107 protein-coding genes, 1 other RNA gene and 4 pseudogenes (2 of these 112 running past the window's edge) are annotated in these 115,343 nt (G+C 39.0%); 84 read left to right on the plus strand and 28 right to left on the minus strand.

What is annotated here, in order from left to right; genetic code table 11:
* Positions 1–59, minus strand: partial view of an MFS transporter gene (locus tag AC2YHV_RS02905; protein ID WP_487372536.1) — the beginning only. 1,237 nt of this gene lie to the left of the window's left edge; 59 of the gene's 1,296 nt are visible here — the first part of the coding sequence; its start codon is at positions 57–59; the stop codon falls past the left edge of the window.
* Positions 60–1,202: 1,143 nt separating this feature from the next.
* Here AC2YHV_RS02905 and AC2YHV_RS02910 point away from each other — a divergent pair.
* From AC2YHV_RS02910 to cuyA, 12 genes are all read left to right on the plus strand, one after another.
* A complete protein-coding gene (locus AC2YHV_RS02910) occupies positions 1,203–2,018 on the plus strand; it encodes an IclR family transcriptional regulator (protein ID WP_048678846.1) in 816 nt (271 codons plus the stop codon).
* A gap of 273 nt (positions 2,019–2,291) precedes the next feature.
* Positions 2,292–2,825 carry a cupin domain-containing protein gene (locus AC2YHV_RS02915; protein WP_034312308.1) on the plus strand — a complete coding sequence of 178 codons (534 nt, stop codon included), beginning with the start codon at positions 2,292–2,294 and terminating at the stop codon, positions 2,823–2,825.
* Positions 2,826–2,947: 122 nt separating this feature from the next.
* Positions 2,948–3,886: a VOC family protein gene (locus AC2YHV_RS02920; RefSeq protein WP_048678838.1), complete on the plus strand. Its 939-nt coding sequence runs from the start codon at positions 2,948–2,950 to the stop codon at positions 3,884–3,886.
* A gap of 101 nt (positions 3,887–3,987) precedes the next feature.
* Complete coding sequence (locus AC2YHV_RS02925; protein WP_055348419.1) at positions 3,988–4,779, plus strand: SDR family oxidoreductase; 792 nt, start codon at positions 3,988–3,990, stop codon at positions 4,777–4,779.
* Positions 4,780–4,809: 30 nt separating this feature from the next.
* On the plus strand, positions 4,810–6,498 hold the full coding sequence (locus tag AC2YHV_RS02930; protein WP_487372537.1) for a thiamine pyrophosphate-binding protein: 1,689 nt from the start codon (positions 4,810–4,812) through the stop codon (positions 6,496–6,498).
* Between the two features lie 12 nt (positions 6,499–6,510).
* Positions 6,511–7,956 carry an aldehyde dehydrogenase family protein gene (locus tag AC2YHV_RS02935; protein WP_034312301.1) on the plus strand — a complete coding sequence of 482 codons (1,446 nt, stop codon included), beginning with the start codon at positions 6,511–6,513 and terminating at the stop codon, positions 7,954–7,956.
* 16 nt (positions 7,957–7,972) lie between these two features.
* Positions 7,973–8,758, plus strand: a complete 786-nt coding sequence (gene nadX / locus AC2YHV_RS02940; protein ID WP_487372538.1) for an aspartate dehydrogenase — start codon at positions 7,973–7,975, stop codon at positions 8,756–8,758.
* A 38-nt stretch (positions 8,759–8,796) separates the two neighbouring features.
* On the plus strand, positions 8,797–10,098 hold the full coding sequence (locus tag AC2YHV_RS02945) for an aromatic ring-hydroxylating oxygenase subunit alpha (protein WP_034312297.1): 1,302 nt from the start codon (positions 8,797–8,799) through the stop codon (positions 10,096–10,098).
* A gap of 21 nt (positions 10,099–10,119) precedes the next feature.
* Entirely contained in the window at positions 10,120–10,629 is a 510-nt protein-coding gene (locus AC2YHV_RS02950; protein WP_034312295.1) for an aromatic-ring-hydroxylating dioxygenase subunit beta, read from the plus strand.
* 34 nt (positions 10,630–10,663) lie between these two features.
* Positions 10,664–11,452 carry an SDR family NAD(P)-dependent oxidoreductase gene (locus AC2YHV_RS02955; RefSeq protein WP_235568314.1) on the plus strand — a complete coding sequence of 263 codons (789 nt, stop codon included), beginning with the start codon at positions 10,664–10,666 and terminating at the stop codon, positions 11,450–11,452.
* A gap of 40 nt (positions 11,453–11,492) precedes the next feature.
* Positions 11,493–12,452: a VOC family protein gene (locus AC2YHV_RS02960; protein ID WP_487372539.1), complete on the plus strand. Its 960-nt coding sequence runs from the start codon at positions 11,493–11,495 to the stop codon at positions 12,450–12,452.
* 1,128 nt (positions 12,453–13,580) lie between these two features.
* Entirely contained in the window at positions 13,581–14,573 is a 993-nt protein-coding gene (cuyA, locus tag AC2YHV_RS02965) for a D-cysteate sulfo-lyase (RefSeq protein ID WP_063576350.1), read from the plus strand.
* Between the two features lie 398 nt (positions 14,574–14,971).
* On the opposite strand, the gene AC2YHV_RS02970 is transcribed toward cuyA, so the two are convergent.
* The 5 genes from AC2YHV_RS02970 to AC2YHV_RS02990 all read right to left on the minus strand — a co-directional run bounded on the left by AC2YHV_RS02970 (position 14,972) and on the right by AC2YHV_RS02990 (position 22,603).
* Positions 14,972–16,603 (minus strand): amidohydrolase, encoded by a 1,632-nt coding sequence (locus AC2YHV_RS02970; protein ID WP_487372540.1) that lies wholly within the window; start codon positions 16,601–16,603, stop codon positions 14,972–14,974.
* Between the two features lie 41 nt (positions 16,604–16,644).
* The gene (locus AC2YHV_RS02975; protein ID WP_487372541.1) at positions 16,645–17,988 is read right to left on the minus strand and encodes an APC family permease; all 1,344 of its coding nucleotides are present in this window, start codon (positions 17,986–17,988) and stop codon (positions 16,645–16,647) included.
* Positions 17,989–18,220: 232 nt separating this feature from the next.
* A complete protein-coding gene (locus tag AC2YHV_RS02980) occupies positions 18,221–19,840 on the minus strand; it encodes an amidohydrolase (RefSeq protein WP_487372669.1) in 1,620 nt (539 codons plus the stop codon).
* 31 nt (positions 19,841–19,871) lie between these two features.
* Complete coding sequence (locus tag AC2YHV_RS02985; RefSeq protein WP_487372542.1) at positions 19,872–21,215, minus strand: APC family permease; 1,344 nt, start codon at positions 21,213–21,215, stop codon at positions 19,872–19,874.
* Between the two features lie 506 nt (positions 21,216–21,721).
* On the minus strand, positions 21,722–22,603 hold the full coding sequence (locus tag AC2YHV_RS02990) for a MerR family transcriptional regulator (protein ID WP_487372543.1): 882 nt from the start codon (positions 22,601–22,603) through the stop codon (positions 21,722–21,724).
* A gap of 422 nt (positions 22,604–23,025) precedes the next feature.
* On the opposite strand from AC2YHV_RS02990, the gene AC2YHV_RS02995 reads away from it, so the two are divergent.
* The gene (locus tag AC2YHV_RS02995; protein WP_063576345.1) at positions 23,026–23,529 is read left to right on the plus strand and encodes a DinB family protein; all 504 of its coding nucleotides are present in this window, start codon (positions 23,026–23,028) and stop codon (positions 23,527–23,529) included.
* 609 nt (positions 23,530–24,138) lie between these two features.
* Positions 24,139–24,789: an RNA polymerase sporulation sigma factor SigH gene (gene sigH, locus AC2YHV_RS03000; RefSeq protein ID WP_369316096.1), complete on the plus strand. Its 651-nt coding sequence runs from the start codon at positions 24,139–24,141 to the stop codon at positions 24,787–24,789.
* A 234-nt stretch (positions 24,790–25,023) separates the two neighbouring features.
* Here sigH and AC2YHV_RS03005 read toward each other — a convergent pair whose 3' ends face one another.
* Entirely contained in the window at positions 25,024–25,338 is a 315-nt protein-coding gene (locus AC2YHV_RS03005; protein WP_278089389.1) for an iron-sulfur cluster biosynthesis family protein, read from the minus strand.
* A gap of 212 nt (positions 25,339–25,550) precedes the next feature.
* On the minus strand, positions 25,551–26,459 hold the full coding sequence (locus AC2YHV_RS03010) for a LysR family transcriptional regulator (protein ID WP_063576342.1): 909 nt from the start codon (positions 26,457–26,459) through the stop codon (positions 25,551–25,553).
* Positions 26,460–26,775: 316 nt separating this feature from the next.
* Here AC2YHV_RS03010 and AC2YHV_RS03015 point away from each other — a divergent pair, with 316 nt between their 5' ends.
* Both AC2YHV_RS03015 and cysI read left to right on the plus strand, forming a co-directional pair.
* Positions 26,776–28,593 (plus strand): assimilatory sulfite reductase (NADPH) flavoprotein subunit, encoded by a 1,818-nt coding sequence (locus AC2YHV_RS03015; protein ID WP_487372544.1) that lies wholly within the window; start codon positions 26,776–26,778, stop codon positions 28,591–28,593.
* Between the two features lie 26 nt (positions 28,594–28,619).
* Positions 28,620–30,338: an assimilatory sulfite reductase (NADPH) hemoprotein subunit gene (gene cysI / locus AC2YHV_RS03020; RefSeq protein WP_487372545.1), complete on the plus strand. Its 1,719-nt coding sequence runs from the start codon at positions 28,620–28,622 to the stop codon at positions 30,336–30,338.
* A 368-nt stretch (positions 30,339–30,706) separates the two neighbouring features.
* Here the strand turns inward: cysI and AC2YHV_RS03025 are convergent, their stop codons facing one another.
* The 4 genes from AC2YHV_RS03025 to AC2YHV_RS03040 form a co-directional block, all read right to left on the minus strand.
* Entirely contained in the window at positions 30,707–31,258 is a 552-nt protein-coding gene (locus AC2YHV_RS03025; protein WP_487372546.1) for a RidA family protein, read from the minus strand.
* Positions 31,259–31,454: 196 nt separating this feature from the next.
* The gene (locus AC2YHV_RS03030; protein WP_487372547.1) at positions 31,455–32,540 is read right to left on the minus strand and encodes a Ger(x)C family spore germination protein; all 1,086 of its coding nucleotides are present in this window, start codon (positions 32,538–32,540) and stop codon (positions 31,455–31,457) included.
* Positions 32,537–33,628, minus strand: a complete 1,092-nt coding sequence (locus AC2YHV_RS03035) for a GerAB/ArcD/ProY family transporter (RefSeq protein WP_487372548.1) — start codon at positions 33,626–33,628, stop codon at positions 32,537–32,539. Before AC2YHV_RS03035 ends, AC2YHV_RS03030 begins: the two co-directional genes overlap by 4 nt.
* 24 nt (positions 33,629–33,652) lie before the next feature.
* On the minus strand, positions 33,653–35,179 hold the full coding sequence (locus tag AC2YHV_RS03040; RefSeq protein WP_487372549.1) for a spore germination protein: 1,527 nt from the start codon (positions 35,177–35,179) through the stop codon (positions 33,653–33,655).
* A gap of 209 nt (positions 35,180–35,388) precedes the next feature.
* Here AC2YHV_RS03040 and AC2YHV_RS03045 point away from each other — a divergent pair, with 209 nt between their 5' ends.
* Genes AC2YHV_RS03045 through AC2YHV_RS03055 form a run of 3 tightly spaced genes read left to right on the plus strand, consistent with a single transcriptional unit; the run spans position 35,389 to position 39,021 of the window.
* Complete coding sequence (locus AC2YHV_RS03045; RefSeq protein ID WP_487372550.1) at positions 35,389–36,846, plus strand: spore germination protein; 1,458 nt, start codon at positions 35,389–35,391, stop codon at positions 36,844–36,846.
* Positions 36,818–37,912, plus strand: a complete 1,095-nt coding sequence (locus AC2YHV_RS03050; protein WP_487372551.1) for a GerAB/ArcD/ProY family transporter — start codon at positions 36,818–36,820, stop codon at positions 37,910–37,912. The genes AC2YHV_RS03045 and AC2YHV_RS03050 overlap by 29 nt, the downstream gene beginning before the upstream one ends.
* Positions 37,909–39,021 (plus strand): Ger(x)C family spore germination protein, encoded by a 1,113-nt coding sequence (locus tag AC2YHV_RS03055; protein WP_487372552.1) that lies wholly within the window; start codon positions 37,909–37,911, stop codon positions 39,019–39,021. The genes AC2YHV_RS03050 and AC2YHV_RS03055 overlap by 4 nt, the downstream gene beginning before the upstream one ends.
* Positions 39,022–39,114: 93 nt before the next feature.
* Here the strand turns inward: AC2YHV_RS03055 and AC2YHV_RS03060 are convergent, their stop codons facing one another.
* On the minus strand, positions 39,115–40,563 hold the full coding sequence (locus tag AC2YHV_RS03060; protein ID WP_487372670.1) for a flavin monoamine oxidase family protein: 1,449 nt from the start codon (positions 40,561–40,563) through the stop codon (positions 39,115–39,117).
* Between the two features lie 362 nt (positions 40,564–40,925).
* Between AC2YHV_RS03060 and AC2YHV_RS03065 the strand changes: the two genes are divergently transcribed.
* From AC2YHV_RS03065 to AC2YHV_RS03145, 17 genes and pseudogenes are all read left to right on the plus strand, one after another.
* On the plus strand, positions 40,926–42,287 hold the full coding sequence (locus AC2YHV_RS03065; protein WP_487372553.1) for a cytochrome ubiquinol oxidase subunit I: 1,362 nt from the start codon (positions 40,926–40,928) through the stop codon (positions 42,285–42,287).
* Positions 42,288–42,302: 15 nt separating this feature from the next.
* The gene (locus tag AC2YHV_RS03070) at positions 42,303–43,349 is read left to right on the plus strand and encodes a cytochrome d ubiquinol oxidase subunit II (RefSeq protein ID WP_063576332.1); all 1,047 of its coding nucleotides are present in this window, start codon (positions 42,303–42,305) and stop codon (positions 43,347–43,349) included.
* 28 nt (positions 43,350–43,377) lie between these two features.
* On the plus strand, positions 43,378–44,133 hold the full coding sequence (locus AC2YHV_RS03075; protein ID WP_487372554.1) for a hypothetical protein: 756 nt from the start codon (positions 43,378–43,380) through the stop codon (positions 44,131–44,133).
* Positions 44,134–44,284: 151 nt separating this feature from the next.
* On the plus strand, positions 44,285–44,950 hold the full coding sequence (locus AC2YHV_RS03080; protein ID WP_057277749.1) for a TetR/AcrR family transcriptional regulator: 666 nt from the start codon (positions 44,285–44,287) through the stop codon (positions 44,948–44,950).
* A 60-nt stretch (positions 44,951–45,010) separates the two neighbouring features.
* The gene (locus AC2YHV_RS03085; RefSeq protein WP_487372555.1) at positions 45,011–46,153 is read left to right on the plus strand and encodes an acyl-CoA dehydrogenase; all 1,143 of its coding nucleotides are present in this window, start codon (positions 45,011–45,013) and stop codon (positions 46,151–46,153) included.
* Positions 46,154–46,277: 124 nt separating this feature from the next.
* Positions 46,278–47,915, plus strand: a complete 1,638-nt coding sequence (locus AC2YHV_RS03090; RefSeq protein WP_487372671.1) for an AMP-binding protein — start codon at positions 46,278–46,280, stop codon at positions 47,913–47,915.
* Positions 47,916–47,927: 12 nt separating this feature from the next.
* Entirely contained in the window at positions 47,928–49,277 is a 1,350-nt protein-coding gene (locus tag AC2YHV_RS03095) for an acetyl-CoA carboxylase biotin carboxylase subunit (protein WP_063576330.1), read from the plus strand.
* A gap of 31 nt (positions 49,278–49,308) precedes the next feature.
* Positions 49,309–49,521, plus strand: coding sequence for an acetyl-CoA carboxylase biotin carboxyl carrier protein subunit (locus tag AC2YHV_RS03100; protein ID WP_034312225.1), 213 nt, complete (start codon positions 49,309–49,311; stop codon positions 49,519–49,521).
* A gap of 14 nt (positions 49,522–49,535) precedes the next feature.
* A complete protein-coding gene (locus tag AC2YHV_RS03105) occupies positions 49,536–50,438 on the plus strand; it encodes a hydroxymethylglutaryl-CoA lyase (RefSeq protein ID WP_487372556.1) in 903 nt (300 codons plus the stop codon).
* 19 nt (positions 50,439–50,457) lie between these two features.
* The gene (locus AC2YHV_RS03110) at positions 50,458–51,240 is read left to right on the plus strand and encodes an enoyl-CoA hydratase (RefSeq protein ID WP_487372557.1); all 783 of its coding nucleotides are present in this window, start codon (positions 50,458–50,460) and stop codon (positions 51,238–51,240) included.
* A gap of 23 nt (positions 51,241–51,263) precedes the next feature.
* Positions 51,264–52,793 carry an acyl-CoA carboxylase subunit beta gene (locus AC2YHV_RS03115; RefSeq protein ID WP_487372558.1) on the plus strand — a complete coding sequence of 510 codons (1,530 nt, stop codon included), beginning with the start codon at positions 51,264–51,266 and terminating at the stop codon, positions 52,791–52,793.
* Between the two features lie 193 nt (positions 52,794–52,986).
* The gene (locus tag AC2YHV_RS03120; RefSeq protein ID WP_487372559.1) at positions 52,987–53,751 is read left to right on the plus strand and encodes an NUDIX domain-containing protein; all 765 of its coding nucleotides are present in this window, start codon (positions 52,987–52,989) and stop codon (positions 53,749–53,751) included.
* Between the two features lie 15 nt (positions 53,752–53,766).
* A complete protein-coding gene (locus tag AC2YHV_RS03125) occupies positions 53,767–54,318 on the plus strand; it encodes a cysteine hydrolase family protein (RefSeq protein ID WP_095678377.1) in 552 nt (183 codons plus the stop codon).
* Positions 54,319–54,379: 61 nt separating this feature from the next.
* Entirely contained in the window at positions 54,380–55,849 is a 1,470-nt protein-coding gene (locus tag AC2YHV_RS03130) for a nicotinate phosphoribosyltransferase (protein ID WP_034312208.1), read from the plus strand.
* A 34-nt stretch (positions 55,850–55,883) separates the two neighbouring features.
* Positions 55,884–56,714 (plus strand): NAD(+) synthase, encoded by an 831-nt coding sequence (gene nadE, locus AC2YHV_RS03135; RefSeq protein ID WP_487372560.1) that lies wholly within the window; start codon positions 55,884–55,886, stop codon positions 56,712–56,714.
* Between the two features lie 122 nt (positions 56,715–56,836).
* A pseudogene (locus AC2YHV_RS03140) lies at positions 56,837–57,847 on the plus strand (serine hydrolase domain-containing protein).
* Between the two features lie 347 nt (positions 57,848–58,194).
* Positions 58,195–58,488 (plus strand): hypothetical protein, encoded by a 294-nt coding sequence (locus AC2YHV_RS03145; RefSeq protein WP_063576323.1) that lies wholly within the window; start codon positions 58,195–58,197, stop codon positions 58,486–58,488.
* A gap of 149 nt (positions 58,489–58,637) precedes the next feature.
* On the opposite strand, the gene AC2YHV_RS03150 is transcribed toward AC2YHV_RS03145, so the two are convergent.
* Positions 58,638–59,042, minus strand: a complete 405-nt coding sequence (locus AC2YHV_RS03150) for a hypothetical protein (protein ID WP_063576322.1) — start codon at positions 59,040–59,042, stop codon at positions 58,638–58,640.
* 342 nt (positions 59,043–59,384) lie between these two features.
* Here AC2YHV_RS03150 and AC2YHV_RS03155 point away from each other — a divergent pair, with 342 nt between their 5' ends.
* From AC2YHV_RS03155 to AC2YHV_RS03225, 15 genes and pseudogenes are all read left to right on the plus strand, one after another.
* Positions 59,385–59,633, plus strand: a complete 249-nt coding sequence (locus AC2YHV_RS03155) for a hypothetical protein (protein ID WP_487372561.1) — start codon at positions 59,385–59,387, stop codon at positions 59,631–59,633.
* Positions 59,634–59,863: 230 nt separating this feature from the next.
* Positions 59,864–60,292, plus strand: a complete 429-nt coding sequence (locus AC2YHV_RS03160; RefSeq protein WP_034312189.1) for a YwqH-like family protein — start codon at positions 59,864–59,866, stop codon at positions 60,290–60,292.
* Positions 60,292–60,582 carry a YwqI/YxiC family protein gene (locus AC2YHV_RS03165; RefSeq protein ID WP_487372562.1) on the plus strand — a complete coding sequence of 97 codons (291 nt, stop codon included), beginning with the start codon at positions 60,292–60,294 and terminating at the stop codon, positions 60,580–60,582. The genes AC2YHV_RS03160 and AC2YHV_RS03165 overlap by 1 nt, the downstream gene beginning before the upstream one ends.
* Positions 60,579–62,603 (plus strand): T7SS effector LXG polymorphic toxin, encoded by a 2,025-nt coding sequence (locus AC2YHV_RS03170; RefSeq protein WP_487372563.1) that lies wholly within the window; start codon positions 60,579–60,581, stop codon positions 62,601–62,603. Before AC2YHV_RS03165 ends, AC2YHV_RS03170 begins: the two co-directional genes overlap by 4 nt.
* 21 nt (positions 62,604–62,624) lie before the next feature.
* Positions 62,625–63,080, plus strand: coding sequence for an immunity protein YezG family protein (locus tag AC2YHV_RS03175; protein ID WP_275732376.1), 456 nt, complete (start codon positions 62,625–62,627; stop codon positions 63,078–63,080).
* A 498-nt stretch (positions 63,081–63,578) separates the two neighbouring features.
* Positions 63,579–63,806 (plus strand): hypothetical protein, encoded by a 228-nt coding sequence (locus AC2YHV_RS03180; protein ID WP_487372564.1) that lies wholly within the window; start codon positions 63,579–63,581, stop codon positions 63,804–63,806.
* A 101-nt stretch (positions 63,807–63,907) separates the two neighbouring features.
* Positions 63,908–64,419: pseudogene (locus AC2YHV_RS03185) on the plus strand (polymorphic toxin type 15 domain-containing protein).
* 19 nt (positions 64,420–64,438) lie between these two features.
* The gene (locus tag AC2YHV_RS03190; RefSeq protein ID WP_328118388.1) at positions 64,439–64,987 is read left to right on the plus strand and encodes a T6SS immunity protein Tdi1 domain-containing protein; all 549 of its coding nucleotides are present in this window, start codon (positions 64,439–64,441) and stop codon (positions 64,985–64,987) included.
* Positions 64,988–65,310: 323 nt separating this feature from the next.
* Positions 65,311–65,778 (plus strand): antitoxin YezG family protein, encoded by a 468-nt coding sequence (locus AC2YHV_RS03195; protein ID WP_145505751.1) that lies wholly within the window; start codon positions 65,311–65,313, stop codon positions 65,776–65,778.
* Between the two features lie 324 nt (positions 65,779–66,102).
* Positions 66,103–66,726, plus strand: coding sequence for a DNA/RNA non-specific endonuclease (locus AC2YHV_RS03200; RefSeq protein WP_487372565.1), 624 nt, complete (start codon positions 66,103–66,105; stop codon positions 66,724–66,726).
* Entirely contained in the window at positions 66,727–67,137 is a 411-nt protein-coding gene (locus AC2YHV_RS03205) for an immunity protein YezG family protein (RefSeq protein WP_101221985.1), read from the plus strand.
* A 230-nt stretch (positions 67,138–67,367) separates the two neighbouring features.
* Positions 67,368–67,604 (plus strand): hypothetical protein, encoded by a 237-nt coding sequence (locus tag AC2YHV_RS03210; RefSeq protein ID WP_487372566.1) that lies wholly within the window; start codon positions 67,368–67,370, stop codon positions 67,602–67,604.
* A gap of 142 nt (positions 67,605–67,746) precedes the next feature.
* Positions 67,747–67,947: a DNA/RNA non-specific endonuclease gene (locus AC2YHV_RS03215; protein ID WP_487372672.1), complete on the plus strand. Its 201-nt coding sequence runs from the start codon at positions 67,747–67,749 to the stop codon at positions 67,945–67,947.
* A 49-nt stretch (positions 67,948–67,996) separates the two neighbouring features.
* Positions 67,997–68,116, plus strand: coding sequence for a hypothetical protein (locus AC2YHV_RS03220; protein WP_369316113.1), 120 nt, complete (start codon positions 67,997–67,999; stop codon positions 68,114–68,116).
* Positions 68,117–68,119: 3 nt separating this feature from the next.
* Positions 68,120–68,587, plus strand: coding sequence for an immunity protein YezG family protein (locus tag AC2YHV_RS03225; RefSeq protein ID WP_487372567.1), 468 nt, complete (start codon positions 68,120–68,122; stop codon positions 68,585–68,587).
* A gap of 193 nt (positions 68,588–68,780) precedes the next feature.
* Here the strand turns inward: AC2YHV_RS03225 and AC2YHV_RS03230 are convergent, their stop codons facing one another.
* The 3 genes from AC2YHV_RS03230 to AC2YHV_RS03240 all read right to left on the minus strand — a co-directional run bounded on the left by AC2YHV_RS03230 (position 68,781) and on the right by AC2YHV_RS03240 (position 72,738).
* A complete protein-coding gene (locus tag AC2YHV_RS03230; protein WP_487372568.1) occupies positions 68,781–69,695 on the minus strand; it encodes an iron-hydroxamate ABC transporter substrate-binding protein in 915 nt (304 codons plus the stop codon).
* 987 nt (positions 69,696–70,682) lie between these two features.
* The gene (locus tag AC2YHV_RS03235) at positions 70,683–71,894 is read right to left on the minus strand and encodes a SpoIIE family protein phosphatase (RefSeq protein ID WP_487372569.1); all 1,212 of its coding nucleotides are present in this window, start codon (positions 71,892–71,894) and stop codon (positions 70,683–70,685) included.
* Between the two features lie 22 nt (positions 71,895–71,916).
* Positions 71,917–72,738, minus strand: a complete 822-nt coding sequence (locus AC2YHV_RS03240) for an alpha/beta fold hydrolase (protein ID WP_034312169.1) — start codon at positions 72,736–72,738, stop codon at positions 71,917–71,919.
* A 527-nt stretch (positions 72,739–73,265) separates the two neighbouring features.
* On the opposite strand from AC2YHV_RS03240, the gene AC2YHV_RS03245 reads away from it, so the two are divergent.
* Complete coding sequence (locus AC2YHV_RS03245) at positions 73,266–73,475, plus strand: hypothetical protein (RefSeq protein ID WP_034312165.1); 210 nt, start codon at positions 73,266–73,268, stop codon at positions 73,473–73,475.
* Between the two features lie 382 nt (positions 73,476–73,857).
* Complete coding sequence (locus tag AC2YHV_RS03250) at positions 73,858–74,820, plus strand: peptidoglycan-binding protein (protein ID WP_487372570.1); 963 nt, start codon at positions 73,858–73,860, stop codon at positions 74,818–74,820.
* Positions 74,821–74,917: 97 nt separating this feature from the next.
* Here AC2YHV_RS03250 and AC2YHV_RS03255 read toward each other — a convergent pair whose 3' ends face one another.
* Positions 74,918–75,226 (minus strand): hypothetical protein, encoded by a 309-nt coding sequence (locus AC2YHV_RS03255; protein ID WP_413002901.1) that lies wholly within the window; start codon positions 75,224–75,226, stop codon positions 74,918–74,920.
* Positions 75,227–75,483: 257 nt separating this feature from the next.
* On the opposite strand from AC2YHV_RS03255, the gene AC2YHV_RS03260 reads away from it, so the two are divergent.
* Entirely contained in the window at positions 75,484–77,088 is a 1,605-nt protein-coding gene (locus AC2YHV_RS03260; protein WP_487372571.1) for a phosphodiester glycosidase family protein, read from the plus strand.
* Between the two features lie 454 nt (positions 77,089–77,542).
* Here AC2YHV_RS03260 and AC2YHV_RS03265 read toward each other — a convergent pair whose 3' ends face one another.
* Both AC2YHV_RS03265 and AC2YHV_RS03270 read right to left on the minus strand, forming a co-directional pair.
* Entirely contained in the window at positions 77,543–78,133 is a 591-nt protein-coding gene (locus tag AC2YHV_RS03265; RefSeq protein ID WP_487372572.1) for a TetR/AcrR family transcriptional regulator, read from the minus strand.
* A gap of 1 nt (position 78,134) precedes the next feature.
* Positions 78,135–78,893, minus strand: coding sequence for an alpha/beta fold hydrolase (locus tag AC2YHV_RS03270; protein ID WP_487372573.1), 759 nt, complete (start codon positions 78,891–78,893; stop codon positions 78,135–78,137).
* 264 nt (positions 78,894–79,157) lie between these two features.
* On the opposite strand from AC2YHV_RS03270, the gene AC2YHV_RS03275 reads away from it, so the two are divergent.
* The 8 genes and pseudogenes from AC2YHV_RS03275 (at position 79,158) to AC2YHV_RS03310 (ending at position 84,528) form a co-directional block, all read left to right on the plus strand.
* Positions 79,158–79,409 (plus strand): recombinase family protein, encoded by a 252-nt coding sequence (locus AC2YHV_RS03275; protein ID WP_487372574.1) that lies wholly within the window; start codon positions 79,158–79,160, stop codon positions 79,407–79,409.
* Positions 79,410–79,640: a hypothetical protein gene (locus AC2YHV_RS03280; protein ID WP_427524952.1), complete on the plus strand. Its 231-nt coding sequence runs from the start codon at positions 79,410–79,412 to the stop codon at positions 79,638–79,640.
* A gap of 400 nt (positions 79,641–80,040) precedes the next feature.
* Complete coding sequence (vanR, locus tag AC2YHV_RS03285; protein ID WP_063576304.1) at positions 80,041–80,736, plus strand: vancomycin resistance response regulator transcription factor, VanR-F/VanR-M family; 696 nt, start codon at positions 80,041–80,043, stop codon at positions 80,734–80,736.
* Positions 80,729–81,826 (plus strand): vancomycin resistance histidine kinase VanS, encoded by a 1,098-nt coding sequence (vanS, locus tag AC2YHV_RS03290; RefSeq protein WP_487372575.1) that lies wholly within the window; start codon positions 80,729–80,731, stop codon positions 81,824–81,826. The genes vanR and vanS overlap by 8 nt, the downstream gene beginning before the upstream one ends.
* A 117-nt stretch (positions 81,827–81,943) precedes the next feature.
* Positions 81,944–82,807 carry a VanY-A/VanY-F/VanY-M family D-Ala-D-Ala carboxypeptidase gene (vanY, locus tag AC2YHV_RS03295; protein WP_487372576.1) on the plus strand — a complete coding sequence of 288 codons (864 nt, stop codon included), beginning with the start codon at positions 81,944–81,946 and terminating at the stop codon, positions 82,805–82,807.
* A gap of 62 nt (positions 82,808–82,869) precedes the next feature.
* Positions 82,870–83,068 (plus strand): annotated as a pseudogene (locus AC2YHV_RS03300) (hypothetical protein); the annotation flags it as partial.
* Between the two features lie 31 nt (positions 83,069–83,099).
* Positions 83,100–83,486, plus strand: a complete 387-nt coding sequence (locus AC2YHV_RS03305) for a hypothetical protein (RefSeq protein ID WP_487372577.1) — start codon at positions 83,100–83,102, stop codon at positions 83,484–83,486.
* A gap of 163 nt (positions 83,487–83,649) precedes the next feature.
* Positions 83,650–84,528, plus strand: coding sequence for a YitT family protein (locus AC2YHV_RS03310; protein ID WP_411740269.1), 879 nt, complete (start codon positions 83,650–83,652; stop codon positions 84,526–84,528).
* A gap of 438 nt (positions 84,529–84,966) precedes the next feature.
* On the opposite strand, the gene AC2YHV_RS03315 is transcribed toward AC2YHV_RS03310, so the two are convergent.
* Positions 84,967–85,236 carry a hypothetical protein gene (locus AC2YHV_RS03315; protein WP_034312142.1) on the minus strand — a complete coding sequence of 90 codons (270 nt, stop codon included), beginning with the start codon at positions 85,234–85,236 and terminating at the stop codon, positions 84,967–84,969.
* A gap of 229 nt (positions 85,237–85,465) precedes the next feature.
* Here AC2YHV_RS03315 and AC2YHV_RS03320 point away from each other — a divergent pair.
* A pseudogene (locus AC2YHV_RS03320) lies at positions 85,466–85,618 on the plus strand (YkvA family protein); the annotation flags it as partial.
* A 1,348-nt stretch (positions 85,619–86,966) separates the two neighbouring features.
* Here AC2YHV_RS03320 and AC2YHV_RS03325 read toward each other — a convergent pair.
* Positions 86,967–87,506 (minus strand): ECF transporter S component, encoded by a 540-nt coding sequence (locus AC2YHV_RS03325; protein WP_487372578.1) that lies wholly within the window; start codon positions 87,504–87,506, stop codon positions 86,967–86,969.
* Between the two features lie 208 nt (positions 87,507–87,714).
* Here AC2YHV_RS03325 and AC2YHV_RS03330 point away from each other — a divergent pair, with 208 nt between their 5' ends.
* From AC2YHV_RS03330 to AC2YHV_RS03345, 4 genes are all read left to right on the plus strand, one after another.
* Positions 87,715–88,563 carry a pyridoxamine kinase gene (locus AC2YHV_RS03330; protein ID WP_053346497.1) on the plus strand — a complete coding sequence of 283 codons (849 nt, stop codon included), beginning with the start codon at positions 87,715–87,717 and terminating at the stop codon, positions 88,561–88,563.
* A 523-nt stretch (positions 88,564–89,086) separates the two neighbouring features.
* The gene (locus tag AC2YHV_RS03335) at positions 89,087–90,097 is read left to right on the plus strand and encodes a glycoside hydrolase family protein (RefSeq protein ID WP_487372579.1); all 1,011 of its coding nucleotides are present in this window, start codon (positions 89,087–89,089) and stop codon (positions 90,095–90,097) included.
* A gap of 266 nt (positions 90,098–90,363) precedes the next feature.
* Positions 90,364–91,068: a hypothetical protein gene (locus AC2YHV_RS03340; protein WP_487372580.1), complete on the plus strand. Its 705-nt coding sequence runs from the start codon at positions 90,364–90,366 to the stop codon at positions 91,066–91,068.
* Positions 91,069–91,079: 11 nt separating this feature from the next.
* Positions 91,080–91,316: a hypothetical protein gene (locus AC2YHV_RS03345; protein ID WP_095396079.1), complete on the plus strand. Its 237-nt coding sequence runs from the start codon at positions 91,080–91,082 to the stop codon at positions 91,314–91,316.
* Positions 91,317–91,349: 33 nt separating this feature from the next.
* On the opposite strand, the gene AC2YHV_RS03350 is transcribed toward AC2YHV_RS03345, so the two are convergent.
* Positions 91,350–91,565 carry a helix-turn-helix domain-containing protein gene (locus AC2YHV_RS03350; RefSeq protein ID WP_063576292.1) on the minus strand — a complete coding sequence of 72 codons (216 nt, stop codon included), beginning with the start codon at positions 91,563–91,565 and terminating at the stop codon, positions 91,350–91,352.
* Between the two features lie 197 nt (positions 91,566–91,762).
* Here AC2YHV_RS03350 and AC2YHV_RS03355 point away from each other — a divergent pair, with 197 nt between their 5' ends.
* Positions 91,763–92,056 carry a hypothetical protein gene (locus tag AC2YHV_RS03355; RefSeq protein ID WP_487372581.1) on the plus strand — a complete coding sequence of 98 codons (294 nt, stop codon included), beginning with the start codon at positions 91,763–91,765 and terminating at the stop codon, positions 92,054–92,056.
* Between the two features lie 429 nt (positions 92,057–92,485).
* Here the strand turns inward: AC2YHV_RS03355 and AC2YHV_RS03360 are convergent, their stop codons facing one another.
* Complete coding sequence (locus tag AC2YHV_RS03360) at positions 92,486–93,547, minus strand: DUF3900 domain-containing protein (protein WP_106026435.1); 1,062 nt, start codon at positions 93,545–93,547, stop codon at positions 92,486–92,488.
* Positions 93,548–94,051: 504 nt separating this feature from the next.
* Here AC2YHV_RS03360 and bcaP point away from each other — a divergent pair.
* Together bcaP and AC2YHV_RS03370 are read left to right on the plus strand one after the other, a co-directional pair.
* Positions 94,052–95,464, plus strand: coding sequence for a branched-chain amino acid transporter BcaP (gene bcaP / locus AC2YHV_RS03365; protein ID WP_187049371.1), 1,413 nt, complete (start codon positions 94,052–94,054; stop codon positions 95,462–95,464).
* A gap of 522 nt (positions 95,465–95,986) precedes the next feature.
* Positions 95,987–97,285, plus strand: coding sequence for a protoglobin domain-containing protein (locus tag AC2YHV_RS03370; protein ID WP_487372582.1), 1,299 nt, complete (start codon positions 95,987–95,989; stop codon positions 97,283–97,285).
* A gap of 324 nt (positions 97,286–97,609) precedes the next feature.
* On the opposite strand, the gene tatA is transcribed toward AC2YHV_RS03370, so the two are convergent.
* A complete protein-coding gene (gene tatA / locus AC2YHV_RS03375) occupies positions 97,610–97,816 on the minus strand; it encodes a twin-arginine translocase TatA/TatE family subunit (protein WP_145505702.1) in 207 nt (68 codons plus the stop codon).
* Between the two features lie 361 nt (positions 97,817–98,177).
* Between tatA and ssrS the strand changes: the two genes are divergently transcribed.
* The 6 genes from ssrS to AC2YHV_RS03405 all read left to right on the plus strand — a co-directional run bounded on the left by ssrS (position 98,178) and on the right by AC2YHV_RS03405 (position 103,867).
* Positions 98,178–98,365: non-coding RNA, 6S RNA (gene ssrS, locus AC2YHV_RS03380), on the plus strand.
* A gap of 326 nt (positions 98,366–98,691) precedes the next feature.
* Positions 98,692–100,059 carry an MFS transporter gene (locus tag AC2YHV_RS03385; protein ID WP_034312106.1) on the plus strand — a complete coding sequence of 456 codons (1,368 nt, stop codon included), beginning with the start codon at positions 98,692–98,694 and terminating at the stop codon, positions 100,057–100,059.
* A 299-nt stretch (positions 100,060–100,358) separates the two neighbouring features.
* Positions 100,359–100,547, plus strand: coding sequence for a hypothetical protein (locus AC2YHV_RS03390; RefSeq protein WP_053534951.1), 189 nt, complete (start codon positions 100,359–100,361; stop codon positions 100,545–100,547).
* A gap of 720 nt (positions 100,548–101,267) precedes the next feature.
* On the plus strand, positions 101,268–102,239 hold the full coding sequence (locus tag AC2YHV_RS03395; RefSeq protein WP_487372583.1) for a glycoside hydrolase family 43 protein: 972 nt from the start codon (positions 101,268–101,270) through the stop codon (positions 102,237–102,239).
* 123 nt (positions 102,240–102,362) lie between these two features.
* Positions 102,363–103,613, plus strand: coding sequence for an MFS transporter (locus AC2YHV_RS03400; protein WP_268565895.1), 1,251 nt, complete (start codon positions 102,363–102,365; stop codon positions 103,611–103,613).
* Between the two features lie 35 nt (positions 103,614–103,648).
* Positions 103,649–103,867 carry a hypothetical protein gene (locus AC2YHV_RS03405; RefSeq protein ID WP_487372584.1) on the plus strand — a complete coding sequence of 73 codons (219 nt, stop codon included), beginning with the start codon at positions 103,649–103,651 and terminating at the stop codon, positions 103,865–103,867.
* Positions 103,868–103,895: 28 nt separating this feature from the next.
* Here the strand turns inward: AC2YHV_RS03405 and AC2YHV_RS03410 are convergent, their stop codons facing one another.
* Positions 103,896–104,222 carry a YnfA family protein gene (locus AC2YHV_RS03410; protein WP_054395923.1) on the minus strand — a complete coding sequence of 109 codons (327 nt, stop codon included), beginning with the start codon at positions 104,220–104,222 and terminating at the stop codon, positions 103,896–103,898.
* Positions 104,223–104,578: 356 nt separating this feature from the next.
* On the opposite strand from AC2YHV_RS03410, the gene AC2YHV_RS03415 reads away from it, so the two are divergent.
* The 4 genes from AC2YHV_RS03415 (at position 104,579) to AC2YHV_RS03430 (ending at position 109,154) form a co-directional block, all read left to right on the plus strand.
* Positions 104,579–106,243, plus strand: coding sequence for an amidohydrolase (locus AC2YHV_RS03415; protein ID WP_487372585.1), 1,665 nt, complete (start codon positions 104,579–104,581; stop codon positions 106,241–106,243).
* A gap of 77 nt (positions 106,244–106,320) precedes the next feature.
* Complete coding sequence (locus AC2YHV_RS03420) at positions 106,321–106,542, plus strand: DUF3311 domain-containing protein (protein WP_034312093.1); 222 nt, start codon at positions 106,321–106,323, stop codon at positions 106,540–106,542.
* A 17-nt stretch (positions 106,543–106,559) separates the two neighbouring features.
* On the plus strand, positions 106,560–108,026 hold the full coding sequence (locus AC2YHV_RS03425) for a sodium:solute symporter family protein (protein ID WP_487372586.1): 1,467 nt from the start codon (positions 106,560–106,562) through the stop codon (positions 108,024–108,026).
* 180 nt (positions 108,027–108,206) lie between these two features.
* Positions 108,207–109,154 carry a DMT family transporter gene (locus tag AC2YHV_RS03430; protein WP_487372587.1) on the plus strand — a complete coding sequence of 316 codons (948 nt, stop codon included), beginning with the start codon at positions 108,207–108,209 and terminating at the stop codon, positions 109,152–109,154.
* 337 nt (positions 109,155–109,491) lie between these two features.
* Here the strand turns inward: AC2YHV_RS03430 and AC2YHV_RS03435 are convergent, their stop codons facing one another.
* The gene (locus tag AC2YHV_RS03435; RefSeq protein WP_487372588.1) at positions 109,492–110,577 is read right to left on the minus strand and encodes an MBL fold metallo-hydrolase; all 1,086 of its coding nucleotides are present in this window, start codon (positions 110,575–110,577) and stop codon (positions 109,492–109,494) included.
* A gap of 263 nt (positions 110,578–110,840) precedes the next feature.
* Between AC2YHV_RS03435 and AC2YHV_RS03440 the strand changes: the two genes are divergently transcribed.
* From AC2YHV_RS03440 to AC2YHV_RS03450, 3 genes are read left to right on the plus strand one after another with little or no spacing between them, the layout of a single operon-like run.
* On the plus strand, positions 110,841–111,260 hold the full coding sequence (locus tag AC2YHV_RS03440) for a type II toxin-antitoxin system SpoIISA family toxin (RefSeq protein ID WP_487372673.1): 420 nt from the start codon (positions 110,841–110,843) through the stop codon (positions 111,258–111,260).
* On the plus strand, positions 111,257–111,583 hold the full coding sequence (locus tag AC2YHV_RS03445) for a type II toxin-antitoxin system SpoIISA family toxin (protein WP_487372589.1): 327 nt from the start codon (positions 111,257–111,259) through the stop codon (positions 111,581–111,583). Before AC2YHV_RS03440 ends, AC2YHV_RS03445 begins: the two co-directional genes overlap by 4 nt.
* Positions 111,584–111,763 (plus strand): hypothetical protein, encoded by a 180-nt coding sequence (locus AC2YHV_RS03450; protein ID WP_034312075.1) that lies wholly within the window; start codon positions 111,584–111,586, stop codon positions 111,761–111,763.
* Positions 111,764–112,189: 426 nt separating this feature from the next.
* On the opposite strand, the gene AC2YHV_RS03455 is transcribed toward AC2YHV_RS03450, so the two are convergent.
* Positions 112,190–113,149 carry a sensor domain-containing diguanylate cyclase gene (locus AC2YHV_RS03455; protein ID WP_106026425.1) on the minus strand — a complete coding sequence of 320 codons (960 nt, stop codon included), beginning with the start codon at positions 113,147–113,149 and terminating at the stop codon, positions 112,190–112,192.
* Between the two features lie 532 nt (positions 113,150–113,681).
* On the opposite strand from AC2YHV_RS03455, the gene AC2YHV_RS03460 reads away from it, so the two are divergent.
* Positions 113,682–115,343: the 5' portion of a DEAD/DEAH box helicase gene (locus AC2YHV_RS03460; RefSeq protein WP_487372590.1), read on the plus strand. It continues 909 nt past the right edge of the window; the window shows 1,662 of its 2,571 coding nt (coding positions 1–1,662); the start codon lies at positions 113,682–113,684; its stop codon lies beyond the right edge, outside the window.

A 115,343-nucleotide genomic window follows, 5' to 3' on the forward strand; every position in this document is an offset into this window, starting at 1 on the left:
AACCAAAAGAAAAAAATTGGTACGGCAATATACAACCATCTTTTTTGCCCATTTAACATAATACCATCTCCCTATCGCTTTTTAACATTCCTTAAAACGCTTACATTTGAGAATAAGTGTTTTAAAGTTATCCCTTTAAAAAGGTACTAGTTTGTTTTCATTTTTCCCGCCTTTCTTTAAAATTTTGATAGATAAAAGAAACAGATGTGTTTTGTAAGGAAAACAAAGTTTTACTTTCTTAACGATAAATTAAAATAATTTGATTGTCAATTTAATATTTTGACTATTTTATATTTTTAGATTATAAGCGCTTACGGTTATAAATCGAACTTAGTTTCATCCTATTGAGTAGATGGGAGCTCTATCAACCAGGACTTTAAATGGAAGTAATACTGATTCTTTGTGTCCAAAAAACAAATTATTTACAAATTATTAAAGATTCTGACTTGTTGATATTGAATTTAAAATCAGGAAAATCTATAATTCATTTATATTGTTTTGTATATGAAATGCTTAATACGGAAAATTTCGCGATTTGACAGAGAATATCGATGTATGAAAATTCTTTATTTGTTTTTACTGCTGTAATTGGTTATATTTGGTCATATAACAACGAGCTTTTCTAATGAAACGTCAATTATGCTAGGCCTTCCAAATAGTTTTATATATGTTAATATGCTTTAATTGACACATAAACACTATTCTATTTATACATGAAGAGTTAAGGATTGTAAGGTAGTAATGGTTGCCAATTTGCGGTACTGATTCTTTAACAGGAATAGGGAAAATGAATTGCTCGAAGACACCAGCTAGGTTAAAAGTTCCCGGCTTTTACTAGCCGTTTTCCGGAAGCGCTGAAAGCATTGAGTATATCTGATATGACTCATAGACCAGCTGTTGTTAGCATGAAAGAAAGTAAACGGAAACTTCTGAATTGATTACAATCCATCGAAATATGATTGGAAGAACTTGCAAAGTAAAGGCCGGTGCGCGCTACTGGCGCCAAAGTACCTTTCTAGTTAAGGAAGCAAAAGAAAATAGGCAACCATTGAAGTATGCATCATGAACATTCACCAAAAGAACGATCAGAAAAAAATGGATATATATGTTGCAAGTTCTTCTTTCTAGGTATGAAGAAAGCTTTACTGAACGGGTTATAGTCAGGGAAAATGAGATTTATTCACAACGGGGGGAATACTTGAATGGCAAGCGAAGAAAAAGAGAAAGAGAAATATAGTGCTAATTCATTGGTTAGGGGCTTGGAAATCATTAAGCTCTTTAATGAAGTGCAGCCGAGCTTGTCTCTTTCAGAAATAGCAAAACAACTGGGAGTAAGCAGAACAGTACCATATCGTTTATTATTCACATTACAAAATATTGGTTACTTGTCTCAGGATGAACATACCAAACGTTATAGTTTAACTCCTAAAGTTCTTGAATTGGGGTTCAGCTATTTGAATAGCTTGAAATTCCAGGAAATTGTCCAACCTTATATGGAGACCTTGCGTGATGAAATCGGAGCCTCCTGCCATCTTTCCATTTTGGATGGACAGGAAGTTGTTTATGTTGGAAGTGCCCCGATCAGAGGTGTATCCGCTGTCAATGTGAACATAGGCTTGCGGCTGCCGGCACATGCTTTGGCCAATGGAAAATTACTTTTGGCATATCAACCGAAAGAATTGCTCATGCAAATGTTCAAAATATCGAACCTTACTCCTTATACAGACAAAACTCTCACCGCGCCTGGTGAATTTCAAAAACAGCTGGATTCGATTCGGCAAAATGGTTATTCGATGACAAGCGGGGAATTCCACCCTGGCATCCGTTCGGTTGCCGCCCCGATCTTTGATAGGACCGGGAAAGTATTGGCTGCCTTGAATGTCGTAGCAACAGAGTCTGCTTATCAAGAGGATTTCATCGATAAAATTGCCTTGCCGAAACTGTTGGAAGTTTCTCGTCAGTTATCCGTTTATATGGGATACAGCGGGGTTAAGCCTTATCAACACGAAGATGTCTGAACGATTTAAAATCGATTAATAAGTGAATAGTCTCTTTCGAAAGAGTGGATCTCCCAATAGGGAAATCCACTCTTTTTTGTGTTAAGAAAAGCAAATCGTTACAAGTTTATCCCATAGTCATGAACGTTCGGATTATAAAAATAGTTTTAAATATTCTAAAAACTCATTGACAATGAAGCGTTTTCATTTTAGACTTAATTCATAGACAAAACAATGTTTTGCTTATGAAACATAATTCGGTTTAGAAACAACAAATAAGGGAGGAATTTTAAAATGACAAAAGAAACTTTTTCAGTGAAGGATTTTGAAAAAAAATATGTTGCCCGATTGAAAGACCGTACTCTTGATTGGAATGTCTTGAAGTTCCAAGAAGAAATTGATCCCGCTTATAGACGCGCACAGATGAGATATATCGGACGTGGTGCCACTGCCAATAACGATACGAATGTAATTGCAGGTGAACATTTCACTTTAAGTACGATGGTGCTTCCTCCGGGATGTATCGGTCCTTTGCACCTTCATGACGATGTTGAAGAAGTGTTTTTCATTCTTGAGGGTGAAGTCACGGCATTAATTCAAGAGGACAGCTACAGTGAAGTGCATGAAATTAAATTAAGTGCGAGAGACTGCATAAGCAGCCCGCCAGGGGTTTATCGGGGAATTAGGAATGACGGGGATGTAGAGGCGCGCATGCTAGTGATGCTTGGGGCAGTGAAGCCTAACTTACCGACATATCCTGAAGGCAGTGAACTGGAAGAACTGCGTAAACAACGCTCTAAAGAAAGAGAAGCCATCATTAAAGATTGATCATTAAGCCGAAAGGGCACCTGCATTATGAAAATTAATGAGGCGCCCTTTTCGATTAGATTGTTAAATATGGCCAATGCGAATGATCAAAAGGGCAATCTAAATTATGGGAGGTTAAAAAAATGCTTGGGATTACTCATTTACGGCATATAAGCATGATTACTCCGAATTTCGACGATCAAGCAGAGTTTTATGAAAAGGTTTGGGGTCTGGATAGGGTGGATGTTCCGGAAGAGGAGAATACGGTTTATTTCCGGGGGGCTGGACCGGAACATCATATTCTTAGCCTTCACAGGGGAGAAAAACGAGGATTGCACCATATAGCTTTTGGCATGGTCGATAAAAATGCGGTAGACCGTGCAGCAGGGATATTACAATCGAAGGGCGTTCGAATTATTGAACCGCCTGGATATTTGGATGAAGCAGGTGCCGGTTATGGCCTGCGGTTTATTGATCCGGAAAACCGCGTAATCGAACTTTCGGCTTGGGTGGAAGTGCAAACATCTATTTGGAGCAAGAAAAATGTGGATCCAGTGAAATTGAATCATGTTGTAATGAACACGAAGAACTTAGATATGATCGTTGAGTTTTATACGGATGTTCTTGGTTTTAAAGTCACTGATTGGAGTGAGCATCAAATGTCATTCCTCCGGTGCAACAGAAAGCATCACTCCATCGCCTTCAATCAAGATGAGCATGCGTCAGTCAATCATATCGCATACGAAGTCGATTCCGTGGATGAATTGATGCGAGGAATAAGCAATGTCCGAAAAGCGGGCTTGTCAGAACTTTGGGGACCTGGACGTCATGGGCCGGGGGACAATATTTTCTGTTATTTTCAAGACCCAGGCGGTTTTGTAATGGAGTATACATGTTATCTGGAAACGATCGAAGATGAATCTGAGTGGAGAGCACGTGTATGGAAACGGGTACCGCATTTAATGGATCAGTGGGGGATTGCAGGGCCGCCGAAACCTGAAGCGCGCAAAGCAATGGGAGGAGATCCCGATCCAGGCTGGGTTGATTCTCATATAGAAGGTTCTGTCATGGCGAAAAAATGAGGAGGAGTTTGATTTCCTCCCATGATTCTTTCGCGTAGTTAGCTTCTTGTTGATTAAAGGACAGCATTTGAGGAAAATGGCTTTGAAAAGGAGTGAAGAGAGTGGATTTAGGATTGCAAGGAAAAGTGGCTGTCATTATGGGCGGCACGTCGGGAGTGGGATTAAAAACAGCAGAAATGTTTTTAGCTGAAGGAGCGAAAGTGGCTATTTGCGGCAGAAGTGCTGAGCGTATGGAAAGTGCACAAAGTCAATTGCTCTCATTTGGTGAAAAGGAAGATATTTTTGCATCAACATGTGATGTCACCTCAAAATCGGATGTGGATTCTTTCATTAATGGTACCGCTGAGAGGTTTGGCGGAATCGATATTTTGGTGAATGCAGCCGGTCAAAGCGTGATGGGTCACTTTTTTGACATAACGGATGAGCAGTGGGAAGAACAGATTCAGTTGAAGTTTTTTGCCATCATATATGCCGTTCGTGCTTCGCATCCTCATTTAGTGAAAAGGGGAGGAGGGCGGATCATTAATATTAATGCAACGCTTGCCAAAGAACCTGAACGTCATATGGTAGCGACTGCAGCAGCAAGGGCTGGCCTCCTTAATTTAAGCAAAACCTTGTCCCAGGAATTGGCCTTTGACAATATATTGGTGAATTCAGTGAGTCTTGGATTGATCCGGACCGATCAATGGGAGCGAAGAAGGTTGAAAAATGCGCCTGATATGGACCCTGAAGAGTATTACGGGGACCTAGCGAAAAAACGGAATATCCCTCTCGGCCGCGTAGGGGAAGCGGAAGAAGTGGCCAGTGTCATTGTTTTCCTTGCTTCAGACAAAGCAAGTTATGTAGCGGGTTCGACGATTGAGACGGCAGGAGCGATCGGAAAGGCAATATAAATATATTACTGAAAAAGGTAGGATAACGCGATGAAAATACAAGAAGAAATAGAGTTTACGACCGCCGATTCCATCGTAAAGGAGCTTGTTCAAGCAGGTGTGGAAGCTGCTTTCGGGATTGTCAGCATTCACAATATGCCCATCTATGATGCAATTCTTAGGGAAGGGAGCATCAAACTCATTTGTTCACGCGGTGAGAGCGGTGCCGTAAATATGGCTGATGGATATGCACGCGCCACCGGGAAATTGGGTGTAGTGATTACCAGTACTGGAACAGGGGCAGGAAATGCAGCTGGTTCACTAGTGGAAGCTTGGGCAGCAGGTGTTCCCCTTCTTCATCTAACAGGTGAGGTGGCTTCTTCTTATCTTGGTACAGGCAAAGGATACATACATGAGTGTAAAGACCAGCTTTCAATGATGAGCGGAGCTTGTAAAAATGCAGTGAGGCTTAGAAACCCTGACCAAACCGCAGCAGTAGTAAGGAAGGCAATCCAAGAAGCTTTAGCTGCACCAACGGGTCCGGTTACATTGGAAATTCCAATTGACTATCAATCGGTGATCATAGAGGATCTTTCACTCGAAGGGCTACGAACTTCACCCTCTGAAACAAATTCAATGCCAATTATTCCTGAACTAGCCGTTCAAAAAATCTTAAGCGCAAGCCGACCTGTCATATGGGCCGGTGGTGGAGTCATCAGTGCCAATGCTTCGCAAGAGCTGCAAAAATTGGCGGAAATCCTTGGCGCAGCGGTAATAACCAGTCAGTCAGGAAAAGGTTCGATTCCAGAAAACCATGAACAATGCATCGGACATTTTGCGGCATATGAAACTACAAAAGAGTTTTTAAGAAATGCAGATTTATTGATTAGCGTAGGTGTAAGGTTTAGGGGGAATGAAACATCCAACTGGAAAGTGCCGGTGCCCCAAGAACATATAGCGATCGATGCGGATTGGCAGGCCATTAACCGGAACTATAAAGCCACGTTAGGTTTGGTTGGCGATGCAAAAGATATGCTTGCTGCCATCATTCAAAAGCTTGAAGAACGTTCAGTTCATGCAGAGCCATCTTATTTACAAGAAGTTCTTTCACTTAGAAATGAAGTGCGCGCTCAACTCAGGGAAACGCTTGGACCGTATGAGCAATTTGTAGATGGCATGAGGGAGGTATTACCAGAGGATACCATTCTAGTTCGTGATGTGACCGTACAGGCAAATGTTTGGGGTAGCCGTTTATTTGAAATCTATGAACCGAGAACATCGATTCATGCATCAGGCGGCGGAATTGGTCAAGGTCTTCCAACAGCAATCGGTGCCCAAATGGGATGTCAAGATAAAACCGTCGTTCTTATGGCTGGAGATGGTGGGTTTATGGTGAACGTCGGGGAAATGGTTACGGCAGCCGAAGAAAACTTACCAGTTATCATCGTATTGTTCGATGACTCAGGCTATGGAGTTCTTCGCAATATTCAAACAGCCGCATATGGTCGGCAGGTAGCTGTGGACTTATTGAGCCCTGATTTTGTAAAACTGGCTGAATCCATGCATTTTGATGCAGTGCGTATTGGTTCTGGAGATGAATTCATATCCGAACTGAAAAAAGCTAAGGAAAGACGTAAACCTTCAATGATCGTCGTTGATATGGAAGCTGTGGGGCCAATGGCCAAACCATTTGGCGGACCACCGGGAGCTGCGGAAGCATTCAAGCCAAAAAAACTATAAGGAGGATTGAGAATGATTTCGACATACCCATTTGTTTCAGGAAAATATCTAGTTAATGGAGAATGGATAGAATTACCGGAAAAAGTCGATGTAGTAAATCCGGCAAATACATCGGAAGTAGTTGGCCAGGTGGCAAAATGCTCTGAAGAAATCGTGAATGGCGCTATTGAAGCGGCAGAAAATGCTTTTGAAACGTGGTCTCGCTCTGATATCGGGGAACGGGCAAACAGGATGAACACTGCGGCAGAAGAACTATCAAAAGTTATCGAGGAAAATGTTACCGTGTTTGTACGTGAGAATGGCAAAACACTTGTTGAAGCTAAAAAGGATTTACTGCGCTGTGTTGAAGTAATGAAGGGCTGTGCTGCAGAGTTACTTGATTGGTGGAAGCCTGAAGTGCTTCCAGGAAAACAAAAAGTCCAAATCCGAAGAAGGGCAAGAGGTGTCACGGCAATAATCACACCGTGGAATTCTCCGATGATATTAACATTTAAAAGGGTCATACCTGCTGTTTTGGCAGGCAATGCCGTTGTCGTAAAACCTGCAACGAATTGTCCCTTAACGATCATGACCTGTTTAAAAGTAGTTGCTGAACATTTTCCTCCAGGAGTCATCAATATAGTCTCGGGATCAGGAAAAGCAATCGGCGACACACTATGTTCCGATTCACGCGTAAGGACATTGGCGTTTGTCGGAAGTACGGAAACCGGGAAAGATATCATGCAGAAATCAGCTGGAAATCTGCAAAAAGTATATATGGAACTTGGCGGCAATGATCCTGCCATCATCTTGGAAGATGCCAATATGGACGAAGCGGCTATCAAACGTTTGAGAATGGGGATTTTACGAGCAGCGGGTCAGGTTTGTTCTGCTGTAAAAAGAGTGTACGTCCAAGAATCACGATATGATGAAGTTGTGGAGAAGCTGACCAAAGAGTTCAGCCGGATGGTGATCGGTGATGGAATTCAGCCTGATGTAACCATGGGTCCATTGAATAATAAAGCACAATATGACTTTGTGAATGGCTTGATCGAACGTACTGCTAAGTCAGGAGGAAATATAATCACAACCGGCATTCAGCTGAATCCGGAAACTTGGGATAAAGGTTATTATATGCTTCCTTCCATTATTACTGGCGTCGATCAGCAGAGCGAATTGGTTCGAGTGGAACAATTCGGACCGATCATTCCAATTTTACCTTTCAATGATATCGATGAAGCTGTAAAATTAGCGAATGATAGTGAGTTTGCGCTGCGTGCATCTGTTTGGACCGAGAATGAAGATATCGCTGTCGAAATGGCAGATCGCCTTGAAGCTGGTGCGGTATTCCATAATAATCATACCGTTTTCAGCGACTTGGCCCTGGACTTCCCTGGCTTAAAAGAAAGCGGTGTTTCGCGGGAAACAAGACATTGCGGGTTGGAATTCTTTGCGGACTCATACGGGTTTGCTGATTGAGGAAGGATGAAACTACATGAAGTTAGGTTTAATCGGGTGCGGTAATATCGGAAAATTTCTGCTTCAGGCCATTAATAACGACGGGCTTCTTCCAGGTGGAAGAATCGTTGCGATTTATGCCCGCCGTGAAGAAGTTGCGGCACAATTAGCTGAAGAATTCAGGACACAGCCATATTGTGATGTCGACGAACTCCTTAAATCCGATGTAGATTTAGTCATAGAGGCTGCAACGATAGAAGCAGCTGAAGAGTATGCATTGAAAGTGCTTAAAAGCGGGAAGGATCTCTTGCTAAGCAGCATTGGCGTGATGGCGAATTCCGCCTTTGAAGAACAATCAAACCAGATTTGTAAATTGAATAACGTGAATATTCTCCTTCCGTCTGGTGCGATTGGAGGTCTAGATGTACTTAAATCGGCAAAAGCGGTGAATGGCCTTGAATCTGTTTGCATCACCACAAGAAAACCGCCAAACGCATTGCCGGCAGGGTCTTCAGTGACAGAAGAAACGGTATTATTTGAAGGAACTGCTGCAGAAGCGATCAAGCTGTTTCCGAGAAACATTAATGTTGCGATTGTGCTGTCTATGGCTGGTCTTGGATCAGAAAAGACGAAAGTAAAAATTATTGCCGATCCAAAAGTGTTAAAAAACAATCACCTGATAGAAGCGTCAGGTTCGTTCGGGAAACTGAAACTGGAAGTGGAAAATGATCCGATGCCAAATAACCCGAAAACGAGTTATCTAGCGGCATTAAGCGTTTTGGCGACTCTGCAAAACAAGGAAAAAAGCGTTCAGATTGGGTAATGCATAATGATGTAAAGCTTGGAAGGGAGAGAAAAAGTATGCTTAAAACTGAAAAATCCTTAGAAGAAATGTCGAAACAGCAAGTTGTTGACTATTTGAACGAAACGGTTAAACCAGAGGAAGGCGTTATACCTGCATACCTCCTTGGAGACCCAAAGGTTTATGATATAGAACATGAAAAAGTGTTTTTGAAAACATGGGTTTTTATCGGTCATGATTCTGAAGTACCGAACAAAGGAGACTTCATGACCCGTGAACTTGCTGGCTACTCGCTCATCATTACTCGTGATGCTGAAGGTGAAATCAGGGCGTTTTATAATATGTGCACCCATCGCGGAATGAAACTATGCCGTGCAGATAAAGGGAACAAGTCATTATTTACGTGCCCCTACCATGGGTTCAATTTTAAAAACACTGGGGAACTCGTAGGAGTGCCATTACAAAAGGACATATATGGGGGCAACCTTGACCGCTCGGAAATGGGCCTTCACAAAGTAAAGCTTGAATCCTATAAAGGTCTTTTATTTGGAACTTGGAATGAAGATGCAGAACCGCTTGAAGAGTTCCTTGGCGACATTAAATGGTATTTGGATATCCTTGTAGGACGTGCAGAAATGGAAGTAATCGGAGTTCCGCAAAGATTCGTTGTTAATTCCAACTGGAAAGTTGGTTCCGATAACTTTGTTGGTGATTCCTATCACACGATGGTCACACACGGATCCATTGCCAAACTGGGCATGGTGCCCAATGCTACCTATTCAAAGCGCGGTTTCCAAATCCATACGGATAACGGACATGGACTAAACTTAGGGACTCCTAATCCTGACTTCGCTTTCCCGGAAGAATTGAAAGATGAATTTAAAACTAATTTGTCAGAAGAACAATATGGAGTGTTATCAAACTTAAAGAATATGATTGGGAATGTCTTCCCTAACCTATCATTTTTAATATCCCATACAAAAATCAAAGACCAATTCATCTCCAACACTTCAATAAGGATGTGGCGGCCAATCGGTCACAATAAAATGGAAGTGATTGCTTGGATGCTCGTGGAAAAGAACGCCTCCCAAGATTGGAAAGATAGATCAAGAGATTCATTTATCTTGACCTTTAGTCCATCCGGTATTTTCGAACAGGATGATACGGAAGTTTTTACTGATATCACTGAAGCAGCCCAAGGCCCAATGCCTTTCCTAAAGAATCTAACCTACAATTATACAATGGGTCTTCATCGTGAACCAGTTGATTTTATAGGTCCTGGTGTTGCTTACGATGATAAATTCACTGAAGCGAGCCAAAGGAATTTTTACAAGTACTGGCTTGAATTGATGACGAAATGATAAGCGGGAGGGGTAAGTGAAATGAATGTGGAGAAAATGTTGCTCAAATGTCAATTTGAACAGTGGCTGTATGATGAAGCTCAATTACTGGATGATATTGAATTTGATGATTGGTTCGATTTAATGCATTCGAGCTTACGTTATCAAATGCCTGTACGTGTTAATAAAGAAGGGGTGGAACGCCCGGATTATTCAACGGACATGTTTACATTTAATGATGATATTGAGCTGCTTAAACTGCGTGTGGATCGTTTGAAAACGGATTATGCTTGGGCGGAAATACCGCCATCAAGAACAAGGCGTTTTGTCTCAAATGTACGTGTTAAAGACTATGTTGAAGGTGAAAAGGCAGTCGTCAAGAGCTACCTGCTCATCTATCGTAGCCGCAGCACGGATATTCAACATGATCTGATTTCGGGGGAACGAAATGATGAATTCATTTTCGAAGAAGGTAAGTGGAAACTTTCCAAACGAATATTCATTGTTGATCAATCAACGATAAATACCAGAAATCTTGCTATCTTCGTATAATATTGACTTGGTTAAAAAGAGGAGGCTGGTTACAATGGCAATGGCGTTAAAGGATAAAGTAGTGTTGATTACCGGTGGCAACTCAGGTATCGGGGAGGCTGTCACTAGACGTTTCATACAAGAAGGGGCAAAAGTCAGCATCATCGGCCGCTCGATAGAAACGCTAAAGAAAATGAAAGCGGAATTTGGTGAAGATATTCTCATTAACCAAGGCGATGTAAGCAAATATGAAGACAATGAGAGGGCTGTCCAGGCCACTGTCGAGCAATTTGGAAAACTGGATGTTTTCGTTGCCAATGCAGGAGTCTTTGATGGATTTGCTAAATTTGCCGACGTAACTCCCGATGCACTTTCCGATGCATATGATTTTCTGATTGATATTAATGTTAAAGGATCATTCTTCGGTGCTAAAGCCGCTCTTGAAGAACTGCAAAAATCGAATGGAAATATTATTTTCACCGTATCCGGTGCCAGTTTTTATCCGGATGGCGGCGGGGTGTGGTACACAGCAAGCAAGCATGCCCAAATAGGGCTGATGCGCCAACTTGCCTTTGAACTCGCTCCTAACATAAGGGTGAATGCTGTAGCGCCTGGTGGCACTCTGACCGCATTATCGGTCATTCCTCCCCTACGTCCATTCGTTAAAATGGTGGATAATGAAACGAAGGCAAATAGCATAAAAAAAAGAAACCCTCTTCAGCTTGCACAGCTGCCCGAAGATCATGTAGCTGCATATGTCCTATTGGCATCAGACGCAGCGCGTGCCATTACCGGTGAAGTCATCTCCAGTGATGGAGGATTGTCCGTTCGCGGACTGGGTTGAGTTCATAATAAAATAAACTAGGGGAAGTAGGTTTATTAGTATGGCTGAATCACTATTGGGCAATAGGAATATTAATCAACTCGCATTTGTTGTAAAAGATATTGAAGCTGCTAATCTAGCTTTCACAAGACTGCTGGGCATTAAGAAGGCAGAACCCTTTCTAACTGGTGACAGTTCTGTTTCGAAAGTCACTTTTAGAGGTGTACCAACGGAATCGCAATCCAAACTGGCTTTCCTGAATACACCGACCGTCCAATTTGAACTAATAGAACCCGATAAAAATCCAGGAACGATGCGTGAGTTCCTGGATGAAGTAGGTGAAGGGATCCACCATATAGCTTTTGATGTGGACTCTATTCAAAAGAGGCTGCCAATCATGGAGAAAAATGGTTACCCAGCTTTGCAAACGGGTGAATTCACTTCAAGTGACGGCCGATATGTATATGTGGATACACTAGATGATCACAAAACGTTAGTTGAACTGCTTGAAAGTGTGGAGCCAAGAGTAACGGCATGGGAAAGATCGGAAGATGACAGCATTCAGCCGCTACTAGGGACTAACAAAGTGGAACAGCTTGCGTTTGTTGTCAAAGATCTTGATGCGGCTGCAGAAGCATATAGTAAGTTGTTGGGTGTTGAAAAACCTCCCATCATCCATTCTGGTTCATCCGATATTACAAACGTGATTTACAAAGGGAAGCCCACTGAAGGCAAATCAAAATATATGTTCATCAATACTCCGTTAATTCAAATTGAATTGATCGAGCCGGGCGATTCACCCAGTACGTGGAAATATCATCTAGAAACATATGGTGAGGGTGTTCACCATATCTCTTTTGTCGTTAAAGACATGGAGGCTAAAATGAAGATGCTGGAAGAAATGGGCTATCCGGTCATACAGACAGGAAACTTTTTTAACGGAAAAGGCCGGTATGCCTATATGGATACAAAAGCGACCTTTAAAGTGATTATTGAATTGCTGGAACGTTACGATGAGTAAACAAGTAACCATTGATAATCAAAAGGTGTATGGATGATTGTCCGGGCATTTGGAACTTACATAATTAGGAATAAGAACCCCAGGGGTCATTCAATCGAAAAACCTAGCCATTTTCCCACCTAATCAGCTGAATAACTACCTAGAAGAAAAAGCATACAAGGCAATGGTCGGGAAGGGGACTTCAACCATGGCCTTGTACGGTTCGATAAAAGTGAATAATTTAACATCAATATGGATTGTATTGACCTTTATTGCTTTTTCTACAACTTTGTCACGAATGGCCTGGATTAACTGTTAGTGCTCGTTGTTTCGTTCCTCATACCAAGATTTATCCACCAATTTAATTCCTCATTAGGGGCCGATAAAAAGGATTCGAAAAGAAACCATGATGAATCTGTAGTTTTTTGGAGAAAGTTATTTCTCGAGTTGGAATATAATAAGCGGTGAAATTCGATGTTTGTACGACTTGACGCTATTCGGTCATTTTTTTTATTTCTTGTTGCAGTTTATCTGTTGCCCATACCAGTTTTTTTAACTCCTCTTCCGTCATTCCTTCACAGTAATAATACGCTTCAATGATTGCATTTTTAATAACAAAAATATAGCTTCCCTTAAGGGCTTAGAATAATAATGTTCTATTTAATTTGAATATAAAGATAATGATTGGTTTCCATGGCGCTCTTTTCTAAAAATATACAAGTATATTTATTTTAAAAATGAGTGATGTCCATTTCAATGCTTCATACTTTTTATTAATACAATTCAATGGGATGGATGACACTATTACTACTAAAGACGCTCACTAGGCTATCGGACCTTTGGCAAGATAAAATTCCAGGTAGCCCTTAAATATGCTGTAACTGGGAAGCTGCCTGATACTTTTTGGGAAAAAAGGTGGTCATAGAATAAGCGGAAGCACTAATAGTAGGTTTTGATATCATTTTGCCCTGACGAATGATGTATATGAAAATTCTTTTTTAGAGATAACCATGCTAGAAGGGAGATTCATGTTGCTCGATTACATAAAGATGCTATGATTGAAATCGAAGCTTATTTTAAACGAAAGAGAATATCAGATTGATATTTTCTTTCGTTTAATATACATAGAGGAAGCAGGAGGAGTTATTAATGAACTTAGCACAATTTCCCAGGAAACGATATACACCGACATATACACCAGTTGAGAGACTGGATCATTTTTCTGAAGTTCTTGGGGGCCCATCCATTTACGTTAAACGAGACGATATGCTTGGTCTGACGGCAGGCGGAAATAAAACAAGGAAACTGGAATTCCTTGTTGCCGATGCATTGGACAAAGGCGCGGATACATTGATTACATGTGGAGGCATTCAATCAAATCATTGCCGCTTGACACTAGCTGCTGCGGTTAAAGAGAAAATGAAATGCATCCTTGTGTTGGAAGAGGGCCTTTCAAATTCTGAACCGGATTTTAACGGTAACTATTTTCTCTACCATTTATTAGGCGCTGAACAAATCAAAGTAGTGTCTAATGGAGCTGACTTAATGCAAGAAATGCAAAAAGTGGCTAAAGAGGTGACAGAGAAAGGACATCAACCTTACATCATCCCGGTTGGGGGATCCAATGTCATTGGTGCGACGGGATACGTTGCATGTGCTCAGGAGATCTTGGCCCAGTCCTTTGAGCAAGGAATTGATTTGAAAGCAGTTATTTGTGTAAGCGGCAGTGGAGGAATGCATGCTGGTTTGGTGGCAGGATTTCATGGAAATCACAGTGGAGTATCGGTAATTGGAATAAACGTAAGCAGAGGGAAAGCTGAACAAGAAGAGAAAGTTTTTCAGCTTGTTAAGGAAACTTTAACACATATCGGCATTCCGAATTCAATTCCTCGTGAGGCTGTTACGTGTTTTGATGAGTATGTCGGCCCGGGTTATGCTTTGCCTACACCTGAAATGGTGGAAGCAGTCAAGCTAATGGCAAGAACGGAAGGGATACTGCTGGATCCGGTATATACGGGGAAAGCCGCAGCGGGACTCATCGATTTAATACAAAAAGGCACCTTTAAGCCGGAGGATAACATTCTATTTGTTCACTCTGGCGGTGCTTCATCGCTATACGCCAATACGTCTCTCTTTAATTGAGATTTTACGAACCAACTGGTTCGCCGGCACCAGTTGGTTGGTCTAAAGTAATCATTTCAAGTTGATCTCGTTGAATAGAATGATGTTCCGAAAGCATCCCCTATTCACCCCAAGTTTTTAATAGATCTATTTTAAAACAAGGCTCTTTTCGTAAAGATTGATGTTTTTAAAACGAAACTATTTAAGGTTGATTGGAGAGGAAGTGCGAGACTCCTGCGGGAGCAGCGGGACAGGTGAGACCCCACAGGCGAAAGCCGAGGGCGGACCGCCCGCGGAAAGCGAGTGCCCTACGTTCCAATCAACGTCCAAATTGTGCAAGCCATAAAAAAGGACAAACTCGATTTTGAGTTTGTCTACAGTCTGAGAGGATTCTACATTTGTAGAATCCTCCTTTAATGTTACTTTTCGATTAAAGACGTCGTATGATCAAAAACAACTTTCCCATCAACGATCGTTAGCTGTACCTTTGTATTGGGAATTTCTTCTACTGGTATTTCAAAGAGATTTTGTTCTAATACTACGATATCAGCAAGTTTTCCTACTTCTAATGTTCCCAATTCCTTCTCCCTAAAGGAACCATAAGCTGATCCGGCTGTATAAGCTTTCAATGCTTCGGCAAGTGTGATGCGCTCATGTGGATGCCATACCGTTTTTCCGCTGCTGTCGATTCTCGTTACTGCCCGATAGATTTGCAGAAGCGGATCAAGGGTATCGATTGGGAAGTCCGTTCCGAATGCCAATTTCGCTCCGGCTTCTTGCAGTGTATTAATCGAGAAAACATACTTTTCTCGTTCTGTACCAATCCGCTCGGTATAAACACCTCTTTCAGACATCGCAAAGTGATCCGGCTGCATTGAAGCGGTCACGCCTAGCTCTTTGAAACGATGAATATCATCAGGGTGGATCACTTCAATGTGTTCAACAGAATGACGCGAATCTCGTTTACCGTTTGTCTTTTGCGCTTCCTCATAGGCATCTAAAGCAAGGCGAATCGCTCCGTCGCCAATTGCATGAAAACGAATGCTGAAGCCTTCTTTATCAGCATCAGCGACCCATTTTTTGATTGTTTCTGGAGGGAACGATGATTCACCTCGTGTATTCGGTTGATCAGCATAAGGTTCAAGTAAATAAGCGGTACGGGCTGTAATGACGCCATCGATAAATTGTTTAAGTCCTGACACACGAAGTTTGTCCGATTGATACGTATCTCGTAATTTTTTGACACGTTCAAGATTGCCATTTAAAGCTGGCCATAAATGAATACGGGCAGTTAAATCTCCATTGTCTTCAAATTCTTTGAAAACATCATAATCATTAAGCTTTTCCAATGCTTCTATTGCAAATAAGTCGTGGACGGATGTTACTCCTAAACCAGCCGCATGAGTAAGGAAATTAGTGAAAAGTTCTCTCTTTTGTTCTTTTGTAAAATCATAGGCATGGAGGATAACCGCGTCCATTGCTTTTTCGTATAAAAGTCCATTAGGTTCCCCATTTTCGTCTTTTCCAATCATTCCATACGAAGGGTTTTCCGTATGACGGGTAATATTAGCGATTTCAAGTGCCTTTGAATTTACCCATGCGTAATGACCTTCGGCGTGAAACATAAGTACCGGACGGTCGGGGAGAATGCGGTCCAATGAAGACCGATTCGGTAATTGCTGCGTATCCCAATATCCTGCATCCCATGAAGCGCCGATTATCCAAGGATCTTGCGGGCGTGATTCGGCAAATTCACGAATCATTTCCAACGCTTCTTCTTCTGAACGGGCTGGGAATAAATTGGCACTATTCATCGAAACAGCCCCATCCATCATGTGAAGATGGAAATCATGAAAACCCGGTAGAATTAATTGGTCATTAAATTGATGGATTTTGGTATTCTCCCCTGAATAAGGTTTAACCTCCTCTTCAGAACCAACCGCAATGATTTTATTGTCCTTAATCGCAATTGAGGCGGGCTCCGGTTGATCAGAAAGTCCTGTAAATACAGCATTACTTGAAATAATTACATCAGCTGGTTGTTGATTCATTATCTATCATTCCTTTCAATTCTATAGAATAGCTTCTATTTTTAAGCTTGTTCAATGGCAAGCTCAGGAGGCGGCTGTCTAAACATTTTTGTAAGGTTAAGAAGGTACACAAATCCGATGGCAAACCAAGTTCCTCCCAGTATTAACGAATAGATGTCTAACTTTATCCAAAAGAAACCTGTAAGAGAAGCACCAATTAACGGAATGATAAGGTACCGAATGGTCCCCATTAAGGAACGCTGCTTTTTTCGGAAATAATAGTGAGCGATAACCGAAAGATTAACGAAAGTAAAAGCGAATAATGCACCAAAATTTATAAGAGATACGGCAGTTGTAAGGCTTAAGAAAAGTGCGCTTAGAGCAACGCCTCCTATAATTAATATGTTGAAGACAGGTGTACGATATTTAGGAGAAAGATATCCAAATATTTTGGCAGGAAGTACACGTTCACGTCCCATTGCAAATAAAATACGTGAAGCACTTGTTCCTGACGCAATAGCTGATGAAAAACTTGACATGATTCCTTCAGCAAGCATATAACTTATCAAAAAGTTCCCCCCGATATACATTGCAATTTCCATATAGGCAGCTTCCGGGGCTTTAAATGATTGGTAGTCTGGCCAGACAAGCTGTAAAAAGTACGAACCGATAAAATAATATAATCCACCAATGATCGTTACAAGATAAATGGCCCTAGGTATGGATTTTCGCGGGTTTTTCGTTTCTTCAGAAAGAGTTGTTACTGCATCAAACCCTAAAAAGGAAAAGCATAAAATAGGGATGATGGATAGGAAGCCTGACATATTTATATTTGAATCAATAAACGGGAGGATTGAAAAAAGCGTTCCTGCACCTTGACCATTTAAAAGCCCCTTTATTGAAAAAATGGTGAACAACGCAAGTGTTCCGAATTGCAAGAATAGAAGCCCCATATTAAGCTTAGCCGCTACCTTAATACCAAGAATATTTATAATCGTAACCGTGACGATAAAGAGAATGATCCAGACGTACATAGGAATTATAGGGAAATAGGCTTTCATTGCAATTCCTAACAATAGAGCACTGATCATTGGACTGAACATATAATCCAGTATAATGGTCCAACCTACGAGAAAACCAATGTGAGGACTTAGGGATTTTTGCGTAAACGTATAGGCTGCACCCGCATTTGGAAAGGCTTTGACCATTTGCGCATAGCTGTAGGCGGTAAATAGCATAACGATAAAGGCAACGATATAAGCAGTAGTGATCATCCCGTTCGTGCTATGAACAGCAACTCCATATGTTGAAAACAAAGTAGTTGGGGCCATAAAGGCCAAACCAAAAAACACAACATATTTTAATGGAAGTGAACGTTTAAGAGTTGATGAGTTTGAATTATTCATATATCAGTCCCCCTATTTAAATGGCTGCATCATAGTCATTCTTCATTCCAATACCATACTGATTCTGCAAAGCAGACCGATCTCCATGCCCAACTATTCTATAGTTTTTATTTTCCATAGGATGGTCTATTTTCGTATTGAATTTCTAAAAATAATAAGTTGCATATTAAGTAAACGTTTGATGACAAAGATGTACATCCGCTAGTTGATCCTCATATTCCGAATCGTTTACTTATCTTCCTAAAGAACCGGCATTATCATAAACTACTTGACCGTCAACGATTGTTAACAGTACCTTTATATCTGGTATTTCTTTCACGAGCACTTCAAAGAGATTTCGTTCCAAGACGATAATATCAGCAAGTTTACCTACTTCCAATGTCCCTAATTCCTGCTCTCTAAATGTACCGTAGGCTGGGCCACTGGTATAAGCTTTCAATGCTTCGGCAAGTGTGATGCACTCATGTGGATGCCATACCGTTTTTCCGCTGCTGTCGATTCTCGTTACCGCACGATAAATTTGGAGGAGCGGATTCAAAATATCAATTGGGAAGTCCGTTCCAAAAGCCAGTTTCGCACCAGTTTTTTGCAAAGTATTAATCGAGAAGACATACTTTTCTCGTTCAGCACCAATTTGTTCGGTGTAAACACCTCTTTCAGACATCGCTAAGTGATCTGGCTGCATTGAGACCGTAACACCCAGCTCACTAAAACGATGAATATCATCTGGATGAATAACTTCAATGTGTTCAACGGAATGTCGTGAATCTCGTTTACCATTTGTCTTTTGCGCTTCCTCATAGGCATCTAAGGCAAGACGGATTGCTCCATCTCCAATCGCATGAAAACGAATGCTGAAGCCCTCTTTATCTGCAGCAACGACCCATTTTTTGATCGTTTCAGGAGGGAAAGACGTCTCACCGCGTGTTTCTGGTTGATCCGCATAAGGCTCAAGTAGATAAGCTGTACGGGCGGTAATGACACCATCGATAAATTGTTTCAGTCCCGACACACGGAGTTTATCCGATTGATATGTTTCTCGCAATTGTTTGGAGTGCCCAAGATCGCCATTTAATGCAGGCCATAAATGAATCCGCGTTGTTAATTTACCGTTGTCTTCGAATTCTTTGAAAACATCTAGTGATTCTATTGTCTTTAAACCATGTAGGTCATTGACAGCAGTCACCCCTAAGCTTGCTGCGTGTGCTAAGAAATTGGAGAAGATTTCATTTTTTTGTGAATTTGAAAAATTAAAGGCATGGCGGATAACCGCATCCATTGCTTTTTCATATAAAATACCATTGGGTTCGCCATTTTCATCTTTTCCTATAATGCCATAGAAAGGATTTTCCGAATGACGAGTAATATTAGCAATCTCCAAAGCTTTCGTATTCACCCATGCATAATGGCCTTCAGCGTGAAACATGAGTGCCGGACGGTCTGGAAGAATATGATCCAATGAATGGCGAGTCGGTAATTGTTGTGTATCCCAATAACCTGCATCCCAAGTAAATCCGATTACCCATTGATTTTCCGGTTTTGATTCGGCGAATTCGCCAATCATTTCCAGCGCTTCTTCTTCTGAGCGAGCGGCGAACAGATTGACACTATTGAGGGCAACGGCACCTTGCATGATATGAAGGTGGAAATCATGGAATCCCGGCATAATTAATTGGTCTTTAAACTGATAGATTTTCGTGTGCTCACCTGCGCAGTGTTTAAGTTCTTCCTCAGTACCAATCGCAACAATTTTGTTATCCTTAATTGCAATGGAGGCAGGTTCAGGTTGGTCGGAAAGACCTGTAAATACAGTATTACTTGATATAATTACGTCAGCTACTTGTTGACTCATCATCAATCATTCCCTTCTTACAGCTCTATTATTAAGCTTCCTCAAAGGCAAGCTCAGGAGGCGGATGCCTAAACATTTTCGTTAAGTTTAATAGATAAATAAATCCGATAAAAAGCCAAGTTCCACCTAGTATTAGTGAATGTTTATCTAGATTTATGAAAAACAATCCAATTAGTGCTGCACCAGTAAGCGGGATCATCAAATATTGAATCGTTCCTTTAAAAGATCTCTGTTTCTTTTGGAAAAAATAGTAAGAAACAACCGAAAGATTCACAAAGAAAAAGGCAAATAACGCACCAAAACTAATAAGAGATACAGCTGTTGTTAGATTTAAGAAAAGGGCGCTTAATGCAATCCCGCCAATGAGTAAAATATTGAACACAGGTGTCCGGTATTTCGGTGATAGATAGCCGAAGATTTTTTTCGGCAATACATTTTCCCTTCCCATCGCATACAAAATACGAGAGGCGCTCGTTCCCGATGCCACAGCTGAAGCTGTGGTGGAAGTTAGCCCCACTGCCACAAAGAAGCTCACAAAAATGTTTCCGCCGATATACATCGCGATCTCTAAATAGGCGGATTCAGGGTTAGTGAAAGAATGGAACTCCGGAAAAATTAGTTGTGCAAAATAAGAACTTATGATAAATAAAAATCCGCCAATCATCGTTATGAAATAGATCGCTTTTGGCAACGTTCTCGTAGGATCCTTCGTCTCCTCTGACAGAGTAGTTACTGCATCAAAGCCTAAGAAGCTAAAACAAAGAATTGGGATAACAGATAGGAGAACCGGTGAGCTAATTTCAGGATCATAAAAAGGAACGGTGGAAAATAATGTCCCTGTCCCTTTTCCTTCAAGAAGACCTTTAATGGACAAAATAAAAAATAGTGCAAACAATAAAAATTGCAAGAAAAGCATATACGTATTAAGTTTCGCTGCTAATTTAATGCCAAGGATGTTGACAGCAGTAATAATCACAATAAATAAAATGATCCAAACAAACATCGGAATGGATGGAAAATAGGCTTTCAATGAAATTCCGACGATTAGGGCGCTGATCATCGGGCTAAATATATAATCAATGATGATTGTCCAACCAACGATAAACCCTATATGTGGACTTATAGATTTTTGCGTAAACGTATATGCTGCTCCTGCTTTTGGGAACGCTTTCACTAATTGGGCATAGCTATAAGCTGTAAATAACATGACAATTAAAGCAATGGCATAAGCCGTTGGCATCATACCGCTGGTGCTGTCTACAGCAACCCCATATGTTGAGAAAAACGTTTTTGGAGCCATGAAAGCCAATCCGAAAAAGACGACATACTTCAAAGTAAGAGTACGTTTAAGAGTTGGTGAATTCGTATTTTCCATTAATCAATCCTCCTTGTGAATTTTTTAATAACGATCGTACACATTCATTAATGTGCACATAGTGAATAAGCGGATTATTCGGATTATTCGGATTATTTAATTTAAAATTCCGTAAATTCAGTCAATGGAAAGGTTATTTGTCTGGATTCATTTAAGGATAACCAATATAAATAGTAACTACTTGTGAACGGATACAACTTGAGCTCTGACTGAATGCTTATAACCATTTTTTCATAATTGCCTGTCCTCCAATCGGCCGCACAGAGGAGTTGGTAAAGAAGAGTAGCATAATGCAAGGAACAACATGGCCTTGTCTTTTTGATGTCACACTTTTTAATAAAAGGTATCACTCCTTAGAACAAAATGATTTTTCAAAATAATGGTTTGCTGTTTTCATTTAGGAATGCATCACTCCATTCATTATGTATAAATCCATTATAAAGTCTCGTCTAACACGAGAGTAAACAGTTGCGATACAAAAAAAAGCCTTCGAAATGATAATGCTTTCATTTCGAAGGCTGTTTACTTGTTACTTTTTCTTGAATCGGAATTTGTATTTCATAATAAGCTTCATCATATTGATCGGTCAGAGAAACGTCAACCTGCATAATTCGAAAGGCGTCACCGGTAATAATATAGTCATGAGTATCACAATAATGGAGTTGCTTTTTTAGCTGGGTTAGCATTTTCTCGCTTGTAAGTCCTCCATAATAGGAACATAAAAAAAGCCCTTTTTCAATTTTTTTGGTTGGTTGCTCTGACTCCTCACCCTGAACAAGAATGAATGATTGAGATTGATAGTCACTTAGGTTAGCGGAAAAGTCAGATGATTGACGAATTTCATCAATATACTCTTTCTTGATGAAATCTCCAAATTTATTGCTGGCCAAAGCAGGGATGATTCCACCAATCTTGTTTTCGAGCTCCAAATATCCAAAATAAAGATTTTCTGTATCCGTCCAAGCTACCGATCTGTCTAGCTGGATGTATTCCCGTTCTTCAAATTGTTTTATCACGATATCCGAATTCCTGTAACTGTTTGTGAAATGTTCAATATTGTATAATCTTGTCATCAAAATATTATGGATACCTTGCAATTTCTTAATTTCTTCCTGTATATTAGCCATTGATTTTTGAAGTGATTGAACCGACTTTTTGACATTGCGATCCGTAAGAAACTGCTTGATTTCTTCTAAGGAAAACCCGATGCTCCTTAACTCTTTGATCGTTCCGAGAACCTCATACTGGGAAATGGAGTAATAACGATAGCCAGTTTCGGGGTCAATATGAAAAGGCTTTAGCAATCCAATTTTATCGTAATGACGCAACGTATCTACGGTTACACCTCGCAACTTCGCCATTTCTCCTATACTAAGCTTATTTTGCATGGCTTTTCTCCTAACCAATACTGAATTTATATATATTAATAACATGATTTCATCCTATTATAAAGTAGCGATTCCTGTTGTGTATAGCTAGTGGCAGGAATATTTGTAGAGCACGCATTAAATAAAATTGCAGTCACAAACTTACACGTCCAGTATTCGATTTAATCAGGGTTAACCATTTCAGCTCCTGAAATGGGTATACTTTTTTGGACTTAAAGGATCAAAATGCAGAAGAGGTTCAACAGTTTTTCTTGAAAACTTGAAACCGAAACTTCCAGGCGTCAAGTACAAAGCAAAAGCAATGGTTTTCTAATTAGAATGGATAGTATTTATTGCATGTTTAATGAGGAATTTGTAATGAGGGAACATATGTTTTATAATGTACTTTAAGTAATTATCAATCAAAATAGGGGAGGTATTATATGTATATTTCAATTTCAGATTTTATTAAAGAATGGAATAAAGAAGCCATACTCACTCAAAATGTCTTGGATAGTTTGACTGATGAATCTTTAGAACAACAAGTTTATCCTGAAGGTCGCACATTAGGAAGAATTGTATGGCATTTCACGACGAATATTCCAGATTATCTAGCTCATTTCGGGTTAAAGATAGACCGGATAGAAAGTTCGGAAAACGTTCCATCTTCAGCCCGCGAAATTGCCATCACTTTTAATAATGTAAGTTCTCATGCAGCCAAAATTATTGAACAACAATGGACAGACGAATCCCTGGGACAAATACAAGAAGCGTTCGGGAGACAGGAAACAAATGCTTCCATCCTTATGGGGCTAATCAAGCATATTGTTCATCATCGCGGACAAGTTACGGTTCTGATGCGTCAAGCAGGAATTAAACCTTCTGGGGTTTATGGACCGCCAAAAGAAGATTGGATTCATTTAGGTGTGGAAAATCCACCGCTTTAAGGACTTATGAATGCTTAAGTTAGGATCTTCTACATACCGGAACATTGGCGAATAATTAAATCAAGTACTCCATTTTATGACTGAGTTAATAATATGTTTTAGCATCCTTTGAAGGGTGCTTTTTTATTTTGCGAAAGAAGGGTTTAAATGAAATCAGCTAATTTATTAGAGACGATGTTTTAAATGCAACCCTTATTTTTCCATCTAAAGCTAATGAAGGTAGGATAGATTCGTTCTTTTCCTTTTGGTTAGGCTCTATTAAATCATTAGTGCAGAATAGTTCTTTAAGATTATTATTATCATCATGCTATTTGTAAGCCGCCATATGCTGAACCCTCGCCATAATTACCACAACCACCGGCACAACTATATCCGTCAAAGATCAGGAGTTAAACAAAACGACTATAATGACGAAATCTTTACCAAATCAATTAAAGCTGACTGAAAGTTTCTAGTTATAAATATCTGGATTTTGTTGAAAAATGTCGTTATTTGCGAATATCATTATCGTCATTTCTGAGATATTATAATATTGAATGCACTTTAATACATTGAAGTAATAATCCGTTCTTTATATCGGGGCTCAATTAAGTGAGTGGAGGAAAATAAATGAGTGTAATCATCGAGAAGAAACGTATGGAAAACTATACTCATATGGAAGATGCAATGTTGGTAGGGAAAATCCATAATGGTGATGAGGATGCACTGGACTTTTTAATCAATAAATACAGATGTGTCGTTCAATCAAATGCATTGAAGTATTTTTTAACGGGTGGAGATAAGGAAGACGTCTTTCAGGAAGGGATGATTGGGCTATATAAGGCCATTCGAGACTACAAAAATTGCAAAAAGGCGTCTTTCAGATCATTTGCGGAACTGTGCATTACAAGACAAATCATAACGGCGGTTAAAGCGGCTATTCGCCAAAAGCATTCTCCCTTAAATAATTATGTTTCATTGTATATGCCTATCCATCAAGGGGAGTCGGAACAGGGTCTAATTGATCTAATCCCTGAACAGAGACAAAATGACCCAGTCACGATCTTAATAAAATCAGAAGAAATTTGTGATATTGAGCTAATTTTAACCGAAGTCCTTAGTGAGTTGGAAAGCAGTGTTGTGGACTTGTACCTGGAAGGAAAAACTTATTTAGAAATATCAAAGGAACTGAATGTTCAAAAAAAGACGATCGATAATGCACTTCAGCGGGTAAAAAGGAAGCTGGAGCGGCACCTCGAGTCAAGAAGAGTGGAAGATTAATAACAATCATTCTTTAAACTTTCGGTCATTATTAATTTCTAAAATAACATTGAAACAATTAATAGCATAGATAAAAGTACTTATTAAAGCATTTTCCTGGTAATGGAGCAGTTAGTGCAGTGCTATCCTATGGGAAATAAAATCCCTCTAGTTATCCTGCCGATAAAAATTTCTCTGAGTATAGCCAAAAAAAGCCCACCTGAAACACATGGGCTTTTTACTATGTTCATTTTTTTAATTCACTCTCTTCAATTGGAGATTATACCTCAATGTTTCATCGTCTGAATATAATTTATATCCAAGTCCGTCACTGTAATTGAGGAAGACTTTATCCGGAAGATGCTTTTTAGACTCACTTGAAATTAATATGGGGACCCCATTAATTATGAATCTCTCATCATCTTCGTTCTTATTATCAATTTTCAATTCATGTTCCACATAAATTGAACAGCTACCAACATAAATGGCTTCGATACGAACCCCTTCATTCTCTTTATAATTCATTTTTAATAGTTGTTCAATCGCTGCTTCTTTAATCTCAATATCCATGAAACCCGCTCCCATATTATTTTTTATCTATACAATCCTCTATTCATTCGTATACCCAATTGTTTATAAGTTAATGTGCATAAGAATGTTTATTAAGTATAAAAAAGCCGATATTCCCGGTCATCAGGATTATGTTGTTTAATAAAATCACAAATAAGTTCAAACACCATGTGTCAGTAACTCCATCTTTGGAATAGCTTTCTTTGCAATGATCATCCTATCGGCTTTGCTTTCATGGGCCACTTTTTGTTTAATTCAGTTATAAAAGTCTTTACATTTTTTTTATCTTTCATAATGGGGGAATAGACATAAGAAAGTGTCCTGTTAAAGGATTCATCTTTTACCTGAATGATAGAAATGATTTTATTTTGTACATCCCTTTCAATGACACTTCGGGAAAGCAGGGCCAGCCCTGAGCCGTTTTTTATAAGTGTTTCTTTAATTCCTTGATTGCTGCTTATCGTGAGTATCGATTTAATTTTCAAACCATTTGAACGTATGACATGGTTAAGGTATTCTCGTGTACCCGATCCAACTTCCCTCGTTACCCATGCTTGGTCATGTAAATCAGTAATTTCCACATCGTCTTTATTAGCAAGTTCATGATTGTTAGAAGACACAATGAATAGCTCATCTTGCATGAATGGGTGAACAGAAAGCTCTTTTTCGTTAGTTTGACCTTCGATTAAACCAATATCCACTTTGTATAGCCGAACGGCTTGAACGATTTCTTCCGTGTTCCCAATTACCACTTGAAGTTCAAGTTCAGGATATTCCTCTTGCAGGTCGATGAGTAAAGAGGGAAGGATATACTCTCCTATTGTAAAACTTGCACCTATCTTTAATTCGCCCTTTATGGACCTATCGTGTTCCTGTATGTCTTGTCTGGTCTGTTCATAGATTGTGATCATTTGCTTGGCTCGGTCGTAAAGAATTTCTCCCGTTAAGGTGACTTTTAAAAATTTGGGAGAACGGAGGAATAATTTGGTTTGGAACTCTTCTTCTAATTTTTTAATATGCAAACTAACACTTGGTTGCGACATAAGAAGAATTTCTGCTGTTTTTGTAAAGTTCTTGACTTCCACAAGGGTCACAAATGTTTTTAGAGCATCATAGTACATAGAAATTTCTCCTTATTATTAATATTCTTAATAGTTATAATAAATTATATATATTTTACTAATGATGTACCTTCCAGTAAAGTTTTAATGAGAAACTTATTTTAGGAAGAGTATAGGCTGGGAAAGCTATTGTCCTTTGTTGCGTGCTATGAACCTATATAACTGTATTTTTCATTTTTTTTGCAGTTAAAACCGACTTGGTCTATAGGAGTAAACGAGTTAATTAATTTATGGATCGAAATAAAATATTTAAACCCACTCGTTATACATAATAATCAACTAAGATAAGTTAATATCCCTTTGTGAGGTGGAAATCGTGCAACTTCAGGTAAGTAACAGTCCCTTTAATCAAGAGCAGGCAGAGCTTCTTAACAGCCTGCTGCCAAGCTTGACCGAAACACAAAAAATTTGGTTGAGCGGTTATCTGACTGCATCTTTGTCAGTTTCGAACACAAGTTCAGCCGACGCCCCGGTATTGGAAGCTCAAAGCGGCGGGAAGACAATATCAAAAGAAGTGACCATCCTGTATGGTTCACAGACGGGCAATGCTCAAGGGCTGGCAGAAAATGCGGCGAGTAAGCTTGAGGGTAATGGCTTTCAGGTTACCATTTCATCCATGAGTGACTTTAAAGTCAACAATTTGAAAAAAATCGAAAATCTTCTGATTGCCGTTAGCACGCATGGAGAAGGTGATCCGCCGGATAATACATTGTCTTTCCATGAGTATCTTCATGGCAGGAGGGCACCAAGCCTTGAGGGTCTCCGCTATTCGGTATTGGCGCTTGGGGACAGCTCATATGAGTTTTTCTGTGAAACGGGAAAACAATTCGATAAACGCTTGGAGGAACTTGGGGGGACACGGTTATTTCCGCGAATGGACTGTGACCTTGATTATGATGAGCCTGCTTCCGAATGGCTGGAAGGAGTCATTTCCAGTTTAAGTGAAGGGCAAGTCAGTTCTGCTGCTGCAGTTCCCGAAGCAAAAGCTTCTGTAGGTGAAAAAACTTCTTATTCGAGAACGAATCCGTTTAAAGCGGAAGTGTTGGAAAACATAAATTTGAACGGACGTGGCTCCAATAAAGAAACTCATCATCTTGAGTTATCTCTTGAGGGCTCAGGTCTTACATTCGAGCCTGGTGACAGCCTTGGCATTTATCCGAAAAACGATTCGGATTTAGTGGATATGCTTCTTATGGAACTGGATTGGGATCCTGAAGAAACCGTGAAGGTCAATAAGCAGGGGGAACTTCGTCAGCTTAGGGAATCGCTCATCTCCGACTTTGAAATAACGGTATTGACCAAATCGCTCATTGAACAAGCGGCACAGCTTTCTGGTAATGAGGATTTAAAGGAGCTTTTAAAGCCTGGTAATGAAGAAAGGTTAAAAGAATATCGAGAAGGCCGTGATTTGCTTGATTTTGTCCGTGATTTTGGTTCATGGGGTGAATCGGCGCAAGAGTTTGTATCGATACTTCGGAAAATGCCAGCCCGTCTGTATTCGATTGCGAGTAGTTTGTCCGCCTATCCGGATGAAGTGCATTTGACAATCGGAGCTGTCAGGTATGAAAGTCATGGTCGGGAAAGAAAAGGAGTCTGCTCGATTTTATGTGCGGACAGATTACAGCCAGGGGACTTGCTGCCCATTTACATTCAGCATAACCAGAACTTTAAGCAGCCAAAGAACCCAGATACGCCAATTATCATGGTTGGACCGGGAACGGGCATTGCCCCCTTTAGATCCTTTATCCAGGATCGCGAAGAATCGGAAGCGAAAGGGAAAACGTGGCTCTTTTTCGGAGATCAGCATTTCGTGACGGATTTCCTTTATCAAAGTGAATGGCAAAAGTGGTTGAAAACAGGTGTACTTACGAAAATGGATGTGGCCTTTTCCCGCGATACGGATGAAAAAGTGTATGTTCAAGACCGGATGCGCGAGCAAAGCGGGGAATTATACGAATGGCTTCAAAAAGGAGCAGCTGTATACATTTGCGGTGACGAGAAAAACATGGCACATGATGTCCATAATACGTTTATTGAGATCATTGAAAAAGAAGGCAATATGAGCCATGCTGATGCGCAAGCTTATCTAGAAGATATGCAACAGAATAAACGCTATCAACGTGATGTGTATTGAAATTTGGAAGAAAAGGAGATTACAACATGGTGAACCCACTATTGAAAGCACCAGCAGGCCCGCCAAGTGATGTTGAGCAAATTAAAGAAAGAAGCGATTATTTGCGAGGTACACTTGGAAAAGTGATGCAGGATCGGATTAGCGCCGGTATTCCGGATGATGACAATCGACTGATGAAACATCACGGCAGCTATTTGCAGGACGATCGGGATCTGCGTAATGAGCGTCAAAAACAAAAACTGGAGCCTGCCTATCAATTTATGTTGCGTGTTCGCATGGCCGGCGGGGTTGCACAGCCTTCTCAATGGCTTGTTATGGATGACCTTGCCCAGAAATACGGTAACGGAACCTTGAAATTGACAACAAGGCAGACGTTTCAAATGCATGGTATTTTAAAATGGAATATGAAAAAAACCATTCAGGAAATACATGCTTCCATGTTGGATACAATCGCTGCATGTGGAGATGTAAACCGAAACGTAATGTGCAATTCGATTCCATTTCAATCCGAAATCCATTCCGAAGTATATGAATGGTCGAAAAAATTGAGTGATTATCTATTGCCGCGTACAAGGGCGTACCATGAAATCTGGCTGGATGAAGAAAAAGTTGTCGCTACTCCGGAATTGGAGGAAGTCGAACCAATGTACGGAAAGCTTTATTTGCCAAGGAAGTTTAAAATAGGCATTGCGGTCCCGCCATCCAATGACATTGATGTCTACTCCCAGGATCTTGGCTTCATAGCAATTGTTGAAAATGGAAAACTTGTTGGCTTTAATGTGGCGATCGGCGGCGGTATGGGAATGACCCATGGTGACAAGGCGACATATCCTCAACTAGCCAAGGTAATCGGCTTTTGTCAGCCAGACAAAATACTGGATGTGGCTGAAAAAATCATTACGATTCAGCGTGATTACGGAAACCGGTCCGTGCGGAAAAATGCCCGGTTCAAGTATACGGTAGACAGGCTTGGGCTTGAACCGGTAAAAGCTGAACTGGAAAATCGTCTAGGATGGAAGCTGGAGGAAGCGAGAACTTACCATTTTGATAATAATGGCGACCGCTATGGATGGGTAAAAGGCATGCAGGGTAAATGGCATTTTACACTATTTGTCGAGGGTGGCCGAATTGCCGATATCAATGACTACAAGCTGATGACCGGTTTGCGCGAAATCGCAAAGATCCATACGGGTGATTTCCGATTGACTGCCAATCAAAACCTGATCATTGCAGATGTGTCAAGCCAGAAAAAGAAAAAAATCATAGAATTGCTTGAAACATACGGTTTGACGGATGGTGCACATCATTCGGCGCTCAGACGCAGCTCGATTGCATGCGTGGCGCTTCCGACATGCGGGTTGGCAATGGCCGAAGCAGAGCGTTATTTGCCGGTTCTGATTGATAAAATCGAGGCCATCGTTGATGAAAACGGCTTGAGGAATGAAGAAATCACGATACGCATGACTGGTTGCCCGAACGGCTGTGCCCGGCATGCACTCGGTGAAATTGGCTTTATCGGTAAGGCACCTGGTAAATATAATATGTATCTCGGTGCTGCTTTCGACGGAAGCCGATTAAGTAAAATATACCGCGAAAACATTGGTGAAGAAGAGATATTAAAAGAGTTGCGTGTACTTCTTTCCCGTTTTGCAAAAGAACGTCAGCAAGGAGAGCATTTTGGCGACTTCGTCATTAATGCTGGCATTATTAAAGAAGTGACGGATGGAACGAATTTTCATGATTGATTAAAACAAATGAGAGACAGGAATGACTTCCTGTCTCTTTTTGACGACAATAGAAGTTCGGAATGCTTTCACCCCGAATCTAAAAGAAAACTTGATTTTCCTATATGATTTTTTGCTTAATTATATGATTGAAACTCTAAAGTAATATGCGACATTCCTGCCGAAAAACTTGCTAGCCGAGACCCCGCAGGCGCAAGAGCGCCGAGGGCGGACCCGCCTGAGGAAAGCGAGTGCCCTACGTTCCAATCAACGTTCGAATTGTACAGTCTGTGAGACAGGAATAATTTCCTGTCTCTTTTTGTATTCAAAGGCTTTCCAGAGTGGCTGGAACATCGATATGTTGAATCGTGACCATACTCATCTATCGTCTATTTATTTGCCTTGCTGTTATTTTTATAGGCTACTTCTGCTTCAATCTCAATGAGATAATCCGGCGAAACCAGACTTTGCACCCCTACAGTGGAACGGGCTGTTTTCACTGGATTTTCCTTTGTATTAAAGAAAAGAGCGTAAGCATCGAACCAACCTTGATAGTCTGGTGTATTTCCCTTGTTTGGATCTGGCGCGACATACACACGCAGATAGGTTACATCAGTGAGGGAAAGTCCTTTTGTTTTCAAATCTGCTTTTAATTTCTCTAAGATTCCGATTGCCTGCTTTTCTGTATTGCCATATCTCTCATAAGTGGTTTTTCCATCCTTGTTTAAAAGAGGTGCAACTGTTCCGCTAAACAATAACCGGTTATAACTTTGAGGCACAGCAACTGAACTGGAAATCGCAGAAGTTGGGGACCCAAAGAAGGTCACTTTATCCGATTTCAATTCATCTTTTTCGTTACCTGCGGAAGCAAACGAGTATCCTGTGATTAAACATATACTTAATACTGAGGCAGCGGTGATCGATTTCATAGGTGTATTCATATAGTCAGCTCCAGTTATTTATGTAACGACGATAGGTAGATAATCAGATTCATTTATCCGGCTAACCACAATTCTTGCTGTTTCAAAAGCATCTGCCAGCCATGCAGTTAGATAATTGAGCTGTTCACCAGCAATTTAATATGAATGTAGTTTTTCCGATCTGATGAAGATTTCTAAATGGGCTATCGACAATTCATCATTCTGACACCCCGGTTTGGATGATGTTAACTTTGGTTTCTACATTAATGTCCATCTTCGGATAAATCATTTTCCATCGTTCATAGGTAAGTTTTTTATTTTTGGCATGGTATTTTTCCTTTAAGCCAATCGGGTCAAGGGATTTTTTCTGAAAATCTTTAATAAGACGGTTTGCTTGCTTGGTTAAATCATCTTCCATTGCCTGTTCGATTTTTTTTATCATCTTTCTATTTGTAAGATTTTCACTTCGCATGGATTCCTTGATTTGTCCTTTAATTTTGAGTTTAATCGTGATGGAGGGACTATTCTCTGATTTGGATACCTCATAACTTGAACCGCTTCGGATGCTTTCTACAACGATATCGCTTTTTTTCTTGTCTTTTAATTTGAATTTGTATATTCCCCTCCTATGATGTTGAACTAATGTCTTGAAAATGAACATATCATCGGTTCGAACTTTCGTGACCATCTTATTTTCATGAAATAGGGCCACTCCTGAAACAGCAACTTCATTATTAATTAATTTAATTAAAGGAAGATACGAATCGCCGCCAGTTTCTAGAGCGTTTCCTAAAAAAAGATGGAGGTTAGTATCCGGTCCGTTTCCTGTTTCATTCTGTTGATTAATCAAATCCGATAAAAAGATTCCAATATTCACATTCGTATTTGGTGGTTTCGTATTTATTACATCCTTGACCTTTCCTTCAACGATGGCCAAAAGTACCCTGTTTCCAAGTTGCGGCTCACGGTAGAGATAATCGGTCAGTTCTGTCATTCCGATTTCACGAACCATTTTCTCGCTAAATAAAATGATGCGTGTCTGTCCAAGCATTACCGGCTTATCCGCTTTTTTGGATACGGTAGCCTGGACATCACTTGTTGTTGTCGATGTTCCGCTTAAGATTTGATATTTACCTATCATGTCCTGCTGGAAGATAGGGATGACGAACATTCCTTCGATAATATCATTCTTCAGTATATCGTAGCCAATGGCCTGGGACATATTGACTTCATCCACCACTCTTGGCTGGGCACAGCTGCAAAGGAGGGGCAAAGCCAAGATAACAAGAAATAATTTTCTCATATACGTTTCCTCAGTTTCTTTATATAGATGATGACCAAAAGAAGAGGCAAGTATAAAGCAATAAAGAGTACGCCGTATGGATCGATTATTTTATGCAATATATAGAGGGAATCGATATCAAATATAAATACATTGGTAAGCAGGATAATAATCGACATCCCCCATAATGGATACTTTTGCTGAACATTGAATAAACGCTTGAAACCTCGGCTTGCAGCCCACAAGGAAATGGTCATGTTGGGTATGATAACGATGGCCCACCAAGAAACATCTATATATTCAAATCGTTGAATAAAGGGAAATTCGACAATACTGGTCAATGTCAGCGTCGGCCATATAGTCAGTTCCAACTGTTTTTGTGAATAAAAAACAATTGAAACTAAATAAACGAATACGGTTATTAAGGTTGTCGTTAAGGCCCCTCCATGAGCATATTTTTGTGAAGTTTTAGCATCTTTGATGAACGGATAAAACATCACGATCATTTCAAACCCAAGCATTGTTAATGAAGTACTTCTTGTTCCTTTCAATATATCCAATAGAGTGTGGTGGAAAACAGGAAGCAAATTGGTGAATTCTGAGTATTTCATGGCATAGAATAGGACAAATAAAAGCCAGTATGTCAGAATGGAGCTTAAAAAGGTAATACCCGTAATGGTTCGGAATCCTCCCGTATTTATATAATAAATCAGGATCAGGAAAACCACCGAAAACGCCCAAGATGGTACCTCATCAAACATCCATACATGTATGACATTTATATAGCTAATCATGACCGTCATCCCTAGGATCAAAAAGTAAAGAATGAATAATAGACTGAAGAAATTCCCGATCCATTTCCCGAATGCATGATTATTGGCCGAAATGATATCACCAGGGACGATACTGAAGATTTTATATATGACCCAAATCATTATATGAACGATCAGGCCGGCTAGTAGTATCGAAATCCAGCCATCTGTTCCCGTTGACTTCGCTAAAACTCTTTGAAAACTTAAAACGCCTACTCCTGTTTGCATGGAATGCACTAAAAAAAACACATAGAACGGTGATACTTTATACTTTTCATTAACTCCAGCTTGGTTCATATGGGACCCTCATTTAAATATAAATCATTCATTAAAATCATTTTTTTTGATTCTTGCTTTTTTGGGCTGCGGCTGTCTGGAAGTATCATCAGGACGTAAATTAACAGGTCTGGATTTAAAAAGATTAAAAGGAAGCCGAACAAAGCTATCTTTCCAATCTTGCATGCGAAATGGGTATATCGGTTCAAGGTATGGGTGTCCCATCGACGTTAATTTGATAAGGTGGGCCATCAAAAACACGCCCGCTATGGTAATGCCGAGCAGCCCCCAAATCTGGGCTCCCACTAAAAAGGGGAACCGCAGCAGCCGTATGGCATTCCCCATTTTATAAATGGGAGTAACAAATGATGCCAATGCCGATAGGGCAACGATGATCAATAAGATATTACTTGTCAAACCAGCAACAACGGCCGCTTGACCGATAACGATACCGCCGACGATACCTAATGTCTGACCTACCTTCGTTGGCAGCCTGGCAGCCGCTTCCCGTAATAACTCTATGGAGATCTCCAAGAATAATGCTTCAATCAAAGGCTGAAAAGGTATTAAGTTCCTTGAGGTAACAATTGTTTCCAAAAGATCTTTAGGAATCAGTTCATAATGATAGGTCAGCACGGCTACATAAATGGGAGTGGCAAAAATCGAGAAAGCGACCGCGAATATTCTTAATAAACGGAAAGCGGATGCCGGAATCCACGGCATATTATAATCTTCCATGGTGATGAAGTATTCCAACAAAATGGTTGGAGTAATAAGTGCAGAGGACGACCTATCGATTAACAGGGCTACCTTGCCTTCAGCCAATGCACTTGCGATGCGATCAGGCCTTTCCGTATTTAGAAAAAGGGGAAACAAGGTATTTGAATTATCATATAGCATTTGCGCGAGATAGGACCCGTCCAATATTTCATCAAATTCTACATCATTGATCCTTTGTATAACATTATCAACATTTTCCTGATCAACGATCCCTTCTATCGATAAAATTGCCACTTTCGTTTTAGACAAGGATCCCACAGTCATTTCACTTACTTGCAACCCAGGGACAGGAAGCCTTTTTCTGACTAAATTCAGATTGATATCAATATCCTCGACAAAAGCTTCTTGTGCACTTATGATTCCAAATTCAAGTTCAGGTTTATTAACTTGCCTTCCTTGTTGGGCCGCAACATTGATTAATAGGCATTCATCAAGATTTCCATCTAAACGAAGTGCAATTTCGCCTCTCATGATCCTGTCTTCAATTACAACTTTGGTACTGGTGATAAGTGTATTCTCAATAGGAACGTTTTCTTTTATTTGCTCCAAATTTATCGTTTCCAGAGTCGGTATGACAGAAAGAACACTTTCATGAAGTACCTGTGCATCGATCAACGAGCGATAAAAAGAGACCCAATAGCCTATGCCATTATATGTTCCTTGATGGTTAATGAAATCATTGGATGAAGATAGGGTATTGAATAGGTCCCTTACTTCCGAAACGTTATTTAATTCTTCATTTTTTTCGTTTGGTTGATTTGGCTTTTTTTTGAACGTTCTGCGGTTAAACAATGTTGTCACCTCTGCACTAAAGCTTATAATCCTAGCATTTGCAATTTAATTACAAATTAACCATTTTGGATGCTAATGTCGCTCGTTTCAGAAAGGAAATTCATTAAATAAATTGGTGTAAAAGCTGCCTTCATTTCCTGTCGCATAAAAAAATTGTAAATAGAGGAAACTGAGAATATAAAAACCCCATTTAACCAAAGGAGTTCACCATGAAAAGTAAACCCTTGCATATTAAATTGGATCAAAAGCAGGAAGAATTGAAATCTGAATTGGATATGCAGGATGATGTAGTATTTAAACAGATATTCATTCCCGGTTATGAAGTTTCGGGATTATTCGTATTTGTCAATGGAACGATGGATTATCCTGCATTCAATGAGATTGTCCTGGATCTATCGGCTGCCCAGGTTGAAACCAGGCATCGGGTTTCTATCGAACAGCTGGTCATTTCCAAAATCTGTTCAGTCAGGGAACAGGATGATGTTGAAACATATGAAACAGCCAAAGAGCATATTTTTGACGGGAAAACGCTTTTATTTTTAGATGGAATTGTAAATGGCTATGTCTTGAATCTGGAAAAGGAAAAAAAACGTACACTGGGTGAACCTTCAACAGAGAGGGTTGTCAGGGGACCGAAGCTTGGGTTTATCGAAAGTCTTCAAGAAAATATCGGCTTGATAAGGCAATATTCGAACCATCCCAACCTTATCGTCCAACAACAGAAGTTCGGGACGATGGAAAAACGGGAAGTTGCATTGATCTATTATGAAGGAAAAGCTAGTGATTCTTTGCTAAAAGAAGTGAATAAACGGATATATGAAGTGAAAGCTACTGATCTCCAAGACTCGGGGATGCTTGAGGAATTAATTGAAGATACAGCTTTAACCCCTTTCCCGCAAATCCAAAATACGGAGCGTCCGGATAAAGTATTGGCTGCACTGCAGGAGGGAAGGGTGGTCATCATGGTTGACGGATCGCCATTTGCTTTGATGGCACCAACGACGATCACGATGCTGCTGCAGTCACCGGATGATTATTATGAAAGGTGGGTAGCGGGTTCTTTTTTACGTATACTTCGCTATTTATCTTTATTTGTTACCGTATTTCTTTCAGGGATTTATATATCCTTGGTTTCGTTCAACCCTGGATTGCTTCCGTCAGAACTGGCGATGACCATCGCGGGTACAAGGGAGAACGTGCCATTTCCGCCGTTTGTTGAAGCCATCATCATGGAAGTAACGATTGAACTGCTTCGCGAAGCAGGGATTCGGCTCCCATCGCCCATTGGTCAAACGGTTGGATTGGTTGGCGGGGTAATTATTGGACAAGCGGCAGTTCAAGCCAATATTGTAAGTTCCCTCATGGTCATAATCGTTTCGATCACGACGATTACCTCTTTTACGGTCCCGCAATATAGCTTTGGACTGGCGTTCAGGGCATTAAGGTTCGGGGCGATGATTTTTGCCGCCGTTTTAGGTTTATACGGAACTACATTATTCTTTATCATCGTTATCAGCCATTTGTCAAAATTGACGAGTTTCCAAGAACCTTATTTTCAACCAATGGATTTTATCGGTAAAAAGACCTGGAAGGATGCGTTCCTACGGTTACCGAAGCGGAAAAAGGGGGGGAATTCTTTTGAGCCAATCCGACGGCAAAATTCTTAGTGGCGAATTGGCAGCGATCATTTCATGCAGCATGCTAGGAATTGGAATGCTGACGCTTCCAAGGACGATAACGGAAAAAATCAATTCGACCGATGGATGGATCGTCTTGATTTTAACTGGGATCGCTATAGCCCTTTTAATATGCTTATTAGTTGTTCTGTTAAAAAAACATAAGGTCGCTAACTATTACACGTACATGGAGGAGGCCTATGGAAAATGGCTCTCCAAACTTATTGGGTTGGTCGTGGTGGTGTACTTTATTGGCGTGGCCAGCTTTGAAGTTCTTGCGATGAGTGAAATGGTCCGGTTTTATTTGTTGGAAGAAACACCAGTTGAAATCGTGATACTTTCCATGATTTTAGCGAGTGTCCATCTTGTGACAGGCAAAATAAAAGCCATAGCAAAGGCTTGTGTCTTCTTTCTTCCTTTGACAATCGTCATCGTCTTGCTCATTTATTTGTTCAGTCTCAGGGTAGTCGAGTTAAAAAATCTCCAGCCTGTTCTTGCGAAAGGATTTCTACCTGTCATGAAAGGAATGGGCTCCGGAACTTTGTCTTTTTTTGGAATTGAACTTTTCATCTTTTTGTTTGGCGTCGTTAAAAATCAAAACAAAGTAAGAAATGGCGTTTTAATCGGTTTTTTCATCCCGCTGATTTTGTATGTGATTACATATGTATTGGTCGTGGCTACGCTGACCGTCCCGGAAGTCAAAGCGGTTACTTGGCCAACCATTTCTTTTGTTCAATCCTTTGAAGTAACAGGGATATTTTTAGAGCGTATGGAGTTATTTCTCTTAATCACCTGGATTCTTCAGTTTTTTTTAACACATGCAATTTACTTTTACTTTGCAGCAGAAGGAATGACGAAAATATTTAGCAATTCATATACAACGAACCTTATTGTTTTGGTTCCCGTCGTTTTTTTTCTGGCCAAGATCCCTAAAGATACAATTGACATTTTTAAAATGAGTGATTTACTTGGATATCTTTTTCCCATTATATTAATTGGCTTGCCCATTATTACATTCGTAATCGTTCAAGTGAAAAGGAGCAGAAGAAGCGGATGAAAAGATTATGGTTGATCTTGCTTATTCCTTTGCTTTCAGGCTGTTGGGACAGTGAAAATATAGAAGAATTATCCCTTGTAGTTGGAGTGGGGATCGATAAAGGCAAAAAGGATGACGAAATCATGTTAACACAGCAAATTCTGGTGCCTCCAGGAAATAGTGTTCAGGAGAATCAGACGCAATTAAAATATAAAAATGTTACCGTCAGTGCCAAAACGCTGCATGAAGCAATTAGGGATTCTTTACTCATAACCAATACGGTATTAACCAATCATCAGCGTATCATCCTCATTAATGAAGATGTATTAAGGAAAATCCCGATGGAAGCGATCATTAATCAGTCAATACGCGATAATAATACTAGAAGAAGCTGTCATGTTTATTTAACGAAAAGACCGACGAAAGAAATTTTGGGACGATCCGAAGATGGGGAGATCCCTTCGAATGTAATCTATGAATTGAAAGATAATGAGAACAGAACGAATAAGATACTTCCTCCTTTAACACTTGGCAAAGCATCCTCAAATTTGCAATCAGATGGAAGCTTTGCCATTCAGGCCGTTGATATTAGGGGCAGGAAATTAATTTTGGAGGGTGCAGGCATTATCAACAATTCAAAGTTGGTCGGAATCATGAATGATGAAGATATAGCTGCATTAAATTGGCTGAACGGAGAAGTAAAGGGCGGAATAATCGAAGCGGTCCAACACGGTAAGCCTTTAAGTGTGGAAGTGATCAATAGGACAAGGAGGAAAATCACGACGGAATTGAACGGTGATCATTTGACGATCAATATTAAGGTCGGGTACACAGCAAGACTTTCGGAAGATTGGTATGGTAAGGAGAATTCTTTTGAAAAAGCCTATTTAAAAGAGGTTGAGCGTATTGCCGAGGATGAAGTGAAAAAGGATGTCAAAAAAATCGTATACAAATTACAGCATGAATATAAAACAGGGGTAGCAGGATTGTATCGTTATGTGGAAAATCAGCATCCGAAGTTTTGGGAGAAAAATAAGCGGAAATGGGACGAAGTTTTCAGTAAAGCTGATATAAATTATGAAGTGGAAATAAGGATCGTAGACTTCGGTTCAAAAGGTGGGATAAAGTGAATGGGCATAAGAATTTAAAACCTTCCAAATGGAAGGTTTTTTGTCAGTGTTCTTTGTTGATGAGGTTACTTAATAGCCAAGGAAATGGTCCATTCAAGGCCCACCTAAAGTTCTAGGCAGATTCGTCACTTCATGTGCAACCCTGATTCCGGATTGAATGGCTCCTTCAATCCATGCTGGTACGGTTGATGTATGCTCTCCAGCGAAGTGGACCCTTCCTTCAGGAGTTGGGATGTATGGAAACAAGTCCGTTTCCTGACCAGGCTTAAACATGGAGAAAGCGCCGTAGGAATACTGATTCAATGTCCAGCTATAAGAAGCTCCTGATAAAAAATGATCATATACTTGATTACCATGGATCACTGCCAAATTTTTCAATGCGTGTTGTATGCGATCTTTTTCCGGTAGGATATCCCATAAAGTGGCATCATCTTCCCATGTATAACTTGCTAAGATGAGACCGGATTCACTCTGGTTGCTCGTTTGGCTGGGATAATAAGAAAATCTAATAGGTAAATCTGTCGTCAATTTACCGCCGAAGATTCCTTCCTTTTCCCAAAACCTATGAGTGAATTGAAGTCCAATTTTTGTGGAAGCAGCATAATGGAGTTCCCTTATTGCCTTCCACTTATTATGGGAAAAGGAATTCCTGGGATCAATATCTATAAATTGCAGCAATTGAAGAGGGATTGTCACGATGGCAAGATCACCGGTAACCGTTAAGGGGTTTTGACTTTGAGTATGTTTGGAATGGATGGTGACTTGATTATCATGTTGGATGATCTTTGTCACTTCATATCTGAAGATTAAATTATCCTTCAATTCCGATAGAAAGGCATAAGGAAGCCGGTCGTTACCTCCTTCGATTGAAAAAAATTTCACGTCTGGATTAAAGAGCGGCATAAGCTCCCGAAGTATGGCCGGAAAAGAAAGTTCCGGGAATCCTTCTAAACCCATCAGGACTTTGATGCTTTCAATCGCTCCTGTTGATAGACTGATTCCGACTGGATTGTACTGCAAAAAGAAGCTCATGGAGTATTTATCAAACTCTTTAATGACTATTTCCCAATTTCTACGTGGATTTTGAATGATGAAGTCAGTCACAGGCTTGATTGCCATGTTAAGTAATTCTTCAGCTGTTTTACCTCTTTCATGGGGAGCTACAGGGTACCTCAGTATATCCGGGTTCTGCTGATATATGGCAGCGGTCGTCTTGATTCCATTGGCATAAATGGGATCATTAGGAGTCGCATTCACAAAGGTGTTGACTCGTAGACCATACTTCTTGATGTATTCAGCAACTAAGTAATGATAATTAGGAATGCGCATGGCACCGGCTTCAAGGTAGGAACCTTCTAAAAATGGCTCCCGTATGGTCAAAACACGCCCTCCGACCCTCCCGGTTGCTTCCAATATCGTAACATCGTGCCCCGCTTGTTTTAAAAGGGATGCTGCAACCAACCCAGACATGCCTGCACCAATGATAATGATTTTTTTGGGGATTGGGGTAGGCCCCAGGCCATTTCTGATCACAGCCAGCATTTGTTCGGGTGATAACGGATCTTTGGTAAAGGACAAAATGTTTTTCTCCTCTCTTGTTACACTTTCTATATGGGATTTACGCTATCTTATTCCGATTGGGTCACCATTTATGAAGGATATTCAATAATTTGTCATCTAAATGCTTAGTAAAAATTTTTCTTAGTGCATGGGTGAATTCCACGTAATATATATACCAAAAATAACCTCGATAGAATATATTCTAAACAATCATCCAAAAACATCATTAAGTGAATACCGAGCTTCTGCAATACCTATGAAAAATTAGTTTGTGGAATATTATTAAATATTTTCCTTTACAGAGGAGATACTACCAAGAGACAAAGGGTAGAAAGGAAGACAGTATGGATCATATACAAATGGCCCGCGCAATGTTCGGGACGAATATGGCTGTACATATCATATTTGCAACAATTGGCGTCGGGTTGCCGATGATGATGTTGGCAGCGGAATTGATGTATCAAAGGACAAAGGATTTACAGTATGTCGTCATGGCTAAACGCTGGACCAAAACATTAGGGGTTTTACTTGGGGTCGGGATTCCGACTGGTACGATTGCGGGTGTGCAGCTGTCACTATTATGGCCTGGGTTCATGGAAGTGATAGGACGTGTCATGGCGCTTCCATTCCAAATCGAGATTTATGCATTCATGGTTGAAGCGCTGTTCATGTCAATCTATGTGTATGCTGCTGAAAAAATCAAGCCATGGGCCCGAATCGTGAGTTTATTCTTTGTTGCATTCGGAGCATTGGCTTCGGCTGTTTTGATTTCGAATGTCCATGCTTTTGAAGGGACACCTGCTGGGTTCCGGTTTGAAAATGGGGAAATCGTCGATGTCGATCCTTGGGCGGCATTTTTTAACCCAAGTTTCTTGGTGACGGCAGGTCATACGGCCCTGACTGCTTATACTACAGGCGCTTTTGTCGTGGCGTCCGTCGCAGCCTATAAGATGCTGAAAAATAAATATGGCACTGCTGAATTTAATTTTCACCAAAAAGCACTGAGGCTCAGTATTGTCTTGGGCTTGGTTTTTTCGTTTTTGACGGCATTGAACGGTCATGCGACTACGCAGCATTTATATAGGGAACAGCCGGAAAAACTGGCAGCTGCAGAAGGGTTGTTTGAAACACAGGACCATGCCGGACTTACCTTGTTCGGTTATACCGATAGGGAAGCTCAGGAAGTTAAGTATGGGATTGAATTTCCATGGTTATTAAGTTTTCTATCTGGTAATAGCTTTGATACGGTTGTGACCGGTTTGAATGATTTTCCGGAAGAGTATTGGCCGCCGCTTTATGTCCATATCTTATTCAATGCCATGGTCATGATTGGTTCAGGCTTAATCGCGTTGGCACTGTTTTCATTGGTATGGAATAAATGGCTGAAAAAGGAGACATATCCGAAATGGATTCTTTGGCTGTTTGTTGCATCAGGGCCGCTTTCGGTGATTTCGATAGAATGCGGTTGGATTTTTGCCTGTACCGGCAGACAGCCTTGGACGATATACAGGATGCTGACAACGGAGGATTCAGTCACTTCGTACGAAAACCTTGGATTCTTATTCACGATGTTCATTATCGTATATATCATTTTATGCGTTTCTGTCGTGTTTACACTTTTGTATTATTTCAAACGTCATTCCGTAATGGATGATATATATAAAGCCGAACAGAAAGGTGTAAGACTTTTCGATTCGAATTCATAAAAGGGGGGAAGGCGAATGAGTGATGCTCTTCTTGCAATAACACTGGTCTGGGGCTTTATTTTCCTTTATGCCATCATGGCCTCTATGGATTTTGGCGCGGGCTTCTGGGCAATGACTTACATTAAAAAGGAAGAGACGAATGCTACCAAGATAGCGAATAGCTATTTATCACCAACTTGGGAAGTGACGAATACTTTTGTGGTTGGTCTTGTCATTGCGATTTACAGTTTATTCCCAGGTGCGGTATTCCCGATTGGGGTAGCCTTGATCGTTCCCGCGAGCCTGATATTGGTTCTGCTATGTATTAGGAGTGCTTTCTTGGTTTTCTCGCATAGCGTTGATAAATATGAAAAAGCGTTAACGTATATCTCAGGATTGACGGGATTGATCATACCGGGGCTATTAATCAGCGTATTGCCAATCACTCATCTTGGGTTTGTCGAAGGTGTGAGAGGAAATGAAGAATTGAATTTATCTAAACTTTTCACGAGTCCGAATGAGTATGCATTTGTGGGATTCGGCATTATGAGCACGCTTTTTTTATCTTCTTTGCTCCTGTCCGATTACTCAAAACAGGCCGATGAAATGAAAGCATACAAAATATATCGCAGGGATGCGATGATAACGGGACCGCTTATGTTGGTCATGGCTCTGCTGGTCATGCTCACGTTAAGAAACGAAGCGAACTGGATTTACCAAGAAATGATGAAAAACTCTGCATTGTTATTCATCTCGCTCATTTTTTTCATCATTAGCGGGATAGCACTGTACCTACCCTATTTTTCTAAGCAGGAGGTTAAAGGGATGCCACGCCTCGCTGTCATTGCGATTATCATACAGTATTTAATCGGCAGTTATGTTTATGGTATCGCTCATTTACCTTACATCATCTATCCAAATGTCACGATTCTATCAGGATTTACCGATCCAACCTCATTCCGGGCCGTGTTTGCCACGTATATCGTGGGCTTTGCAATATTAGTCCCTGGGTTCTATTATTTCTGGTCCATCTTCATGAAAGATCAGCGTCGAAAGTTCAAACGGCGACAAATGTCAAATTAGTACATCTTTGAAAAGAGAGGTTATCACTATGAAAAAGTTAGATCTGCTAAAATATGCGGTTTTAGTCATCTCACTATTTTTGAGCTATCAAGCGGTTGAAGCGCATGATAAAAATTTTCAGGTGGATGGCACATATATTTCAACTAAAAGAGATGTAACAGGTGACCAGAAAATAGACATCATCCAGGTTCAGGGACTGCCTTATGAGGAAGGTAGTAAGTTTCTGAAAAAAATTGAGTTAAGTGTGGAAAGCAATCGCCGTATAATCGACGTCCCGCTTGAAGCTGGGTATAATCCAGATCTAAAGGTTGCCGACTTGAATGATGATGGGGTCCAGGATGTATTGGTTACGGTTTTGATGGAAGGTAGAGAGCGGTTGATATCCAGTTACGCCTATTCATTCAAGGATGGAAAAGTGAAGGAGCTTGAAGTACCGCCATCCGTTCCTGTAATGGCACAATTTCTGGACGGATACAAAGCGGAAATCATTATTGAAGGTCAAAAACCTGTGGTGATGGATGTCAGTTCCAGAAAACAAGCTTATGATAAATTGGGCATTTATCTAAATGGAAAACTAAATGAACCGACAGAGCTTTTGGTTGATCCATACTCTTCACTGGATTTCAAGACCGTTTTAGGAAAAGGAAAAGCGCTTATCGGAATCCAAAATGTAAAAGGGTCCGATGAGCGTGATCCGATACTGGAGATCAAATCAGTGTGGAAATATAATAATGGATGGCAGCTTGTAAAAGCCCAAGTTAAACCGGTCAAGGGTAGTAAATGACATGGTATCGACCGCTTCTTAAATAAACTGGATTGACGGCTCTTGGTTTTGAGGGCTGTTTTTTTGTTGATAATTAAAAATTGACAATTTTTAATTATTTGGTAAAATCTAAATAAATCCAGTTTATACATAATCAAGCTCTTTATACTGGATGGAATGTAAGCGGATACAAAGGGGGTGCAGTCTTACGGAGTTAAAAGAAAAAATAATTGAAACATCGTTGACGCTCTTCGATCAGCATGGTTTTCATGGTGTCTCCGTCAACGAAATCGTTAAGGCATGCGGAACTAGCAAAGGTGGTTTTTATCACCATTTCTCTTCCAAAGATGAACTCTTATTTGTCATCCATGATTACTTTATTTCATATGTTTTAATAAAAGCACAGGAAGCCATTTCAGAAAGTACCCATCCAACAGAAAAAATGCAAAAGATCATTCAATCATTTGTTAAAGTTTTTGACCTCTATAAACCACACATCTCAGTTTTCTATCAAGAAAGCATTTACTTAAAACCACCTTATGTTGAAGCAATCAAAAAAAAGCGTCAAACGTATAAAGAAATCATTTTTTCCGTTATCAAAGAAGGTATTGACAAGGGAGTATTCCGCAGCGAATTGCCAGTGGAAATTACCGGAATGTCAATTCTGGGCATGGTGAACTGGTCCTACAAATGGTACAAAAGGGACGGCGGAAAAACGATCGACGAAATCGGTGATATTTACGTGGATTTAATTCTGAATGCCCTATTGATAGATAAACAAAAAGAAGCGGAAATCACCCAGCCATTTTTACTGAAGAACCAAGTTGTTGTGGATTGAACAATCAACTTGATTTGTACAGACCAACTAGTCGGTCTCAATAGAAAGGGGAATGAACATATGGATTTTTCACTTACAAAAGAACAGCAAATGATTAAGGAAATGGTAAGGGAATTTGCTGAAAAGGAAATTAAACCGATTGCGATAGAGTTGGACGCAAAGTCCATGTTTGCGGAGGATGTATTCAAAAAAATGGGGAAACTCGGGTTGCTTGGAATTCCGTTTCCTGAAGAATATGGCGGTTCGGGCGGAGATACGATTTCGTATGCCATTGCCGTTGAAGAGATTGGCAAGGCGTGCGGGGGAACCGGCTTAAGTTATGCCGCAGCCGTTTCGCTCGGGGCAAGTCCAATTTACTATTTTGGAACCGAAGAACAGAAGCAAAAACATCTGGTTCCAATCACGACCGGTGAAACCCTGGCAGCTTTCGGGTTGACAGAGCCTAATGCGGGTTCCGATGCTGGCGGTACGAGAACGACTGCCGTGTTGGATGGTGATGAATATGTGATTAATGGCGAAAAAACATGGATAACAAATGCCAGCTATTCAAGAACGGTTACTGTCACTGCTGTATCGGGAAAAGATTCAAAGGGCAAAAACATCATCTCGGCATTCATCGTGCCAACCGATACCCAAGGGCTGACGATCAATAGCAATTATGAAAAAATGGGAGTCCGGGCTTCCAATACTTGTGAAATCATTCTGGATAATGTTCGGGTGCCAAAGGAAAATTTATTGGGAGATCCGGACAAAGGGTTCAAACAATTCCTATTCACGCTTGATGGAGGACGGATTTCCATTGCAGCTTTGGCCGTCGGTATCGCTCAGGCTGCCTTTGACAGAGCTTTAGCTTTTTCAAAAGAGCGCATCCAATTCGGTAAAACCATATCAAATTTCCAGGCCATTCAATTCAAGCTTGCAGACATGGCGATGGAGATCGAATTGGCGAGGAATATGGTATATAAGGCTGCATGGTTAAAAGACAATAAAAAACCTTTTGCAAAGGAAGCGGCATACGCCAAGCTCTTTGCTAGTGAGACCTCGTTCCGCGCCAGCAATCAAGCGATTCAAATACACGGCGGCTCTGGTTACATGCGTGAATATGAAGTGGAACGCTATTTAAGAGATGCTAAGTTATTGGAAATTGGTGAAGGCACATCCGAAATTCAAAGACTCGTTATCGCCAGGCAATTAGGCTGTTAATCTTTACGGAACGTAAAATGAACTTGATGCTTGGGGTTCATTTGGGTGAAAAGCAGATGTTATCTATACAGCAAAAAGCGTTCATTCTTACCTTTATTTGATTAGGAGGAGTTTGATGTCTGATTTGCTAGATGTTACGATCGGGAAATTGCTTGAAAGGACAGCTGAACAATACGGTGGTAATGAAGCAGTTGTGTACCATGAACTAGGCCTGCGCCATTCTTATCGCGAATTTGAAAAGATTTGCCGAAAGGCTGCCAGGGGGTTCATGTCACTGGATATTAAAAAAGGGGAACATATCGCCATTTGGGCATCCAATAAACCGGAATGGCTTATATCCCAATTTTCCACCGCGAAAATGGGCGGGGTGCTGGTGACGGTCAATACTAATTACCGCTCAAGTGAACTGGAATACCTGCTTAAGCAATCCGATTCGACGACGATCATCCTGATGGAACAATATAAGGATCATTCATATATAGATACGCTGTACGAAATCGTACCTGAATTGAAAAATGCAGAACCAGGAAAATTACAATCTGAGAAACTGCCAAAATTAAAAAATATCATCGTTTTAGGTGAAAAACGTTATCCCGGAACGTTTTCATGGGATGAAGTCATTAGCGGAGGCGAATCCGTTTCGGAGGAATCGCTCGATATGAGGATGGAGGAATTGGCTCCAGGTGATGTGATTAACATGCAATATACATCAGGGACGACAGGATTTCCAAAAGGAGTGATGCTGACGCATTCCAACTTGGTCAATAACGGATTGAATGTCGCAGAGTGCATGAAGCTGACCGAAGCCGACCGGCTATGCATCCCGGTTCCGTTTTTTCATTGTTTCGGCTGTTCCCTTGGTACGATGGCATCTGTTTCAGTTGGGGCAACAATGGTGCCGATTGTGGAATTTAATCCACACGTTGTCCTTCAGACAGTTGAAGCCGAAAAATGTACTGGGCTTCATGGTGTACCGACGATGTTCATTGCTGAACTTAATCTCGATGACTTTGACCAGTATGATTTAAGCTCGTTACGGACTGGTATCATGGCAGGCTCGACATGTCCGATTGAAGTCATGAAAAGCGTGGTGAATAAGATGGGCATCACGGAAATCACGATTACTTATGGTCAAACGGAATCTTCTCCAGGAATTACGATGACAAGAACGAACGATCCGATCGAACTTCGTGTTTCTTCAGTGGGAAGGGCTTTGCCGAAAGTGGAAGTGAAAATTGTCGATCCGGCTACAGGGGAGGAAGTCCCGCGGGGCATGCAGGGTGAACTCTGTTCGAGGGGATACCATGTAATGAAGGGTTATTATAATAACCCGGAAGCCACTGAGCAGGCGATTGACACGGAAGGCTGGCTTCATACGGGAGATTTGGCAGTGATGGATGAGAGGGGTTATTGCAAGATTACTGGCCGGCTGAAAGATATGATCATTCGCGGAGGGGAAAATATTTATCCCCGTGAGATTGAAGAATTCCTCTATCAACACCCTGCAATTGTCGATGTCCAGATACTCGGCGTTCCAGATCAGAAATATGGGGAAGAGGTAGCCGCATGGATCATTTTGAAAGCAGGAGAAACCCTTACGGAGAAAGAATTGATAGAGTATTGCAAAGGGAAAATATCTTTTCATAAAATTCCGCGTTACATTCAATTTACCGATGCTTATCCAATGACTGCATCCGGAAAAATCCAAAAGTATAAGCTTCGGCAGCAAACTCTTGACCTACTAACGGAACGCACTAAATAAGGAGGATATCGAATGATTCGAAAAATTCTTATCGCAAACAGGGGAGAAATAGCATCACGCATTATTCGTACATGCAAGAAGCTGGGAATACTTACTGTCGCTGTCCATTCGGAAGCAGATTCGGATTCGCCTTTTGTGGGATTGGCGGATGAGGCATATTTATTGGGTGGCCCGAGAGTGCAGGAAAGCTATTTAAACGTCAATAAGATTTTGGAAATAGCTAAGGAAACCGGAGCGGAGGCCATTCATCCTGGATATGGTTTTCTAAGTGAAAATGCAGATTTCGCACGTTCATGCGAAGAAGCCGGCTTGATATTCATTGGTCCCAAACCAGAGATCATTCAGCAAATGGGCAATAAAGTCGAGGCGAGGAAAAAGATGGAGCAAGCAGGACTTCCATTGGTGCCTGGATTTTCGCGACCGTTAATTGATAGTGCAGAAGCGGCAGCCGTTGCCGAAAAGATTGGCTATCCAGTGATGTTAAAAGCAGCAGCAGGCGGCGGCGGAATCGGCATGCAGGCCGTTGCTAATGAAGATGAACTAACCAAAGCCTTCGAAGGGAATCAAAAACGTGCCCAATTATTTTTTGGCAATGGAGATATGTTCATAGAAAAATTGATTGAGAAGCCTCGTCATATCGAAATTCAGGTATTGGCGGATTCCTTTGGGAATGCTGTTTACTTATGGGAAAGGGAATGCTCCGTTCAAAGGCGCCACCAGAAGGTCGTGGAAGAGGCTCCATCTTCTTTCCTTGACGAAGAAACAAGAAACAGGATGGGAATGGCTGCAGTGAAAGCGGTAAAATCCATCGGTTATAGCAATGCGGGCACACTCGAATTTTTAGTAGATGCAGATAAAAACTTTTATTTCTTGGAAATGAATACACGCCTTCAGGTAGAGCATCCTGTCACTGAAGAAATTACGGGACTGGACTTAGTCGAACAGCAAATTAAAATTGCATCGGGCAACAAATTGGATTTCACCCAAAGTGAGATTAAACAGGACGGACATTCCATTGAAGTCCGCATTTATGCTGAAGATCCGAAAACCTTTTATCCGGCACCGGGGAGAATCACCACCATGGAACTTCCGGAAGGTGAAGGGATCCGTCATGAATTGGCCGTTCATGGAACTTCGGTCGTATCCCACTTTTATGATCCGATGATCGCCAAATTGGTGGTGAGCGGCGACTCGAGGGATAATGCGATTGAGAGATTAAGAGAAGCGCTGGCAAGCTATAAAATCGAAGGAATTAAAACAAACCTTCCTTTGCTGATGGAAATAATTTCTCATGAGGCTTTTTCCAAAGGAGATACGACTACGGATTTCATTGCGAAATATATTCAAAAATTGACTGTATAACTTAAAACATAATGATCGGGAGGAAAATAAAATGGCAGAATTAAAGGCAAGCATGGCAGGAAGCGTTTGGAAAATCGTAGCAAATGAGGGGCAAAGTGTAACCGACGGACAGGATATCATTATCTTGGAATCGATGAAAATGGAAATCCCCATTGCAGCCGAGGAAGCTGGCACCATTAAAGAACTAAAAGTGAATGAAGGGGATTTCGTAAATGAAGGCGACGTTTTGGCCGTCATTGAATAAAGGGACGGAGGGGTATGATGAATTGGCCTGAAAAAGTGACAATTAAGGAAGTTGGACCCCGTGATGGGCTGCAAAATGAAAAGGTCATAATACCTGCACAAAGCAAAATGGAGTGGATCGATCAGCTCTCTGATACAGGATTATCTTATATAGAAGTGACTTCATTCGTACACCCAAAGTGGATTCCCCAATTGAGTGATGCCGTCCTGGTGGCTAAGGGAATAAAGCGCAAGCCTGGTATCACTTATGGGGCCCTTGTACCGAATCAAAGGGGACTGGAGTCGGCCCTTGACGCCAATATCGATGATATTTCCGTGTTCATGTCATCCAGTGAAACGCATAATCTAAAAAATATCAATAAGTCGATTTCCGATACCTTTCCAATATTGAAGGATGTCATCAGGACAGCAGCAAATAGCGGGAAAACGGTCAGGGGCTATGTTTCAACCGTTTTCGGCTGTCCGTATGAAGGGGAGGTTTCGACTGATCAGGTTTTCCGTGTTTGTGATCAACTTTTTGAATATGGCATCGATGAAGTCTCGTTGGGTGATACCATTGGGGTCGCGTCTCCAAGACAGGTTGCACTGTTCCTTGAACAGGCTGTAAAAAGATATGATATGAGCCAAATTGCCCTCCATTTTCATGATACAAGGGGAATGGCACTCGCAAATATCCTTGAATCACTAAATTATGGTATTGACACTTTCGACTCTTCGCTCGGAGGTTTAGGGGGCTGCCCGTATGCACCAGGAGCGAGCGGAAATGTGGCTACGGATGACCTGGTTCATATGCTACATAAAATGGGGATTCACACAGGAATCAATCCCGAAAAGCTATTGAAGGCTGCGGCCATGTTGCAAAGCTTTTTGGAAAAACCATTGCCTAGCCATCAGATGGCTGTAAATAACGCACAATAAGCGAAATCGAGGTGAATGTATGACTTCATTAGTTGATATAAGGTATGAAGAAAAGGGAATTGCCTTCGTGACCTTGAATCGGCCGGATGCTGCTAACGCTTTATCCACAGAATTGCTTCATTGCTTAATCGAAGGGCTGGATGAATTGAAGAGAGATTCCAATTTACGAACAGTCATTATAACGGGAGCAGGTGAAAAGGCGTTTTGTGCAGGTGCGGATCTTAAGGAAAGAGCGGGTATGAATGATGATAAGGTCAAGGAGACAGTCAAGTTGATCGGAGACACGATTACGGCTGTAGAAAACCTTCCAGTACCAGTCATCGCTGCGATCAACGGTTCGGCTTTTGGCGGTGGGCTGGAATTGGCACTCGCTTGTGACATACGCATCGCATCGGAAACGGCAAAGGTGGGGCTGACTGAAACGTCATTAGGCATCATCCCTGGTGCAGGCGGTACACAGCGACTGCCCCGGATAGTCGGAATGCCGACAGCGAAAGAACTGATTTATACGGCAAGGAGATTGGATGCAAAAACGGCACATGCCTTGAAAATCATCAGTCATGTATATTCACCCCAACATTTACTTGAGGAAGCGAAAAAATTGGCTAAGGAGATTGCGGTCAATGCCCCATTAGCACTCAGGGCTGCAAAAGCGGCGATCAATAAAGGGGCTGAGACCGACTTGAAAACAGGATTGCAAATTGAAAATGACTGCTATCAGACAACTTTAAAAACCCTTGACCGACTGGAGGGTCTGTCAGCATTCAAGGAAAAACGCAAACCGGTATATAGAGGCCAATGATTTCTATTGAAGGAGGAACAGGGATGGTAACGACGGATAAACTAACCGAAACGGTTGAAACGATTAAAAAAGGCGGTTTAGAAAAGTATCATCAAAAAAACGCTGAAAAAGGAAAGCTTTTCGTACGTGAACGTCTAGAGCTGCTTTTCGATGAAGGGGTAGAAATAGAGGACGCTTTCTTTGCCAATTGTGCAAGTGTTGGTCTGCCTGCTGATGGTGTAGTTACGGGCATCGGAAAAATCAATGGTCAAAGGGTCTGTGTCATGGCCAATGATTCGACTGTGAAAGCTGGATCCTGGGGAGCAAGGACCGTCGAGAAAATCATTCGCATTCAGGAAACAGCCGAAAAGTTACAGCTGCCCCTTCTTTATTTAGTCGATTCTGCCGGGGCACGAATTACGGATCAAGTAGAAATGTTTCCGGGCCGCCGCGGAGCTGGCCGCATCTTTTACAACCAAGTGAAGCTATCAGGAAAAGTCCCGCAAATTTGTCTATTGTTCGGTCCGTCTGCCGCCGGCGGGGCATATATTCCAGCTTTTTGTGATATTGTCGTAATGGTTGATGGCAATGCATCCATGTATTTAGGTTCACCGAGAATGGCAGAAATGGTCATTGGCGAAAAGGTGAGCGAAGAGGAAATGGGCGGGGCGAAAATGCATTGTTCCGTTTCAGGATGCGGCGATGTACTTGTCAAGTCGGAAGAAGAATCGATCGCGTTTGCGCGAAGGTACTTAAGCTATTTTCCAGGAAATTATCAAGAAAGACCTAAAAGCGTAAAACCTGAGCTGCCTGCGGATTTCGAAAAAACTTTGGAAGAACTGATTCCTAAAAATCAGAATGCAGCCTTCAATATGTATGACCTGATCGATAGGGTTATTGACAGGCAATCATTTTGTGAAATCAAGAAGCTATTTGCCCCTGAATTAATCACTGGGCTTGCAAGGCTAAATGGACAAACGATAGGGATCATAGCCAATCAGCCGCGAGTCAAGGGCGGCGTCCTGTTCCATGATTCAGCTGATAAGGCTGCCAAGTTCATCAACTTATGTGATGCTTTCCATATACCGCTGTTATTCCTGGTGGATATTCCAGGATTCATGATTGGGACGAAGGTCGAACGAGCAGGAATCATTCGCCATGGTGCGAAAATGATCTCGGCCATGAGTGAAGCCACTGTTCCCAAGATTTCCGTCATCGTCCGTAAAGCTTATGGTGCCGGACTATATGCGATGGCCGGTCCCGCCTTTGAACCGGACTGCGTTCTTGCCTTACCGACGGCATTGATAGCGGTCATGGGAGCTGAAGCTGCGGTCAATGCAGTTTATGCTAATAAAATCAATGCGATGGAACCAGAAGAGCGCCCTGAATTCATTGAACAGAAGCGCAATGAGTATAATGAAGATATCGATATTTACCGCTTAGCCTCTGAAATGATCGTTGATGGCATCATCCAGCCGAATGACCTGCGTGATGAATTGAGCGCGCGGTATGAAGCGTATAGCAGTAAGCAATTGACATTTACCGATCGTAAGCATGGGGTCTATCCCGTATAAAGTATTCCATGAAAAAAGCCCGGTTCATCATGACCGGGCTTTTCCATGGAATAAAATGAATGATTATTTAAATAATTAGAAAATTTTTCTGTTTTAGAGTTGCTAAATCACACAAGGAAGAGTACTATAATTAGTAATTAAAGATTTACTAATTACTTAATTCCATACTTAGTGAAAGAAAGTGAGAGTTGCCATGGCTCAGCAGGAAATAAAGAAATATATTACTCCAGATGGATACACAGCAGATATTGCAATTTTTACTATTACTACAAAGAAAACGGCAGAGAAAGCCCCTCCTGAAATGTTTTTGAAGCTATTATTAATCAAACGTGCCTCAAAAGATAAGGAAGGAAGCCCCAATGTTGAAGGAGATAAATGGGCTTTACCCGGAGGCTTTGTCAATGCTTCCGAGACTGCCTATGAAGCAGCCAAACGAGAATTGAAAGAAGAAACGGGCGTAGCTGGATTCCATGTCAAGCATTTCGGGGTTTATGACCGCCCAGGGCGCGATCCCAGGGGATGGATCATATCCAATGCTTTTTATGCAATTGTCCAGGAAGAGTTTCTTCATCAAAGAAAAGCGAATGATGACGCAGCTGAGGTTGAATTGTTCACGATTCAGGAAGCCTTACAATTAGATCTTGCATTTGATCATTATACAATTATTAACGAAGCGATGAATGTATTGAAAAAAGAAATGGTGCAAACGACGATAGCCCAAAAATTCCTGCCTGATGAATTTACACTTTCTGAACTGCAACGGGTTTTGCTGACAGCCAGAGATGATGCAAAAATCAGTGCAGACTCCCTTTTTTATGCAAAGGCCCCGAAGCTTCCATTTTTGGAGAAAGTATTGGATGAAAAGGGAATGCAAAAGAAAACGAAACGTAATTCGTATCGGCCTTCACAGCTTTACCGGTTTAATGCAGAGGTTGTCATGGACTCTATTTACTATTAAGGGGGAATTGGTGAAATGGGAAAAAAGGCATTGATCAATATAGATTATACGTATGACTTCGTGGCAGACGGGGGTTCATTGACCTGCGGGAAGCCAGGTCAGGATATCGAGAAGGAACTTGTCAGTATAACCAAGGAATTTATCAAACAAGGCGAATATACGGTATTCGCTATTGATTTACATGAAGAAGGAGACCGCTTACATCCCGAAGCGAATTTGTTTCCACCACATAATATTAGCGGTACAATGGGTAGAGACCTATACGGGGCGTTAAAAGAGGAATATGAAACAAATAAAAATCAAAAGAATGTTCATTATATAGATAAAACACGTTATTCGGCCTTTGCAGGAACGGACCTTGATATCCGCCTGCGGGAACGTCACATTACCGATGTATATTTAGTCGGAGTTTGTACAGATATTTGCATTTTGCATACGGCAATCGACGCTTATAATTTAGGCTATAAAATTTTTGTATATGAACATGCAGTGGCCTCGTTCAATGATGCCGGTCACCATTGGGCGCTTGGACATTTTAAAGGGTCTCTTGGAGCAACCATTCTATAATTTCGATTCAAGCAACAGAATAGAAGGGAAGCGAATGCTTCTCTTTTGGGAGGAACTATCCATGGAAAAAAAATACAACGATGACAGTTACGCATTACACACTGACCTATACCAAATTAATATGGCCCAAACTTATTGGCAGGACAAAACACATAACCGCAAGGCAGTTTTCGAGATATTTTTCAGAAAGCTTCCATTTAATAGCGGATATGCGATTTTTGCAGGACTTGAAAAAATTGTCCATTACCTTCAAAACTTTTCCTTCTCGGAAAGTGATATCGACTATTTAAAAAATGATCTGCACTATGATGAAGAATTTTTGAAATATTTGAAGAACATCCGTTTCACGGGAGAGATCCGCTGCATGAAAGAGGGGGAGCTCGTCTTCGGCAATGAACCGATATTACGGGTGGAAGCACCGCTTGGTGAGGCTCAACTCATAGAAACTGCGTTGCTTAACATTGTGAACTATCACACACTCGTGGCAACAAAGGCATCACGCATCAAGCAGGTCATCGGTGAAGAATCTGCCCTAGAATTCGGTTCAAGGCGGGCGCAAGAAATGGATGCCGCAATTTGGGGAGCGAGAGCGGCCTATATTGCTGGCTTTGATTCCACTAGTAATGTACGTGCTGGAAAGCTGTTTGGCATTCCGGTTTCAGGGACGCATGCACATTCCATGATCCAAGCTTATAAAGATGAATATACGGCTTTTCATAAATATGCTGTTTCCCATAAAGACTGTGTATTCTTGGTTGATACGTATGATACATTGCGTTCTGGCATCCCGAATGCAATCCGTGTTGCCAAGGAGTTGGGTGATAAAATCAATTTCATTGGCGTCCGTCTTGACAGTGGTGATTTAGCTTACTTATCGAAAGAGGCAAGACGTATGCTTGATGCTGCAGGATTCCATGATGCGAAGATTGTCGCTTCCAATGACCTGGATGAATATACAATCATCAATCTGAAACAACAAGGAGCAAGAATTGACATTTGGGGCATCGGAACCAAATTGATTACGGCTTATGACCAGCCAGCGCTGGGTGCTGTTTATAAAATGGTTTCAATAGAGGGTGAAGATGGGAATATGAGAGATACCATCAAAATTTCTTCTAACCCTGAAAAGGTCACGACACCTGGCCTAAAACGAGTATATCGAATCATCAATAAAGTGAACCATCATGCTGAAGGTGATTATTTGGCGATGGAATATGAGAAGCCGCAGGAGCAGGAAAAATTAAAAATGTTTCATCCTGTCCATACATTCCTAAGTAAATTCGTCACGGATTTTGATGCGGTTGATCTGCATGTGGATATTTTCAAGGATGGAAGTTTGATTTATGAATTGCCGACCATAGATGAAATCAAGGCCTTCACGCAAAAAAATCTCCAAGTATTATGGCCGGAGTACCTTCGTGCCCTTAATCCTGAAGAATATCCGGTAGATCTAAGCCAGGATTGTTGGGATAATAAAATGAGGAATATAGATGAAGTTAAAGCCAAAGTAGAAAGAATGCTAACGAAATGACCTATCTATTTTATTAGAAAGCGGGGAAATGCCAATGCGTCCATTACAAAAAGAAATCGTAAAAAAATTACTTGTCCAACCAACGATCGATCCCGAAGCCGAATTCAGGAAAAGTGTTGATCTATTAAAAGGGTATATGAAGAAAAATACGTTTCTGAAAAGCTTCGTACTTGGAATTTCCGGAGGTCAAGATTCAACACTGGCTGGCTTTATTGCCCAAACCGCCGTCAATGAATTAAATGAAGAAACGAATGGCAGCGACTATAAGTTTGTTGCTGTAAGCTTGCCATATGGAGTACAGGCAGATGAAGAAGACAGGCAGCTGGCTTTAAAATTCATTAAGCCAAGCCAAACGGTTACAGTCAACATCAAGGAAGCGGTGGATGCATCTATCAAAGCTGTGGAAGAAGCAGTTTCTGAAAAGCTATCGAATTTCTTAAGGGGAAATGTTAAAGCACGAGAGCGAATGAAGGTGCAATATGATTTAGCCGGGCTGTATAAAGGCGTTGTGCTTGGTACGGATCATGCAGCTGAAGCGATTACAGGTTTCTTTACGAAACATGGTGATGGTGCAGCGGATATCATTCCTTTATACCGTTTAAATAAAAGGCAAGGAAAAGAAATCCTGAAATTCGTCGGTGCTCCTGAGCGCCTTTATACGAAAATACCGACGGCCGATTTAGAAGATGACAAACCGTTACTTCCTGATGAAGTGGCTTTAGGCGTTAGCTATGATGAAATCGATGATTACCTTGAAGGCAAGGAAATCAGAACGGAAGCAGCTGAAATCATCGAAGGATGGTATACTAAAACCGAACATAAACGCAATGAAGCCATCAATGTTTATGATACTTGGTGGAAATAACGAGTGAAATCTTAGATAAGTTATCCCGCATCACATAAGGTGCGGGTTTTTTGCTAGACCTAACAAGCACCTTTGCCAACACATCAGTAATGAAAATTTTACCGGCAAGGGAGACTCTACATATGGACATATCCAAGAATGTTGAAGCAACGGGAAAGGAAATTGAATTCTCGGGTGTAATCAGTGTGAAAGCGGGAGATGATCTGATTCATAGTTCAGCACATGGCTATTCCAATCGAGCGGACGAAATCATGAATATGACAGAAACAAGGTTCGGTATTGCTTCCGGTTGTAAACTGTTTACCGCGATAGCCATTTACCAGTTAATACAAAAAGGAAAACTTAGGTTCGATTCTAAACTTAAAAACTGTGTTCGGATCATGTTTCCTGTTTTCAATCAAAATGTGACCATACATCACCTCTTAACACACACTTCGGGCATCCCTGATTACTTTGATGAAGAAGTGATGGATGATTTTGAGGAGCTATGGCAGAATAATCCGATGTACCATGTAAAAGGATTAAAAGATTTCCTGCCAATGTTTCAAAATGAGGTGATGATGTTTCAACCCGGGGAAAGGTTCCATTACAATAATGCAGGCTAGATTTTATTAGGATTGATTGTTGAGGAACTAACCGGACTTTAATTTACCGAATATATCGACAAGAACATCTTTCTGCCTTGTGAAATGAAAAACTCCGGTTATTTTTCCATGGATCAGCTACCTAAAAATACTGCATTAGGGTACATAGACGAAGAAAATGGAGCATGGAGAACCTACGTTTATTCCCTTCCCATCAAAGGCAGTGCGGATGGAGGGGCGTATATTACCACATCAGATATGTTCAGGTTTTGGGAGGGGTTATTTTCCAATCGGTTACTGAAGCAAGAATATACCAATCTCTTATTGGAAACCCATATTGCTACAGAAGATGATGGGAAATACTATGGCTATGGTATATGGATCCGTAAAAAAAATGACGCGATTTTCAAATACCACCTTATGGGGTATGACCCGGGAGTAAGTTTCAATTCTGCGGTATATCCGTCAAAGCGATTGAGAACCGTCATTACTTCAAATAAAGGCATGGGTCCATACCATATTACTAGAGCGATCGAGAAAGAATTATAAAAATAAATGGAACCTTTCCACTAATGGAGGGTTCCATTGTTTATAGTCAATCTGAATTCATTCAAGTATTTTTTAAGAAAGGGACGAATTCGCATTCAATTGCTAAATTGGATCCAGAACTTCTGGAGTTTCAAGGGAAGAACCCCTTCTCTACCCTTATTCAAGAACGAAGCTTTAATGATGCGGCACACCAATTTTTTATTGTCGGAAATCTTTAAGGAGGTAGCTTTCTTAGGTTTCAAGGCTTTTCCAAACAAAGAATTTGTATATTTAAATATCTTGAAGTAGAGTATATTTAATATACTTTATTTTATCCGGTATTTTCCGATGGAGGTTCTTTTTACATTATGAAGGCAAGATATGAACTAGCGAACATGAACTTAACAGTAAGCAATGTGACTTTACGTAATGCTGCGGATAGCTATGTCCTCTTGAAAGCTGCAGATGATCAAAATAATGAAATCACGATCAAGCTTTCCCACGAACAAGCGGAATTCCTGGAAGCGGAATTAAGGGAAGTAAATCGCCGCCGCAGGGAAAATAGTCCTGATATATCAGGAAATGATCAGGAACGTATTAATGACGACGATTCTTTTAATCTGTTCAGCGTTGATTTATTCAATGAAAATGAATCGAAGTAATCCTCAAATCATATTTGCTTCTCTGTAACCTTGCTTTCGAATTAAGATGATGCTGCAGAGAATCCATCATTCCCGCCAATACAAAACCCGAATTTCCATTTATTGAAAGGCATTAGGAATGTTTTAAGCAAGGTGACCTATCGTTACCTTTATTTTGATTGCTTGAAAAAATTCTTCACAAATAGGAATATGGATGATAATACAGCAAAAACCATGAAAAATACGATGAACCCCCATAGGCCTATCGCCGCATCTTGAAACTCCATATTTCCTCTGCTGGTAAGGGCTTGCTGTATCTCTATGGCAAATACTAAAACAACCATGACTGTAAAGGTATAAAGGAAAGAGAGTATCGTTATCCCAAAACGCATCCGGGCAATTAAATTAGATAAAAATAACACGAACAAAAATATGATGATACCGATGATTCCCATTATCCAAAAATGCAAATCTTTGTCCGTTGCATTTGAATTTAATGTGTCACTTACAAAGAATAGGATGAAATCGTGAAGATTATTGACGATTTCAGCTAATATCTGGATGATTTCTTTCATTTCTCACACCTCCAATCCTTAGATTATAGCAGGTTATAAATCTATATAGAAGAGGGAAGGTCCTCGAGGCTATCAGACTGACCTTCGGTGGAAGGAATGGGAAATCATAAACATGCTTGGAAACGAAAAAAAACATAAATGAATGAAGAAATCAGTTCATGTAACTTCACCTAAATAAGGGTAGATTGAACAAAATACATAGAAAAATAAAGTAAATAATGGAAAGCAGGAGTGCCTATTTCCAATGTTTTAACACCTTAGAGATCTAAACCATAATTGTTTTAATCGGAATGCTAGTAAAAAATGTTTTTATTTAATGATTTCATGGTTGGGGGAAAAAGTATGAATGATATACATAATCATGTGTTAACAGTAATTGATTTTATGAAAACCGGACACAAAACTTGCTTTGTGAAGGTCATCGGTTTTGATGCTGAATCCGGACAGGATTTTAAAGGTGAAGTTAAATTTGTCGTTGATTTGCCTTTTGGTGATTTGATACATCCCGAGCGGTCACATTTATCCTCCTCTTGCAGGGAATTTGTTCGGGATGACCTGCTGCATAGATACAGTCAAGGGCAATTTGAATGAAGTGTTGGAAGTTTATATAGTGAATCCAAGGGGTTTACTTGTTTAAAATTGGTAAAATGCCGGGTATAAAGAATATGGTATGTAGGAACTTTTTTATGCCAAACTTCTCTTTCAACTGATAAAATAGCATATTTCTCCCTATTTAACTCTCGGACTTTAATCCTTATAATGTTAAATAAGAAAAATATGACAGTTAGTGTAGGATTATACTGTTTTCTGAGGTGAGTTTCATGGTATATGCAGATATTTTGAGTAATATACACTCTGCTATCTCCAGTAAAAAAGCTGATTTAAATGTGAAAATTGAACGATTAGAAAATGCAAAAAACGATATTATAAAAGAACAGAGCATGTGTCTTAACGAGATTAGGAAAATAAAAGAGCCTGAGCTTGGTGGCAGCTGGACAGGGAACCGTTCGGATCACTTTCAGGATGCACGTCATGATGCTTATAATGTGATGTTCAGTATCATTCATGACGATTATGATGATTACCAATGGAAAATCGAAGCGATGATTACAAAGCTGAATGCAGAGAATACGCTTCTTAGCATAGCGGGGAATATAGCCCAAGAAGCCGACTCCCTTTTGAACAAAGGCGAAGAGGCATTTGAGCAGCTGGAAAGTAAAATATCCGATTTAAAAAGGCGGTTGTTTTAATGACGACAATCAAACTGAATCATCCTGCCGTAATGAAGCAAGTCGATCAAGTGAAGACGGCACTTGGTACAGTCACGCTTGGAAATTTGCCGGCAGGCGAGCTTGTCAACAATAAATTGGAATTCACTTCGAAATGGATCGATCGGGAAACGAACCTGGAGAAGGTCTTCGAGCAATATATCAAAATCGTCCAGAAAAATGTGGAAGATACCCGTGCCAACATTGACTTATTAAAAGAACAGGATGAAGCCATCTCTCATACGTCTTCACATGGGTATCCTGTGAGATGAAAATATATGAAGCCGAGACATTGACGGCCGCAACCAAGTCGCGAGCTAAGCAATATGAAGATCTAAAGAAGGAAGTCGCAGCCCTGAAAAAGGAATTTCAGGGCATTGTCGGCCTTGATAACGAGTTTCAGGGAGCCGGTGCTACCGCCATCAAAAGCTTCTATGAAGCGCAAATCGAGGTGGCGGACGCCTGGATGGAACTATTCACGACCCAAATCAGTTTTTTGGAAGGCATACCTGGCAGTCTGGAAGAGGCGGACCTCTCGGGAAATACGGTGGTCGAGGTTCCCTTTTTAGATGGCGAAGTGTCTAACGGCATCAACCAAGCCAAATCGCTTGTCGATGAACAAGCGAATGATCTCCAAAGAATCCTGAACAGCATTGACGATATTTTGCCTCTTGATCTGTTCGATCAAAAGGACTTTAATGAAAAAATCACGCTGGCCGGGCACAGGCTGGATGACACCGTGACAAAGGTCGATAATATCGACCGGCAATTGGTCGAGGAATATGATGTGTCCGTCGGGCAGGAAAACGTGGCCGTTGGGCTCTTCCGTGCCTTGCTTGATGCCACCAAACAGGACGGCAATGTATCGCCGATGACGTTCGATCAATCGGCATTCAAGAGCAGTGACGTCTATCAAGTAAAGGATGAAGTCGCCGGTCAGATGAAAGACTATCAGACCTTCAAAAAGGAACAAGCAGAAGCCCGGAAAATCGAACAGGAAATGGAAGAACTCGAAAATCGCCCATGGTACGAAAAAGCCTGGGATACGACAAAAACCTTTACAGGGGAATTCACGGGATATTATGATTCAATCAGGGCCTCAACCGGAGTCGATCCAGTAACGGGCCGCAAGCTGTCCGATGCCGAAAGAATCGCCGCCGGCGCCATGGCAGCCGCTGGGTTCATCCCCGTCGTCGGCTGGGCCGGCCGGGCCATCAAAGGCGGCAGCGCCCTATACAAAACGGCCAAAGGACTTAATGCAGCAGACCACGCACTAGATGCCTATAAAACGACAAAAGGCTTTAGCCTCCTCCAGAAAACCGAATACGGAATATACGGACTCCTCGCAGCCAACGGCCTCGGTGAAGCGGCCACAGGCAAAGACATGTTCGGCAACCAGCTAACCGAGGAACAGCGCCAGAACGGGCTGTTGATGGCACTAGGCATCGCCGGTGTGGCTGGTGCGGCGAAGGTCGCCGATAAAGTAGCAAGCGGTACAAAGTTCATCCCTTACAGCAAGGAATTTGCGCAAAAGCAGGTTCAGAAGGTTCAAGCTACAATAACAGACATCGCGAGATCAGGAAAAACCACGTTAAAAAATATAGGTGACGAACTAGGTAAAAAAGAAATACCTAAACGGATAAGTATGGAACAAGTTTCACTCGCAGGAGGACCAAACCTTCCCCAAGTTGTGATGGAAAAGCAGACAATTAAGGAAGCCTATCAGAGATTCACGGTGAAGAATAGCAAAGTAGATGGTGTTTTAGGGGAGAGTATTCCAAAGGGTACGGGTAAAGGTAGGGCTGAAGTAAGTGAAGTTAAAACATTAGTGGACAACAGACTACAGTTTACAAACGGAAGAAAAAATAGGTTAAAGCCTGATATTAGATATAAAACAGGAGAGTATGATTACTTTTATGAAACAGATAATGTAGGTAGGATTGTAAAATTTGAAACAGAAAATTTACAATTAACAACGAGAACAGATAGATTGTCACACAGCAAAAACACACCTGGTAAAGTAAAAGGTCAAGACCATGCAGGGCATTTGGCAGGTGATAGGTTTGGAGGCTCACCTAAAATTGATAATTTGGTTTCGCAATTATCTGATGTTAATTTGAAGCAATATAAGAAACTTGAAGAACTATGGGCTGCAGCTCTAAAAGAAACACCTCCCAAAAAAGTAACAGTTGATGTAAATATAATTTACTCTGGGAACGATATGCGTCCAGAGAAATTTATAGTCAGATACACTATCGATGGTGAGTTTGGTTCTGCAAATCTTAATAATTAATCAAAGGAGTGAAAAAGTAGTATGAGAGAATTTGAAGATATATTTAGTGAATTGCAAGCAGATATGATATCCATATGTATGGAATATGTTGAAGATAGAGCTGATAAAGTATATGTTTATGCTTCATGTGAAGAAGGAATTATTTCGAGCAGTTTCTTTTATTTGATTAACAATAAGTATGTAAAGTCTCATAAATTGAATGATGCATTGGAAAATGGGGAAGAAAGATACGATGTGTCTACTGAACGAGGGTTTATGGTACTTGATATTATCAATGAAAATACTGAAAAAATAAAAGTATTGTGCAAAGAATATGAAAGAGATATGCCCACTGAGATGAAATTAATATATGATGTAAAGAGTGGGAACTTCAAAGCTGAATACAAGTATGATTTAGTATACACTAATGACGATATTAAAACGGCCCATCATATTGCTAATGAGTGGTTTGAAGAGTTGAAAAATAATAACCTTTAAATTGTTTACACTCGAAGATACACTCTAATTTGAATTCATGACTCATCAAGGTTGTACCTTCAAGGTGTGTCAATGTAATTTTAATATTAGGTAATAAGAACGGAATTAGGACGGGATAACATTTTAATAGATAGGACCCCTCATAGATGTCATACTGTCAACATTAAAACATGAAATTTAATGATTTATTTAGAAAATGAACTTAAAGCGCTTGATTGTCTACTAAAGGCAACGAGTGCTTTTTAGCGTTAAAAATTAAAAGAGCACTATAATTTTTATAATACCCCTAAGTGTTAAATTATTATTGTCTGTAAATAGACTGTGACTGTGAACAGTGTATTACGAGAGCAAAGGAAAGAAGAGAATTATCTTTAACAATGGTTTTAAGGTAAGTTGAAATGGAAAATTAATCCGATAATATATGTGCCAGAAAGTCAAATACGAATTATAGGACTCCTCGCAGCCAATGGCCTCGGCGAAGCGGCCACCGGCAAAGACATGTTCGGCAACCAGCTAACCGAGGAACAGAGCCAGAACGGACTATTGATGGCACTCGGAATCGGCGGTGTGGCAGGTGCGGCGAAGGTCGCAGATAAAGTAGCAAGTGGTACAAAGTTCGTCCCTTACAGCAAGGAATTTGCGAAAAAGCAGGTTCAGAAGGTTCAAGCCTTCGGCAGGAAATTGGCAAGGTGGAAGTACCTCTCCGGATTAGGGCCGAAGAATTAGCGACGGCGTATGGAAACAACTATAAACATGTCACATTTGATAAAACGACGATTAAGGATATCGTGCAGAAGTTTGCAGTGAAGAGTGATGGTGGTAAGGGGATGGGTGTTTTGTACCATGTCCAAAGAATCTCAGAAATAGAAGTCAAGTTCAAGCAAAATCCTAAACATAATGCAGAAGAATTCGCAAGACAGTTAAAAGACCAAGAAAAAGGGTTGAATGGTTTAACTATTGATGAGTATTTAAAGAATAGAGAAAAATATATAGAAGAAGGAAGAGCTTTAGAAGGGAATGCGCTCAAAAGGCTGCAAGAGTAAAAGCTTATTTAGATAAAGTTGATGAGTTAAGGGAGACAGGCTTATCTAGAAAAGAATCAGAAAAGCAGGCTACAGTATGGATAAATGAACAGGCTGCTTTACATAATCCAGATCAAATTGCGGGTGGCAATCCACTTGATATTGGTGGAATGGGAGATAAAAGGGTTAATTCATCCCTTGGTTCGCAATGGAGATATAGAATTGATGTTATAGATGAACAAATAAAAACTATTGCAGCTAGTATGACGGAAGTGGATAAAAAATCAATATACTTAAATGTGAAATTAATACAATGAAATAGAGGTGATTATAAAAATGTCAACTAACATTTTTGATAACTTTAAATTATTTGAAAAAGCACAAGCAGAAACTATTAATAATTTCAATGGTTACATACCTGAACAAGTATTAGAAGTGTGGAATAAATATGGTTTTGGTAGTATTTTAAACGGGTATTTAAATATTGTTAACCCAGAAAAATATAAGGAACTATTAAAGGATGTATATGTAAGAAACGAGGATGCTCTAGTATTGTTTACTACATCAATGGGGGATCTTGTTGTTTGGGAAGATAATAAATATTTAATTTTACTTAATTTTAGAAAGGGTGAAATTAAAGGGATATCGTCCGGTTTCAAATATTTCTTTCCTGATTTAGAAGATGAATCATTTTACGAAGAAATTTTAGATTGGAATCCTTATCCTGAAGCAGTTGATAAATATGGAGAACCAGATTTTGATGAATGCTTTGGTTATACCCCTCTCCTTGGATTAGGTGGAACTGAGAATGTGGAAAACTTGAAAAAGGTGAAACTTATTGAGCATATTTATCTAATTACTCAATTCATGGGACCAATCGAATAAGAGTCAATGAAGTTGAAAAGATGGTTGATGATTACAAGTGACTATCAAAAGTAAATGAATCCAGGGTCTTTTTTGGGGTTAAGTCAAAAAGCATAAAACTCAGGGGCTTATCGTTTTTTTCGATAAGCTCTTTTAATTTGGTGAAAAAAGAATCCTAAATACCAGAAACTGGTTATGTGAGAAAGTAGAAAAGAAATATTAAATCCCCAAGTAACACTCCAAGGATAAGACAGACATAGTAACAAAGAAACTAAAATCCTCCCCTACCAGTTAGGAATATTGGAGATATGGACATTTGAAAATTGAGCAGGAGGTAGGTAAGTATGAATGATATTAAACTTAATAGTATTTATCAAAAAATAGCCCAAACTATTAATGAAACTATACCAGAGGAATGGTCAAAGGTATTAATGTACGGTGAAATTGCTGACGGTACCGGTACGGCTTTCTTTTTTTATTATAATCCTAATAGTGAATTGCCTATTTATAGTCATGATATACCTGAAATATATAGTTTAAACGAAGAAGAATATGATAAATTATGGTATCAATTATTAGATGAATTAAAATTATTATCAGATGAATTTAAAAATAATAATCAAGAACAATGGACCAATTTAACTTTTACTTTAGAAAGTACCGGTAAATTTAAGGTTGACTATGATTATGAGGATTTATCCAATGCAGATGATCACGAAAGAAGGGTTATTTGGGAATATACTCGTTTAGGCCTTTTACCCGAATCTGAATATGATAAGAGGATTTTAGAAGAATACCTCAAGAAAGAATAATGGAGGATAAGTAAAGCTTGTTCTTTTTATGACCTTAACGCAAAAGTTAAGGTCTTTTCATTGTTGAAATAGAATATGTATCATCTATCGCTTCTCAGATAATAGGCCGTGAGGACTTAAAATCATATAGATTTACTTTAAGGCAAGGTGGCATAGAAAAAAGTATCAAGTGGTACAAAGTTCATCCCTTACAGCAAGGAATTTGCGCAAAAGCAGGTTCAGAAGGTTCAAGCTACAATAACAGACATCGCGAGATCAGGAAAAACCACGTTAAAAAATATAGGTGACGAACTAGGTAAAAAAGAAATACCTAAACGGATAAGTGTGGAACAAGTTTCACTCGCAGGAGGACCAAGCCTTCCCCATGTTATGATTGAAAAGCAGACAATTAAGGAAGCCTATCAGAAATTCACGGTGAAGGATAAAAAAGTAGAGGGTGTTTCAGGGGAGAGTGTTCCTAAGGGTATAGATAACGTTAGATATGGTGAACAATACACGAAAGTAAATCGTAAGAAGACCTTAAAACCCAATGTAGAGTATACAACAAAAGAAGGATATAAATATACCACTGATAATAACGGACGTATTGCGATTGCTGAAGCTAAATTAGAATTGGGTAAAGCAAAACGAAATCCTTATGCCCAAAGAAAGGTTGGAGGAGACGATAGACTATCAAACGATGATGGTGGACATTTAATTGCAAGTATCTTTAAAGGTTCTGGTGAAATAGATAACTTAGTACCCATGAATGCTACTTTAAATAGGAGTGAATATAAGACTCTAGAGAATACATGGAAGAAGGCTTTAGTAGAGGGTAAAGAAGTAACCATTAAAGTAAAACCCATATATGAGGCACAATCAGCTAGACCAAGTGAGTTTAAAATCAACTATGTAATAGATGGTAAAAAATATTCAGATAGATTAACTAATTATTTAGGAGGTAAGTAGATGGAAACCAAAATAATGGAGCAGACATATCAACAAATTGCGAATACATTAATTAATATAATTCCAGAGGATTGGAAACAAATCTTTTTATACGCTGAATTTAGAGAAGGTTATAAAAAAGTTTTTTTCTATTATTACCCTGAAACTGGAGGGGAACCAGTATATAGTCTGGATATAACAGATTTATTTAATGTTGATGAGGAAGAGTTTGATGGGCTTGATGATGATTTATATAATTATTTTTCAAGATTGCGTGAAGAATTTAAGGAGCAAGAACAGGAACTATGGACAAACCTAACTTTCATTTTAGATAACACAGGAAAAATGAAAATAAATTATGGATATGAGGATATTTCAGAACTTAGCCCAGTAGAAAAACAAGATAAATGGGAAGCTGAATATCTAAAGTAAAACATTATATAGAATAAAACCCCTTGATTGGCTAAATACCTTTCAAGGTTTCTTTTTTTTTGGGAGCACCTAGTGCCGAATAAATAGTTTGGTACTAAGAGAGTAGAGATAACACTTATTAGTTATAAATAATGTTTGACAAAAATTTATCGTACATAAAAACAACTTTAAAAACAGGTACCCTATTTAAGCCCTATGGTTACCTCAGATAAAAGGCCGTCAGGTCTAAAGTGGTACAAAGTTCATCCCTTACAGCAAGGAATTTGCGCAAAAGCAGGTTCAGAAGGTTCAAGGCCTTCGGCAGGGAAATCGGCAAGGTGGAAGGACCTCTCCGGATTAGGGTCGAAGAATTAGCGACGGCGTATGGAAACAACTATAAACATGTCACATTTGATAAAACGACGATTAAGGATATCGTGCAGAGTTTGCGGCGAAGAGTGATGGTGATAAGGGTACAGGCAAAGTAGTGCTTGCAAAGGGCTCCATTGAAATTACAAAAGTGGAGTATGGAAAGCATTATACAAGAGAGCGAATGAAGAAAGTCTTAAAACCGAATATTGAATATACATCCACTGGTGGTCATGTATATAAAACAGACGAAAAGGGTGGATTACAAGTGTAGAAGGTTCTCTCGACTTAGGCAGTGGTAAACGAAACAATTATGCTCAGCGGATTGCTGGAAGGGAAGACCGCTTGCCAGATGATCAAGGGGGCCACTTAATCGCCAGCATATTTAATGGATCTGGTCATCTAGACAACCTTGTTCCTATGAATGCAAACCTGAATATGGGAGAATGGAAAAAAACTTGATATATCTTGGGCAAAAGCTTTAGACAGTAATCCTCCTAAAACAGTAGAAGTGAAAATATATCCTGTGTATGAGGGAAATTCAACTCGACCTACAAGTTTCGATTTAGAGTATAAAATTTACGATGGCCGTTGGGATTTAAGAACATTCGAAAATAGAGCAGGGGGATAAAAAATGAATGAATCAAAACTAAATGAATATTACCTGAAAATAGCTCAAACTGTAAATGGGATGATTCCAGAAGAATGGAGTAAAGTAATTTTGTATGGAGAAGTTAATGAGGGGACAGGGACTGCGTTCTTTTTCTATCAGTCTATTATTAATGATAAACTCATATATAGTCACGATATCCCTAAATTACATAGTATTAGTAGAATAGAGTATAGAGAAACATGGCTGAGGTTAATAAAGGTTTTAAAAGAATTATTAGATGAATTTAAAGATAATAATCAAGAACAATGGACCAATTTAACTTTTACTTTAGAAAGTACAGGAAAATTTAAGGTTGACTATGATTATGAAGATTTATCAGATGCAGATGATCACGAAAGAAGGGTTATTTGGGAATATACTCGTTTGGGTCTTTTACCTGAAACTGAATATGATAAGAGTATTTTAGAAGAATACCTCAAGATAGACTAGTGGAGGATAAGAAAAGCTTGTTTTTTTGTATGACCTTAACGGTAAAGTTTAGGTCTTTTCATTTGATATGAATATCAGTTGGATTTAGCACTTGATTGCCTTTTAGGCAAAAGTGCTTTTTGTTTTTTCGAAGATACAAGTATAAAACACATTAAAGAAGGAATTCTCATTTAAAGAATTCCTTCATTGCATACTATTTGTTAAGAAATGATTTTTCGAAAAATTCCAGAAGATGTTCTAGAGTGATTGGATCACTGTAGGTGGATGCTTTACTATTTATTTCAAATATACGATCGTTCTTAACTGCAGGAATATTTTTCCACGTTTCGGTCTCCACAAATGAATTAACTACATCAGGGTTTTTACTAAAGATAATATAATCTCCAGTATACTCAGGAAGCACTTCAGATGAGAGGACATAAATGCCGGATTTAAGTGCCTTTTCTTTTACTTTTTCAGGCATTTTCAAGTTCATTGCTTGATACAATATTTCTGTTCCGCGTGCATAATTATTTCCAAATACATAAAACTCTTTGGCATCATTTTCAATGACAGAAACGGTTGCATCTTCACCAATTTTTGCACGTATCGCTTTTCCTGCTGTTTCTGCACGCGTTTCGAAATCTTTAACCCATTCTTTTGCTTCCTTTTCTTTGTTTAAAAGTTTTCCGATTTCTATTTGCTGTGATAAATAATCTAATTTTCCCCAAGTGAATACAACAGTCGGAGCAATTTCATTAAGCTTTCCGATATTTTTCATCTCGGATCCGGCTATGATTAGGTCTGGTTCCAGTTCAATGATTTTCTCCAGGTCATCTTCTGAAACGACTTCCACACCCTTAAGTCTATCTTTAAAAAGGGGATTCATATTAGTCCATTGATCTATTCCAACAATATTACCTTCCAAAGCCAATACATTAGGTCCATTGGAGAGAGCAATTATTCTTTTTGGGTTTTTAGGAATCTCAACAGGACCAGTTTCTGATTGATATGTAATTGTTTCTGATTTTGTCTTGGAATCATTATTTTCGTTCGCTTTCTCGTTGTTCCCACAGGCACTAAGGATAAGCACGAACAAGAGCAGGAAGGGTATGAATAGCTTTTTCATTTTGATTTTCTCCTTACTGATATAGTGTAGGTTAAAAATATACAAAAAAATATCTAATTAATAATGATATTCATTTTCAATGACTACATCAACATATTAATAGGAATGATAATCATTGTCAATAACTTTCGCCAGATTGCTAAACTCCGTGAACTAAACCGTCACCCCTCCTAGTCTTTTGTTTTTCTTCGTAAACCAAGTCTAGTAGTTAAAGGTGGATAGCACATTCAACGGATGCCGCATCCTAAGAAGTGGGATAAAATAGCTCGGTACGTGTCATCATTTTCCGCATGCTTCGTTAAATACTTGATATTGAGTTTTTTTCGATTAACTCTTATTAAAATAATGACAAGTAGTTGTTTACATAACTATATTATGGTTTAATCGTTGAGAAATCATATATGTTTGAACGAAAATAATGTGCGAAGATCGTTTATTCCTGGCCATAAAACTTGGGGAGATTTCAGTTTGCTTCCACATACTTTGGAAATTGTCCAGAATCATGGAAGATGAATTGATTTGCATTCAGTCTAAACTTTTAGCAACTTGTCCACACCTTCCATCAGTCCATGCATATACAATAGTAAGGAGGGTGTTAGGATGGAGATAAACTGTTGTTATGAAGAAAAATGTTTTGAGAACAATGACCCAAGTACAGTATGGTTTCCTGGAAAGCGTTGTAAATGTAAGTGCAAATGCAAAAAAAACAAGCGCCGTTTTCATTAATCACTAAATGAATGACTGGATATAAGTTGTTCAACAGAGGCAGGCCCAGCGGCTGCCTTTTTTATTTGGACATGCGTGATATATATTAGTGGAATTGCGCTGAAATATAAAGATGAAAAAAACACTCAACCATTATGGTTGAGTGTCTAAAGTTAATCCCTAAATAGAAGCGTTTCGAACATAGTATCCACTATACGAACTCCCAAGAAATTGAACAGTAACTTGGATTAGTTATGTAGCAGATAGCCCAACCCCAATGTCTTATTTTAGTTTAACTAAAATAAGACATTGGTCATCTTTACGTTGGAGAGTGTCCTCTTCATATCTAAGCGTTTGTATAACTTCCTCCTTAATTGTGGATAAAGGGGCAGTGGAATAGGTCTTTAACAATGAGCATAAACGGTCTGAACCTATAGGTTCTTCAACTCCATCTGTATAAAGGCACAGCATACTTTCCTTATTGTATGTAACGGTATTTGTTTTAAAAAGTATATCTTCAAACATCCCGAGTGGTGGCCGATTAGAACGCAACTCATATTGTTTTCCGTTTATATCCTGTAAAAGAACGGATGGATGGCCTGCATTGATATAATTAATTTCTCTCTTATCAGTATCGATTAAAAGGTAGACGGCTGTGCAGTAATGAGAAGATTTACTTGTGTTTTTGAATAAAGAATGGAGATGGTCATCTAATTCCTTCATCACCGTTTTCACTTCCGAACCTTTTAAAATTAATCTTTCAAATATGGAATGCAGTGACATGGTTATTAGGGCAGAAGAAAGCCCGTGCCCCATCACATCAAGTAGGATAAGGCCATACCGTTGGGCGTCAATTTGGTAAAAACCATATATATCACCCGATAATTGATTGGAGCCTTTATAATACGCTTGAATTTCAAGATGTTCATTAATAATAGGAACTGGTAATAGTGTCTCCTGTATCTTTTTTGCAAGACCCAGCTCTCTTTCTGTATCCACTTTGAATTTTTCATTTTTTTCGTTCAATTCAATCAGCTTATTCTTTTGCATTTTCATCGTTTCATGAGCAATCTCTAAATCAGCATAAGCCTTATTCCTAGCATTTAGTGCGGTCTCTGCTTCTTTTTTCGCTATAAGAAGCTCATTTTCTAATTCGTTTCTTTTTCGCATTGGAATCACCACACACTCAATAATGGTTCTTCCATCTCGCTCTCTTTGAACAGCGTTGAGTAACACAGGGATTTCTTCATCATCTACAGACTTTAAGGATATATATATTTCCTCAATCTGATTTTCTAATTTAATCAGAGGAACCAGATAAAGCTGATGAAAGAGTATAGCTGAAGCCGAAAGGATATAATTAATAGGCTGCCCTTGCAATTGATCGAGATTATACCCCAATAATTTAAGTAAGGTTTGATTAACGGATAAAATATCATCTTCTTCTGATAAAGTTAAATATCCGCAGGGTGCCTCATTCAGTTGTTCATTCACAAAAATTCACACCCATCTCTATCTATAAATCGTTTGTCGGAAATTCATCCAAAAACTGTCGAATTAAGAATATCGTCTCTTCAGGATGACTCATATGTGGACAGTGTCCTGTTGCTTTCATCATCTTCAATGTACTATCGGGAAGATGCTTATGAATATATTCACCTACTGCTGACGGAGCAATAACATCTTTGGAACATTGCAAAATGAGTGATGGTACTTTTACTTTTGCTAAATCTTTACGGTTGTCTGCAAAAAAGGTAACCTCCGCAAATTGTCGTGCGATAATGGGATCAGTAGAACAAAAACGATTCTCTAAATCCCGTTTAAGCTCTGGGCGATCTGGATTACTCATGACCGTTCCCGCAAAAGCGGTTGCCCAGCCTATGTAATTTTTGTCCATCATATCAATCAATCCTAAAAGTTGTTCTTTCTCGAATCCCCCGTAATAATCATTAGGGAGATTAAGGTAGCAAGGGGAAGGACCAACCAGGACAAGTTTAGAAAAATATTCAGGATGTTTAATGGATGCCAGCATCCCAATCACACATCCAACAGAGTGTCCAACAAATATAGCATCTTTTAGGTCTAATGCCGAACAAACATCAAGTACGTCTTGTGCATACCCATCAAGAGTACTGTATCTTTCCACATTATATGCCTGTATATCTGAATTACCTGACCCAACATAGTCAAATAGAATAATATGGTATTCATCTTCGAAATCTTTTGCAACTGATTGCCAGACATTTTGATCACAACCAAAACCTGGTGCAAATATCATTGGTCGTGTACCTCTTCCTCTAATCTTTACATTATTACGCAATAAAATATTGGGATTCATGATTGGCTCCTTCATTTAGAAGATATACTCACTATATGGTAACACTAACCTTATTCGAATTAAAGAAATACACTTTAGCTGAAAATTGTCTGAGCTTGAACAGGAATGAGGAGAGTGGTATACACTTGTTGGGGGTTCAAAACTTTGGAAACTCTCGGTCTTTCGTATACAGGAACCTCTTATACCTTGAAAAGGTCGACAACGTTCCTTGATAATATGGAAAGCCTTATTTTAAAAAGGGGTCAAATACGAGGGATTTTTTGATTAGATCGCTAAGAAATATATGGTCATGATATTATATTTTAATAGATAAAGGGTTTTTGTATGGGTAACTTAAACATCTCCCTTTTTCTGACCCAAATCCTTGAATATTGTTTTACCCCTATCTGATCCCTAATTGGAGCTATTAATAACTAGCTTCAGTTTTTTTTCGCAAAATAATTATTGAAATAATAAATCGTTATCGGACGCCTTCTTTGTTTTTCCTGTATAATAATACTATATTTTACATTTGGGAGGGATTATTCATGGACGAAGCCAGCAGTTTAATAGGGCTTTTTGCAATCATACCGATTTTGTTTTATTTGGGACTTATTGTTTTAAGTGTTTATTTCATTATTAAGATCATAAAATTCATCAATGCAAAGACAAGATTAGATCAAGAAAGAAATGAAAAGCTGGATGAATTGATAAAAGTCATTGGAAAAGATAAGGAAGATCAGAATAAGCCACTTTAATATAAAGGCCCTTTTCGTAAAGATTGTTGTTTTTAAAACGAAACCATTTTAGGTTGATTGGAGCGGAAGTGCGAGACTCCTGCGGGAGCAGCGGGACAGGTGAGACCCCAAAGGCGTTTACGCCGAGGACGCTCACCGCCCGCCCCGCAAAGCGAGCACCTGGAGGGGAAATCAACCACACTGCACTACTTCGAAAATAGCAACAAAGTATGCGAAAACAGCCAATATAAAAAAGCACAATTCCATTAGGGGTTGTGCTTTTTTTATTTAAGAAGGATGAAGCTTACTAGATCCACATAAAAAGGGCGATTTTTTTGTAACGTCAAGGTAGGGGTACAAGCATTTCCTAATTAGTACCATAACATATTAGGAGGTGATTGAATTGACAGTTAAATTAGAAACTTTATTGGAACGTTCAGAAAAGAATATGGGCAGCGGAATTCATCCAGTCGTAAAAGAATCAGCTTTGGAAATGGTTAAACGGGCATACCAAGAAGGCATTTTCGTGCAAATCAGCGCAGGTTATCGGTCTATGGAAGAGCAAGCAAAGCTATATGGTCAAGGTCGCCTAGGTTATATATACGATGGTAAAAACTATAGTGATTTATCGAAGCCGAGAGTGACCAACGCGATGCCAGGTCAATCTTACCATAACTATGGACTAGCCATTGATTATGTCATAGTCAGCGATGATGGAAAGAATGGCATATGGACAGTTGATGAAAAATGGAGACGTGTAGCGGCTATTGGTAAATCCTTGGGCTTTGCATGGGGCGGGGATTGGTCAAGCTTTAAAGATTATCCGCACTTGGATATGACGGGCGGACTGACTTATTCTCAGTTAAATGCGGGAACAAAGCCTAGACTGATATCAAAAGTGAATGGAACCACTCCACCACCTACACAAGTCGAATCCGAAGTCATTGTAAAAGATACACCAGCAAAGGACAGCGGCAACCAAACTATCAAGTCCATTCAGAGGACATTAAATAGCAGATATAGAACAAAAATAGATGTTGATGGATATTATGGTCCCAATACTAAAAAAGCGCTGATCAAGGGTTTTCAAACCGAATTGAATAAACAATATGGTGCAAAGATTAAGGTTGATGGAATATGGGGGCCCCAAACAAAAGCGGCTTCACCTAATGTTAGGGAAGGGGCGGAAGGGAATATCACCTATATCCTTCAAGCTGCACTTTATTTGGAAGGACATAATCCACATGGCATGGATGGTATCTTTGGAAGCGGAACGGAAATAGCTGTGAAGGCTTTTCAAAGGGCCAATGGATTATCTGCAGACGGCATCGCAGGTGAAAATACCTTTGCAAAACTATTTGGATGATATTTGAAATGGAATAGAACTATATTGCTTAAAAGTGGCTTAGCAAAAAAAGCCCTATGAGGGCTTTTTTTATATGAATGAAAAAATAGCAGTCATTTTAAAAGTAAATATCCCAATCGTTTAGGAATCGAAGTATAAGAAACGTAAGAATACATATGGGGACAAGAAATGTAACCGCATTTACGAAATGAAAGTACTTTAATGCGGAATGCTTTTTGACTTTAATCAATAAATAGAAGAATGATGAAATTGCGATCAATGGGCATAACAAGCCAAGATCAGTTAATATGCTTGAAATTGGGTGGTTCATAACACTAAGTCCAATAAGGAATGAAGCAAGGCAAATAACATTGATAACCGACAAGATGATTGGTATTAACAACAAGTTCTTTTTTACTGTTTCCATAAATTTCACCTCCTGGGAGATAACCCCACACATATCTTATATTATTCATGATTATCCAGCAAAACTTTTGATTAACTGTATACAAAGACAAAATACTCAAATTTATCCATTCACAGATCTGAATTGTAATATTTATCGAGTATTTATGCTCATTTTTGTTCACTTAAAATTGACTGAAATATAATAGTTTTTTTAATTTTCCATCACATTTAGACAATAAAGTTAAAGGAAGACATAACTTTATTGGAGGAAAAAAAATGAAAAAAATATGGAAAAAGCCAATTTTGCCTATCGCCTCTATTAGTCTGGCATCTGTGATGTTTGTAAATGCCATTCCCGAAACTCCAGTTCAAGCAAAATTGAATGTTCAATCACAAGTGCAAACGAAAAATCATTTGCTTCCGCTTGGAACCCCAAATTTGCAGGAGAAAAGAACTTCCATGAATCTAGCACCAGGAGTGAAGTATACCAAAATCAATCGTGGTGAAACATCTTCTAAAGACTTTTACACAGTGGATGTAGCATTTGTTGAAACACAAAAGCAGGCAAAGGAATTGTTGGGAAATTTAAAGAAAGACGGTTTCAACAGGGCTCATATCATAAAAGAATCGGATCGGGCCGTGGATGACCGGAAAAAGGGACCGCTTGGGTACATTGTTCGCATCGGTCAATATCAGCTGGAAGCGGATGCAGCCGAAATGAAAAACAAGTTATCTGAAAAGGGATATTCGGGACTTCGGACCGTGTATACGGGTGAAGACGGAGAGAAAACAACAGGACCATGGGTAGTGAACGTCCTTGAAGTGGATCAGGATCGATTTAATGGGCATATGGTGCCTGAATTAGCAAATGATGCAGTGACAGGAAAAGAAACATTGACCCAAATCGCTGATAGAAATGATGCTATTGCAGGAGTTAATGCAGGATACTTTGTTATGGGAGAGAAGGATGGAACACCAGGCGATCTTGCCGGTATATTCGCAAGCAAAGGTCAACTTGTCAGTGAAGCTATAAATGGCCGTTCAGCTCTGATTTTATCTTCTGCTGAAGGGAAGGCAAATATTGCATCTGTGTCCACGTCAATTCAGGCTACTTCATCTGATGGGGCGGTTAGGGAAGTGGATGGATTGAATCGGAAGCCAGGATTAATCCGCAATTGTGGCGGTGTTGGAGGAGATACGACAACAGAACGGGCAAAACATGATTTTACTTGTAAAGATGAAAGTGAACTTATCCAATATACGTCCGTATTTGGAAAAAAGACAGAATCGGGCGACGGTATGGAAGTGGTAGTAAATCATGCCGGGGTAGTGGCGGAAATCCGTAACAAGCGTGGGGGAGACATTCCAAGCAGTGGTTCCGTTCTTGCGGGAACGGGGGAGGCGGCAGAGTGGCTTCGTGACCATGCCCGACAAGGAATGAAGATTCAAGTGAAAAGTAAAATCATCGGGGATGGAAAGCAATTAAAATTAGACCAAACTACAAGTATGATTAATGGAGGTCCTCGATTATTGGAAAACGGAGAAATTTCCATTAATGCCGTAGAGGAAGGCTTTCACTGGGAAGAAGATCCAGGCTTTTATTATCGTTTTGGGGAACGTCGTAATCCAAGAACGCTTGCAGGAATCAAAGAGAATGGCAATCTATTATTGGTCACCATTGATGGACGCGCACCCGGATGGAGCGTGGGAGCTAATTTTGAAGAAAGTGCGAAAGTCATGAAGTCATTAGGGGCAGTCGATGCCATCAATCTTGACGGCGGCGGATCGACGACCATGACAGTTGGGGATGACCGAGTCACAAGACCGTCTGATGCAGCAGGTGAACGCCCGATTGCCGACGGTATTCTGTTAGTAGAATAGATGGGCAGGGATTATCGTCTTCATTCATCGTTTTGGTTCAAGCGGGTCGTCACGAAAAAAATCTCTTCAGTTAGGTTTCTGAAGAGTTTTTTTTCTGTGATATTTTGAAATAATTTAAGATAGGGAATATGAAATACTTTCAGCAGTTTTTAACAATAAAGAGATATGTTGTGCCATCGATTCCTCATGCCAGCGAAAGAAAGGCCCGGAAATGGAGATAGCTCCAATGAATTTTCCTTAAGCTCCGAAAACTGGTGCTGATAATGTCCATTTTCAAAGTAGTCAGCAGACGATGAGTGATAGGGGGAGAAATATTAAGGCTTTCACTAATATGACGGCTTGATCCATGTTCGAGATGAATGTATCAATAATAGTTCTTCCCATAAAAGAGACCGTCAATGACGATCTCTTTTTTCTCCATTTTAGCTGTGGAAGTTCCTCTTTAAATCTTCATTCAAGATAAGTTACAAAACTCGCTTATAATCTGGTTCTTTATTTCTTCTATCGGAAATCCCTGTTGATAGGTGGATATCATCAACATAATTCCTTGTAGCACAGATGAAAAATATAACGATCGTTTCCTTGGTTCAGTTTCACCCATACTTTTGAATATTTTACATTGAAACTCAAATTGTCTAGCATTTTCTTCAATTATGAGATGACTGTATTTTATCAACTCTTCATCTGATTCTGGCTGAGTTTGAAGGTGTAGATAGAACCGATGGACTTCTGGCTTTTGGTGGATATTATCTATGGCACCATTGATTATATGTTCAAGCTGTTCACGAGGTGTATTTAAGGTGAAAGCTTCTTCCATGACCTCCACCACCTCCTTGATTCTGGCCTCGACCATTTCAGAAAGCAGTTCTTCTTTCCCTTTATAATAGTTATAGAGTAACCCTTTCGAAATGCCCGCCTGCTTGGCTATATCGCTTATGGAAGTAGCGTAATAGCCTTGTTTTATAAATAACTCCATGGCTGCAGCGCGAATTTTTTCTTTGGATGCTTGGCGAATGCGGTCATTCTCTTCGGGTGTACGTGGCATTTTATCTTAAATCCTCCATAAAAGCAGTGAATTCTTGATATAAAATTTCAGAATGGGTGAGGGGGAGCATATGATCGGCATCCTCTATTTCGATGAAACGGATGTTTGGAACCTTTCGGAAACAATCGGCAACCCGGAAATTATCTGCCAAGTCCTTTTTGCCGATAAAAAATAAAGTTTCGGTGTTCAATTCTTCTAATCGTTCCATTGCCGGCGGCCGCGGCCATATCATGCAGAAATCAGCGGGCCACTTAAGCATGCGCCCGAAATGATGCCTGAGCATTTTGACAGTGAGATCTTTGTGCGGACTATCGATAACAACTTGGTATGTTGGTGAATGAAGGGCAAGCTCTAACATCTTATCTATATTGGGGGCACTTTCCAATATCTTGTTATGATATTGTTCAAACTCCTTTGAATAGGGAAAACCAGTTAAAGAAGGAGCAATTAATACAAGTTTCGATACCCTTTCTGGATAATTAAGGGCTAAATCAGTGGCAATCTGTCCGCCCATGGAATGACCTATAATCGTTGCCTGATTAAGTTCCAGGTAATCCATTAGTGCCAATACATCCTCAACATAGTTTGCATGTTTTATGGGGGATGGTGATTTACCGGCACCACGGCCATCAAAAGCGATCACTTGGTAACTATTAGTTAAAAGAGATGCTAAAAATTTCCATTGCCTCAAATCAACCCCGCCACCATGAATAAGAACAACAGGAAGACCCTTGCCATTAACCTCGAAATGTAAATCCAATGCAACCCCTCCTTTTTCATCACTGAATTTTCAGATTTATTTTATTATTGAATGAACGTTTAGTCAATAGAAAATGCAATTAAATTTTGAACAACTGTCTAAGTGTATATTAACTTTTATATAACGCGGATTTCACAATTAATGGTTAATCTAAATGTTTATGTAAAGTGTCTTAAAGTTAGTATATGATTTAACATATTAGTCTTTTAGACAGAGGTGCTTTAAAAGGCCTTAATTGGGTAGTTTCAACAGTTGGACAAATACTTGAAAATCAAATTGAATCACTTCAGGGATATGGCTAAGGAAAATCAATCTGATGCAAAATCAAATCGAATAGTTCTTCATGGAACATTAGAGTATTTGCGAGAAGGAGATAAGCTAATTATAACTAAAATAGATAGACTTGCTCGCTCAGTCAAAGAACTACATAACGTTGCTAGCCAATTAGAGGATAACGGCATCGGCCTTGTTTTCTTAAAAGAGCAAATAGATTTCTCAACTCCATCTGGGAAATAAATGTTCACAATGCTAGAAGAATTTGTTGAGTTTGAAAGGGAATTAATGAATGAAAGAACAGCAGAAGGACAAGGGAAACATATGGAAAGAACAGGTCAACCAAGGAAAAACTTAGAACGTGCATTGGATCTATTTGGTAATCGAGAAGAAAATAAAATCGGTGTTAATGATATTGTGAAAATGACAGGTGTCCCGAGTAGTACCATCTATGCAAATGCTAAAGATAGGTAAAGGTGTATAAGTAATATTTGAAGGAAAAGAGAAAGAGGGTTAGAATCTTACATTCACTTTAATCTTGGATATTAAAGCTGTAACATTTTCACCTTAATGCGTGATGTTACGTTTTTTAACAAATTTGTTAATGATGGATCACCCCGTTTTGGGTCCTTTCGTGAAATTGATACTCCCTCTTTTATTTAAGAATTCGTAGCCTTTTTTTTCTGAACAGGTAGCCGGATACTAAACTTGGGGTATTGCGTTACGAGCTACAAAGACTTATATTCAATAATCGGGCAGCTTGTGGGATAAACAAGTGATAATTGAACTCGGCAAAAACAGCTGATTTTTTTTACGATACAACTTCGTAACACTTATTGACGATTAATGATAACTTTTTCTAGGGGTGGAATACATGGAAAATATAAAAATTTTAATAGCGGATGATGATGTTGAGATTGCTGATTTGGTTGCTATACATTTAGAGAAAGAAGGGTATCGTGTCATTAAGGTATCGGATGGGCAAGAAACCATTGATGTTATCCAGAGCCAACCAATTGATTTACTGATTTTGGATATTATGATGCCGAAAATGGATGGATATGAAGTTACCCGTCGCATTCGCGAAAAACATAATATGCCAATTATTTTTTTGAGCGCTAAAACGTCTGATTTTGATAAAGTGCAGGGACTCGTGATTGGAGCAGACGATTATATGACCAAACCATTTATACCCATTGAATTGGTAGCTCGGGTAAATGCACAGCTGCGGCGCTTTATGAAATTGAATCAACCTAAATACAAACAGGATACAAACTTGGAATTTGGAGGATTAACGATTTCTCCTGAACAACGTACAGTTACTCTATATGGTAAGAATATTGAGTTAACACCGAAAGAGTTTAAAATTTTATATTTATTAGCCAGTAATCCAAATAAAGTCTATAATGCAGAAGATATTTTTCAGAAGGTATGGGGGGATGCATACTATGAAGGTGGGAATACCGTAATGGTTCATATTCGCACTTTGCGGAAAAAACTTGAAGAGGATAAACGAAAAAACAAATTGATAAAAACTGTATGGGGGGTAGGTTATAAATTCAATGGGTAATATTCTGCGAGGCTTTCGTTCAAAAATGATCATATTGTTAGGTTTAAGCATGTTGTTGTCTAGCGTCATAACATATTTCCTCTTTAAAGTACTCCAATTGTATTATTATACAAATGTTAATTATGGAGATACACTAGCTTATTTTCGCAAAATCATACAAAATATTGGAGACCTTAACGTCTTTTTGCTTGTATTTATCACGCTATCGATATTATTCTTCTTTTTACTTACAAAACCCTATTCTGCCTATTTCAATGAGATTTCAAAAGGAATTCATTATCTCGCTCAGGGTGACTTTAAGCATCGAGTTCAAATATTGTCAAATGATGAATTTAGTGATATTGCACAAGGCATTAATCTGGCAAGTGAAAAATTGGAACAAGCCATAGAAAGGGGTGACTTTTCGGAGAGTAGTAAAGAGCAGTTAGTAGTTAATTTGGCTCATGACTTGCGCACACCTCTTACCTCTGTGTTAGGTTATTTAGATTTAATCCTTAAGGATGATAATTTGACTGAAAATCAGATCAGGCATTATTTAACGATTGCCTTTACCAAATCTCAACGCTTGGAAAGGTTAATTGATGAATTATTCGAAATAACTAGGATGAATTATGGGATGTTACCAGTTGAAAAGAAACAAATCGATTTAAGTGAGCTACTTGTTCAATTGAAAGAAGAGTTGTACCCTGTCTTTGAGAAAAATGATTTGATAGCAAGAATGAATATCACTTCCCCTCTATCTATTATGGGTGATGGAGAGTTATTGGCACGTGTGTTTGAAAATCTTCTGGTTAATGCAAATCGCTATGGGTATGAGGGGCAGTATGTTGATATCAACGGTTTTATTGATTCAGAGGAAGTGGTTATTCAAGTTATCAATTATGGGGATGCCATTCCTCCAGATGAACTGCCTCATATTTTTGATATGCTATATACTGGTGACAAAGCACGAACTCATCAAGAAAATAGTACAGGTCTCGGTTTATTCATTGCGAAGAATATTGTAGAGCAACACAATGGGACAATATCCGCCGCAAGTGATTTAATACGCACTATATTTGAAGTCCGATTACCAATGGCGGGTTCCTAAGAAGTTTAATAATAAGATCCAAGTGAAAATTTAAGAAAAATTTAATGTTTACCCCACCTTTTATTTTAAAAGTTTTTCCTATCCTATAAACAAGTTACATCAAGGAGGAGACTAAAAATGAAAAAGTGGGGATTTTTATTGGTTTTTGCATTAATTCTAGTTTTTATTTTTAAGATATTACCGATATCCCAAGATAAAGTAGAGGATCAAATATATGAACAAAATGATAATACAGCTATTGAAAATCCCCTAAAGATTGAGATTACACAAGAGCAGATCCATCAAGGGAATCTGCTTTTGGTTAACAGTGAATATGCTGTTGAACAAGCCGGCATACAATCGGATATCATAAATTTATTTACACACAAAGGGTTAACTGCCGGATACCAGTTACCTAATAATGAAATAAAATTATCAGAAGAAATAGCTGAAAAATTTTCGGAGATGATAGCTGCGGCTGAAGAGGATGGGGTTAGTAATTTCTTAATTAGCAGTGGTTATCGAGATTTTGATGAGCAAAACAGACTGTACAAGGAGATGGGGGCTGCCTATGCTTTGCCAGCCGGGCATAGCGAACACAATTTAGGATTAGCACTCGATGTAGGGTCTACACAAATGAAGATGAAAGAAGCACCTGAAGGAGAGTGGATAGAAGAAAATGCTTGGAAAAACGGCTTTATCTTACGCTATCCCGCGAATAAAACGGATATTACAGGAATTCAATATGAATCATGGCATATTCGCTATGTCGGCTTGCCTCACAGTGCGATTATGCAGGAAATGAATTTAGCTTTGGAAGAATATTTGGATTATTTAAAAGAAGAAAAGAGCATATCTATTAGTGTTGAAGGGAAAAAATATACAATTTCATATTATCCCATTTCTCAAAACGGAACAATTGAAGTTGAAGTACCAGCGAATGAACAGTATGAAATATCCGGTAATAATATGGATGGAGTGATTGTGACCACATTGAATTAAGTTCAAAAATGATAAAGTCATAGGTTTAAATGTAAAGTAGGAGACGTATTCTATCTGCTTAACTGACGGTTTTGTATACTTATTTTTGTACTATTATTTATTGTGTTTCAAATTGTATTTTTTTTAAAGGTGCAAAAATATTTAAGCATTTTCTATGGGGGTATGTTTTGCTTTTTCTATCTTTCACTAGAAATCAATTCACTTCCATTTTCTTCTGAAGGTATTACATATATGTTGAACCTTATTCTGTTTATACCGTTATGTTCTTGAACACCCTAGGGGCGATTATTGGATGTTAGCAGCTGGGGATTTTGGCTCACTCTTTTCCCGTATTAATATAACTGGCGGAATCATACTAAACCCTGTCAATGAAGGGATATACATATCTACTAAGTACACATTCAGAAGAATTGCCATTATCAATGTTATTTTAGAGACAGGTTCAGCTATGTATTGTTTTCAAACTGCAATATCAGGTACAGGAGCTATTTCAGGATGGTACGCTTCAGCATATGTGAGTCCTATCAATGCTTCGTCAGTATTAGGGGGTTCATCTGATTGGTTAGTGGATTTTTCAGGTAACTTTGCTACAGTACCCAATGATTGTGCAGATGGCTCTACTTTTAGAGGAAATGGCATATTTAGAATTAGAAAAGCTGGTGTTTGTGTAACGATGTGAAAACCAATAACAACAATCAAACGCTAACAAGAATAGCGGCGGTTTTATTTTGGCTAAATTAGGAAGATGTAATCAAGTTGGAACTTCTATATGCAAAGTTATTTTTCCTGATTTAATATTAGAGTATAATAGTAATAAATGAATAATAAAAGGTGTGATTTTTCTGACGGAAGCACTAAAAAAGCAGCATAGAAAGTTACCTCGTTTGATAATTATCCAACGGATCATTCTTATTACAATTGGTGCTTTGCTAATGGCCACTGGATTGGAAATCTTTTTAATTCCCAATCATGTAATTGATGGAGGCATTACAGGCATTTCCATTATGCTTTCTCACATTACCGGAATAAAACTGGGAATCTTTCTTTTCCTTTTGAACCTACCATTTGTATTTCTGGGATATAAACAGTTTGGAAAAACTTTTGCTATATCTACTATATATGGGATTATAATGCTTTCCATTTTTGCGACATATTTTCATCCTATCCCGCCCTTCACTGAAGATATCCTTCTTGCTACAATTTTTGGCGGAATTTTTTTAGGTATAGGTGTGGGAATAGTAATTCGTAACGGTGGTGCTCTTGATGGTACAGAAATACTTTCGATTGTAATAAGTAAAAAAGTTCCATTTTCTGTTGGCGAAATTGTTATGTTCATCAATCTATTTATACTTGGTTCTGCCGGATTCGTTTACACATGGGATAGAGCTATGTATTCAATCTTAGCTTATGTAATTGCTGCTAAAGCCATTGACATTGTTATTACTGGAATGGAAGAAACAAAGTCAGTGTGGATAATTAGCGATGAAGCAAAAGAGATGGGTGATGCAATTAATAGCCGCTTAGGACGAGGTGTGACATACTTACATGGTGAGGGTGCTTTTACAGGAGAAGACAAAAAGGTTATCTTCTGTGTAATTACCAGACTTGAAGAATCCAAGTTAACTACAATTGTTGAAGAGATCGACCCTTCATCTTTCTTAGCAATGGCAAATATTGCGGAAGTACGTGGAGGAAGGTTCAAAAAGAGAGATATTCATTAATATTAACCACACAGGAAGCGCTCATAACTTGAGTGCTTTTTTTGCATACTTTTTTAACAGGATAGGAATAATTTGTAATAAAAAACAATGAAAATAAAATGCAGTTAGTATTTACTGCGCTTTTTTTATTAGCAGGGCTAAATGGGGCAATTGGAGGAGATGGAGGGATTATTATCCGACCATCTTATTCTTTATTATCGGTGATCTTCTATATAGTCGTTTACTCAATAACCATCAACTGTGGGCTTATCAAGAAATATTTTAAGTGTTTTGGAAACATTAAGTCTGAAATTTTATTATTAACAAAATCCAAACCGTCCCAAAAGGGTGGCTTTTTATTATGTAATGAGAGGGATGGAAACATAAGAAAAACTAGACATCCACTTTAACCAAGTGATGACTTATTCTTTTTTAGAATGTAATACATAGAAAAGGCACTTAACCTAATTGGTCGAGTGCTTTTTGTGTCTTTTTTAATACTTCTTTATTTTTATTAATGAAAACTTTATTTCTTAATATCATTTCTTTATTATTAAGCTCATCATTTAGTTCGGTAGTATTGTTCAGTTTCTCCAGAAGTGAGACTATTGATGGCATTGCTAATAATTCATGGAAAGCTATGTTTGTTTTAATAGATAAGATTTTTAGCTCAGTAAGTTGACGAGGAGATAAAAAAGACTCAAATGGTTGCCTTTCATTTATTTCCATAATTGTATCCTCCATATGATGTGAATTATTAAATTGTAATTTAATTATAAAATAGATAAGTTCAATAAATGTATTAATCATGTAAAGATTTGATGAATTGTAGAAGGTTGGATAAAATTAGGGTAATATCCTGTTAATATGGTAAAAAATTGATGATGAATAGGGGGGATTATAATAAGATACAACTAAATTCTCAGATGGTTTTTCTGAAGACTCATTTTGGAAGAAGATTAAAAAATTCGGCAAAAAAGCAGGGGTTAAAGTTGTTTATGTAGCTTTACTATTGTTTTACACACTTCAAAAGCCAACCACTCCTGTTTGGGCAAAGACAGTAATTGTTGGAGCGCTGGGGTATTTCATACTTCCAAATGATTTAATTCCTTACCATTTAAATTGGGTTCTTTTTTTACTGCTCCATCACGATGATTTTTACCTGTATTACCTGCCATAGTACACACCTCACTTCCCACTAATTTATAACATTAGTTGGAAATTATATGTAGGGTAAAATATTTTTCGACTGTCGAAGTTAACAATACCCAACAGGAAGTTATTGGGATTTGTTCGGATGATTAAAGAGAAATTAAAACGCAAAAGAATTATTAGAGAAGGAAAATACTTAAACAAGACGATCAGCGTTCAAAAATGCTTTAAAACTTGTATTTGGGGCTGTTGTTGGGATGACTGTTGCTATTTTTATAGTTCAAGACTTGTATAAAATTAGGAAATTATTTCGCTTGCCGCAAATGGGGTAAAAAGAAGCCTAAAGTTAAAAAGGCTTGTAAAGCACGAGGATACTGGTAAAATCTCCAAAACTAAGGGGGAAACACATTGTCTGACATACCTGACTTTTCGAGAATAAATATGCTGAAATTATCGTTACATTCTTTGCTTTTATGCATTTTATTAAGCTTAGTTTGTTTAATTATCAAAGATGTTTTTTCAATTATCGTTGATAAAAGAATTAATTTAAATTTATTTTTCATTCCAATAATCATGGTCTTTTGGGTTTTGATAGCAGTTAAAAAACCAACATACCAAAAATGATTTCTGGATAGGAGTCTGGGCAAAATGCTCGGGCTTTTTTTATTTGTCTAAATAAGGATGTGTTAACCGTGAATCTATTCATGCATAGATGATCCGTATGACAGAAGGCGAGAGAATAATATAATATTGGCGGGTATGGATAATCATAATTACTATTGGCTGAAATGTACGGATCGATAGTTAAGTGTATGTAGGATTAAGAAGTTAAGGACATGATGAGTATACAACTACTTATGCTATGTAGTAAGTGTGGTGAGGTAATAGAGAATGGTAATGGTGCGGTACGATGGGGGATGAGTGAAAAAAATATAACCTGCGAGGAAATGGCTGTTTTGTAAATGAACCTAACTATGAATTAATGGCTAAGGCGTTTACGGAACTATACTTTAGTTTTACTAAAGGTGGATCCGGAGATGTAGAATTCGACAAATTAGGCACGATAGCTTTATTTTCTGCATTGGCAAATGATGAAGAAGGGAAACAAAAGGAATTAGATAAAATGAGAGCTCACGTTAAAAGACTTAAGAATGAAAAAAAGAAATAGATAAAGTCTTGTCGTGGTCATCTAGTTTACCCTCTGCATGCAGAGTACCGATAAAAAGGGAAGCAAACAAAACATAGCCCCCAAATACACCATTCATGTAGTATTTGGGGGCTACTTGACGTTTACCTTTATAGCGAATTTACTTAAAATAAGGAACCTTTTTCAAAGCCACACAAACTGGAACGGCAACGATAATTCCTAATATATTTTGAACGAAATCTCCAGGTATCGAAGCTAAAGGTGCAATCCAATTACCGTATAGAATCCCTTCACCAATATAATAAACAGCTATCATAAATGGAATTGAAACGATTGTTGCTATTACATTGAAAGCAATGCTAGTACCGTTGCGACCCTTTGACCAAGCGATTTTACCAACTATATATCCTTGCAAACCACGCGCCACAATGGTGATGGGTGCCCACAATGCCCACCCTCCAACTATATCAAATAACCCCATTCCTATCGCACCAGCAAGAGCTGCTTTTTTAGGACCAAATAAAATAGATGCAATAAAAAGCATAGCTGTTCCTAGATGAACTAACCCTCCATTTGCGGCAATTGGCAGTTTAATATTCAAAAAGAATGTAGATACGAACACAAGTGCAATCAACATTGCGGTAATAATTAAATCCATAGTTTTTTGACTTGACCTTGAATAACTTTGTGTATTTTGCATATCTGTAAACCTTCCTAACTAGAATTTTCCTATGATTTTAGCAAAAAACTGGTGTCTATAAAAGTGTCAATTTATTAAAAAACTATGAGGTCAGTTGAAAAAAATACAGATATTATACGTATTGAAAAGAGAGAGGAGATGACTGTTTTTAGCTGATTTATGATAAGATAAATAAAGTTTAAAGTGGATAGGCCATATGGAGGTTATTATGAAAAAAGTTGCTGTACTACAGGATTTATCATCTTTTGGAAAATGTTCATTAACAGCTGCAATTCCGGTTCTTTCGGTCATGGGCGTGCAGGCATGCCCTTTACCAACGGCCATATTGACTGCGCAAACCGGATATCCAAGTTTTTTTTGTGAAGATTTTACATCCAAAATGAAATACTTCATAGAAGAATGGAGCAAGCTTAATGTAACCTTTGATGGAATCTATACCGGCTTCGTTACTGGTGAAGAGCAAATTAATAATATTTTCCATTTTTTAGATAAATTTTATACAAAAGAAACCATTTTACTTGTTGATCCAGTAATGGGGGATATAGGAGAAGTCTATAAACTTTTTACCGATGAATTACTGGTACTTATGAGAGAACTGGTGAAGCGTGCAGATGTCATTACACCAAATGTTACAGAGTGCTGTTTATTAACCGGATTGTCTTATGAAAAGCTGCATAGCTATTCTAACGAAGAGGACTATATTAAAGCGATAGAAGAAGCAGGGAATATGTTGCAGCAAGAAACGGGAGCTCAGGTTATCATCACTGGAATGAATCCACCGTCAGCAGATTCAGAGAAGCAGTTTATCGGAAATATGTATTTGGACGGAAGTAGAACCTTTTATAGTGCGACGCAGTATAACGGTGAAAGCTATTCAGGTACTGGTGATTTATTTGCATCTGTGATTATGGGAAGCATGATGCGTGGAGAGAACCTAGAAAAATCCGTACAGCTCGCAGTGGCATTCCTGACAGAGGCTATCAATGATTCCTCCTTGGAGCAAATTCCTAAAGTAGAAGGAGTTAACTTCGAAAAATATTTACGAATGTTATTATGAATGCTTTAAAAAATGGAAAAAATAGAGTAACAAAAGCTCGGCTTTTTGACTAACCGAGCTTTTTGTATAAATCAAATAGTACTTATATTTTGCCGAGTATTGTAAAAAATCATTTAAATAATAAGGAAACTTTCTATTTACCTCACAACAGCTAGTATTTATGTTCGTTAAAGTTTGAAAATATTTATCTTCCATAGATCTTTACAAAGATGAAGAAAAATTACTTGAAGAAAAAACAATATTATCTACAATCGAGGAATTAGAAGCTCTATTTCCTGATAAGGATAGATCAGAAATTATAAAGAAAATGCGTCAATTAGATTGCTTAGAATTAAAAACCGCAAAAATTCCATGGAGTGCAAAAACAAATAAAGAAGATAGACCGCCTTGTAAAATTACTTATGCTAATGAGCCTAATATGGAATTAATGGCTAAAGCATTCACTCACCTATATTACTAACGATAAACCTTGATAAATCCAGGAAGTATTCACGTTGGCAAAAAGAAGTGGAAGAGGCTGGTGATGAAGCCGGGGCGGTATATTATTCCTAAAGGTACTTACAGACTAACGGATAAATTGTATTTAACTAAGAATACAAAGATTATCATGGATAAAGGGGCAAGGCTATTACGTGATCATAATGCTGGATTCTTTATTAATGGAAGAACAGGCGATAGCTTTACAGGTTATGACGGAAACGGAAATATCACTATTGAGGGTGGAACATTAGACGGAAACCTTACAGCTCGTTATAAACATTATAATGCTATAGGGCTTGCTCGTGGTCAGAATATTGTTATACGTGATGTTGAGATAATAGATGTACGTGGTGCTCATGCGATGGATATTAACGGATGTAAAGACGTATTGATTGAAGGTTGTAAGTTTAAAGGTTATGACATTAACTACACAGTCGATGGTGACGGTGCTTCTAATATGCGTGAAGCTATTCAGATTGCAAATCATACAGAAGCAGGTTTCAATAGCTTTGGTTCTTTTGATGCTCAAGTTTGTGAGAATGTTACAGTACGTGATTGTTACTTTGGAGCAAGTGCAAATAATCCTGCTTATCCTGCAGGTGTTGGAAATCATGGTACAGTTGAAGATTTATACATGAAAAATATTCGTATCTATGACAACATTTTCGATGGTATGACTTATGCAGGTGTAAGACCATACAAGTTTGAAAATACATTGATCAGAAATAACACGTTTATTAATTGCGATTACGGTATACGATATTCAAATCCTAATGGAAATGGTACATACGATGCAGGAAAAGCACAGTCAGGTAGAAACACTGTAATCCAAGGAAATAATTTTATCAGGTCTAAAACTAGAGATATCTATATTGTGGGTTGGGTTAAAGATGGAATAACTGCAAGAGTGAAAAACATTCAAATCCTTGATAACATTTTTGAAGGTGTTTCAAATGCAGAGACAATGTATCTATCATTCTGTGAGGATGTATTAATTAGAGGGAATATCTCCAATATCACTTCTCGTTTTGTTATGGGATATTACAACAGCTAGTACAAGGAATGTACACAATAACAAAGTACGTGGAGGACTGTGGATTAAAAGTAGAACATTCCTAAATGAATTTACAGTAGACGATTACTTGAGAAAAGAAGATAAATTGATTGTAGCTAAATATACCAAATGAATAATAGGTCACCATTCGCTGGTGATTTTTTTGTTGTAATTTTTTTGATTTTAATGAAAATAATACATAAGTATTATTTTTGTGGTATAATTTGTATTTGTTGCCGATATAACACAGAGGGAGATATGCAAAAGTGTTAAAGAATCGTTTTTTAGTTTTACTATTATTAGTAGGAGTATTCATGTTTAGTAGTGTTAATGCTTCTTATGCAGAAGAAACAGATGATTGGGATTGGGCGGAGTTTGAGAGATTAAAATTATTAGATACCATAGAATTTTATGGATTAGATATACTTCATGAAGAAGAAGCATTCGAAAAGAATACAACAAGTGAAGTTATATACAACCCCATGTATGAAGATGGGACAACTTTAGATGTAAAGTTAATGGTTTCAACAGATATAACCGGTAATATTACAGCTGTCGAATCAGATGCATCATTAATGACAATGGACATTCTTAAAAAAAAGAAGCCAAAGAATCCAAAAACCAAAATAAATGCTGTACCATATAAATTGAATGGGGGATCAAACAAAGCGAGCTTTATTAATGAGCATGCGTACAATAAGCATAAATATGATTCTAAGAAAAAATCATCAGCTACGGCTACTCAATATGGAAAAGATGTTGATGTGAAAAAATTAAGAGAAGATACAATGGCCAACTATGATAATAAGTGGACAACTAAGGACAACTCTGGTCAAGTTCAGATTCACTATGCTAAGAGTTATGATTCTAATATAAGCACTAAGGATACATCAACAAAAAACCATAGGGTTGTAATTAACAAATCTAAATCAACTAGGAGTACTCAATATCCATTATCCTTTAAAAACTAGGAGTGAAGAAAATGAAAATAAAAAAAAGCCAAAAGTTCGTACAGTTAGACGTAAGGAATTGGGATAATACAGAGTTAGTAGAAAGTTTATCTGAGATTTGTGGGACTAGTAAAGAGTATGAAAATGATGAAGTAGAGGTTCATCAAGTTGTGGATTTAGGTAAACTTAAAAACGAATGGAGATATTTAATCATTCTAAATATTTCACAAGACCTGGATAATCTAGGAGCACCAGTAGACCATTATTAAAATTTAAATAGAATGCTTAAGACCACCAGTCATTTAAGATTGGTGGTCTTCTTCTTTTACATGAGCAATTATATCCTCGATTTCACAATGAAGTACATCACAGATTTCATTAAGAACTTTCATTGATACAAATTCATCTTTTCCTATCTTAGCCAATGTAGATGATGAAATTTTAGTTTGTTTCTGTAAATCAACCTTACTTATTTTACGTTTGTGTAGTGTAGCCATTAAGGGTGCATAGGTGAACATGTAACCAACTCCTTTAGGTTTATAATGAATATCTTTAGTTTAGTGTACCATAGCTTCAAAAAAAGATGAAATTTCTTCTGAGATGGTATTGACAACCATAATTGGTAAATGCTATATTATCTTTAGGAAAGCGAAGGTATAATTCGAGTAAATGGACGTAATATTCGATATAACAAAACAAAGGGAGCGGATAAGGGATGACAAATCAGACAGTAGCAGTAGAAGGTAAAGAAATGGTAAGAGAAACTTTCGGAGTATTCACAAACTTGGGCATTGAACTTAACTTTAACCAAAATTCGGACAACCAAAAACAAGCACTAATTGAAGCGTTATATAAACTTGAAGGAATCTCTACTATTGAAATGAAAATTACATTAAACGATGGAACAGTCATTGTGCCTAACATAAACAATTGGAATCACAAATGCGAAAATATCTCAGTTTTCGATGAAGCAGATGACTACATGAATTACAGTACAATGTTTTTATAAAACCTTGCGATCTCGTAACATTTAAAAGGAGGCGAAAAGATGAAAAGTTATAACTCCATTCTAAACGAGTGGGGTTTTTATAATTTATAGAGAGAAAGGTAAGGGAGGGATAAATTCGGATACTTCTATGGCGTTTTTGTGAAGACATTCGAAGTGAATTATTTAGAGAAGATAACTGATTTGGGGTTTAGCTTGGAGGATTAACATATATAGAAGAAGCTAGGTCAATACTTTATTACAAGAAAAAACTACTAACTATAAGTTAGTAGTATGGTCAAATTTAGAGTAAATAATAGAGGTTTGAGAGTTTGAATTTTAGTTTGAAAATTGGTCACAAAATTGGTCACAGATTTGACTGAAACCATTGTTATAAAGCAATAATTACATGATTTATTGGTCACAATTTATGGTCACATATATTAAAAAGAATCAACTTTTATTTATGATTTTTTCGATTAGTATTTGCAAATCATCCGGCTTATGAAACTCAATCGGCGAAACGCCTTTATCGAATTCTATTGTATTGGATTCTATCATCAATACATACTTCCCATTAATCTTTCCTAAATGGATGCTTTCGCCAAAATCGGCTAACAGTCCTTTGACGGATGTACTGCCAAGCTTCATTCGCATTTCGGCTTCAGGTGTATGCTCGACAATCTGGGCTGTGGCTTCGACGACTTGGTGTGTTTCTAGGCGTTCCTGAATTTCCCGCTTTTCACTGGTTTCCCAGATTTCCAGGTCCTGTTCGAATTTCTGCAGTTCGTCACTGTTTTCTTCGAATTGAGCGGATACATGTTCATGGACCATGTGTATGACCTGGTTTTTCATGATTTCCGGCATCGATTCGCCATATTCTACGAACTTCAAAAAGTCCTCGAAGTAGCGGGCATGTGAGGCTTGATGGATTTTCAGCTCGGCTTCTTCGACCATTCCTTCTTCGGGCATGTATGGGTATTGGATGGATTTCATATTTTTAGTGGTGATTGCCATTTCAACGTGCCTAATCAAGGTCCGTTCATCCGAAATGGAAGCAACCTTTGGCTCAAAATCACATTTTAGTAAGAAAACGAATGGTTCATCAAGATATTTCGTTAATTTTGCCGATGCAATTATGAAGACACCGCCACGGACGGCACTTGTATCAATATAAGATCGCGTGAATTGTTCATTTTCCTCCTGGAATTCCTGTTTTGTTTTTGCATATCGAACACGGTTAAATACATTGTAATTAGGGTTGGAATCAAGTGCATGTCCTTCTTCGACAATAAAAGATCCAATTTTGGTCGGTATTTGTTCAGTTTTTGGATGACGGTCGACTTTCCGTTTGGAAATCTTCATCAATTCCCCATCCAAAAAATCCTTTAGAGGACTTTCTTCGTATTCTTCTGTATCAAGAGTTTGGAAATGTTTAAAGCGCTTATCAGCCTGATCGCCTTTTCCTTCGACTTGGATTAAATAAAAAGACAGATAGGTAATTGCAAAATCCATGAATGTCACCTTCTTCAATTATTAAGCATAATTCCCGTACTTTTTTTAAGACTTAATAAGTATAGTGATGTACTTTGATTCCGTCAAACTATTGGCGCATGAATGATCAGAATAATATTGGAGTATTATTTCATAATAATACATATACAAAAATAACGAATGATCCAATATTGGATTAAAAATATTAGAACTTTTACAAGAAAAAATTAATCGAAATACTCTAATAGCTTACTTTATTGATATTAAAATAATGAATTGTTCATCCTTATTTGTTAAATATTGATATTACTGTTGAATATTAAGGGTTCCCTTCCAAATAAAATTTAAAAAACAGAATTTTACAATAATAAATCATTGACGAAGGAAGGGGTAATACGTATAATTTGAAAGTCAGACAATTCAGGAATTGTAGAAATTTGTCGAAATTTCTTCGATATAAATGGTGAGTGAATTTATTTGTCTGTAGTTTTCAGAATAGTTTATAAAATTTACGGAGGAAAAAACATGAGTATTTTTAGGAAGAAGTCCATTGAGGACTTGTTGAAAAACGCAGGTTCCGGCGGTAAAGGATTGAAACGGGAACTAGGGGCTTGGGATTTAACGATGCTAGGAATCGGAGCGATTATTGGGACAGGCATATTTGTATTAACAGGTACTGGTGCAGTGAATGCTGGTCCTGCACTTTCATTATCTTTCGTCATTGCTGGGCTTGCCTGTTTATTCGCTGCACTTTCTTATGCAGAATTTGCAGCTTCCGTGCCGGTATCCGGTTCGACTTATACGTATGCTTATGCAACTTTAGGTGAATTCGCCGCTTGGATAATCGGATGGGATTTGATTCTTGAATACTTATTGGCTGTTAGTGCCGTATCGGCCGGGTGGTCGGGCTATTTCCAATCATTTTTAAGTGGATTCGGAATTAACTTTCCAGAGAAATTGACGGCGGCACCGGGTTCGGTCGAAGGTGTCACGACTTATATGAACTTGCCGGCCTTTTTGATCGTCATGGCGATAACCTTTTTGATTTCCATAGGTACGAAACAAACGACTAGAATCAATAATATCATGGTCGTTATTAAAGTGTTGGTAGTGTTGTTGTTCATCGTTTCTTCTATTTATTATGTGAAACCGGAAAACTGGCAGCCTTTCATGCCATTTGGTATCGATGGAGTATTTTCAACTGCCGCCTTAATGTTCTTTGCTTTCATCGGCTTTGATGCAGTTGCATCTGCGGCTGAAGAAACAAGAAATCCAGGTAGGAATTTACCACGGGGAATCCTCGGTTCATTAGTCATTTGTGTAGTGCTTTATATGGCGGTAAGTTTGATCATGACTGGTGTGGTACCGTATGCACAATTCAGCCAGGCTCTTGATCACCCGATTTCTTTGGTCTTGCAAAGCGCAGGACAAAATTGGGTTGCAGGTATCATCGATCTAGGTGCCTTCCTCGGAATGACAACGGTGATTTTGGTAATGTTGTATGGCCAAACGCGAATTATGTTTGCAATGTCACGTGATGGGCTGATGCCAAAATCCTTATCAAAACTTCATAAAAAATATAAAACACCTTATGCAGCTTCATGGATATTTGGTATGATAGCGGCCCTATTGGGAGCATTCATACCTCTTGGTGAATTGGCAGAGTTGGTCAACATTGGAACATTGACTGCATTTACGATGATTTCCGTAGCGGTTATCGTCTTACGTAAAACAAGACCGGATATGAAACGAGCTTTTTATTGTCCGGCAGTACCGCTCGTTCCTGGCCTGGCAATCGTTTTTTGTGTATTCTTGATGATTCAGCTAGGGAGTCATACATGGATAAGGTTTTTAATCTGGATGGCTATCGGAGTAGTCATTTACTTCGCTTATTCCCGTAAGCATTCCAACCTTAACCAGCAGGAAAAAGATCATTGAAAAAGACACTTTTTGAGCGTTTCAGTTTGACGACTAAAGGAGTTAGGAAGGCTATCTCCCCGAACCAAGATTTTAAATGAAAACTTGGTTATCCTTCATGTTTTTGTTTTTCGCTAGCTATTTATTCAGCAGGAGTGTCGCGAGCTTATCCAAGTGTTCGAAATGAGTCCAGCCTACAGTTTTTTCTTAAAAATATATTCCGGTTGATTGGAACGGAAGGTACGAGACTCCTACGGGAAAAGAGCGTCCAATTGAGACCCCCACAGGCACCAAGAGCGCCGAGGAGGCTCCCGGACCGCCGGCGGAAAGCGAGTGCCCTACGTTCCAATCAACGTTCATATTCTACACTCTCTCAAAAAAAGTATACGGTCTGAGACACTCTCTGGAGTGTCTTTTTTTGTTTGGACATATATCGTTCATAAGTATTATGTGAAAGAAGAAAATTTTTCAAAGTGAATTAAGATAAACAGACTTTATGTCGAAATAGTATATATGGGTTAAAAAATGGGGGGCAATTTAATCATGAAAAGAATATGGAGAAATAAACAAAAGATAGATTCTATAGACTATACGCAATATAAAGAACACGTCAGTATCAATATCAGGGAATATCCGAGCGTATTGAATCAAGTGGAAATGATTCATTTGAGCATCGAGGATTTGTGTATAATTCGTTCTTTACAGGAACAAGTGAAGGAACATTTGACACAAATTGTAGAGAACTTTTATAAAAATCTAGAAAATGAACCCTCTTTAATGAAAATCATTAAGGACAATGGTTCTGTTGATAGGTTGAAAAAGACACTGCATCGTCATATGTTCGAAATGTTTAGCGGAACCATTGATGATGCGTATATTAAACAGCGTTATATTATCGCACAAGTACATGTGCGAATTGGACTTCAGCCAAAATGGTATATGAGTGCATTTCAGGATTTATTGCAATCATTGATCATTCATGTGATTTCCAACATAAAAAATATTGAGCAATATCAAGATAACATTCTGGCTGTCACTAAAATTTTTAATTTAGAGCAGCAAATAGTTTTAGAAGCATACGAACTTGAAAATGAGAAGATTCGCCAAAAAGACTTAGCAGAAAAAGAGACGATGAAACTACAGGTCAATCATAATGCAGAGGAATTGGCAGCAATCAGTCAAGAGACCAGTTCAGCAACTCAATTAATGGCAAATAAGGTAGGGGAAATTCATGATTTCACCCAAAAGGGGTCCGAGATTGCCATACATGCAGAGGGAAAGTCAAATGAGGGAGTCGAACTGTTACAGGGATTAGAGAAAAGATTGGTAAAAACGCAGGAGCAAATGACGATCATTTCAAAAGATATGGAGCAGCTTTCCAATACTTCAAAGGAAATTGAACGAATTGTCACGATCATCACTTCCATTGCCGAGCAAACGAATTTGTTGGCGTTGAACGCAGCGATTGAAGCGGCAAGAGCCGGTGAAAATGGTAAAGGATTTGCGGTTGTCGCTGGTGAGGTAAGGAAGCTATCAGAAAATACCAAGGACTCGGTTTCTGAAGTAGTGAAATTGGTTAATGGAATCGCCCATTTTACCAATGTCATGAACACGTCAATTTCCATGGTTAGCGGGGAAATTACTAAAGGTACGAAACAAGGAAAAGAAACGGGCATATTTTTTACTGATATAGCAAAGGCCATGCTTTCTGTGAAAGAGCAGAATATCAAGATCACCAAGGAAATGACAGAGCTGAATGAAATATTCGATGAAATTAATGAAGCGTTCAATCAAGTGGCCGTTTCCTCGGATCAATTGACTCAATTGACAATGAACTTGTAATGAAGTTGAACGGTTTTGCAGAACAGCTCTATGACTCATTTGTATTTTAATAAACAACTCGATAGAATATATCTAAAACCCCCAAAGCAGTCTATAGAATATGAATAAACTATAAATAGGGATTTAAATCACTTCCCAATGGATGCCGTTAACAGGCTGCTCATTAAATCACTTGATAAAATATAAGTTTAATGTTATATTAATAAAGCGATGAGCTAATTTGTGTAAGTCGAAGAACAAGCTTTTAGCTAAACGTCGGGATGTGGCCTGACGGTTCTGCGCCACAAACGCATCAAAGACGCCTGCTGCGTGCAGGCGTCTTTTTCATTTTATCGTTTCTTTTTTTGCAGCTTGTACGTCATCTTTGAATTCCTCTTGTATTTCTTCTGTTATTCCCTTGGTTGCATCTTTAAATTCCCTAAGTGAGTTGCCGACTGCCCGTCCGATTTGAGGCAGCTTGTTCGGTCCAAAAACAATTAAAGCTAAAAGAAGGATTAAAATTAAACCGGGAAAACCAATGTTTGATAGCATAATCAGTCACTCCAATCAAATCTATTAGTTAATATTATAGACTCCTTCCATGTATTTGCAAATGGTATTTAGAATATATTATAGTGTTGAACATCCGATGATCTTTGGAAGACAAACGCTTTCAATTCCGTCTCCATTTTATCTTGCACATTCTATCTTAAAATATTTACTTACCCAAGTATGATATTCCCTGAAATGATATCAATGAAAGTGGGGGACGGATAGTGTAATCAGAGTGCCATTTGACGTTTTGGGCATGAAACTAATTTGGCTGCACCAGCTTAATGTCCGGCATGAAATTTTTTTGTTGCATGGGAATGATTAAACTTGCAAGTTTGAAGATATTTCGGTATTATAACTATACAAGCTGCGTTGTTCGTAATGATAATTAAGTTTTAACCTTTAAGCTGTAATAGGGAGTTTTATATTGAAACAGGAATGTTATGCCTCGTCACTGACTTGGACAACAGGATTGCTTCTGCAAACACCCACTTTGAGGAGTGGTGGTTTAAAACTTTCTTACTTGAATACGGCAATAGCGGCTTACTACTTTAATAATTAGAAACCAGTCCGATAAGGGACTGGTTTTTTGTTGTTTTATAGTTTGGAACGTTGAAGATCCGTATAAAAAAAGATGATATCCAGAAATTGCGAATACCATGTTAGTAACGGGGTTATGTGAAGGCTTCAAGAATTATGAATAATATGTGAAAGTTTTTATTGAAATATCAGATAATTAGCATTTATAATAACAATTAGATAACTCGGTTCACTATTTGTATAAAAATATGTGAGTCGAATATTTTTTGAATGATTACGTAAGCGCTATCATTTGGATGGAATTATTGCAGTCACCTAGAGAGGAGAAAGAATTTATGGCTAAAATTAATACGACCGAGGTAATTAGCAACAGTAAATTTAATCGCTTTCATTTAGGATTGCTGGCATGGTGTTTTATCATTATCCTTTTTGACGGCTATGACCTTGTCGTTTACGGAACAGTCGTCCCGTTATTGACAGAGGAATGGAACCTTACTTCCGTGGAAGCTGGGGCCATGGGCAGCTACGGTCTATTTGGAATGTTGTTCGGGGCCATCTTCTTTGGTACATTAGCAGATCGGATTGGCAGGAAAAACGTAATCGCGATTACACTTATTTTATTTAGTTTATTTACGCTTTTATGTGGATTTGCGGATACGCCTACGATGTTTTCGACTTTCCGATTTCTGGCGGGGTTAGGGCTTGGGGGCATCATGCCGAACGTCATTGCCTTATTGACGGATTATGCACCGAAAACGATGCGGAGCATGGTCGTTTCAATCGTTTTGTGCGGTTACTCATTCGGAGGGATGCTTGCGCCGATACTGGGCATCCTGGTTATGCCGACACTGGGTTGGGAATCAATATTCTGGTTTGCCGGAATACCATTGTTGTTTTTACCCTTCATGATGAAACGATTACCAGAGGCTTCGACCCATCTGATCAGAGTCAACAAAAAGGAAGAACTGATCAGAATATTATCCAAGGTAAGTCCGGAAAGTGAATTCGACATCAAGGACGAACTTGTGGAAGTGAAAAAAACAGAAGCCAATATGCCGATTGTTGGATTGTTTAAGGATTCCCGTACTCTTAGCACATTGATGTTCTGGATCGCCTTTTTCATGTGCTTATTGATGGTATATGGCTTGAATACATGGCTTCCAAAGCTAATGATCGAGGCAGGGTATGCGTTGAATTCAAGCTTAGGTTTCTTGATCGTCCTTCAAGGCGGCGCTATCGTAGGCACGCTAATCATCGCTAAACTTTGTGATCGTTATGGTTCCAAGAAAATGCTTGTGCCGATGTATGCGCTTGGTGCTGTAAGTTTGACGCTATTGGGAATGGGCGGAAGCTCATTTGTGATTTACACATTGGTAGCGATTGCTGGAGCCTGTACCATTGGTGCCCAAAACCTTGTACAAGCCTATGTTTCCCAGTACTATCCGCCGAATATTAGATCGACTGCACTAGGGGTGGCATCTGGTATCGGAAGGATCGGCGGTATGCTCGGGCCCATACTCGGCGGATTTTTATTATCCATCTCGCTGCCCATCCAATTGAATTTCATCGCCTTCGCCATTCCGGGTCTCATTGCTGCAGTTGCCTTATCATTCGTTCCAGTGAAAATGGCATATTATAAACATGATCACTCGGAACCAACTGAAGAAATGGGCGTAGAAGCCAATAAAATGAACGTCTTGTGAACTATATGCATGAAATGCAGTGCTTGGATACCCATGCTGTCATTTCATGCCTATTTGTTTTTTTAGTCTTTTTTGCCATAAATGACATGGAAAATTGACAAGAAATAACGTAAAGGTTTTCCAGAAATTGTTTTGCGTGACCTACTTTTGAGAAAAGTTGCTTAAATGTTCATAATTTCGCAATATGAGTCACTCTTACTATAAAGAATAAATGTTAGAATGAAGGTACGGATAATTAATTCTCCCTTGAAGTGGAGCGAACTAGAAATTAATCTCATCTTTTGTGAGGAGTTAATACTTTGAAAATTTTAAAACATGTAATTTTTTGGTTATGCATTATAGGGACATTATTCTCTATGATTTATTTCTTTGTAGCGGACATTCCGTTATATGTTAAATTGTTAGGCGGAGCCATCATCCTTTATCTTGGTTATGATTTAATAACTGAATCAAGGAAAAGAAAGCGTAAAGAAGCCTTGGAAGCTTAAAACTATATTAGGTAAAAGCCCTCTATTTCTAAGTGGGCTCAGGCTGTAGTCAAACTCGATGAAAATCGATTTGGCTACAGTTTTTTTATGGCTTGTACAATTTGAACGTTGATTGGAACATACAAACTGAGCCCTCTTTTGATAAGAGGGCTTTTTTAAGCGCATCAAGAATTGGGCAATCCTTAGTTTAATAATTTGACCATGGTATTCGGAGGGAAAAATTTCATGTATCGAGTGTAAGCAAACTTGTCAATAAGGGGAAAGTGATTTCTGGCCACAAGTGGTTTTATAATTGCTTGAATTATAGACAAGATAGTAAACATAAAGGTTTCGATATAGAAATGGTTTTTCTCAGTGTCACCATTCACCTTTCAATCTAACAAGGTTCAAATGAATTTTAAAAGATGTACGTATAAATTATGCAATATATTCATCTAAAGTTTCAAAATAATAACAAAAGAAAGCGTTGACATCTTTAAAAAGACAAATTATTATTTATTTGTACGGATAAATATTAAGAATATTTACACTTTTGTAAAATTAGTCCGTATTAATTATCGATTTATTTATCATTAAGATTTATCGGACGGAGCAAAAAATATTAAATATATCCAATAGGGGGGGATCTCAGCCGTCAGAAAAAATTTCAGATATCGTTATCGAAATAGATAATTGCAACAAGATTCAAAGAGTAGACGTAAACACAAAGGAGACTAAAATATGAATACAATGCAAACTTATAAGAACCCAATTGTTGAACAAAGAGCAGATCCTTGGGTATATAAGCATTCGGATAACTATTATTATTTTGTTGCATCCGTACCAGAATATGACCGACTTGAAATCAGGCGATCTAAAACTATTCAAGGAATAGGTAAAGCGGAGGCTATTACTGTCTGGAGAAAAAATGAGACTGGACCGCAAAGCTCACTAATTTGGGCTCCAGAACTTCATTTTATAAAGGGAAAATGGTACATCTACTTCGCTGCAGCGAGAACGAACCAACCGGTAAACGGAACGTTCGACCACCGAATGTTTGCACTTGAGAATGAAAGTCCCGATCCATTAAAGGGAGAATGGATTCATAAGGGACAAGTTAAGACAGAATGGGAATCTTTTTCATTAGATGCTACCGCTTTTGAACATAAAGGTATTTTATATTATGTATGGGCTCAAAGGGATTTTAACATTAAAGGGAATTCCAATATATATATTTCGGAAATGGAAAATCCTTGGACAATTAAGGGGCCGCAGGTAATGCTTTCAAAGCCTGAATTACCTTGGGAGACTATTGGTTTCCATGTAAATGAGGGTCCAGCAATGCTTAAAAGAAATGGAAAGGTTTTCATTACTTATTCATGCAGTGCAACTGATGATAATTATTGCATGGGTTTACTTACGGCTGAGGAAGATAGTGATTTGTTAAACCCTGCTTCTTGGACTAAATCTCCAAATCCTGTTTTTCAAAGTGCACCGGAAAATGGACAATATGGACCAGGTCATAATAGCTTTACAGTTTCAGAGGATGGGAGCGAGGATATTTTAATTTACCATGCTCGTAATTATACCGAAATTGAAGGGGACCCCTTGTATGATCCCAATCGCCATACACGGGCACAAGTATTTAAATGGAACCAGGATGGCTCTCCAAACTTTGGGATCCCATTACCGGATGCGGTGAATAAAAGTTAAAGTAAAAGCTAGTGATGAAATATTAATATTCAGCTTGGAATCTTTCTGCAATGCCGTGGAAAGATTCACTTGCATTTTAGCATAGTTAAATTTGACTTATATAATACGTAAAGGGGACCTTATATGAATGTTTCTAAAGGTTTTTGGAATTTTGGAGGACTATTTTATTTTTACTTTATAATTTGGGCAATCGTTCTTGGTTTCCTCCCATTATGGTTAGAAGATGTTGCCGGTCTTAACCCAAGTGAAACAGGCATTGTTTTTTCATCGATGTCATTAATTGCACTATGTTATCAACCTTTTTTAGGAATCATTTCAGATAAATTGGGATTCAAAAAAAACTTATTTTGGGTTGTCGTAATCCTTTTAATGTTTATGGGGCCTTTCTTCAGCTTCCTTTATGCCCCATTACTAAAAGCGAATATAGTTATAGGAGCAATTATAGGAAGTGTATACCTTAGTGCAGTATTCAACGGCGGGGTGGGGGTTGTTGAATCCTATATAGAAAGAGTGAGTCGTAATAATGGTTTTGAATATGGCAGGGTAAGGTTATTCGGATCTATAGCAGGGGCTACGGCCTCATTGATTGGGGGAGTAATGTTTGTAAAAAACCCTAATTCAATTTTTTGGTTTGCATCAGGTGCTGCAGTTTTTTTAGCTATCTTATTATTTATGGCTAAAATAGAAGGTCAAGACCATATCAAGTCAGGAGGCTCGAAGGATAAAGGAAATGAAATTAGTAAAAAAGCTGTTTTTTCGATATTTAAAATAAAGAACTTCTGGTACCTTTCATTCTTAATAATCGGTACGGCCGCCATATATGATGTGTTCGATCAACAGTTTCCTAACTATTATGTACAATTCTTTTCTTCTAAAGAATATGGAACGGATATATTTAGTAAGCTAGTCTCCATTCAAGTTGGACTTGAAGCCATATTAATGATTTTTGCCCCTGTGATCGTAAATAAAATGGGTGCTAAAAATGGGCTGATTCTTTTCGGTGTATTAACTTTCGTTCGTATTTTTGGAAGTGCAATAGCTACGGGCCCTGTTCTCTTATCAATATTCAGGTTGATTGCAGCTTTTGAAATGCCCTTACTCTTAGTTTCCATTTTTAAATACATTACAGGAGTATTTGATACTAGGCTAAGTGCAACCATTTATTTACTGGCATTTAATTTTGCAAAACAGAGTGCCATTACTATTTTTTCTTCCGTAGCGGGTAGTATGTATTCATTCATGGGTTTCCAAAACACATATTATTGCTTAAGCGCAGTTGTTTTACTTGTTACCCTTATTTCTTACTTTACTCTATCAAATGACAAAAAAATGCAAATCGAAATTAAACCGCCCCTTTATAGTGCAACTAACTAATAAACATGAGTTGTATTCTATTTGGGATCCAGTTTATGAAAAAGATTATCATAAATTATGTATGCGTTTTCAAATGTTTAATTGAAGAACTTTGCGACACTCTGCAAGAAAAACTTGGTAGCCGAGACACCAAGACGCTTGCTTTGGTGAGACTTGGCAGACAGTTGGCGGAATGGGAGCCGATTTCTGAAAAGCTGGAACGTTTTTTTATAAAAAAACGTTCCAGCTTTTCTTTGAGTTTGTCTATAGTCTGATTAAAGGGTCTTATGCCCTTTAATTCTTTTACTGTCTAGGGCCCCATATAATGACTGAAACACCGATCAAACAGATTACAGCTCCAATCCAATCATATAAATCAGGGGTTTTCTTATCGATGCCCCACCCCCATAAAACAGAAAGAACAATGAAAACCCCGCCATATGCAGCATATACACGGCCAAAGGTAGGGAACGTTTGAAATGTTGCAATGATGCCGTATAACACCAACCCGAAACCTCCGGCTAAACCTAGAAAAATGGATTTACCTTCTCTTAACCAAAGCCAAATAAGGTAACCGCCGCCAATTTCCGCCAGACCAGCCATTACGAAAATTACAATAGTAACCAACATATATGTATACCTCGCTTCCTCGTTGAAATTTTATCATAGATGAAACGGTAAATGATCATACTTTACAGTGTTGTAAGTAAATTAACTGGGCATCATCGTTTTGGCATGAATATGATTCTTCATTTAATTTAGTTTTAGTATGATGAGGTTGAAATATATTGCAGAATATTCTGACTTATTATTGACTTTTTAAAACGCTGTGTGTATCATTCACTATTAAGTGGTACTGACGTTGTGATGAGTTGGTGTAAAGGCATTAAAAACAACTTCAATCTAATAGAAGGAGGTAAATAAATAGCGGAAGTGTCATTACGTATAGAGGAATTTTTGAATAACTCATTAAAGGAGGCATTTTTATGGTTCAGGTGGATCTCTTGATAACGAACGCAAACGTTTTGACATTAGATGAAAAAAGTCGCATTGGAGGTTCTGTAGCAGTAAGTAATGGAATCATCATCGGAATCTGGACTGAAGCGAAACCACCTCGCGCGTCCATTGAATATAACAGCCGGACACAAGTTATCGATTTAAAAGGCGCAACATTGCTTCCGGGCTTTATCGACACCCACAACCATTTATTGATGTACTCACAGTTTCGAAAACAAGCAAACTGTAGCTCGCCCCTTAACCAAACCATTGAAGATATACAAGCCCGCCTTCTTTCCATGGCTAAACAAACTGAAAAAGAGAATTGGATTTTGGGTTTTGGGTATGATGATACTCTTTTAAAAGAAAAAAGGCATCCAACCCGTGCTGAATTGGATGCAGTTGTACCTGATCATCCCGTTTTCATCAGGCATGTATCCGCACACTTCGGAGTGGTTAATTCTGCAGCTCTTAAAATGGCAGGAATGGATGAAACTGTTTTGGACCCTCCTGGTGGACATCTAGGCAGGGATGGTTCAGGGCAACTGAATGGTATTTTATATGAGCTGCCTGCCATGAATATGGTTGAAAAGAAGATTCCGGCACCGTCTTTGGATTTATTGGTTTCATTATTAAGCGAAGGCTCGAAGGATTACTTAGAAACAGGGATCACTACAAATACTGACGCCGGTGTAGGGTTGAATATGGGCATAGTTGAACTGGAAGCCCATCTTAAAGCAATCGCGGAAAGAAAAAATCCATTGCGAATGCGCTTAATGGTCATGCACAATCTCCTGCGGGAAGGAAATGAATTAGGAAAATATACTGCTAATGAACTTAATCTGGAAATTATTGAAAAGTCCTGCGGTCGTGCTCGTCTTGATAGTGCTAAGTTGTTTCAAGATGGGTCAATTCAAGGGTTAACAGCGGCATTGCGGCAGCCATACCATTGTAATCCTGGTGTTTCCGGAGACTTATTACACGAACAAAATGAATTTAATGAAGAAATTCTTGATTTAAACAAAAGGGGGTTTCGCATAACAACGCATGGAAACGGGGATAGGGCCATTGGCTCCATATTAGATGCTTATAAATTTGCACTGAAAAAAAATCCACGCATCGATCACCGCCACCGAATTGAACATTTGCAAACGGTGACTAAATCCGATTTAGAACGAATGAAAAAGCTTGGCGTAGCAGGTTCATTTTTCATTAATCATGTTTATTATTGGGGGGACAGGCATAAAAAACTTTTTCTTGGGCCTGAAAGAGCCAACAGTATAAACCCCTTAAGAGACGCACTTCTAAATAACTTGCTATTTACTGTGCATTCCGATTGTCCAGTAACACCTATCTCACCGTTATTTTCAGTTTGGGCTGCAGTTAATCGCATTACGATGGGAGGGGAAGTATTAGGGCCTGAACAAAGGATAGACGTTGAGAGTGCACTGCGCTCAATGACGATATGGGGGGCGGAACTTAATTTTGACGAAAAGAATACCGGAAGTATCGAAATCGGAAAGAGAGCGGACTTCGTTATTCTTTCAGAAGATCCATTGAAGGTCGACCCATTGGAAATTAAGGATATTCCAGTTCTTGCCACTATCGTGAATGGTCAGGTTTTATACCAGAAGGATTGGAGTTTAATATATTGAAAAAAGTTGTTAAACTTAGGAAATTATGCGATAGGAACGCATCATTAATAACCTTATAAAAGGAAAGGTGGAGAATTATGTCCCGCCGAAAATTAGCTGGTATATTCATAGGTGTGATCATTCCATTTATAGCCATTGTTGGTATCATCCCTTTTATTGCGAAACTTGATTTCAGTGTAATGGGAATACCTATCCTTTATTTTTGGGTGTTTTTATGGTTTCCGCTGACTAGCCTTTGTCTTTGTATATCTTGGCATATTTATGATCGTCATCAATATAAAAATGAAAAGATGGGGTAGATGAGGAGGAATGGATAATGGCGGCGATTGTGTTTGGATCTATTATACTCTTATCAATTGGAATAGCATTGAACAGTCGGGGTGGTAAAGGGAAAGTTGGTGTTGAGGAATATTTAGTCGGGGGCCGATCATTCAGTGGAATATTACTATTCTTCCTCGCAGTAGGTGAAATTTATAGTATAGGGACAATGATTGGATTTCCAGGAGGAATATACGCCAAAGGTCCGGGATATGGCATCTGGTTTCTAGGTTATATACTTCTTGCTTACCCCATTGGATATTATATGGGCCCTTTAATGTGGAGAGCCGGGAAAAAATACGGGGCAATGACACTGCCGGATATTTTCAAAGGGCATTATTCCCATAGAGGATTGGAACTGGTAGTGGCAATTTCCGCATTGCTCTTCATGATTCCTTGGGGACAGTTGCAATTTGAGGGACTCGTCGTTGCGCTTAACGCCTTGGGGTTTAATTTATCGCCGACACTGTCAGTCATTGTTTCAGGGTGTTTAGCCTTTATTTATATATCGATTTCAGGTGTGAAAGCTCCAGCACTCATTTCTATCCTTAAAGATATAATCATGCTTCTAGCGATCATAATCACCGGGTTTGTGGTTATAAAAGAAATTAACGGAGTGTCAAACCTATTCAATTTGGCTAAGCAACATGGAGCGATGGTTACGATAGATAAATCGGAAGATGTCGTTTTCAGCATGACCACTATATTTTTTCAAGCATTAGCCTTCTATTGCATGCCGATCATCGTTGCTGTCGTTTTCACTAGTAAGTCAGAAGGTACGATTAAGCGCACGCAAAGATTTATGCCCTTGTACATGTTGATGTATCCCTTTCTCATACTAGCTTCATATTTTGCTCTTGTTTCAATCCCTGATTTAGACAATCCAAACCATGCCTTCATGGCAACAGTGACAAGCATCCTTCCTCCTTGGGCTGTTGGTTTAGTGGCTGCTGGGGCAGCTCTCTCGGGCATTTTAGTACTTGCCGTAACTAGTTTGGCGGTTGGAGGTTTAGTTTCCAGGAATTTATTAAGTAATGTTCCTGAAAAATCTCAAAGAAAATGGGTCCAAATTATTGTTCTTCTCTATCTGTTGTGTTCGATGGGGTTAACATTGCTGGTTCCGAGCTTGATGCTGAACTTGATCAACACAGCCTATTATGGTTTTGGGCAATTCCTGCCTGGATTATTATCGATTTTCTTTTTCCGCTCCATAAGACCTGCAGGTATTGCAACGGGCCTCATTGCGGGGGATCTGTTCGCCATAGGAATGCATCTGGCTCAGATGAATTTCTTGAATATTAATATAGGCTTAATTGCTTTATTGATAAACTTCACAGTTGCTTATGCCATCAGTATGTATTTGAAAAGAAAACAGAAAGCCCAGACCGCTTTTGAAGAACCAATTGCCTGCAATAGTATTGTATTAGAAGAAACCTATCCAAAAAACTCTGTCATTGTCGATTAATATTTCTTACGATAAGGTGCATTCAGATTTAATTCAACCATACATTATTGTAATAGGCTTAAATTCGTTAAATATCCAGAAAAAGACCAGTTTTTTTACCTCTAACTTGGGTTGCAATACAGATGCAAGGGGTACTATACCTAAATAGGAATATAGTAATCTAGTTGAGGAGTTGCAGCCATGAAATCCCGATCATTTGCATACATGTTAGCGCTATTTCATTCAAGTATTGTCGGCCTATCTTTTTTATTCACGAAAATGGCGATTGCTGAATCGAATCCGCTTGATACTTTGGCGTTCCGGTTCACGATTTCTTTCGCCATCATTTTATTCCTGGTCGCCGTAAAAGTCATAAAGGTGAACTATTCTTGGGAGTCGGTTAAAAATCTTGTACCGCTTTCCCTATTATTCCCAACTCTTTTCTTTGCCTTTCAAACTTTCGGACTTAAGTATTCGCAATCCACCGATGCTGGAATTCTGTCAGCCGTCACTCCAATTCTAACATTGATGATAGCTGGATACTTCCTTAAGGAGAAAACATCTTTATATCAAAAACTTTCGATTGTCTTGTCGGTAGTTGGGGTCATTTTTATTTTTGTGATGAAAGGGAGCAGCATCAATTTTTCTGACATGCTTGGGATGGTATTGATCCTGCTATCCTGTATTGCAACTGCTTGTTATACAACGATGACCCGTTCACTTGCCAGGAACCATACCCCAGGTGAAATGTCCTTTTTCATGATGGGAACAGGCTTTGTCATTTTTAATGCAGCTGCACTCGTTACCCATTTAAAACAAGGTACGATGGCGGAATTCTTTACACCATGGTCGAGCATGGAATTCATCAGTTCCATTTTGTATTTGGGAATATTGGCTTCATTGGTCACTTCATTATTATCCAATACGATTTTATCAAAAATAAAAGCGTCGCAAATGAGTGTGTTTGCCAATCTTTCCACTGTTGTCACGATTGCGGCAGGAGCTCTCATTCTAAATGAAAAGCTTACGATCTATGATATATTGGGTTCGATACTAATCATTTTAGGTGTAATAGGCACGAATTATTTTGGCGTGAAGAGAGAGCATTCAATAAAAGTGAATCTTGAGTATAATGAAGGGAAATTGTAAATGAAAAAGGTCCATCCCAATATGGATGGACCTATCGACTGTAGACAAACTCGATGAAAATCGAGTTTGTCTACAGTTTTTTTGGCTTGTATAAATTTGGACGTTGATTGGAACGTAGGGCACTCGCTTTCCGCGGGCGGTCAGGGAGCCTCCTCGGCTTTCGCCTGCGGGTTATCCCCTAGACGCGCTTTTCACGCAGGAGTCTCGTACACCCGCTCCAATCAACTTAGATATAACATTTAGATAGAAACCAGACCTGAGGGGGGAAGGTATTGCTTTGGGTCATTTGGTTCGGGAACATCATTTGATGAATGATACGTTTTCCGAACCCCTTTTTTCATTTCCACCATCTTGATTGAGGGAAATCCGTTGAACCAAGCACTACCGGTTCGCCTATTTGAGGTGTGCAGACCTGGACACCCAGGTCATTGGCCGCTTTTGTTACCCGTTCTATCGGATCTGTCCAGTCATGAAAAGACAATGTGAAACCTGCCCAATGAATGGGGATCATCCGTTTTCCTTGTACATCGATGTGTGCTTGAACAGTTTCTTCCGGAATCATATGGATGGTTGACCAACGTTCATCATATTGGCCGCATTCCATTAAAGTTAAATCAAATGGACCGTATTTTTCGCCGATTTCTTTAAAATGGCTGCCATAACCACTATCGCCGCTGAAATATACCTTTTCTTGTTTTCCTTTAATTATCCAAGAACACCAAAGTGTCGTATTGCCATCGCCTAGACTTCTACCAGAAAAATGCCTTGCAGGTGTACAAATAAATTGCAAGTCCTTGAATGAAGCTTCATCCCACCAATTATGTTCCTGAATCAGTTCTTGTTTAACGCCCCATCTTTCTAGATGTCCACCGACACCGAGTGGGACAATGAACTGGTTGACCTTATCTTTTAATTTCTTTATCGAGAAATAATCCAAATGATCGTAGTGATCATGTGAAAGCAGGACGGCATCGATAGGAGGAAGCATATCGATATCAAAAGGCAGCTCCCCGCTAAAGCGCTTGTTCCCGAACCATGGAAAGGGAGTGGGTGCTTTGCCAAACATGGGATCCACTAAAATGGTTTTCCCATCTAACTCCAACATGAATGCAGAATGACCAAACCAGGTGATTTTATTGGAATTCTTAGAAACGGGTTCTTTTGTTCCAATTACAATGGGACTGTCGGGCCTCCTCTTTGGATTAGGTTTTATGAAATCACGTAAAATGGAACCAGTATGCTTAAGACTCATCGCTTGACTGGCAGGAATCTGATTTTGGAATTTCCCTTTGGCAAAATTCTCTTTAGTAGTGAAACTTTTTACCTTTTCTTTGTTTGTCCGTCTTCCAAGCGGAGGATAGAGGTTAAGGAAAAGTAACAAGAGTATAAAAGTAGAAATGAGGATCTTAATAATTTTCATCATGGTAGCTTCCTCCAATAGTAATCATCATAGCTTTTATTAATACATATCATATCATAGAATTTATACGGTTATTTACTATGATGTCCCACAATATAAATGATAAAGATATCTGCAAAATCACATTGGGTGGAGTGTTTTTTCTTTTGGCAAATGTTTAAGTTTCACCCGTCTCAGGCAGGGAATAGAGGTATATATAATGAATAATATAGAGGACGGGATAAGGAATGTAGCAGCTGAATGGTAGGGGGATAAATCGATTGTTAATGTTTTTCAGAGTCTTTGTATGGGTAGTATTTATTGCATTATTAGCCTATGTCATTCTTTCTTGGAAATATAAAGAGAAGGTTAGTAAAAGGATTGAAGCGATTCGAAAAACCTGGTATATCATTTTTATACTGGGAGCACTGATTTATTGGAATTTCTATCCGATGAGCATTTTTAATGAGTGGGAAAATTTCTTGATCATGGCTATCGTATTCATCCTGATTGATATGTTTGTGTTCTTGAGCATGTATATATCGAAGATTGGCGATAACGAACTATCCTATGCAACAAAAGCCGTTGCGGAAAGTGATAAACTATTAACGGATAATAGGGAAAAGGTCAAGAATATGTTCCATCTCCTAAAGAAAGAAGGAATACCTGAGTATTATCAAACGAATAAGGAATACTTGGCTTATTGAGCATTCTCCTTCAAGCATATGCAGCAAAGGAAGGGATGAACGTGAAAATCCTTCCTTTCAAAACCGAACAGGACAAGCAGTCGGTGATAAATGGGGTTCCGAACTTGAATGGCAGTACCATTCGTGCTACATTGGAAAGAGAAGATACGTATTATAATGATGAAGAAAAAATGGCTCTGCAGCCTGTTAGTATTTTGATGGAACCCTATATCCTTGACGTTAAATCAGAAAGCTTCGTTTCAGAAGTCGATTGTTTATTGATAGCATTATTAATCATGATGTTCGATATGGTCATAAAACAAAAACCAGGTGGTGAAGGATAAATGAGCATTTATGATAAAGCCGGCAACGACGTGTCAGTTGCCGTAATCAAACCACAGGTTAAAATACCCGATGTAGGATTAAGTCCCCACACTAAAAAAGTGATGAAACAGAACGAACGCATCATTCTGAAACAAAAAGAAAAAGCTGCACGCTTCAGCCGGTTAAAAAGTGTTTTGTGAAAAGGAAGGCGTTTTTCCTTTCCTTATGATATTTAATGGTTAACCCGCATATACTATTCAAAATCAAAGAATAGGAAGGGTCTTTCAGAATATGAACAAAAAGCCCGAGAGAGTTAACATCCCGGTCCCCTCCGCTTCACCATCCGAGAAACGGATACATAAGGCAAATGCCGACCTGCTCAAGCTTTTGCAAAGGCTGAAAGCGAAACGTTGGATTTTTTTAAGGTGAAAGAAGGCCAGTCTCCTAAGGAGAACTGGTTTTTTTTATTTGGCTGTTTTCGCATACTTTGTTGCTATTTACTAAGTAGTGCGGTGTGGTTGATTTCCCCTCCCGCTGCTCCCGCAGGAGTCTCGCACTTCCGCTCCAATCACCCTTGTTTTAAAAACAACAATCTTTACGAAAAGAGCCTTTTATTTTTTACATAATCACTCAGGGTGGAAGTATTGAATATTTTTCCGTCCAGACTCTTTGGCCATATACATGGAACGGTCCGCTTTTTTCAAAAGTGAGTCCATTTCCATACCATGATGAGGATAAAAGCTAATCCCTATGCTAGCTGATACAAAATGATCATTTCCATTAATGGTAATGGGCATTGTGGATAAACTGTTCAATAATAATTCAGCGTTTTGCTGAGTGCTTTTCATTAAATCCTCACAATGCGAAGGATTTAATAATACAATGAATTCATCACCACCGATTCGAGCCACCTGACTGCCTTCGGGGACGGTTTGCAAAAAACATTCGGCAGCCTTTTTGATGACGCCGTCACCAGTATCATGTCCAAAGGAATCATTAAAAAATTTAAAATGGTCAAGATCGATGTAAAGAAGGGCCATTTCATCGTTCGTTTTATCTTGATGATAATCAAAATAATTATAAATGAAGTTCCGATTATAAAGACCTGATAAAGGATCCCTGATAATCCCTTTTTCAAGATTGATGGCATGACTAATCAAAGCTGCCATAGACTTAATGAGGGTTAGGTCATATTCTTTAAAAACATGAGGATTAATGTCGAATGCACATAATGTCCCAATGATTTCACCCTCATTTATAAGGGGAGCTCCCATAAAACACCCATTCCCGATAAACCTCGTTGCAGGGTGGTCACTAGTCAATTCATGTTTCCCCAAATTCGGGATTACGAGTGGTTCCAAGCCATTCTCAACAACTAATTTACAATAAGCCATATTATATGGAAGGATGTCACCTTCACAAATTAACTTTGCATTTCTATTGAAGGACTTGATCATGAAACTCTGGATGGGATTCACTATAGAAAGGAAAAATGTATTGACCTCAATGGTTTGAGCTAATAGTGCTAATACTTCTTTAGCGATGGAATCAAAATTTTTATAATAGTTGATATCTTGCTGAATCATTCCCAGGCTCCTTTTTTTATCTATATTCTTTTTAGGTTTTCTGATGTTATTTCTTATATTCAAAGCAAAGACACAAAAGCGTAATCTGAATATCGTGACAGTTGCCCGGATTTCCTCTAAACTCAATTAAGGGGTTGGAATTGTATTATGGATGAATCATGTAATCGGGAAAGTTGAAAAATGGACCTTTACTTAATTTTCGGCTTTTTTTTATTATCATTAAATTCTCCTGATTATAAAACGATTCTGGCCAAGGCTGGGTATCTCTTCATAATCCATAAATTCTAATCAGTATTTATAGCATTATACTGTAAATGAAATGGTGAGAGTAACTTTAATGTGCATATTTGGCATATTTTTGATATTCACCTTGGAAAGCAAAGCAACCTGGCATTTTTTCATCCTCTCATGATAACGGAGCTCATGAATTTAAATGATAAAACGAATGTACCAAACTCATTTTAAACAAGAATTTGGGGAGGATAAAAGGAAGTAATACAGTACATATTGGATAATTCAAAAGGGGATCACTATGGGAAAATTAGAAAGTATATATCCTATTGCTATAGAGAATACAAAAGAAAAAATCATCCAGGATATTGATTTTTATTTAGAGAATCAAGAGACAATGCCTTCTTATTCAGCATATATATCAGACAGGACGACTTTTATTGAGCAAATTTGGATTAATGTTTGGATAAATAAAGCATCAAATGATGTGCCCAGAAAGGAAAAAAAGGCTTTTTTAAGCGAAAGGGGATTTGTAACGGAAGGTTCAGACCATAAGCTGATCAATAGCATGTTCCGGAACGAATTAAAGAAGTATCGCCCATTTGATGGCTTAACGTGGATTAAAAAAACCTTTGCCGACAATCAAGAGGATTGGGAGAAGAGATATAAAAATGCAAGGGAGAAATTCTTTAGGCGACAAGAAGAACAGCGGCTTGCCAAACAGCGTTGGAAAATACGCGCAAGGCTGCAAGAAGAAGCCAATTCATTTTTCGAAAATAACTCACTTCTTTTATATTTACATGTCAGGTATTATATTGCCGGTATTATGGCAAAAGATCTGAAGAATAAGCCTAAATTCCAATATGTCGATCCGTACTTGCTTGAAGAACAATTAGTTGAAGAGGGCGGTTTTCAAGCTGCCGAATACCTAATGGTCACTGACTTTTTCGAAGAGCTGACAGGCGATATCCATTCGTTAATCGGTTGGGGCCGGAACCGTTATGAATATGAAAATTACTACTACAGGTATGAAAGGTTAGTTTCGGATTTCATAATGAAATTAGCCCCTGACAAATACTTGAACCATCTATCTGCCGCCCTGCATCATGATTTTTTGGAGTCATATGGGGAAAGGCTGACGGACGATGCCCTTCAAGGTATACTAAGCGATGAATTGGCCGATTTGTCTCAGTCCTGTTTTGATGAGCTTCAGGAAGAATACCTTTCTGATTTACTGAAGCTTGAAGGAATTCCTTTTAATGAAATATTGCACGAAGAAATATTTGAAAAAGACGTGGAGAACAGAGAAAGAAGAAAAGCTGAAGTATTGGCAGAAGAAGCCAGGAAGCGGGCAGAAGAGCAAAGGATGATCGATGACATCATCGGTAAGGCCTATACTCCATCATTAGGAAAAAAAGTTAGATATGTTTTGCATATAGGTGAGACCAATACAGGGAAGACGCATAAGGCCCTGGAAAAAATGAAACAAGCGGAAAGCGGTATGTACCTGGCTCCACTTAGACTGCTTGCACTGGAAGTGTTTGATAAATTAAATGCGGATGGTGTACCTTGCTCATTAAAAACCGGTGAAGAAGAAAAGGCTATTGAGGGTGCGAAACATGTCTCCAGTACCGTTGAAATGTTTCATGAAAAAGACTACCATGAAGTAATCGTCATAGATGAAGCCCAAATGATTGCCGATAAAGATCGAGGCTTTTCTTGGTTTAGGGCAATTACGCAAGCTAATGCGAATGAAGTACACATAATCGGGAGCAATAATATCAAAAAGATGCTTCTGAACCTTCTGAATGAAGCAGATTTAGAACTTCACGAATATAGACGGGAAATACCGCTTGAGGTGGAACAAAAGGAGTTTGGACTGAAGTATACCAAAAAAGGGGATGCCCTCATTTGTTTTTCTAGAAGGCAGGTACTGGAAACAGCATCCCGGCTTAAAGAGAGT

It is taken from the genome of Peribacillus sp. SRI_006, assembly GCF_057586375.1.

Bases quoted from the DNA above. Each gene is read 5' to 3' on its own strand.
- AC2YHV_RS03180 (WP_487372564.1), top strand. From the start codon at position 63,579: ATGTTCGGCAACCAGCTAACCGAGGAACAGAGCCAGAACGGACTATTG.
- AC2YHV_RS03260 (WP_487372571.1), top strand. From the start codon at position 75,484: ATGAAAAAAATATGGAAAAAGCCAATTTTGCCTATCGCCTCTATTAGT.
- AC2YHV_RS03035 (WP_487372548.1), bottom strand. From the start codon at position 33,628: ATGAACCAAGCTGGAGTTAATGAAAAGTATAAAGTATCACCGTTCTAT.
- AC2YHV_RS03110 (WP_487372557.1), top strand. From the start codon at position 50,458: ATGACTTCATTAGTTGATATAAGGTATGAAGAAAAGGGAATTGCCTTC.
- AC2YHV_RS03405 (WP_487372584.1), top strand. From the start codon at position 103,649: ATGAAAAAGATTATCATAAATTATGTATGCGTTTTCAAATGTTTAATT.
- AC2YHV_RS03165 (WP_487372562.1), top strand. From the start codon at position 60,292: ATGACGACAATCAAACTGAATCATCCTGCCGTAATGAAGCAAGTCGAT.
- AC2YHV_RS03075 (WP_487372554.1), top strand. From the start codon at position 43,378: ATGAAAAAGTTAGATCTGCTAAAATATGCGGTTTTAGTCATCTCACTA.
- AC2YHV_RS02935 (WP_034312301.1), top strand. From the start codon at position 6,511: ATGATTTCGACATACCCATTTGTTTCAGGAAAATATCTAGTTAATGGA.
- AC2YHV_RS03450 (WP_034312075.1), top strand. From the start codon at position 111,584: ATGAGCATTTATGATAAAGCCGGCAACGACGTGTCAGTTGCCGTAATC.
- AC2YHV_RS03130 (WP_034312208.1), top strand. From the start codon at position 54,380: ATGGAAAAAAAATACAACGATGACAGTTACGCATTACACACTGACCTA.
- cysI (WP_487372545.1), top strand. From the start codon at position 28,620: ATGGTGAACCCACTATTGAAAGCACCAGCAGGCCCGCCAAGTGATGTT.
- AC2YHV_RS02975 (WP_487372541.1), bottom strand. From the start codon at position 17,988: ATGAATAATTCAAACTCATCAACTCTTAAACGTTCACTTCCATTAAAA.
- AC2YHV_RS02915 (WP_034312308.1), top strand. From the start codon at position 2,292: ATGACAAAAGAAACTTTTTCAGTGAAGGATTTTGAAAAAAAATATGTT.
- AC2YHV_RS03455 (WP_106026425.1), bottom strand. From the start codon at position 113,149: ATGATTCAGCAAGATATCAACTATTATAAAAATTTTGATTCCATCGCT.
- AC2YHV_RS03160 (WP_034312189.1), top strand. From the start codon at position 59,864: ATGGTATATGCAGATATTTTGAGTAATATACACTCTGCTATCTCCAGT.
- AC2YHV_RS03345 (WP_095396079.1), top strand. From the start codon at position 91,080: ATGAAAATAAAAAAAAGCCAAAAGTTCGTACAGTTAGACGTAAGGAAT.
- AC2YHV_RS03145 (WP_063576323.1), top strand. From the start codon at position 58,195: ATGAAGGCAAGATATGAACTAGCGAACATGAACTTAACAGTAAGCAAT.
- AC2YHV_RS03400 (WP_268565895.1), top strand. From the start codon at position 102,363: ATGAATGTTTCTAAAGGTTTTTGGAATTTTGGAGGACTATTTTATTTT.
- AC2YHV_RS03045 (WP_487372550.1), top strand. From the start codon at position 35,389: ATGAAAAGTAAACCCTTGCATATTAAATTGGATCAAAAGCAGGAAGAA.
- AC2YHV_RS02960 (WP_487372539.1), top strand. From the start codon at position 11,493: ATGGCTGAATCACTATTGGGCAATAGGAATATTAATCAACTCGCATTT.
- AC2YHV_RS03230 (WP_487372568.1), bottom strand. From the start codon at position 69,695: ATGAAAAAGCTATTCATACCCTTCCTGCTCTTGTTCGTGCTTATCCTT.
- AC2YHV_RS03315 (WP_034312142.1), bottom strand. From the start codon at position 85,236: ATGGAAATAAATGAAAGGCAACCATTTGAGTCTTTTTTATCTCCTCGT.
- AC2YHV_RS03115 (WP_487372558.1), top strand. From the start codon at position 51,264: ATGGTAACGACGGATAAACTAACCGAAACGGTTGAAACGATTAAAAAA.
- AC2YHV_RS03125 (WP_095678377.1), top strand. From the start codon at position 53,767: ATGGGAAAAAAGGCATTGATCAATATAGATTATACGTATGACTTCGTG.
- AC2YHV_RS03120 (WP_487372559.1), top strand. From the start codon at position 52,987: ATGGCTCAGCAGGAAATAAAGAAATATATTACTCCAGATGGATACACA.
- AC2YHV_RS03265 (WP_487372572.1), bottom strand. From the start codon at position 78,133: ATGCCACGTACACCCGAAGAGAATGACCGCATTCGCCAAGCATCCAAA.
- nadX (WP_487372538.1), top strand. From the start codon at position 7,973: ATGAAGTTAGGTTTAATCGGGTGCGGTAATATCGGAAAATTTCTGCTT.
- AC2YHV_RS03195 (WP_145505751.1), top strand. From the start codon at position 65,311: ATGAATGATATTAAACTTAATAGTATTTATCAAAAAATAGCCCAAACT.
- AC2YHV_RS03175 (WP_275732376.1), top strand. From the start codon at position 62,625: ATGAGAGAATTTGAAGATATATTTAGTGAATTGCAAGCAGATATGATA.
- AC2YHV_RS02995 (WP_063576345.1), top strand. From the start codon at position 23,026: ATGTATATTTCAATTTCAGATTTTATTAAAGAATGGAATAAAGAAGCC.
- AC2YHV_RS03190 (WP_328118388.1), top strand. From the start codon at position 64,439: ATGTCAACTAACATTTTTGATAACTTTAAATTATTTGAAAAAGCACAA.
- AC2YHV_RS03095 (WP_063576330.1), top strand. From the start codon at position 47,928: ATGATTCGAAAAATTCTTATCGCAAACAGGGGAGAAATAGCATCACGC.
- sigH (WP_369316096.1), top strand. From the start codon at position 24,139: ATGAGTGTAATCATCGAGAAGAAACGTATGGAAAACTATACTCATATG.
- bcaP (WP_187049371.1), top strand. From the start codon at position 94,052: ATGAGTATTTTTAGGAAGAAGTCCATTGAGGACTTGTTGAAAAACGCA.
- AC2YHV_RS02955 (WP_235568314.1), top strand. From the start codon at position 10,664: ATGGCAATGGCGTTAAAGGATAAAGTAGTGTTGATTACCGGTGGCAAC.
- AC2YHV_RS03350 (WP_063576292.1), bottom strand. From the start codon at position 91,565: ATGTTCACCTATGCACCCTTAATGGCTACACTACACAAACGTAAAATA.
- AC2YHV_RS03010 (WP_063576342.1), bottom strand. From the start codon at position 26,459: ATGTACTATGATGCTCTAAAAACATTTGTGACCCTTGTGGAAGTCAAG.
- AC2YHV_RS02930 (WP_487372537.1), top strand. From the start codon at position 4,810: ATGAAAATACAAGAAGAAATAGAGTTTACGACCGCCGATTCCATCGTA.
- cuyA (WP_063576350.1), top strand. From the start codon at position 13,581: ATGAACTTAGCACAATTTCCCAGGAAACGATATACACCGACATATACA.
- AC2YHV_RS03105 (WP_487372556.1), top strand. From the start codon at position 49,536: ATGATGAATTGGCCTGAAAAAGTGACAATTAAGGAAGTTGGACCCCGT.
- AC2YHV_RS03335 (WP_487372579.1), top strand. From the start codon at position 89,087: ATGAAGCCGGGGCGGTATATTATTCCTAAAGGTACTTACAGACTAACG.
- AC2YHV_RS03430 (WP_487372587.1), top strand. From the start codon at position 108,207: ATGAAATCCCGATCATTTGCATACATGTTAGCGCTATTTCATTCAAGT.
- AC2YHV_RS03330 (WP_053346497.1), top strand. From the start codon at position 87,715: ATGAAAAAAGTTGCTGTACTACAGGATTTATCATCTTTTGGAAAATGT.
- AC2YHV_RS03370 (WP_487372582.1), top strand. From the start codon at position 95,987: ATGAAAAGAATATGGAGAAATAAACAAAAGATAGATTCTATAGACTAT.
- AC2YHV_RS03005 (WP_278089389.1), bottom strand. From the start codon at position 25,338: ATGGATATTGAGATTAAAGAAGCAGCGATTGAACAACTATTAAAAATG.
- AC2YHV_RS03415 (WP_487372585.1), top strand. From the start codon at position 104,579: ATGGTTCAGGTGGATCTCTTGATAACGAACGCAAACGTTTTGACATTA.
- AC2YHV_RS03435 (WP_487372588.1), bottom strand. From the start codon at position 110,577: ATGATGAAAATTATTAAGATCCTCATTTCTACTTTTATACTCTTGTTA.
- AC2YHV_RS02985 (WP_487372542.1), bottom strand. From the start codon at position 21,215: ATGGAAAATACGAATTCACCAACTCTTAAACGTACTCTTACTTTGAAG.
- AC2YHV_RS03055 (WP_487372552.1), top strand. From the start codon at position 37,909: ATGAAAAGATTATGGTTGATCTTGCTTATTCCTTTGCTTTCAGGCTGT.
- AC2YHV_RS03420 (WP_034312093.1), top strand. From the start codon at position 106,321: ATGTCCCGCCGAAAATTAGCTGGTATATTCATAGGTGTGATCATTCCA.
- AC2YHV_RS02945 (WP_034312297.1), top strand. From the start codon at position 8,797: ATGCTTAAAACTGAAAAATCCTTAGAAGAAATGTCGAAACAGCAAGTT.
- AC2YHV_RS02920 (WP_048678838.1), top strand. From the start codon at position 2,948: ATGCTTGGGATTACTCATTTACGGCATATAAGCATGATTACTCCGAAT.
- vanR (WP_063576304.1), top strand. From the start codon at position 80,041: ATGGAAAATATAAAAATTTTAATAGCGGATGATGATGTTGAGATTGCT.
- AC2YHV_RS03100 (WP_034312225.1), top strand. From the start codon at position 49,309: ATGGCAGAATTAAAGGCAAGCATGGCAGGAAGCGTTTGGAAAATCGTA.
- AC2YHV_RS03155 (WP_487372561.1), top strand. From the start codon at position 59,385: ATGAATGATATACATAATCATGTGTTAACAGTAATTGATTTTATGAAA.
- vanS (WP_487372575.1), top strand. From the start codon at position 80,729: ATGGGTAATATTCTGCGAGGCTTTCGTTCAAAAATGATCATATTGTTA.
- AC2YHV_RS03440 (WP_487372673.1), top strand. From the start codon at position 110,841: ATGTTTTTCAGAGTCTTTGTATGGGTAGTATTTATTGCATTATTAGCC.
- AC2YHV_RS03425 (WP_487372586.1), top strand. From the start codon at position 106,560: ATGGCGGCGATTGTGTTTGGATCTATTATACTCTTATCAATTGGAATA.
- AC2YHV_RS03385 (WP_034312106.1), top strand. From the start codon at position 98,692: ATGGCTAAAATTAATACGACCGAGGTAATTAGCAACAGTAAATTTAAT.
- AC2YHV_RS02980 (WP_487372669.1), bottom strand. From the start codon at position 19,840: ATGAGTCAACAAGTAGCTGACGTAATTATATCAAGTAATACTGTATTT.
- AC2YHV_RS03030 (WP_487372547.1), bottom strand. From the start codon at position 32,540: ATGAGAAAATTATTTCTTGTTATCTTGGCTTTGCCCCTCCTTTGCAGC.
- AC2YHV_RS03060 (WP_487372670.1), bottom strand. From the start codon at position 40,563: ATGCTGGCTGTGATCAGAAATGGCCTGGGGCCTACCCCAATCCCCAAA.
- AC2YHV_RS03150 (WP_063576322.1), bottom strand. From the start codon at position 59,042: ATGAAAGAAATCATCCAGATATTAGCTGAAATCGTCAATAATCTTCAC.
- AC2YHV_RS03360 (WP_106026435.1), bottom strand. From the start codon at position 93,547: ATGGATTTTGCAATTACCTATCTGTCTTTTTATTTAATCCAAGTCGAA.
- AC2YHV_RS03025 (WP_487372546.1), bottom strand. From the start codon at position 31,258: ATGAATACACCTATGAAATCGATCACCGCTGCCTCAGTATTAAGTATA.
- AC2YHV_RS03280 (WP_427524952.1), top strand. From the start codon at position 79,410: ATGTTCACAATGCTAGAAGAATTTGTTGAGTTTGAAAGGGAATTAATG.
- AC2YHV_RS02970 (WP_487372540.1), bottom strand. From the start codon at position 16,603: ATGAATCAACAACCAGCTGATGTAATTATTTCAAGTAATGCTGTATTT.
- AC2YHV_RS03170 (WP_487372563.1), top strand. From the start codon at position 60,579: ATGAAAATATATGAAGCCGAGACATTGACGGCCGCAACCAAGTCGCGA.
- AC2YHV_RS03080 (WP_057277749.1), top strand. From the start codon at position 44,285: ATGGAATGTAAGCGGATACAAAGGGGGTGCAGTCTTACGGAGTTAAAA.
- AC2YHV_RS02910 (WP_048678846.1), top strand. From the start codon at position 1,203: ATGGCAAGCGAAGAAAAAGAGAAAGAGAAATATAGTGCTAATTCATTG.
- AC2YHV_RS03305 (WP_487372577.1), top strand. From the start codon at position 83,100: ATGTTAGCAGCTGGGGATTTTGGCTCACTCTTTTCCCGTATTAATATA.
- nadE (WP_487372560.1), top strand. From the start codon at position 55,884: ATGCGTCCATTACAAAAAGAAATCGTAAAAAAATTACTTGTCCAACCA.
- AC2YHV_RS03355 (WP_487372581.1), top strand. From the start codon at position 91,763: ATGACAAATCAGACAGTAGCAGTAGAAGGTAAAGAAATGGTAAGAGAA.
- AC2YHV_RS03070 (WP_063576332.1), top strand. From the start codon at position 42,303: ATGAGTGATGCTCTTCTTGCAATAACACTGGTCTGGGGCTTTATTTTC.
- AC2YHV_RS03225 (WP_487372567.1), top strand. From the start codon at position 68,120: ATGAATGAATCAAAACTAAATGAATATTACCTGAAAATAGCTCAAACT.
- tatA (WP_145505702.1), bottom strand. From the start codon at position 97,816: ATGCTATCAAACATTGGTTTTCCCGGTTTAATTTTAATCCTTCTTTTA.
- AC2YHV_RS02990 (WP_487372543.1), bottom strand. From the start codon at position 22,603: ATGCAAAATAAGCTTAGTATAGGAGAAATGGCGAAGTTGCGAGGTGTA.
- AC2YHV_RS03065 (WP_487372553.1), top strand. From the start codon at position 40,926: ATGGATCATATACAAATGGCCCGCGCAATGTTCGGGACGAATATGGCT.
- AC2YHV_RS03085 (WP_487372555.1), top strand. From the start codon at position 45,011: ATGGATTTTTCACTTACAAAAGAACAGCAAATGATTAAGGAAATGGTA.
- AC2YHV_RS03395 (WP_487372583.1), top strand. From the start codon at position 101,268: ATGAATACAATGCAAACTTATAAGAACCCAATTGTTGAACAAAGAGCA.
- AC2YHV_RS03255 (WP_413002901.1), bottom strand. From the start codon at position 75,226: ATGGAAACAGTAAAAAAGAACTTGTTGTTAATACCAATCATCTTGTCG.
- AC2YHV_RS03325 (WP_487372578.1), bottom strand. From the start codon at position 87,506: ATGCAAAATACACAAAGTTATTCAAGGTCAAGTCAAAAAACTATGGAT.
- AC2YHV_RS03240 (WP_034312169.1), bottom strand. From the start codon at position 72,738: ATGAATCCCAATATTTTATTGCGTAATAATGTAAAGATTAGAGGAAGA.
- vanY (WP_487372576.1), top strand. From the start codon at position 81,944: ATGAAAAAGTGGGGATTTTTATTGGTTTTTGCATTAATTCTAGTTTTT.
- AC2YHV_RS03205 (WP_101221985.1), top strand. From the start codon at position 66,727: ATGGAAACCAAAATAATGGAGCAGACATATCAACAAATTGCGAATACA.
- AC2YHV_RS03410 (WP_054395923.1), bottom strand. From the start codon at position 104,222: ATGTTGGTTACTATTGTAATTTTCGTAATGGCTGGTCTGGCGGAAATT.
- AC2YHV_RS02950 (WP_034312295.1), top strand. From the start codon at position 10,120: ATGAATGTGGAGAAAATGTTGCTCAAATGTCAATTTGAACAGTGGCTG.
- AC2YHV_RS03245 (WP_034312165.1), top strand. From the start codon at position 73,266: ATGGACGAAGCCAGCAGTTTAATAGGGCTTTTTGCAATCATACCGATT.